The organism is Mucilaginibacter gilvus, assembly GCF_004054195.1.
Taxonomy (GTDB): Bacteria; Bacteroidota; Bacteroidia; order Sphingobacteriales; family Sphingobacteriaceae; genus Mucilaginibacter; species Mucilaginibacter gilvus.
In genome coordinates this window covers 1-114872 of sequence record NZ_SBIW01000002.1, presented here as the reverse complement: position 1 = coordinate 114872, position 114872 = coordinate 1, and the positions used below count along the sequence as shown (strand labels likewise).

Sequence of the window (114872 nt, the reverse complement as noted above, 5' to 3'; positions counted from 1 at the left end):
GTACGCCTGGCTTTAGCGCAGGTAAAAAGGAGAACAAACTGGGCATGCGCGCGTCAGAAACTACCGAAATGATATTTGACAATTGCCGTGTACCTAAAGAGAATCTTTTAGGTGCCGAAGGCGAAGGTTTTAAACAAGCTATGAAAGTTTTGGATGGTGGCCGGATCTCTATCGCGGCGCTGTCTTTGGGTATCGCAAAAGGTGCCTTTGAGGCAGCCGTTGCTTACTCTAAAGAACGCCACCAGTTTGGGCAGCCCATAAGCAATTTTCAGGGGATCTCATTTAAGCTGGCGGATATGGCTACTGAAATTGAAGCGTCTGAATTGTTGGTGATGCAGGCGGCTGATCTTAAAAACCGCCACCTGCCGGTAACCAAACAATCGGCAATGGCCAAATACTTCGCATCGGAAGTGGCGGTGCGCTGCGCTAATGAGGCCGTGCAGATCTTTGGCGGATACGGCTACACAAAAGATTTCCCGGTAGAAAAATTTTACCGCGATGCCAAGCTTTGCACCATAGGCGAAGGGACGTCGGAGATACAAAAAATTGTGATAAGCAGGGAAGTGTTGAGGTAGGGAGGCTTTGAATACTTACCTGGTGCCGCTATAAATGTTGAATTTGTAGCGGCTTTTTTTATTCGGTCTTCTCGCCGTCCGCCCGGAAAAAAAGTGCCCTTAAAACGCTTATTTATCCAGTTTGACAGGTATGGGCATTATATAGTAAAATGCGCCGCGGTCTACACTTTTAATATTCACATCCATTGTTTCGTTCACCTTGTTAATGTTCACGTTGATGCTGCCATCAGGGTTTACGGGGATGCTTACGAGTTTTTTGGTGTCGGCCATGGCAGGGGTGATGCTGCCTTTTAGCAAGTTTAACGTTAGTGCGACTGCTATAACGGTTAAGATAATTTTTGTGTACAGGTCTGTTTTCATGATATAGTGGTGTGATATTTATATACTGCAAAGCGTACCGCTGCTACATAATTGGTTTAATGGCCATTGTAAAACCCTAAGATAGGGATTAAAAGTGCCCAAATAAAAGGCCCAGCCCCCGTAAAATAAAAAAAGCAGGATCGGCCTTGCGCTATCCCTGCTTTCATTTAATCTTAACTAACTATTAACTGACCGATTTTAATTCGGTTAATTACTGATAAAGCTACTAAATTATATTTATAGTATAATAATTATATTAGAAATTAATGTTTTCTATTCAAATTGACTCTGTTCACAGGATCAGGCATTTATGCATATAGGATGGGTCCCAAATTTTAATTTGAATAACGCGCAGTTTATATTTGTTTAATTCTGTTATATTTTATAAAACTAATTTAAACGGAATTTAATTTTGTTGTTGTGTCTTTTGCTGATATCTTTATCCGGCAAATCAGCCACAGCCTTCCATGAAAAAAATATTTTGCTTTTTTTTGTCCGTTCTTTCTATCGCCACCTTAAAAGCCCAGCAATTGCAACTACAGAACATTGCCGAGGATAACGGTTTGCCAGGTATTCAGTTAGCATACACCGTAAATGGGAAAATCACCGAGTACAAAGTTGGTACGGGTAAGGAAGGACTGACGAAGCAAATAACTATTAATACGCTGTTTCGTGCCGGCTCATTGGGCAAAAGCGTATTTGCCTATGCGGTTTTAAGGCTTTGCGATAGGGGCATGCTCTCGCTTGATACCCCACTGACTCATTATATAGGTACCTACCCCAGGTTTGATATGAAGGACCCGAGCTACAGCATGATCACCGCGCGGATGGTGCTGAGCCATACCAGCGGGCTGGCCGAGTTTCCGCAGTTTGAGACGGGCGAACCGGTAAAATTGCTTTTCGCACCCGGCAGTTCTTATGCATACTCGGGCGAGGGTTATTGGTTTTTGCAAAAGGTGATTGAAAAACTCACCGGCATGCACTTTGAGCAGGTGATGCAGGAGGAGGTTTTTAAACCGCTGGGCATGCATAACAGTACCTACGTTCAAACCAAGGAAATGGATATCAGCGTAATAGGCCCCGAAAGCCGGGATTTGGCTCCAATGTTGCCGAACGCCGCGTTCAGTTTGTTGAGCAACGCGCACGATTATACCCTGTTTTTGCAGGCGCTGCTGGCCGGCAAGGGTTTAAAACCGGCAACGCAGCAGCAGATGTTTAGCAAGCAAAGCAACGCGCAATGGTTTCAGCGCGATACTACCGAAGCTGATAGCTATATTGATTGGGGACTCGGCCTTGGCCTGCAGCAGAACGAGAAAGGCAAAGCGATATGGCATTGGGGAAGTACCGATGATTTTTACTCATTCTATGTGGCCTTCCCGGCTGCTAAAGAAAGCATGGTGTTTTTTACCCGTGGCGACCGTGGCTTAAAAATAACCGACCAACTTGTAAACCTGCTAATGGGTAAGCAAACTAACCGGGCTATGCAATGGCTGCGCCTGGGGTACGATCATCCCGAAACTATGGCAAGGCTTTATGATAATTTACGAAAGCAAGGGTTCGTGAACGCGGCTGCTGTTTTTAAAAAACTAAAGGCATCGGGGGTGCAATTTTCTGAAAGGGACATGAACAGTTACGGCCAGACCTTGCTCAAACAAAAGCGGTACAAACAGGCGATGAACGTGTTTAAGCAGCAGGTGGAATGGTATCCGCAAAGTCCGGTTGCTTATGGTGGCTTTGCCGCCGCTGCCGAGGGTTTGGGCGATAAGCAACTGGCCATAGCAAATTACAAGCGGTCGCTGGCTTTGGATGGGGGCAACCCGGCAGCCGGGTTCCATATTAAAGCGTTGCAGAACGCTAAACAGTTTACCGCCGCCGGATTAAGGGCTTTTGAAGGGAAATATAAGCGTGAAGATAATGAGATGTTTTTACAGGTAAGTACAGTCGGCAATAAGGTGGTTATAACTCAATCCTGGGATGGAGGAAAGTTGGAATTTTTTAGGGTGGAGGACTTAATGTTTTACAATAACGAGCCTGGCTTTACGCTGCGGTTTACCAAAGATGCCGCGGGTAAGGTGGAGAAGGCTTTTGTAAATGACACGCCGCTGGAGTGGCTGAGGGAGTAATATTTAGGTTTACGGCTACAAAAATTATTTTCCATTAGGATGATTCGCACGTGATTATTATTTCGCCGAAGGAGTTGGCGAGGTAGGGGCGTAGCGGCCCGCCACAAGCCCAACCGGCTTAAACTCGATGGCGGAAAAGTTGCTTCTATCAGCGGCTTGTATCCCGATATGCATCGGGACAGGCACCAGCGGGGCTGGCGGGAGATAGAAACATTGTAATTAATTTTCTAAAGTTCCGATTAATATTGACTGCAGAACCGGGCGTATGAAAGCACAAGCCCGATGATATACGGTACTGTGTTTATGATTGGAAAAATACCAGGACTATCTATGCCATTGTATACCAATAGATCTACGGAACTTTTTAACAATAGAATTGTCAGCCAAATAATCGGGAGCAAAAACCAACTCAGCATACTCAACAACCAGTTGTTTTTAATCGTAGGATATTTGTTTAAAAATATTGGCAGCGCAAGTACCATTATGATGGCCGAATTAAACAGCGCCATTATAAATATAATTGGTGCAAACGATCCTGTGGTTAGCCACTCGCTTTTATAATTACTAAAGATGCAATCAATGTTTATATAAACAATGTTTATGCCCAGCGCTACTATTGCCGGGATTATTGTAGCGTTTTTATAAAATTTCGACAGCATTTTTATGAATTGATTTTATGCATAAAAGTAGTTTTAAAGAGCTGGAAATAAGATAATCTCCGTGTTTTTGCTGGCTTATCCCACTCAATCAGCCTATTACGAAATCTTTTTCTCCCAAGCCCTTGAAAATCAAAAAATAGTACCTACCTTTGCAGTCCTTAAAATAAGGATAAAACAGTAAATACAAAAAGGAAAAAATGCCTACTATTCAGCAATTAGTTAGAAAAGGTAGAGTAGCTATGGTTGACAAGAGTAAGTCACCAGCGTTGGACAGCTGTCCACAGCGAAGAGGCGTGTGCACCCGTGTGTACACCACTACCCCTAAAAAACCAAACTCAGCAATGCGTAAAGTTGCACGTGTGCGCCTTACAAATGGTAAAGAAGTTAACGCCTACATCCCTGGAGAAGGCCACAACTTACAAGAACACTCAATTGTTTTGATCCGTGGTGGTCGTGTTAAAGATTTACCGGGTGTACGTTACCACATCATCCGTGGTGCGTTAGATACATCAGGTGTTGCGGGCCGTAACCAACGCCGCTCTAAATACGGAACTAAACGCCCTAAACCAGGTCAGGCAGCTGCACCTACAAAAGGCGCACCAGCTAAGAAAAAGAAATAATTAAAGGAGGATATTAATAATGAGAAAGTCAAAACCAAAAAAAAGAATCCTTCTTCCTGATCCAAAATTCAATGATATTTTGGTAACCAGGTTTGTAAATAACATGATGTTCGACGGTAAAAAATCTACCGCCTACACTATATTTTATAACGCAATTGATATTGTTGAAAAGAAAACCAGCGAAAACGGTTTAGATAGCTGGAAAAAAGCTTTAAACAATGTAATGCCGGCTGTAGAAGTAAAAAGCCGCCGTGTAGGTGGTGCAAACTTCCAGGTGCCAACTGAAGTAAGGCCAGAGCGTAAAGTTGCTTTGGGTATGAAATGGTTGATCAGCTATGCCCGTCGTCGTGGTGAAAAAACCATGATGGAGAAATTAGCCGGTGAGATCATCTCTGCTGCTAAAGGTGAAGGTGCTGCTGTTAAGAAGAAAGAAGATACGCACAAAATGGCTGAAGCCAACAAAGCGTTCTCTCACTTCCGTTTCTAAACTAAAAGGATTACACCGATTTAATATTGGATTACACCGATTTTGTTATGATTGCATTATCGGTGTAATCATTTAAAATCGGGGAAATCAAAAAACAAAAATAATGTCAAGAGATCTAAGATATACAAGAAACATAGGTATTGCCGCTCACATTGATGCCGGTAAAACCACTACAACAGAGCGTATATTGTACTACTCGGGTGTGAGCCATAAAATTGGCGAGGTACACGAGGGTGCAGCTACGATGGACTGGATGGCGCAGGAGCAGGAACGTGGTATTACCATTACCTCTGCTGCTACAACCGTTGGTTGGAAATACAGAGGCCAAAACTACCATATCAACATTATTGATACTCCTGGGCACGTGGATTTCACCGTTGAGGTGAACCGTTCTTTACGTGTACTGGATGGTTTGGTGTTCTTATTTTCTGCTGTTGATGGTGTTGAGCCACAATCAGAAACTAACTGGCGCCTTGCAAACAACTATAACGTTGCCCGTATAGGTTTCGTTAACAAAATGGACCGTAGCGGTGCCGACTTTTTAAATGTTGTAAAACAAGTAAAAAGCATGTTGGGCAGCAACGCAGTACCATTGCAATTACCAATAGGTGCTGAAGAGCATTTTAAAGGTGTTGTAGATTTGATCAACTGGAAAGGTATTGTTTGGAATGAGCACGATAAAGGTATGACCTTTACTGAAGTGCCTATCCCTGAGGATATGATCGAGGAAGCTACGGAGTGGAGAGAGAAATTGCTTGAATCTGTTGCTGATTACGATGAGAGCCTGATGGAAAAATTCTTTGATGCACCAGAAACCATCACCGAACGCGAAGTGCTTGACGCTTTACGCAAAGCGGTTTTAGATGCTAAGATAGTTCCTATGGTTTGCGGTTCATCTTTCAAAAACAAGGGTGTACAAACCATGCTTGATTACGTGATGGAATTACTTCCTTCACCTATGGATGTGGAAGGTATCATTGGTACCCACCCGGATACTGGCGAAGAAATTTTGCGTAAACCATCAGAAAAAGAGCCGTTTGCAGCTTTAGCATTTAAAATTGCAACCGATCCTTTCGTAGGCCGTTTATGCTTTATCCGTGTTTACTCGGGTAACTTAGAAGCTGGTTCGTATGTGCACAACATGCGTTCTGATAATAAAGAGCGTATCTCCCGTATCTTCCAGATGCATGCTAACAAGCAAAACCCTATACCTAACGTAGGTGCCGGTGATATTGCAGCGGTAGTAGGCTTTAAGGATATTAAAACTGGGGATACCCTTTGCGATGAGAAATTCCCGATCATCCTTGAATCCATGAACTTCCCTGACCCGGTTATCGGTTTAGCTATTGAGCCTAAAACACAGGCCGATGTAGATAAATTAGGTATCGCATTAGGTAAATTATCTGAAGAAGATCCTACGTTCCACGTAAAATCTGACGAAGAAACCGGCCAAACCGTAATTAGCGGTATGGGTGAGCTTCACTTAGATATCATCATGGATCGTTTGAAACGTGAGTTTAAAGTAGAGGTGAACCAGGGCGCGCCACAGGTAGCTTACAAAGAAGCTATCACAGGTACCGTTCAGCACCGCGAAACATACAAGAAACAAACTGGTGGCCGTGGTAAATTTGCCGATATTCAAATTATTGTATCGCCAAACGAAGATGGTAAAGAAGGTTTAACATTTGTGAACGAAATTAGCGGTGGTTCTATCCCCCGCGAGTTTATCCCATCTGTAGAAAAAGGTTTTGCAGCTGCAATGGCAAACGGTGTATTAGCCGGTTTCCCGTTAACAGGCTTAAAAGTTCGTTTAATTGATGGTTCGTTCCACGCGGTCGATTCAGATGCGTTATCTTTCGAGATCGCTGCAAAATCGGCTTACCGCGAGGCATTGCCAAAATGTAAACCGGTATTGCTTGAGCCGATCATGAAAATTGAGATACTAACCCCTGAAGAAAACATGGGTGATGTTATCGGTGACATGAACCGTCGTCGTGGCCAGCTTTTGGGTATGGATTCACGTGCAGGTGCACAGGTAATTAAAGCTACTGTACCACTTTCAGAAATGTTTGGTTATGTAACCCAGTTACGTACTATCACGTCTGGCCGTGCAACTTCTACCATGGAATTTGACCACTATGCAGAAGCGCCACGTAACGTACAGGAAGAAGTAGTTGCCAAAATAAAAGGCAAAAAAGCTGCTGCTAACGCGTAATTAGAGATTAGTTGATTGGTGATTAGAGAATAATTACCAATCAACTTTTTAAAAGATAAACAACCGGCCAACTATAACTAATAGCTCTTATAGAAGGCCAATTTAAAATCGGTGAAATCAGGGTTAAATCTGTGAAATCCCAAAAAAACAAACAACATGAGCCAAAGAATCAGGATCAAATTAAAATCTTACGATTACAATCTGGTTGACAAGTCAGCTGAGAAGATCGTAAAAACAGTAAAACCTACGGGTGCTGTAGTTAGCGGCCCACTGCCGTTACCAACCGAAAAGAAAATTTTCACTGTGTTGCGTTCACCACACGTAAACAAAAAAGCACGTGAGCAATTCCAATTATGCTCTTACAAGCGTTTATTGGATATCTACAGTTCAAATTCAAAAACTGTAGACGCTTTAATGAAGCTTGAATTGCCAAGCGGAGTTGAAGTGGAGATCAAAGTGTAACTGTACCGGAAGATCTATACAAAAAGCCATTCTTGCAAAAGAGTGGCTTTTTTGTTATAAAAAATTGTGTTACAAATTGGAATGTTATATTTGAGGATAAATAACCTAAACGTGAAATTTAAAAACGCACTACTCCTTTTATCTGCAATTGCGCTCTTGCATACGGGCTGTAAAAAAGAATCTCCAAAAGTTGCCGATACCCCTATTGTTAAAGATCCGGTTACCCCTGTAACTCCGGTTGCTGATGTTATTCTGGACAGGCCAATTAATTTGAATATAACTAAAGGTGCTTTTGGCAATAAGGTAGTTATCTCTTGGACAAAGGTGCCGCTGGCTAAGAAATACCAGGTTTACAAATTTGATGACACAGAAAATCAATATAAATTATTGTTGGAAACGGCAGATACAATCGCTACAGATGTTGTAGCAACGCCTCTTGTAAAAGTGTTCTACAAAGTAAAAATATACAACAGCGCAACAGAATATAGTCTTTTTAGTGATATAAATTTCGGTTACTCTTCCGGCAAAAACTATAGCAAGTTTTTATCGTTTGGCTCTGAGGGGGCACATCCGGGACAATTTCTTTATCCTATGCACGTAGAGGTGGACACCCAAAGCAATATTTACGTAAGTGATGATAATAACACCAACGTGCAAAAATTTGACATTAGCGGCAAATACCTGCAATTATTCTACTCTGGCCCTTCGCGTGGTATTGGTTTTTTGAAAAACGGCAATAGCATTGTTGCTGGTTCGTCAGGTGATGGTTATGTATCCATGTTAGATATAAATGGAAAAGTGATTAGAAGATGGGGGACCTATGGCACGGGCGACACGGAGTTTCAAAATACTGAAGAAGTAACTATAGATAACAATGAGAATATTTATGTGGTAGACGGGCAAAATAATAATGTAAAGAAATATGACAAGGAGGGTAACTTTCTGCTCAAGTTCACGGCAGCCATACAAACAGACAGGCAGATAGATAAGGCTTATCCGTTTGGCATCACTTACTTCAATAATAAAATATTTGTTACCTCGCCCAGAAATGCCATCATAAGGATATATGATACACTCGGAAACTTCATAAAGTCGTGGGACGCTGGCACCGTTTGTTATTCAATAAAAGCAAAGGGGAAGAATTTATTTATTGCCGCACCGGGTTACGTATTAAAAACCGACGAAAACGGTGAAGTACGGGAAAAGATTGGTGAAGGAGATTTTCTAACATCTACGGTCACTGGCCTGGCAATTACTAATAATGATGAAGTAATAGCCAGTGATGTGTATGCCCATAAAATATTTATTTTTAAGCGCCTTTAATATATAGTATTACCCCCGGGTGCAGAACTTAAACAACTAATTCTGTTATGGATTATATTGACTGATGCTGTTATTCAATAGCTATATATTTGAAGCTTTTGCAGTATGTTTGGAGTATAATCAAAGTTATACCGATGCCTTTAAAAGCTCTTAAACAATTCATCGCCAAGTTATTCGCAGATATTACTACCATTCCGAAGTCGCTACAACAAAGCCATTTCCCGGAGTTAGATGGATTGCGCGGACTGGCTATACTACTATTGCTGATGGTCCACTTTGGTTTCAACTATTACCTGCGGCACTATGGAGTGAGTATTTCCAGCACCACAAGCGCGCATATATTTTTTGTGCTAAGCGGGTTTTTAATAACCACACTCTTACTAAAAGAGAAACTGCGGAACGGGCGGATCTCACTAAAATACTTTTACATCCGCCGGGCTTTGCGCATCCTGCCGGTTGCCTGGCTGTTTTTGATAGTGCTTATAGGGTTGAACCGTTTTTTGTACTTACACATCCCTGTGGCCGATTTTATAGCCTCTTTATTATTCTTTAAAAACTTCCCGATGCGTAATGAGCCTTACACGGCTCATTTCTGGTCGCTGGCGGTAGAGGAGCAGTTTTACTTCAGCTTCCCCATTTTGCTGGCTATCAATACACGGTGGTATACTATCCTATCGCTAAGCATAGTTATTTTGGTACCGCTGGCATGTATAATAGGTGGGCTTCAATTGGACTGGTTAAGCAACAACCCTGTTCTGCACTTTATTATCCGCTGTTGCAGGTATGCGTTTTGGAAAGGCCCCATCATTATACTTATCGGCTCGTTATTTTCCATTCTCATTTTTAAAGGGATCATCAAGCCCGAAAAGATAAAGGCTCATTACTTGTTAAGCACTATTTTAGTGATAGTAGCTATCGTTATCCACAGGCAAACATCCCTTTTTTATACGAAGTATGTATCTGAATATCTTTCAGCTCTATTGGTTGGCATTGCTATGGTGATCAGCATCAGCCATAAAGATTTCCTGTCGAAGTTATTAAGCACCGCTTTTTTAACTACGATGGGGGTACTCTCCTACAGTATTTACATTTGGCAGGAATTGTTTATCGGCGTTAAGGCTTTCCAACCCTGGATGCAGTATTTCACCCTGTTACCTATGTGGGGTGTTATCCTTGTAAAACTGGCATTTCTCGCTATCATTGTTAGCTTCTCCTTTATTTTCGAGGTGGAGTTTTTAAAGCTTAAGGACAAGTTTCATTACGCAAGAGAGGGCGCAAGCAAAAAAGCGGCACCAAAAAGCTGAAACGCTTCCTGCTGCCGCCCTAAATATTTCTGAATATTATTGTTGCTGAGGTGGGCCGGCCGGGTCCATCCACATATACTCCCATTGGTGCCCGTCAATATCCTCGAAACTGCCGCTATACATAAAGCCGTAATCAATTTTGTCTTTAGGTGTAGTGGCACCGGCTTCAACAGCTTTACTAATGATGGTGTCTACGGCATCACGGCCATCAGTAGACAGGCAGATGATAGATTCTACAACCTTAGAGGAATCTGCGATCTCCTTATCGCTGAATGTTTTAAAGAATGATTCTACCAGCAGCATTACAAAAATGGTATCGCTTACAATCATGCAGGTAGCTTGTTCGTTGGTAAATTGGGGGTTAAAAGTATAACCAAGTTTAGTAAAAAACTCAACCGATTTGTTAAGGTCCTTAACAGGTAAGTTCACGAAAATTTGAGTTGCCATAATTTTGTTTGTTTTGATATTCAAAGGTATGAGTATATAACACCTCCAGCAATGGGCAAAAACGACCTGTTAGTGGCGATTTTGCGACAAACGCAAAGTAGAAGGGGATTGAAAAAACCATCTACATAGATCCGTAGTAGTGCCGGCTTAAAAAATCCATCCAAACACCCTCCACCTCATCAACCAGTTCGGGCGCATGGAGATACCAGAAGCCCATGGCGACCAGGTTTGCATGGCAAGATTGCCTGTTTTTAAGATGTCCAACTTGAGGGTTTGCCAGAATACGAATAAAGGGATGTCCGAGTTTCCCTCCTTTTTTTTATCGCAGACTATATCGCTTTCTTTTGTACTTTTGACATCGGCCCCTATTTTTCTTTTTTTAAGTTTCGCAACTCAAATTAGGATTTCCCGGGCCTTTTTTGTATATTATTTATTCGGACCGTTGTGCCATATTTTGGAAGAATTTTATGTTAGCTGCGTTTCGGGATAAAAAAAACTTTAGTAAATACTCCCTTTATATAAATAGAATAAGGATAGCAACCTTGTTTCTTTGTTGCTTGGCGGCTGGTGTTTTCCTTATTTTAATTCATTCAATCCAAACTCAACCAAACCAAAGTGTAATTTACATTGATTGTTCAAAACGCCTGCCGCCCGCAAAGTCGATGATCGGTTTTTTGCATTCGTTAAGTTTGCAAAGCCCACCCTCAAAATATATTACCGAATTAAACCCGCGCTATTGGCGAATTGGCTCCCGCAATAAGTTTGTTTTAAATAAAATAAAGTCATTTGGGGCTGCTCCAATTTTCGTGTTAAGCGATGTTTTTGGATATTCACATGCAGATTCGGCTGCATCATGGGAATCGCCAAGTTTAGTTCCGGATAAATGGAATTACATGGTAAAAAGTGTGGCGGTGGAACACAATTCTGATGGCATAACATCAATTTATGACATATGGAACGAACCTAACCTTAAGGGATTTTGGCCTTCTTCTCAGCCAGACTTCTTCGCTACTTTTAAAAAAGGATATAATCAAATTCGGGCTGCACCTAATGGTAACGCGGCTAAAATTTCAGGGCCATCTATTTCTAAATTTGATATAGATTTTATCCAAAATTTCCTGGACTATTGTTTGGCAAACAACTTGAGATTGGACATCCTAAGCTGGCACGAATTTAGAAGTAACGAAGATATTCCAAAGGTTGCTGATGATATTTTGCTTGTTAAATCGCGATTTATTAATAACCCCAAGTACGCTGCATTGCAAATTAAAGCCATTCAAATAAACGAGATAATTCCCGAATCCGATCAGTTTTCGCCGGGTAATATATTAGCTTATTTTGATTATTTGGAACAGGGTGGGGCGGATGGGGCCTGTAAAGCTTGCTGGGTAGAGTCAAACGGGGAAAGCAATTGCTTTAATAACTCGCTGGATGGCTTGCTGGATGGAGATACTAAGCAACCCCGTGCGGCCTGGTGGGCCTATAGATACTATAACCTAAGTTTAGAAAACAGGCTTAATTACAAATCCAACAATAGTCATGTTATATGTTTTGCCAATTATCAGACCGATAACCTTCAAGTGTTATTAGGATATTATGGACATAGGGCAAAAAACGCATCGGTAACACAGGTTAAATTAAATTTAAGCAATATCAAATCGTTGGCTTTATTTGCCGGAAAAAGTTACGTAAACATCTCGGTGCTATCTATCCCCAATACTGGCGAAGATGCGATGGGTTCCCCTAAAATAACTTATCAAACAATTGCAAAAGTAGCCAACGGGCAAATCATTTTTTCGGTACCGGGGCTTTACCTAAGTGGTGCTTGCGTAGTTAATATTAAATAGGGTCTGCTGAAAAACTCAGATAGCCGAATATTTGCATTTTAGGGCATAGGGGGATTTTATAAGACGCGCTTTGAGCACTTATATCATTTCTAAACAGTAACGACGGAATTATAGCAATTGAAATTTACGCGCGTAAGGTATTAATATTCAAGTATTTGTAATTCATAACAGGGTGGTTTACCCTTTCCCCAGTAATTCATCCAGCCTATTGCGTTCGGTTTGTAGTTCGCGGGCAAGCTTTTTCTCTTTCTCGTTGGCTTTGGCCTTGTAGGTTTTGTAATCTTCTTCCAATTCGTTATAAAGTTTAATGCGGTAGCTGGCTTCGCGGCTGTGCGCGCCAGAGCGTGCTATCACGATCACGGCGATAGCGCCGAAACCGACAACCAATCCCCACATGATCCAGTTATAGGTGGCTTTGGTAAGCGGCATTCCCAGCAGGCTTACGCTATCCACCCTGGCGTTTGACGCCGAAAGGGTTTCTTCTTTAGCCTTAATATCCGCCATCAGCGAATCTGTAGTTTTTGTTTGTATGGACAGTTTCGAGCTGGCCTCATTTAATTTGCGGCGGGTAGCGCTCAGCGTGTCCGAAACATTCTTCCATAAGGCCGAGACCAACGGTCGTTGATAGTTATATACTTTGGTAAGCAGGTATTGGTATTGGCCGTTAAGGCTCTTGTCATTCAGCAAGGCGGGGTTCTCGGGCACGTATTGCTGTACAGGCTTCACTACCGCGGCTCCTGTGGTAGCCGGCGTTTGCGTTGCCGGTAAGTTAGGCGCTTTAACTACCGGTTTGGCTGCGTAGGGATTGTATTTAACAGGCGGTTTTACCGTTGCCGGTTTAGTGCTAACAGGTTTAAGCGCTGCCGGTTTGGCCTTCGCTGTAGAATCCTGCGCGTAGATGGTTCCCGCGCTACTTATTAAAAGCAGGGTCAAAATAATCGCGGTCGATTTAAGGAGCTTTATCATATAACTTTGCATATCGGGGGAAAAAACAAGTTTCTGTTTTAGCGGCATTTTACTTTAAACGGTAAAATGTAACCTAAAGTTCGTAAAATTAATTTTAAGGTATTATTTATCTGGGGCGGGCCTGTTTTGCCTGATAGGTAAATTTCACTTCTTAAAAATATAAAAAAGATGCAATTTTTTGGTAATTGTGTGTAATTAGCAAAAGCCTATATTAGGCCTTTTATTTACAACATGCATATAGGTTTTATTGGTTTGGGCGATATGGGGCGTTTATACGCTAAAGCTTTTGCGAAAGCAGGCTACACCGTTTGCGGCTGCGACCTGCCCGCCAACCGCGAAAAGTTAGAACAGGAACTGGATCCCTTAGGAATAAAACTAATGGACGATGGCAAGGACGTATCGCGCGTAAGCGACCTCATCATCTATTCGGTAGAGGCCGATAAGCTGGAGCAGGTGGTTGCCCAATGTGGCCCGTCTACAAAATATGGCGCTATTGTGGCCGGGCAAACTTCTGTAAAGCACCCGGAGATTGCCGTTTTTGAAAAGTACCTGCCAGCCGATGCGCAGATCATTACCTTTCATGCTATGCACGGGCCGGGCTTTCAGCCAAAAGGGCAAAAGCTGATCCTGATACCACACCGGTATGAAGGCGACTCGTACCAAAGGATGCTGGACCTTTTTACTGCGGTTGAAACGGACATCGTAGAAATTGCCGACTTCCACGAACACGATAAAATTGTGGCCGATACGCAAGCCGTAACCCACGTAGGTTTCGAAAGTATGGGCACCGCCTGGAAGGCCGCCGGTTTTTTTCCCTGGGAGAATGCATCCTATACGGGAGGGATAGATAATGTGAAGATCTTAACCACCCTGCGCATTTTTAGTTATAAGGCACACGTGTATGCCGGGCTGGCTATTTTAAACCCCTATGCCAGGCTACAGGTGAAACAGTATGCCAATTCCGAATCGGAACTATTTAAGCTGATGATCAAAGAGGAGGAGGGGGCGTTTCGCGAACGGCTGTACAAGGCGCGCGATTTTGTTTTCCACGAGAGCCGCAAGCCCATTATGTTTAATGATAAGGTGATGCAGGAGTTTTCGCTGGCTAAGGATGCCGGGCACCAAAAGCCAAACTCGCACCTTAGTATATTAAGTATGGTTGATGCCTGGTACCACCTGGGTGTAAACCCTTATGATAACCTCATTTGTCAAACGCCCCCTTTCCGCTTAAGGCTGGGCATTGCCGAGTATTTGTTTAAGAACGAAGAGCTGCTGGAGGAATCGATAAAAACCGCGCTGTACGATAAAACGATCCGGGGCGATGATCTGGAGTTTCATTCCGCGGTGCGGGAGTGGAGCGCCATAATTGGTTACGGTGATATGGAAGGCTACAAAAAGCATTTTAACGAAGTGCAGGCGTTTTTCCAGGGCAGGCTGGAAGAAGGCAATAAGCAAAGCGCGGAGTTGATACGGCGGCTGATGGAGTAGTTAGTGCTTAAACCTGTTATAAACCGCATTGTGTATTTGCTGCAATTTAGTCCGCTTTTTACGGATGCGGTTGCGATGCGTTTGTTTGATATCCAATATGGGCTTTTGCACTAAGGGGAAAGGCAACAAATAATCTGTACCCAGCACCGAGCCACCTTTTGATAGCCAAAAATCATCGTACAGGCTAAAAAAATAGTCATAATCCTCACGACCGGGGATGTATGATAACTGGTTTTCGGCAGCTACTGCTATACATTTATCTATACCGTGCGCCGAGCCAAAGGCTTTTAATACCTTTAATAGTGTAGTAACGGGATGGATGCTGTTTACATGCGTAATTTTGCTGGTGCCTTCTTCAGAGTGTTTCTTTTGCATACAGGAGATATAAAAAACGCTCAGATCATCCAGCCCGAAAAGGTAGCCGGGTGCTGTCATAAATGATATCCTGGCGTATTCGGTGCCATTTACATTAAAAGTTAACGCACAAGGCCCCTCGTAGATATAGGCAGGGCTATGCACCAACAAGATGTTGAGTGGGTCGCTGCTGTTCTGTTCTGCATAAAATTCTATTCCTTCATTAAATAAAGCGCTAAGTTGCTCCGCAGAAAAAACGGCTTGCAGGAAGGCGTAGTGGTGGGTGGATATCTCCAGCTTTTGGCGGGTACTCAACGAGCGCGATAAAAAAACAGAAAGGTAGCTTAGTATAGTCCCGCGTTTTACTAACCCGGCCCCCCTCAACGGGCGAAACATGTTAAACAGCTTTGCGAATAGTTTAATATTTGTAGCTGTGTTTCCGGTTAAAAAAAGATGATGAAGCAACGTTAGCCCAATTCTTATTCTCCAGCTTATCCTCATCTTTTCTCCTCACAGTGCCGAACGGGGAATATACAAACCATGTTGGTGTTTTGGGTGCCTAATATAGTTAATCCTTCATCCTTACCACGTACACTTCCTTTTTATCAGGCATCAAAAACTTAGCGTTGTTATCGGCATTGTAAAAGGGCTCGGCAATTTTTACCTGGTCCGACTGGAAGGAGCTTCCTATAATATCCTTTGCTTCATTAAGCGTATAAAGCTTATCCTTTATATTAAATATAAAACCATAGTTGGATGCAAGCAAGTCTTTCATTTTCACCTTGCCTTTTTCTACCGAAAAATTAATGGGGATAGCATATTGCACCCTAACCGGCCTGCTGTTTTGTATCCCGGGCATCCAGGGTTTTGAGTCCTGTAACACCTTCACCGCTTCTGCTTCGCAGCCTGCGCCTATGCAGTTAACAGGAGTAGCGCTGCTGATCCTGCCATCGCGTTCTACAATAAAAGTCATCATCAGGCGGCCATCTATACCTATTAAACGGGCAACATCCGGGTATTTAAGGTTGCGGCTAATATAGTCGCCAAACGCTTTCGAGCCTCCCGGGTATTGAGGCGCTTGTTCTATCGCGGTGAAAACCTGCTTGTCTTTTGGCAATTCTGTTACCGTTGGAGGCGTTTTTTTAGTGGTATCCGGAGCCACCTGCGCGGCGGAGAATTTTGCAACAATTAAAAGGGCAAATAGGGGGTAAAGGTGTTTCATACGGTGAAGATAAAAACTTCCGTAACTTTTTCAATATCGCGCCGAAATTTGGGCGGATGGTTTTTGAGGGCGCGACCGAAGTTTTGCGCGCTAACAACTTTGGCGATGCTTAAAATAAGGCCAAATGTGATTGAAAATGAGAAGAATTAAGGTGTTGATATATCCATTCCAACATCTTTTTGGCAAGTACAAATAATTATTTAAAAATAACTTGTTAAGTATTTGACAATTAATACAAAATTCCTATCTTTGCCGTCCCTTAAGGGGGAAATAATATGCCTTGAACGAAGCCCTACTGCTTCGATGGGCACAAATAAAATAAAGAAAATGTCAGGAATAATTGGTAAAAAAGTAGGAATGACCAGCATTTTCGATGAAACAGGGAAAAACATTCCCTGCACTGTAATCGAAGCTGGCCCTTGCGTAGTAACTCAGGTCAGGTCTGTGGATACAGACGGATACGCTGCTGTTCAGTTAGCGTATGGCGAAAAGAAGGAAAAAAACACTTCCGGACCCCTAAAAGGCCATTTTGAAAAAGCCGGCACTACTCCTAAGCGTAAGCTTGTAGAATTCAAAACTTTCACGGACGAAAAAAATCTTGGTGACACCGTTACCGTAGATATTTTTGCTGCCGGTGATTTTGTTGATGTAGTTGGTACTTCAAAAGGTAAAGGGTTTCAGGGTGTGGTAAAACGTCACGGTTTTAGCGGTGTGGGTATGCAAACTCACGGTCAGCACAATCGTTTACGTGCACCAGGTTCATTAGGAGCTTCTTCTTGGCCTTCACGTGTATTTAAAGGTATGCGTATGGCTGGTCAAATGGGTAACGTTCGTGTTAAAGTACAAAACCTTCAAGTGGTTAAAGTATTTAGCGAGCAAAACCTAATCGTAGTTAAGGGTTCCATCCCAGGAGCTAAGGGTTCATTCGTAATATTGGATAAATAAGATGGAAATCAACGTATTAAATCTATCAGGTAAAGAAACAGGAGCCAAGGTGCAACTGCCTGAGTCCGTATTCGGTGTAGAGCCCAACGATCATGCTATTTACTTAGATGTAAAGCAGTTCTTAGCTAACCAGCGCCAGGGTACGCACAAATCAAAACAACGTAATGAAATTGCAGGTAGTACCCGCAAATTACATAAACAAAAAGGTACAGGCGGCGCCCGTGCAGGTAGCATCAAATCTCCATTGTTTAATGGTGGTGGTCGTGTTTTCGGTCCGCAGCCGCGTGATTATAGCTTTAAGCTGAACAAAAAGCTTAAATCATTAGCACGTGTATCAGCTTTATCATACAAAGCAAAGGATAATAACATTTTGGTATTGGAAGATTTCAGCTTTGATACTATCAAAACCAAAACATATATCCAAATGGAAGCTGACCTGAACGTAACTAACGACAAAACGTTATTAGTACTTGCAGGTGCAGAAAACAACAACGTTTATTTATCAAGCAGAAACCTGAAGAAAACTAAGGTAATTTCAGTTGAGCAGCTTAACACTTATGATGTGTTAAACGCTGGTAAACTAATCCTTACTACAGGCGCTGTTAAAACTTTGGAGGAAGCATTAGCTAAGTAATTATGGAAATTTTAAAGAAACCCTTACTTACTGAAAAGATAACTCAATTAACTGAGAAGCTTAATCGCTATGCTTTCAAGGTTGATCCACGAGCCAACAAAATTCAGATCAAAGGCGCTATTGAGGCTATGTATGGTGTTAACATTACAGCAGTTAACACAATGAAATACATGGGCAAGCTTAAAAGCCGCAATACAAAGGCAGGTGCCGTAACAGGCCGCGCTGCTGCTTATAAAAAGGCCATCATTACGCTGAAGGATGGTGAAACAATAGATTTTTACAGCAATATATAATACGAAAATGGCAGTAAAGAGATTTAAACCGGTTACGCCGGGTACCCGCTTCAGGATTGATGTATCTAACTCAGATATTACAACAAACGTTCCTGAAAAGTCGTTGGTTGTATCAGCCAACACAAGGTCGGGTGGTCGTAACCACAGCGGTAAAATGACTATGCGCTACCTGGGTGGTGGCCATAAACAAGCATACAGATTAATTGATTTCAAACGTAACAAGTTTGACATTCCTGCAAAAGTTGCAACTATTGAGTACGATCCAAACAGATCTGCACGTATAGCGCTGTTACATTTTGTTGATGGTGAAAAACGATACATGATAGCTCCGGAAGGCTTAACAGTTGGAACGGTAGTTGTATCTGGCGGAGGTGCTGCACCAGAGGTTGGTAATACCATGCCTTTGAAAAACATCCCGTTAGGTTCTATCATCCACAATATTGAGTTAAACCCTGGCCAGGGTGGTATTATTGCCCGCAGCGCCGGTACTTACGCTCAGTTATCAGCACGTGATGGTAAATATGCCATCATCAAATTGCCTTCTGGCGAAACCCGTATGATACTGTCAACTTGTTTGGCAACTATCGGTACCGTTTCAAACGGCGAGAAAGCAAACGCAGTGTTAGGTAAAGCTGGCCGCAAACGTTGGTTAGGTCGTCGCCCAAGAGTTCGTGGTGTTGCCATGAACCCGGTAGATCACCCTATGGGTGGTGGTGAAGGTCGCTCTTCGGGTGGTCATCCACGTTCACGTAAAGGTTTGTTAGCTAAAGGTTACAAAACTCGTGACAAGAAAAAAGGGTCAGATCGTTATATCATTGAAAGAAGGAAGAAATAATAATGGCACGTTCAATTAAAAAAGGACCTTACATAGATCATAACCTGGAAAGAAAAGTTCTGACCTTGAATGATGCAAGTAAAAAATCAGTTGTAAAAACATGGTCGCGCCGTAGCATGATCTCTCCTGATTTCGTTGGTCATACATTCGCAGTACACAACGGTAATAAATTTATCCCTGTGTACGTAACAGAAAACATGGTTGGTCACAAGTTGGGCGAATTTGCTCCAACCCGCACATTCCGCGGTCACGCAGAAAAGAAAAAATAACAGGCAATGGAAGCAACAACAAAAATTAAAAGGTCTGTACAGATCAGGCAACAAAAAGAAGCTGCGAAACTCGTTGTGGGTGGCTCTTCGGTTGCTAAGTTACAGAACTGCCCAACTTCACCCCGCAAAATGCGTTTGGTGGTTGACCTGATCCGCGGTGTAAACGTTGAGAAGGCGTTATACATTTTAAAATTCACTAATAAAGAAGCTGCAATACGTGTAGAGAAACTTTTGTTATCAGCCATCAAAAACTGGGAAGCAAAAAACGAAGGCAAACGTGTTGAAGATAGCAACTTAATAGTAAAAGAGGTATCAGTAGGTGGTGGCCGTCAGTTAAAAAGGTTACGCCCGGCTCCGCAGGGAAGGGGTTTCCGTATACGCAAACGCTCTAACCATGTAACACTGATTGTGGATAGTAAAAACGATAACAACTAATTTGAAATGGGACAAAAAGCACATCCAATAGGTAACAGGTTAGGGATCATCCGCGGTTGGGATTCTAATTGGTTCGGTGGAAATCACTATGCCGACAAATTAGTTGAAGACGAAAAGATCCGCAAATACTTATCAGCTCGTATCAATAAAGGTGGTGTATCTAAAGTTGTTATAGAACGTACTTTAAAACGCATCACTGTAACCATCCACACTGCCCGTCCGGGTATTGTAATTGGTAAAGGCGGCGCTGAGGTTGATAAGATCAAAGAAGAATTAAAAAAATTAACCAAAAAAGATGTTCAGATCAACATCTTCGAAATAAAACGCCCTGAGCTTGATGCCCAGTTAGTTGCCGAAGGTATTGCTAAACAACTTGAAGCACGTATATCGTTCCGTCGTGCCATGAAAACTACAATAGCTTCTACCATGAGAATGGGTGCTGAAGGTATTAAAGTGATGACAAGCGGCCGTTTAGGCGGTGCTGAGATGGCTCGTACAGAACAATACAAAGAAGGAAGAATTCCTTTGCATACTTTCCGTGCCGATATCGATTACGCTTTAGCAGAAGCATTAACTACCTATGGTAAAATAGGTGTTAAGGTTTGGATCTGTAAAGGTGAAGTTTACGGCAAACGCGATCTGTCTCCAAACATTGGTGGCACAAGCAGTGCAAGCGGTAAAGGTGGCCGCCCAGAAGGTTCAGCCGGTTTCGGTGGACGTGATGGTGCAAGAGGTGGAGAACGTGGTGGCGAACGCCGTGGCGATCGTAAACCGGGCCCAGGTGGTGACCGCAGAGGCGGACCAGGCGCTGGTAACAGCCGCCCGGGTGGCCCAGGTGGTAACCGTCCAGGTGGACAAGGTGGCGGTGGCGGTAACCGCCCAGGTGGCCCAAGGAGATAATAATAATTAGAAAGAACAGAAATATCCGTGAGGATATAAAAGCTTAATAAAATGCTACAGCCAAAAAGAACGAAGTTCAGAAAGATGCAAAAAGGCAGGATGAAAGGGTTAGCCAGTCGTGGCACCGAGCTTTCATTCGGATCTTTCGGTATAAAATCACTCGAAGCAGCCTGGATTACCAGCCGCCAGATCGAGGCTGCACGTATTGCTGTAACACGTTTCATGAAACGTGAAGGCCAGGTGTGGATCAGGATATTTCCTGACAAGCCTGTAACCAAAAAACCAGCAGAGGTACGTATGGGTAAAGGTAAAGGTGCACCCGAATATTGGGTTGCAGTTGTACGCCCGGGCAGGATGATATTTGAAGCAGAAGGTGTGCCTTTAGAGGTTGCCAAGGAGGCCCTGCGCCTTGCTGCACAAAAATTACCGGTGCAAACCAGATTTGTAACACGTAGAGATTACGTAGAGGCATAAACTCGGAGTTGAAAGGTTGTAAGGTTGAATGTTGTAAAGTTGGATTGACTTTTCAACCCAAAAAGAAACATTACAACGTTAAAACATTCCAACATTACAACAAACAATAAAGAAAATGAAGAACTCAGAATTAATAGAGCTGTCGGCTGAAGAATTAGCAGCAAAGCTCAGCGAGGAAAAAGGTCAATTGACTAAATTGAAATTCGCTCACGCGGTTTCGGCTATTGAAAATCCAACCCGTATCACTAAAGTGCGCAAGGAAATTGCTCGTTTAAATACTGAAATAACAAAGCGTAAAGCGGCGTCAGCTTCTAATTAATTTTTAAGCGTCGGAAAACAATGGAAAGAAATTTAAGAAAAACACGTACCGGCCTGGTAGTAAGCAATAAGATGGAAAAATCTATTGTAGTTGCTGTAGAGCGGAAGGTGAAGCACCCCATCTATGGTAAGTTCGTAAAGAAAACTACCAAATTTATGGCTCACGATGAGACAAACACCTGTGGTGTTGGCGATACCGTATTGATTATGGAAACACGCCCGCTGAGCAAAAACAAAAACTGGAGATTAGTTCAAATTTTAGAGAGGGCTAAATAACATGGTACAGCAGGAATCAAGATTAAATGTAGCCGATAACAGCGGAGCTAAAGAAGTTTTAGTGATACGCGTATTGGGCGGTACAGGCAAAAGATATGCTTCTATCGGTGATAAGATCGTAGTAACCGTAAAAAGCGCTATCCCATCAGGTAACGTTAAAAAAGGTACTGTATCTAAAGCCGTAGTGGTAAGAACCAAGAAAGAGATACGCAGGAAAGATGGTTCGTACATCCGCTTTGATGATAACGCAGCTGTGTTATTAAACAACCAGGATGAGCCAAGGGGCACACGTATATTCGGCCCTGTTGCAAGGGAACTACGTGAAAAACAATTTATGAAAATTGTATCATTAGCACCGGAGGTATTATAATATGGAAAAGAAAATCACAAAACCAGCTAAGTTAAAGATCCGTAAGGGCGATTTAGTGAAGGTTATAGCCGGTGACTCAAAAGGTTCACAAGGTAAAATTGTTGAAGTAATAATTGAAAAAAACAGGGCTATTGTAGAAGGTGCCAACATGGTATCTAAACACACTAAGCCTAATGCAGCCAACCCTAATGGCGGGATAGTAAAGCAGGAAGCTGCTATACACATCTCAAACCTGGCGCTGGTTGAACCAAAAACCGGAAAAACTACCCGTGTTGGCCGTAAATTAAACGATGCCGGCAAATTGGTTAGGGTTTCAAAAAAATCAGGGGAGGAAATTAAATAATGACTTACGTACCAAGGTTAAAAACTAAATATAAGGACGATGTTCGCGTTGCACTGAAGGATAAATTTCAGTACAAGAGCGTAATGCAGGTACCTAAATTGCTTAAAATAGCAATTAACCAGGGCGTTGGCGGTGCTACTACCGATAAGAAATTGATCGAGAACACCATCACCGAGTTAACTACCATTACCGGCCAGCAAGCAGTATCTTCAAAATCTAAAAAAGATATCTCAAACTTTAAATTGCGTAAAAACATGCCAATTGGCGTACGTGTTACCCTGCGCGATAATACAATGTATGAGTTTTTAGATCGTTTGATCTCTGTAGCTTTGCCACGTATCCGTGATTTCAAGGGTATCAACGATAAAGGTTTTGACGGCCGCGGTAACTATACGTTAGGTATTACCGAGCAGATCATCTTCCCGGAGATAAACATCGATAAGATCAACAAAATACAAGGTATGGATATTACCTTTGTAACCTCTGCTACCAACGATGTTGAAGCATTAGAGTTACTTAAGCAATTTGGTTTACCATTTAAAAATCAAACACCAGTTAACAATGGCTAAAGAAGGCGTAAAAGCACGCGAAGTAAAACGTGCCAAATTAGTAGCAAAATATGCTGAAAAAAGAGCTGCATTAAAAGCAGCTGGTGATTTTCAGGGTTTAGATAAACTACCTAAAGCATCATCACCGGTAAAATTGCACAATCGTTGCAAGCTAACCGGCCGTCCACGCGGTTACATGCGTCAGTTCGGTATATCACGTGTTACATTCCGTGATATGGCACTGGCCGGTAAAATTCCGGGTGTTAAAAAAGCAAGCTGGTAAGCAAAGATACTTAGAGCTACAGGAAAATTCAAAACATAGTAAATATGTTTTGAATTTTTTGTAATTTCGCGGCTCTAAATTTTTAGAATTTAACCGATAGAAGGTCGCCCGGGATGTTACCGGAAGGAAACCACTATCATAAACAACAATAATGAATACAGATCCAATCGCAGATTATCTTACAAGAGTAAGGAATGCTATTAAAGCCAACCACCGGGTTGTTGAAATTCCTGCATCAAATCTGAAAAAGGAAATCACTAAAGTGCTTTTCGAAAAAGGTTACATTGCTAATTACAAGTTTGAGGAAAACGGACCACAAGGCAGCATCAAAGTTGCTTTAAAGTACCACCCTATAACTAAGATCCCTGCTATCCGCAGCATTTCTCGTATTAGTAAACCAGGTTTGAGGAAATACGCTGGTATGGACACCATGCCGCGTGTGTTAAATGGTTTAGGTATCGCTATCCTGTCGACTTCTAAAGGTGTAATGACCGATAAAGAAGCTCGCACGCAGAATGTAGGTGGCGAAGTTTTATGCTACGTTTATTAATAGGAGGAAATTAAGCAATGTCAAGAATAGGAAAAGCACCTATAGCAATCACAGCCGGCGTTACTATTACAGTATCTGCAGATAATGTAGTTACCGTAAAAGGCCCCAAAGGCGAATTGCAACAGGCCGTAGATAGAGATATCATTATAGAGCAGGAAGAAGGCCAGTTACTGGTTAAACGCCCGTCTGACCAGAAACGCCACAAAGCGTTACACGGTTTGTACCGCTCGTTAATAAACAACATGGTTGTTGGTGTAACAGAAGGCTACACAATTCGCCAGGAATTGGTAGGTGTAGGTTACCGCGCAACAAACACAGGTAATACTTTAGATTTAGTGTTGGGTTATTCTCACCATTATGTATTTGAGTTACCACAGGAAATTAAAGTTACAACCACTGCTGATAAGGGTAAAAACCCAACCATCATCCTGGAATCTAACGATAAACAATTGATTGGCCAGGTAGCAGCGAAGATCCGCTCGTTACGTACGCCAGAGCCTTACAAAGGTAAAGGTATCAAGTTTGTTGGCGAAGTATTGAGAAGAAAAGCAGGTAAATCAGCATCTAAAAAATAAGCGCCATGAAATTATCAAGAAGAGACAGGATTAAAAAAGGCATACGTAAACGCCTTTCAGGATCAACAGCACGCCCTCGCTTATCTGTATTCAGAAGCAACAAAGGCATCTACGCTCAAATTATTGACGACGTTAGTGGCAAAACCTTAGTATCAGCATCTTCATTATCGAAAGATTTTGTCGCAAGCGGGTCTACTAAGTCAGATCAATCAGTAGCTGTAGGTAAACTGGTAGCCGAAAAAGCTATCGCTGCAGGTATTAAAGATGTAGTGTTTGACAGGAATGGTTACTTGTACCACGGCCGTGTTAAATCACTGGCAGAAGGTGCACGTGAAGGTGGTTTAAACTTTTAATCGAAACAGGAAATGTCAACAATCAACATAAAAAGAGTAAAAACCAGCGAGATCGAATTAAAAGATCGCCTGGTAAGTATACAACGTGTAGCCAAAGTAACAAAAGGTGGCCGTACATTCAGCTTTTCTGCTATCGTAGTGGTAGGTGATGAGCAAGGTGTAGTGGGTTACGGACTTGGTAAAGCAAAAGAAGTTACCGAAGCAATTGCTAAAGGTATTGATGATGCTAAAAAGAACCTGGTAAAGGTTCCAATTATCAACAACACTATTCCACATGAGCAAATTGGTAAATTCAGCGGTGGTTTTGTATTTATCAAACCAGCAGCAAACGGTACCGGTGTTATAGCCGGTGGTGCAATGCGCGCTGTATTGGAAAGTGCCGGAGTACACAATGTACTGGCCAAATCAAAAGGATCATCAAACCCGCACAACGTGGTTAAAGCAACCGTATCTGCATTATCGCAATTACGCGATGCGCATACAGTAGCTCAACAGCGCGGTATCAGTTTAGGAAAAGTATTTAACGGATAATCAGTCATGTCGAAAATTAAAATAACACAGATAAAAAGCGTTATCGACAGAAGCGAGCGCCAGAAAAAAACTGTTGAGGCTTTAGGCCTTAAAAAAATTAACCACAGCGTGGAAGTTGAAGCCACTGCGGCTATCATCGGTATGGTTCGGAAAGTGAACCACCTGGTAGCAGTAGAAAATATTTAATATCATGAATTTAAGTAATCTTAAACCTGCAGAAGGTTCTACTAAAAATAGAAAAAGAATTGGCCGTGGTACAGGTAGTGGCCGTGGCGGTACATCAACCCGTGGCCATAAAGGTGCCGGTTCACGTTCAGGTACATCTACCAAGATAGGTTTTGAAGGTGGCCAGATGCCATTACAACGCCGCGTACCTAAGGTAGGTTTCAAAAGCCTTAACCGTGTAGAGTATGTTGGTGTAAACCTTGACGTATTACAAGCTTTAACTGAAAAATATTCATTATCAACAGTTAACTTTGATACCTTGAAAGAACATGGTTTGGTGTCTAAAAACGGCTTGGTTAAGATCCTTGGCCGTGGCGAACTAAAAGCCAAGTTAGAAGTTACTGCACATGCATTTACTGCTACTGCACAAAAAGCTATTGAAGCGGCCGGCGGAACTATTGTAAAGTTATAATTTTCGATGAAGAAATTTTTCACCACATTATCCAATATTTGGAAAATTGAGGATCTAAGAGTGCGTATAACAAACACACTCTTATTTCTTTTGATATATCGTGTTGGCTCGTATATCGTATTGCCGGGTGTAAACGCGGCTACCCTTGATAATGCTAAAGCTAAAGAAGGCTTGGTAGGCTTGCTTAATATGTTTGCAGGAGGTTCGTTCTCACGTTCGTCCATCTTTGCATTAGGTGTAATGCCTTACATATCTGCATCTATCGTAGTGCAACTTTTAGGTATAGCTGTGCCATACTTTACCAAATTACAAAAAGAGGGTGAAAGCGGCCGTAATAAGCTAAACCAGTGGACCCGTTACCTAACCATAGGTATCACCGCTTTGCAGGCTATCGGTTATCTGAAATCTCAGGTAAGCGCCGATGCTATGCTTATTGGCAACCCGTACTTTATTATACTGAACACATTCGTATTAACCGCAGGTACTTTATTTGTAATGTGGCTGGGCGAAAAAATCACTGATAAAGGTATTGGTAACGGTATTTCATTGATCATCATGGTGGGTATCATAGCGCAGCTGCCAGCAGCTTTCGCTACCGAGTTTCAATCCCGTACCAGCGGCCCGGGTGGTTTAATTACCTTCATTGTAGAAATTGTAGCGCTGTTGGGTGTGGTAATGTTTACCATCCTCATTGTACAGGGTACACGTAAAATTGCTGTACAATATGCAAAACGTATTGTGGGTAACAAACAATATGGCGGTGTGCGCCAGTATATACCTTTAAAGGTAAATGCTGCGGGTGTTATGCCTATCATTTTTGCCCAGGCATTAATGTTTATCCCTGCTACCGTTGCACAGTTTTTCCCTAATGCTGCATCAAACGGAATACTGATCGCTTTATCAAACTACAACTCATGGGAACATAACCTTGTATTTGCTATACTGATCATCCTGTTCACGTATTTCTATACAGCTATTACGGTTAACCCCAAGCAAATGAGCGATGATATGAAGAAGAACGGCGGCTTTATACCAGGTGTTGCACCGGGTAACGCTACCACTACCTTCATTGATGAAGTTATATCAAAAATCACATTACCGGGTTCTATCTTTTTGGCCATTGTAGCTATTATACCAGCGTTGGCCAGCATGGTAGGGGTAAGCAGCTTATTTGCAAGGTTCTTTGGCGGTACATCGTTAATTATCCTTGTAGGTGTTGTGTTAGATACTTTACAGCAGATTGAAAGCCACTTGTTAATGCGTCATTACGACGGGTTGATGAAGACCGGTAGGATCAAAGGGCGCTCAGGCGTTCCGGCTGCTGCAGGTACCACGCCCACGGCTATCTAAATTAAAACATGTCTAAGATCATTTATAAGTCTATTGAAGAAATAGAACTGATAAGAGAAAGTTCTTTACTTGTTTCCAAAACACACGGGGAAATAGCTAAGGTTATAGGCCCCGGTGTTACTACCCTCGAATTAAATAAACTTGCCGAAACCTTTATCCGCGATAACGGCGGGGTTCCGGCATTTTTAAATTATAGCGGATTCCCTTACTCATTGTGCATATCGCTTAACGACCAGGTGGTACATGGCTTCCCCAGTAAAAAACCTTTGGTTGATGGGGACCTTGTGTCTGTTGATTGTGGTGTTATATTAAACAAATACTTTGGCGATTCGGCCTTTACCTTTGCCATTGGCGAGGTAGACGAGAATACAAAGAAACTGATGCGCGTAACCCGCGAGTGTTTGGATCTGGGTGTTGCAAAGGCTGTAGTAGGTATGCGCATTGGCGATATAGGCTACGCGGTACAGGAACACGCAGAGAAGAATGGTTTTGGTGTGGTGAAAGAACTTGTTGGCCACGGAGTAGGTACACGCCTGCACGAAAAGCCGGAAGTGCCTAACTACGGTAAACGTGGCGCAGGTATTAAGTTAGAAGAGGGGATGGTGATTGCTATTGAACCAATGATAAACGCGGGCCGTGCCGGTGTTAAATTTTGGGATGATGGATGGACCGTGTCTACTGTTGATAAAAAGGTGTCGGCTCACTACGAGCATACGGTAGCTGTAAAAAAGGGTCAACCAGACGTTTTATCAACGTTTTCATACATTGACGAAGTTTTAAAAGAAAAAAATAATAATTAAAATATTTTTATTAATTTTGCATCCCGTTTTGGGGGCAGATAATTAAGTAATAATCAGTAAAATATGGCAAAACAATCCTCGATTGAGCAAGATGGTACAATTCGCGAAGCGTTATCTAACGCAATGTTTAGAGTTGAACTGGAAAATGGCCACGAGATTATTGCGCACATATCGGGCAAAATGCGTATGCACTACATCAAAATTCTTCCTGGCGACAGGGTGAAACTGGAGATGAGCCCGTATGATTTAACAAAAGGAAGAATAACCTACAGATATAAATAAACAACGAGATGAAAGTTAGAGCATCCATTAAAAAGCGCAGCGTTGATTGCAAGATCATCCGCCGTAACGGGAAACTTTACGTGATAAACAAAAAGAACCCGAAATTCAAACAGCGTCAGGGATAATTAAGGAACTTGTAATAGTCCGTACAACGGTGGCCCGCCGTTCGGTATTACGTTAAAACACAAACAAAAAATATGGCAAGGATCTCAGGTATTGATTTACCAAAGAATAAAAGAGGTGTTATAGGTTTAACCTACATCTATGGAATCGGACGCTCTACAGCTGAAGATATTTTGAAGCAAGCTGAAATTGATGAGAGCGTGAAAGTACAGGATTGGTCTGATGATCAGTTAACGGCTATCCGTACCATCATCAACGATCAGATCAAAGTTGAAGGCTCGTTACGTTCAGAAGTTCAGCTTAACATCAAACGTTTAATGGATATCGGTTGCTACCGTGGTACCCGTCACCGTAAAGGTTTACCGTTACGTGGTCAGCGCACCAAAAATAACTCACGTACCCGTAAAGGAAAACGTAAAACAGTTGCTAACAAAAAGAAAGCTACTAAATAGTAAATAGTTGATTGGTGAGTTGTGAGTAGTGATACTTTAAGCTTGCCAGGAATATAAAATTATAAAAAACGGTTGGGTGGGTCCGAATTAGAAATCACTAATTCAGTAATTCACTAACTCAATAATTAAGAAAATGGCTAAAAGCAAAAAAGTTACCAAAAAACGCATTGTAATTGTAGAGTCTGTAGGCGAAGCACACATCAATGCAACTTTTAACAACATCATTATCACCCTTACCAACAAAACCGGCCAGGCAATTTCTTGGTCATCTGCAGGTAAAATGGGTTTTAAAGGTTCTAAAAAGAACACCCCTTACGCTGCCGGTCAGGCTGCTGCCGATTGCGGTAAAGCTGCTTATGACTTAGGTTTACGTAAAGTAGAAGTATTTGTTAAAGGCCCGGGTTCCGGCCGCGAAAGCGCTATCCGTACCCTGCAAACAACAGGTATCGAAGTAACTACTATTAAGGACATCACCCCGCTTCCGCACAACGGTTGCCGTCCATCTAAAAGAAGAAGAGTTTAATTCACTAATTTTTTAAAGCTAAGATTCGACAGCTACAGGCTGTTTGATACTTTAAAACACACAAATAATGGCAAGATATACAGGCCCCAAATCAAAAATTGCGCGTAGGTTCCGCGAGCCGATCTTCGGTCCGGATAAGGCGTTGGAAAGAAAAAACTACCCACCCGGAATGCATGGCGCTTCTAAAAGAAGAGGAAAGCAATCTGAGTACGCGGTACAATTAATGGAAAAACAAAAAGTTAAATACACTTACGGTGTATTAGAGCGTCAGTTCGAAAACTTATTCCACACCGCATCAGCTAAAGAAGGTATCACCGGTGAAAACCTGTTGAAATTCCTGGAAGCACGTTTAGATAACGCGGTTTACCGTTTAGGTATCGCTCCTACACGTTCTGGTGCACGCCAGTTAGTAGGTCACAAACACATCACCGTAAACGGTGGTGTTGTAAACATTGCTTCTTATGCTTTAAGGGCAGGTGATGTTATTGCAGTGCGCGAAAAATCAAAATCATTGGAAGCCATCACTAATTCAGTTGCTGGCCGTAAAATAAACAAATACAGCTGGTTGGAGTGGAACGCTGCCGAATTAACAGGCAAGTTTTTAAACTACCCTAACCGTGATGAGATACCAGAAAACATTAAGGAAAACCTTATTGTGGAGTTGTACTCAAAATAAGAATTAGATATGAGATTGGAGATATGAGATTTGAGATTAGGTTCGCAAATCCCATATCTCGATTTTCAGTTTATAACAATTACAATTATAGGCGGTTTGGATCAACAGATATGTTGAGGGTGCGGTTTTTTCCCACATCTCATATCTCACATCTCAAATCTATTATCAAACAAACAATAAACAAAAGATATAAATGGCAATTTTAGCATTTCAAAAACCAGACAAGGTTATCATGCAGAAATCAAATGATTTTGATGGCACGTTTGAGTTTCGTCCGTTAGAACCAGGCTTCGGTGTAACCATTGGTAATGCTCTGCGTCGTATCTTACTTTCTTCATTAGAAGGTTATGCTATTACATCAGTTCGTATTTCTGGCGTAATGCATGAGTTTTCAACCATTAAAGGTGTGGTTGAAGATGTTACCGAGATCATCCTGAACTTAAAACAAGTTCGTTTTAAAAAGACAGGTGAATCGGGCGATAATGAGAAGATATTTGTGATCATTAACGGTCAGGATGCTTTTAAAGCGGGCGACGTCACTAAGTTTTCAAACAACTTTACAGTGTTGAACCCTGATCTTGTTATTTGTAATATGGATTCATCGGTAACGCTTGAAGTTGAGCTTACTGTTGCTAAAGGCCGTGGTTACATCTCTAACGAGGAAAACAAAAACCCTGATGCAAACGTAGGTGTGATAGCTATCGATTCTATCTTCACCCCGATAAAGAACGTAAAATACACGCTTGAAAACTACCGTGTAGAACAAAAAACGGATTACGAAAAACTGATCCTTGATATTTCTACCGATGGTTCAATTCATCCTGAGGATGCTTTGAAACAAGCTGCCAAAATTCTTATCCAGCACTTCATGCTGTTCTCTGATGAGAACATGATGCTGGAAGCACAGGCTAAAGAAGAAACTAAAGAAGTTGACGAAGAAATTCTTCACATGCGTAAGATCCTTAAAACCGAATTGGTTGATCTGGACCTGAGCGTACGTGCTTTGAATTGCTTAAAAGCTGCCGATATCCGCAGCCTTGCCGATTTAGTTTCTTACGATGTAGCTGACATGCTAAAATTCAGAAACTTTGGTAAAAAATCATTAACTGAAATTCAGGACCTGGTTAAATCAAAAGGCTTATCTTTTGGTATGAACCTGGCTAAATTTAAGTTAGACGAAGAATAATTTTTAAGTGGTACGTAGAACGTAATACGTTCTACGTACCACTTTTTATTTACAATAGGCGAGGGCATAATTCCGCGGGCTTGATTAAACAGAGTCGCCCAACGGTATGCACGTGCACAAATTAACAACACAATGAGACACGGAAAAAAGTTAAACCATTTAGGCCGCACGAACAGCCATCGCAAAGCGATGATGTCGAACATGGCATCTTCGCTTATCTTACACAAGCGTATTACAACAACCTTAGCTAAAGCAAAAGCTTTACGTGGTTATGTTGAACCATTATTAACCAAATCAAAAAACGATACTACGCACTCACGCCGTACCGTATTTAGCTATTTGCAAGACAAAGACACTACGAACATCCTGTTCCGTGAAATTGCCGTGAAAATTGCTAACCGCCCCGGTGGTTACACTCGTATTGTTAAGTTAGAGAACCGTTTAGGCGATAACGCTGAAATGGCGATCATCGAGCTTGTTGATTACAACACTGTTTACGGTAAAGACGTAGAAGCTAAAGCTGAGAAGAAAACTACACGTCGTCGTGGTGCTTCAAAAGCAAAAGCTCCTATCGAAGTAGCACCGGTTGCAGACGCACCAGTTGCTGAAGCAGCTCCGGCTGTGGAAGAAGCTCCAGAAGCTCCTGCTGCAAACGAAGAAAATGCAGAAAAGGGCGAATAATTAGCTTTTTACGCAATAATAAAAACGGCTCTCGATTTATCGGGGGCCGTTTTTGTTTATATACTGTTTTTTGGTTAGGCTAGTCATGGTGAGCTGTCGAACCATTCGCCACTATGCACGCCGTTAAGTCTTCGACAGGCTCAGACTGACACCGCGGCTTAACATCTACAGCCTACTCCACCGCCCCAAACTCGGCAAACATACTGGCAGCTTCGGCAATACTATTCAAAGGCACATAATCGCATACCTCCCCAAACTCGCCCCACATTTGATGTACCACTTTATTTTGATGCGCCTGCTGTATAGCCTCAGCAAAAAGCCACTCAAACACTTCGATGGTAGTGCCATCTGCGGCTTCCATAATAATGAGTTCCCGGTCGGTAACTAAGTTTTCTGCTTTAAGGCGGTCCACATGCGTTTGCACCAGCGATTTGAACGCATCCGCGTTGCCTTCTTTGGGCTGGTAATCCACAATTACAATCGTCCCCTGAAATTGATATTAGGGTAATTTACTGAATTTTAAAACCCACGCCACTTAATCAGGTTACCTTAATATAATTAAAGAAAACCTATGGCAAACGTAGCAGACCAACTGGTATCAATGCTGGTGAACGCAGGCATCAAGCGCATATACGCTGTAACCGGCGACAGCTTAAATGAAGTGAACGACGCCGTAAGGCGCGAAGGCAGCATCCAGTGGATCCACGTTAGGCATGAGGAAGCCGGGGCTTATGCGGCAGGAGCGGAGGCGCAGATAACCGGAACCCTTGCGTGTTGCGCGGGCAGCAGCGGCCCCGGCCATGTACACCTCATAAACGGACTATACGATGCACACCGCTCCGGCGCGCCGGTTATTGCGATAGCATCTACCATCCCCAGTTTTGAATATGGTACCGAGTATTTCCAGGAAACAAATACGATCAAACTATTCGACGATTGCAGCCATTACAACCAGGTAGCCACTACTGCCAAACAGTTCCCCCGGATGCTGCAGGCCGGTATTCAGGCTGCCATTAACCGTAAAGGGGTAGCCGTAATAGGTCTTCCCGGTGATCTCACCGGTATGGATTCCGAAGAAATTACTACCGCTACTGCTAATTTTAACCCCCGTGCCGTTGTCCGCCCCTCGGATGTGGACCTGAACCAATTGGCAGGCTTACTCAACCATCATAAAAAGATAACCATATTTTGCGGCATAGGTGCCGCGGAGGCACACGATGAAGTGGTGCAGCTATCCCAGCGGCTTAATGCCACGGTTGCTTACTCATTTCGTGCCAAGATGGATATCCAATACGATAACCCGAACGAAGTGGGCATGACGGGGCTCTTAGGCCTTCCATCGGCCTATCATAGTATGCACGAAAGCGACCTGCTGCTGTTGCTGGGTACCGATTTCCCATACACCCCTTTTATGCCTACCGGTTGTAAAATAGTGCAGATAGATACAAAACCCGAGCGCATTGGCCGCCGCGCCAAGGTAGAGGTAGGGCTTTGCGGGGATGTGAAAGATACGCTCACCGCTTTGTTACCGCTCATCACCCAGAGTACCGACGATAGTTTTTTAAAAGCCCAGCTCGAGCTTTATGCCGGTGTAAAAGAGAATATGAAGATCTACGTGGACGATATGGGCAAAAAAGAAAACATCCACCCCGAATACATCGCCAGTTTACTTGACGAATTAGCCACCAATGATGCTATATTTACTGTGGATACTGGCATGAGTTGTGTGTGGGGTTCGCGGTATATTAATGCTACAGGTAAGCGGAAGATGGTAGGTTCGTTCAATCATGGCTCTATGGCGAATGCAATGCCACAGGCTATCGGCGCGGCATTGGCTTGCCCGGGCAGGCAGGTGATAGCCCTTTGTGGCGATGGCGGCTTATCCATGCTGCTGGGCGATCTGGCGACCATCACTCAATACAACCTGCCGGTAAAGATCATCGTGTTCAACAACCGGTCCTTAGGGATGGTGAAACTGGAGATGGAAGTGGCCGGCTTGCCCGATTGGCAAACCGAAATGCACAATCCCGATTTTGCCATGGTAGCAAAAGCAATGGGCATAAAGGGCATCGCCGTTAAAGACCCCGACGATGCTAAACAAGCGCTTCGCGAAGCATTGATGTATAACGGTCCAGCGTTGGTGAACATTTTTACAGACCCTAACGCCCTGGCCATGCCGCCAAAAATTGAACTGGGCCAGGTAAAAGGGATGGCCCTATCCATGACCAAGCTAATGCTTAACGGCCGTATGGACGAGGTGCTGGATACTGTAAAAGCGAATTATAAACATTTAAAGGACTTGATATAATAGGAAAATGAATAAAAGAAGGCAGCGCATATTGTTGTTGGTACTGCTCATCATCAGCATAGGTTTTGTGGCGCTTACTATTTTGGTAACACTATACCCAACCTCGTTTATTGATGTAGAGTTTTCCGAAGAAGTGCAGGAGCATCAGAATAAATTTTTGGATACGGCGATGTACCTCATCAGCGTACCCGGCTACATGCCCGAGTCGCCGATTATGATCGTATTCACCAGCCTTGTGTTTTTCTTGTTCAGGTATAAAAAAGCGGCTGTGTTTGTAATGTTAACCATGCTCGCAGGGTTGGTTAGCACCGTTGTAAAAGCATTGGTAAACAGGCCCCGCCCCTCAGATGATGTAGTACGTATTGTGCTTAAAACCACGCAGCAAAGTTTTCCCAGCGGGCACGTACTATTCTATGTAGTGTTCTTCGGCTTTTTGGTGGTGTTGATGTACCAGTTGGAGGATATCCCCAAATTTTTAAGATGGTTTGTAATGGCTGTTAGCCTCTTCATGATCTTCGCCATTCCGTTCTCCCGAATCTACCTTGGCGCGCATTGGTTTACCGATGTAATGGGCGGTTTTCTGCTGGGCGTGCTTTGCCTGTACCTGCTCTCCTGGCTCTACCTGCGTAAACCGGCTCTAAGAGAAGAAGCCCCGCATCCGGAAACTAAATAAATAAGCTAAATTAAGGTAGATATGTGACCATTTATCGCAGGTTTTGTGAAACAAATCCCCAAAGGAAGAATTTCCACTACTCACTACTCACTACTCACTACTCACTACTCACTACTCACTACTCACTACTCACTACTCACTACTCACTACTCACTACTCAAACTCACTACTCACTACTCAAACTCACTGCTTAATATACTGCTGTATCACTTGCTGCAACTGGCTGGCCTGCATTACGCCGCTTTGTCGCCATTTGCTTTCGCCGTTTTGGAAAACCATTAGGGTGGGTACGCTTTGCACGCGGTAAGCGCTGGCCGCCGCGGGGTTTTTGTCGATATCTATTTTTATGATGGTTACCTTATCGCCAAGGGCATCCTTTACCTGCTTTAAAATGGGCGGCATCATTTTGCAGGGCCCGCACCATTCGGCGCTAAAATCTACCAAAACCGGTTTGTCTGATGCTATAATATCCTGAAAGTTTGCCATGTTGTTGTTCTCCTGAACAAAAATAACGCACGGCCGGGCAAAACGTTTTATGCTAATGTAGTTTTATAGGGGCTCATAAAGGCATTTAACCCGAGTTGGGTAAATCGATAATTACTATTCCGTTAAAGTTTAGGGTCGTTGATCTCGCTCTTTATATCCTGATTGCTGAAGGTTTGCACACGGTTGGTAAGCGTCTCATTGTCTACCAGGTTAAGCTTGTTTTTATAGTCTTTTAATAAATTGTAAATAAAGTATTCGCGCACGTAGGTATCCGGGTAACCATCTATATAGCCTAAAAGACCGGCGTAATCTTTTTTAGTATTCAGGTGGTAGAATTTGATGTTTACCAGCCGGGTTAAATATTTCCTGAACAAGTTTTCCTGTATAAAGCTAAGGTCGGCATCGCCGGGAAGAAATTTTGTGCCTGCCATGGTGTTATCCACCAACTTACTGAACGCGGCTAAGCCCGGATTATGGGTTTCGTCCATTTCATTTTCAAAATAGATGAGGTTAAACAGCAACTGATTGCGTTTGGCCCGTTTTAAATAAGCGATAAGCACCGGGTTGCATCCCCTGGCATTTAGCAGCTTATCAAAATAGGTATTGTAGGTTTCCTCATCTTTACAAAGTTGGTTATAAAACAGTACCACGTTATTTTTGTAACGGGCTTCCTTAAAATCGGGAAAGTAATTATCAAGCGCCCTGGTAGCGATCAAATTGGCAAACATATAGTTGGCACTGTTTTTTCCGGCGGCCATCAATGTATCAGACATCACATCCCTGGTTTGAAAAAACATTTTGTAGGTTAAAGCGATGCTGTCCCCAGGGGTAACGTAAATAGGTTTATTATTAAGAAATATCAGGCCGGGGCGTGTAGCGGTATATTGCAGTACGTAGTGGGTATCGTCTGTTTTATATAGGGAGTAGTGCACCTCTTTATTAAAAAACGAATAGCGCCCGATGTTCATTTGCCGGCTGTTATCTAACGTGATATAAACGTTTGCCGGCGTTTGGCCTTTCGATGCTGCCATGGTGACGAAGAGCAACGATATTACAGAGAGAATTTTCATTGTGCAGGTTTAGGATAGTAAGGTACTTAATATAAACTACATTATAGATAGCCCCCTGTCTGTCACCATCCACTTATTACGCCAGTATGGGTTGTGAATTGTGATAGGAAACAACGATATTTATATCGCAGCGTCACCCTAATAAATTTTAACCGAACCAATGAAAGAACGTTTCCACGCTATCGATATCATCCGCGGCCTCATCATGGTGATCATGGTGCTCGATCATACCCGCGATTTCCTGCATTATCCTTCGTCGCCGCTGGATATGCAAACCACCACAGTGGTTTTGTTTTTTACCCGCTGGATTACACATTATTGTGCGCCAACCTTCGTGTTCCTCAGCGGCGTATCGGTATTCCTGGCCGGGCAGCGCAGAACAAAAAAAGAACTCAGCCTGTTCCTGGTTAAAAGGGGCGTTTGGCTTATCCTGTCTGATCTTCTCATTATGAGCTTTCTGTTCAGCTTTAGCCTGCAGTATCATTTGCTTGTGCTGGAGGTTTTAGCAGCTATCGGGTTCGGGATGATCCTCCTGGCGGGGCTTATCCATGTACCGCGTTGGTTAATTGCCGCAATAGCTGTGCTGATCATATTTGGCCATAATGCCCTGGATCACATTCAGCCGCTCCAAAACAAAACAGCAGACGGCTTGCTTAAGTTTTTTGTGACAGCCGGGGCCTCATTTGTCCCCCTCAGCGCCACCCGGACTTTGTTATCATTGTATCCGCCTATTACCTGGGCAGGGCCGTTGCTGCTGGGCTATGTATTTGGTAAACTGTATCAAACCGGGGCCGATGCTAAGAAAAGGAGGGCCATATTATTACTTACAGGCTTTTCATTCATGGGGCTGTTTGTTCGGTTACGTTTAATCAACCTTTATGGCAACCCGGTGCCGTGGTTCCATCAGCGTAATCTTCCCCATACCATATTAGCTTTCGTGAACACGGTAAAACAACCGCCCTCGCTGCAATTCCTGCTCATGACCTTAGGCCCCATAATGGTTTTATTAGCCCTCGCCGAAAACTTCAAAAATCGACTAACCGCCTTTTTCGAGGTGTATGGCAATGTGCCCTACTTTTTTTTTATAGCGCATTTTTGCCTGCTCAGGGTTATTAATCTTGCATTGATCGGGTTGAGCGGGCTTCCTTACAAATCGGACGGAAACCCGATTGTGTGGCAGGCGCAGGGTTTCGGCTATCCCTTATGGGTAGTGTACTTGTTTTGGATATTTGTAATCGCCGCGTTTTATTTCCCCTGCAAATGGTACGGCAATTATAAACGAACGCACAAGAAGTGGTGGTTATCGTATGTGTAAATGCCACAGAATTGATTGTTTTTCCGCTGTTGGTGTTGTCACCAACAGCGTTTAGGACGGTAAACGAAATGCTATCGGAAATGCATGGCGGCTTGTTGGTGACAACACCAACAAGGGCGAAAGATGATAGTATTTGCAAGCACCCTTTCGGCATCAGGGATTGACAAGCTTCCAATTTCCCTCAGATATAACCTCTACCGTACCGTCCGTTACTTTTATCGCCGTTTGATCATCGATCAGATAGGACGGTACCGGTAGAGTAGCAGCCAGCTTTTCCAGGTTCGCCATGGAGTTATCAGGAAACCATTCATGATCCAGATGTGGATGTATAGCGAAATCCATCAAGTCTAACGATTTTTTGCTTTCGGCCGGGAGCGTGTGGTTGCCATAGGTGGTTCCATAACGGGTCATGGTCATACTGCCGGCGCTTAAACCTACATATACCATCTTTTGCAGCAATGATGGCAAAAGGTTTGCCAGGCCCGACTGCTGCATCCAGTAACACAGATACTGGCAATCGCCGCCGCCAACCAGCAAGGCATCAGTTTCTTGCAGCATAGGCACCCAAAGTTCTTGCTTCATGCTGGGCAATGCCGTAAGTTCCAGCAGCCCCAGCGATTTCCAGCCCAGTTGGCAGAAAGGGTCGCCTAATGATCCGCTGATCACCTTCTGTAGTATTTGCGCTCCGCCCGGTATGCCATATATGGCTGTCGGGATAAAAAGGGCTGTAGCCTCGTCAATCGGCTTACCCAATAGTTCCACCAGTGCGTTGCGAATGCTGGCGTTGCTTATACCGGCGGCAGTGAGCAGAAGCTTCATAAATAGATAGTGTTGAAAGTGAATTTTTATCTTATACAAACCTAAAGTTAACAGGTTAAGCGTATGTTGGGCTATAGCGGCAATATGAGGGTGTTTTGCGCCATTCCGCCACTGTTGGTGTTATCAACAACAGCATTTAAGACGGTAACAGACGCTATCGCGATTGCATAGCGGCTTGTTGGTGACAACACCAACAAGGGCGAACTTTTTACAACCTATCCCAACCCTAATGCAATACCTTCTTCAAATCCTTTTCGGCCTGTAAAATATGGCTGTCTTCCAACCAATCGGAGAGGCGGTCTGGCCAGTGGTTAATGGATTTGAGCTTGCGGTTGGTGCCCATATTAAAGGCATGATCGCCACGGGCATACATATGCAGTTCTACGGGCACTTTGGCATCCCGGTAGCGTTGTAAAAGTTGTATAAGCGGTAGCGAGCAGCAGGCATCATCGTTAGCGGCTACCAAAAAGGCGGGGGGCGCATCGGCGGATATATGTTCCGGCACGTATGAGGGACCGGGGTAAACCTGTACGATAAAATTGGGTTTGGAGTTGGCGCGGTCTACGGGGTCGGCAGCTTTAGGGTCGCCATTGTAACCGCCAAAGGCGATCATATCCACCAGTTCGCCACCGGCAGAGAAGCCCATGAGCCCAATGCGGTTTGGATCAATGCCAAATTCGGCGGCACGGCTGCGTACCAGGCGCATGGCACGGTAGCCGTCCTGCTTGGCGTGTACCTCAATTTTATAGGGCGAGAGCGTATCGCGGCCAAGGCGGTATTTCAAAATGAAAACGGTAATGCCAAGGCTGTTGTAAAATTTGGCCGGGGCAACACCTTCAGAATTATAAACCAGCAGGCGGTGCCCGCCACCGGGGCAAACTACTACCGCTGCGCCGTTGGCCGTACCGGCAGGCGGCGCATAGACGGTGAGCGATGGGTTGTGGATGTTTTTCACCCAATAGTCTTTGGCTTGCTCCGGCTCGTTTCGGCGGCTTTCAAAACCCGGAGCACCTTTCTCCCAAAGGGGGATAACGGTTTGTGCTGATGCCCCGAAAGCGCAAATCAACAACATTATGGAAAAGGAATAGCGAAAAGAGTGTATCATAACATAGCGTTTAAAACATCAGTGGACAAAAGCAAGTGCCTCACGTTATGTTGAACTTGTTTCAACACCCCTTCATAAAGGCAGCCACAATGTTTGCTTTTATGCATGCAGGCTGCCTGCCGTGTGAGGTGCCGAAATAATCGGCATGACGGTTGGTTAACTGGTTGCCTTAAATATCTGTTTTATAACTGAATATTACAACAATTATCAAGACGCCTCTTAGCTCATAAACTTCTTCCACCAATTGGTAACCAATGGTAGCACTTCGGTTGGTTGGCCTGGTTCGGGGAGGAATAGTTTGATGTTCTTGTCCTTGCCAAATTGCACCAGGCGCTCGGCAGGTTCGTACCAGGCGTGCGGAGCCAGATTAAAAGTACCCCAGTGGATGCCCATCATGATATCGCCCTTTAGGTCGAGGTGTGCGTTGGAGGCATTATCGGGCCCCATGTGGATATCCGGCCAGTAGGTGCCATACGCGCCTATCTCCAGCATCGTCAGGTCGAAAGGGCCAAAGGTTTCGCCAATTGCTTTAAAATCTGGCGAGTAGCCGGAATCGGCACCAAAATAAATATTATGCTGCGGCCCTTTGATCACGAATGACGACCATAGTGTCTCGTCACGGTGGGTAATCCCCCTGCCCGAAAAGTGCCTTGCAGGGGCGGCCGTAATGTTGCAATCGCCTATCATCACACTGTCACCCCAATCTACCTCGTGGATAAAAGCCTTGTGTATAACCCAGCTTTCGAGGTAAGTACATACACCTACTGAGCATATAAAAGGAACGTTCTTATCCGCAAAAAACTTAATAGTTGCTTTATCAAGATGGTCGTAATGGTCATGCGAGGAGATGATCACATCTATTTTCGGGAGGTCGGCCAATGCTACGGGCGGCTGAAAAAAGCGTTTTGGGCCAAAGGATTGCGAAAAAGATACCCGCTGGCTCCAAACCGGGTCGGTAAGGATGCGGATGCCGTCCACTTCTATCAGTAAACTGGAGTGACCAACCCATGTAATACGCAGGCCTGTTTCCGGCGGGGTATCGTAAATGGAAATATCCGTTTTAAACGGCCCCAAGGCTATCTTTGGCGTGTTTTCTGCTTTATTGTTGATGTATTCCTTTAATATCGGCAGCATTTTGCCAAAACCGGCAGATTCGGTAGGGATGGTATTAATGAATTTGCTTCCTTTTTTGCGCGATCCGGATATGCTCATATAACAAGTGTTTAGCGCAGTAACGCAAAAAAACAGGTTATTGATTGCAACAACTGACCTATTCTTTCAAAAATTCAATAGAAATATCACAAAATTGCAATAGTGTGGCAGGCAGCTCATTGGCAAGGTAAGGATGCACAGCGTTAAACACATGGTCGGCACCTTTTATAACCGCAAATTTGGCATTGGGTTGGGCGGTATGCAGTTCCTCCGCGTGGCTTAAAGGCACGCTGGTATCTTCGTGGCCATGAACAATTAACCAGGGCTGTTTAATTTGGGCTGCTTTCGCAAAAATGTTCAGGCGGTCGGGATTTGTCTCCAGATCCTTCAACAGACTTACTTTGTAGGGCATATTTTGGCCGGTGCGCGAGTTGCGCATGTACATTACACCCTGTAGTTTCCATTGCTGCTCGGATTGTTTTGGCCAGAGGTTATAAAAACTGGAGATAGCCGCCATGCTAACCAGTTTGGTAATGCGCTTATCTTCGGCGGTTTTAACAATGCTGATCCCACCGCCCAGACTGTGCCCAATCAGATAAACTTCCCTAACGGCAGGCATGTAAGATCCGCCGCAGGCAAAATCAATAACGGCGTTAAGGTCCTCCAGTTCCATACTAAAAGTATTATCGCTGAAGGCGATCAGGTCGGCAAAATCTGTCGGGCTATCCGTAGTGGTTCCGTTATGCGAGAAATTAAATTTAAGGAAACGGAACCCATTCTCCGCAAAATATTGGGCAACAAGATTATGTGTACCCCAATCTTTAAACCCACGTATGCCATGCGCAAATATCACCAGCGGGGCTTTTGGGTTGGTATCGTTATAGGTAACATCGGCCAGCATTGCCCTGCTTTTGGCGCCGGGGATGGTATAGTAATTTTTGCGGATCATAATGTGTTTTGAAGAGGGTTAAGATATATAAATATATTAACCCCGTAAATTGCCCGTTAACCGGTTCCAACGAATGCCAAGGGCCGATTGAGTCCGTTCTTCTTCATTTTGTAATCGGCTAATTAAGGCATCTATATTAGCCCGGCTTGGGCTAAGCGTATATAGAGGCTTTCTGTCGGCGGTATCCTCAGCTGGTTTAATAAGTGTAAAGCCGGATCGTTTGATTATTTCTTCTCCTTCGTTGGAGTATGCAAAAGCGCACAAATATAAGTCCTTCGCCAGGTTGCCTTCGTTAACCCAGTTTCTTAAAGCCTCTCTCATAAGTATTTTGATAGCGATAGTTTTCCGAAACTGTTTACATATAACAACGTTAGTTACGTACCAGTATGGGCGTTTATCGGCAGATTTTTTACCCATTATAGATTGTAACTTTAGCTCGCGCTCTTTCTTTCTGCCATGCACAATATCGTCATAGGTGGTTTTTTTAATTGGCCACATGGAAAAATAACCAGCTATAACATCGTACTTATAAAGTACAAAAATGCCGTTGGGATAACACTTCCACCAGCTAACCACAATTTCGAAGGGCACATTATCTTCGCCATATAGGGTCTGACTAACCTTCCATATTTCCTTTAGTTCATTTTCATTGGCGATGGCGTGGTAAGACCATTCTGCTGGCGGGACAGCAATTTCATTGAAGCAGACCGAAAGCTGATGGGTGGCATTTACATATCCTGTAGTGTTAAAGGTATGATGTTTTCGCAATCCCCATAAAAAAGCCACGAGCATAATAGCGCAACTTAGCAAAACCAGTCCGTATATGATAGCGTCTTTATTGATGGGCCAATGTTTATACTCAACAGACTGGACCATCCATGTTAAAAAACTGCTTACCGCAGCTACAACCCCAAAGACCCCTAAAATAAACTTCCAGAATTTCGCCGAATTTTCCGCCATTTACTTTCGATAATTTTTAAGCAAAATATGAAATTTATTTGATTACTTTCTATGCCACCATGCCCATAGTATAAGCAATGGTTGTAATATTACCAGGCGGATACAGGCAACCAAAGGGGATACCGTAAACGTACCTAATATAAAAGGGGCATCAATAACCATTTGGATATGGACCGGCAAAAAAGCGAGCAGCATTAAAATGATGCCATAGGCTGCAAGCCGCCTTGTTTTTTGGAATATGAGCATCAGAGCGAATAATATTTCAAAAATCCCCGCAATAATATTTAAAGCTATGGGATAAGGCAGGTATGACGGAATTATATGGTAATACGATGGCGGGTTATAAAAGTGGTTGCATCCGGCCACAAAATAAAATATGACCAATATCACAAGACTGATTTTTTTGATATTTGTATTTTTGTTAGCCATAATGTTGTTATAAAAGAAAATATTATAAATTTAGTGTGCTTAATTAGTAAAAACTATTTTATTTATAAGCATTCTAAATACTCCTGTTTGACAAAGCCTTGACATTGCATCCTATACAGTATGCTATTTTTGTTGGGTCAAATTTAAAACTGCTTTGAAGTATCTAAAGGTAATAGCTTTTACGCATAAACAAATCGAGCTGAAGGAATTGGGAAAGTTGGTATTATGCCAGGAAAATCTTACCGATAAGCTTCATGAAGTTAAAGCCCGTTTTGGTATAAACGAAATATTTTACCTTGCTACCTGCAATCGTGTAGAATTTGTTTTATCTACACCACAAAAGGTAGATAAAGAATTTGCTCATCAGTTTATAGAATCTTTGGGAATGGGCCTTTGTCACAATTCTATGGGGACATTCCTGGATGCTGCTTCTATATATGAAGACCATGCCGCTATGGAACACCTGTTGCGTACGTCGTGTTCTTTAGAAAGCCTTATTGTTGGCGAAAAGGAGATACTTGCACAATTGCGCAAAGCTTATGAAAGTGGCCGTGAGGCTGGCCTTACCGGCGATAAGCTCCGTTTGATAATGGAGTGCGTGGTAAAAACCGCTAAGGAGGTTTACACCCATACCAATATCTCTAAAAACCCAATTTCGGTAGTATCATTGGCTTACCGCAAATTAAAGGACCTTAAACTTTGTTCAAACGCGCGTATCCTCATTATCGGCGCGGGCGAAACCAACAAAAATATATCCAAATATCTGCAAAAACATAAATTTTCCAATTTCTCTGTTTTCAATCGTACGCTTTCTAAGGCGCAGCAGCTTGCCAACGATTTAGGCGGTGAGGCTTTTGAACTGGAGGACCTGAAAACTTATAAAAGAGGTTTCGACGCTATTATAACCTGTACCTCTGCAGTGGAGCCTATTATTACTACAGAAATTTACGCTTCGCTTTTAAATGGCGATACCGATAGGAAAACCATTGTAGATCTTGCTATCCCTAATGATACCGCGGCCGAAGTGCTGGAACAATTCGAGGTGAACTTTATTGAAGTGCATTCGTTAAACGAGGTTGCTAAAAAGAACCTGCAGGAGCGCTACCACGAATTATCGCACGCCGAAACCATCATCGAGCAAAATATCAGCGAGTTTTTAGTAATGCTTAAACAGCGCAGAATAGAATTGGCGATGCGCCAGGTGCCCGAAAAGATAAAAGAGATCCGTAACAACGCCGTAAACACTGTATTTGCCGAAGAAGTACAAAGCCTCGACAAAGAATCGCGCGAGATTTTGGAAAAAGTGATGAATTACATGGAGAAAAAATATATCAGCGTGCCCATGATCATGGCAAAGGATATATTGATCAACAGTAATTAAAGGTTCTCCAACAAAAAAATGCTGCCGCGAGCTTAGCGCAGCGTAACTCGTGGTGTAGCACAATTTAAGCTTCCAGCTTAAATTAAAAACAAAATATCTATCAACCCTTTCCCGCCGGCATAATCTCTTGCACTGCTGTAGAGATAATGTTCAGGTTCATCAACCCAACCGGCAACAACGGGATTGTTATGCAAATAATCAAGTTTTTGGTCTATCACATAGTTACTCCATAATTCAATGGGATGATTGCCTTGTTGCCAAAATTGATAAGTTTCGTTGTTCGGGTTTAGGCGGCCTTCCCGTTCAAAAAACCAAAGCAGCCAGTCGCGCCGGCTTTCCTGGTGGTTATCGGCGATGGCTTTGGTGAGTTGCTTGGATGTATGGCGTTTAATATCCCTTAGGATATTCTGCATAGGCTCACCCTTTGTGCCAATTATCAAATGCACATGATTGCTCATAATAACCCAAGCATATAACTCGAGCCCTTTGTTTTTAGTGCAGAACTTAAGGCTCTCAACCAAAATGTCTTTATATTCCCGCCGGGTAAACACATCTATCCATCTCACAACAGAAAAGGTAATGAAGTAAAGGCACTCCTGGTCGCGGAATTTATAATTGCTGCTCATGGGTGTAAATTAATAAAATGTGGCAAAAGCTGGAAGCTTTTGCCATGCTGTACCACGAGTTACGCTGCGCTAAACTCGCGGCAGCAAACTTTTTACTTAATACAAAGGTCATTTTGTTGCAATTCATTCAATTCCTGTTCTCTACCATCCCCATAAAAAATTAAATTTGCAGGAAAATAGAAATCCCTTTGGACAGAAAAATAATTATAGGAACGCGTGGCAGCGAATTAGCTTTATGGCAGGCCAACTTTGTAAAGGATAGCCTGGAAGCGATACACATATCCGCCGAACTTAAAATTATAAAAACGCAGGGCGATCGCATCCTCAATCTTAGCTTTGATAAGCTGGAAGGTAAAGGCTTTTTTACCAAGGAACTGGAGGAAGAACTGATTGCCGGCACCATTGATATCGCTGTGCATTCGCATAAAGATCTGCCTACCGAAAACCCTCCGGGATTGGTCATCGCAGCGGTGTCCGAACGTGAAGACCCAGCCGAATTGCTGTTGGTATTAAAGGACTGTACAGATGTTCGCCAAAAATTATCCGTAAAATTTGGCGGCCTGGTTGGTACTTCATCTAACCGCCGTAAAGCACAATTGCTGGCCGTTCGCCCCGATCTGGAGATCAAAGACCTGCGTGGCAATGTACCAACCCGTATAGGCAAACTGCGCGACGAAAAGTACGATGCTATTATGCTGGCCAAAGCAGGCGTAAGCCGTTTAGGCATTAACCTGGATGAATTCCATGTAGAAGAATTAGGCGCAACGGAATTTATACCGGCCCCCGCGCAAGGTGTTTTAGCCATTCAAGTTCGCGAACGCGACCATATATTATACGAGGCCCTGCAAGACCTTAACCACCCCGATGTGGCTGCGGAACTGTCTGTAGAGCGTAATGTGCTTAAATTATTCGGCGGTGGCTGCCACCTGCCGCTTGGTGTTTATTGCCGCAAGGACGATGATAAATACCAGGTTTTTACCAGCAAAGCCGAGGATGGCGAAGGCTTCCCCGACAGGCTTTTTATTGAATCTGATACACTGGAAGGCCTGCCGGAACGGATAGTAGCCAAATTTGCCAAAGACAGGAAATTTCCGCTGAAGGTATTTATATCGCGTGATATTTCTGCCGGAAGTTATTTCCGCAGGGCATTAGAAAAAAATAAGATAGAGATAGAGGCCCGCTCGTTAATTCGTACGGTGCGCACCATTACCCGTTTTGATAGCTACATCCTTAAAAATATAGACTGGGTATTCTTCAGCAGTAAAAACGCGGTTGAATATTTTTTCCAGTTAAATCCAACTTTCCCAAAAAAAGTAAAGTTTGGCGTAATGGGTACAGGTTCTGAAGATATGCTTCGCAAAAATGGCCACTTTGCCGATTTTGTTGGCGAAAGTACCGATACCGCAGATGTAGCTGCTGATTTCGCGGCCATGGCAAATGGTACCGCTATATTATTCCCGGGGGCAGATAGCCCTATGAGGAGCATTCAGCAGGGTTTATCGGCAGAAACAAAAATAATAGACCTCCCTGTTTACGAAACTGTATTGGAAGAGGGCGTGCAGCCAACAGGCGCAGATATACTGGTATTTACCAGCCCGAGCAATGTAGAGGCGTATTTTATAGATAACCTGTTACAGCCACAGCAAAAAGTAATAGCCATAGGCAAATCAACCGGCAAAAAGTTCGACGAAATGGGTGTAAGCTATACGCTACCCTTCTCGCCAGACGAAATTGGCCTGGCCGAAGCGGTGTTTGGAATTTAAGACGACGTTAAGACCCCTAACCCCCTGAAGGGGGAACGATGGAGGGATAAAATATATAATAAGAATTTCAAAAAACGCCCCCTTTAGGGGGTTGGGGGGCAAATGTTACAACGACCAAGAAGAAACCGGAAGAGTGAAGTTATCCGCCAAATGGTGCAGGAAACCCATGTTAGCGCGGCTAACCTGATATTCCCGCTGTTTATTGTGGATGGTGAGAATCAGAAGACCGAAGTGGCATCCATGCCCGGTATCTTCCGGTATTCGATAGATAATTTGCTACGCGAAGTGGAGAGCTGCATGAATTTGGGCTTGAAATCATTCGACCTGTTCCCCAATATTCACGACGATTTTAAAGACAAGTACGCTACCGAAAGCTACCGGGAAGAAAGCCTGTACCTGCGCGCCATTCGTGCCGTAAAAAAGGAGTTCCCCGAAGCTTGCGTTATAACAGACGTGGCGATGGACCCGTACAGCAGCGACGGCCACGATGGTATTGTAGAAAACGGCGAGATCCTGAACGACGAAACATTGGACGTATTAGGCAAAATGGCTCTTGCTCATGCGCGCAGTGGTGCAGATATCATTGCCCCAAGCGATATGATGGACGGCAGGGTGGGCTACATCCGCAAAACGCTGGATGAGGCCGGTTTTAACAATGTATCTATTATGTCGTACTCGGCAAAATACGCCAGTGCTTTTTATGGTCCGTTTAGAGATGCCCTGAACTCGGCACCAAAATTTGGCGATAAGAAAACCTACCAGATGAACCCTGCCAACCAGCGCGAAGCTTTAATAGAAGCCAATTTAGATGAACTGGAAGGTGCGGATTTCCTGATGGTAAAGCCTGCGCTTGCTTACCTGGATGTAATAAAACTAATAAAAGATAATACTGAACTGCCCGTTGCTGCCTACAACGTAAGCGGCGAATACGCCATGATTAAAGCCGCCGTACAGAACGGCTGGCTGAACGAGCAGCGCGCTACCATGGAGGTGCTTACCAGCATCCGCCGGGCAGGGGCAACAGCCATACTTACCTATCACGCTAAGGAAGTGTTGTTGAATAAGTGGCTTTGATACAGTCAAAATTTTAAGGTCAAAAGTAAAAAGCTTTGGGCTTTCACTATATAATAAAGCGCCATTGCGAGGCACGAAGCAATCTCCCGGTGAGCAATATCGGATATGCAAAGTTCAGAGATTGCTTCGTGTCTCGCAATGACGAGTAGGATAACATAACAAAATGAGTATACCCGATATAAGCAGAGCAAAATCTGCAGAATTGTACGAGAAAGCAAAAACCTATTTCCCCGGTGGGGTAAACTCGCCTGTGCGTGCCTTTAAATCTGTTTATGGAACGCCGCTTTTTATTGAAAAAGGCGACGGCAGCCATATTTGGGATGCCGACGGGAACGAGTTTATTGATTTTTGCTGCTCGTGGGGACCGCTTATTTTAGGGCATAATCACCCGGCTGTCCGCAATAAGGTGATGGAAGTGATGCAGAAGGGTATGTCTTTCGGTGCGCCGACAGCATTGGAGAACGAACTGGCGGAGCTTATTATCAGCAATAACCGTTTCATTGAGAAAATACGTTTTGTAAGCTCGGGTACCGAAGCGGTGATGTCAGCCATCAGGTTGGCACGAGGTTACACCAAACGCGATAAGATCTTAAAATTCGAGGGCTGTTATCATGGCCATACCGACGCGCTGCTGGTGAAAGCAGGCTCGGGCCTGGTGACGTTTGGCGAAACCTCATCCGCAGGTGTGCCAAAGGCCTTTGCGGATGAAACCATTGTTGTTGCCCTTAACGATAAAGAGGCTTTGTTAAAAGCCTTCGCGGATTTTAAGGATCAGATAGCTACGGTTATTATAGAACCCATCCCGGCTAATAACGGCTTGCTGCTGCAAAGCAAAGAATACTTGTATTTCCTTAGAGAAACCTGTACCCAAAATGGCACGCTGCTGATATTTGATGAAGTGATCTCCGGTTTCCGTGTCGGTTTTGAGGGTGCTGCGGCATATTACGGCATCCAACCCGATATTCTTACCTATGGTAAAATTATTGGTGGTGGCTTGCCGGTTGGCGCTTACGGTGCATCGGCAGAAGTAATGGATCATATCTCGCCGGTCGGTTCGGTTTACCAGGCAGGCACGCTATCTGGTAACCCGGTTGCTATGGCGGCGGGTATTGCGCAATTAAGTGAATTATTGCGACCTGGTTTTTACGAGGAACTTCATGCTAAAACTGCCGACTTTGTAAAATCGATCCAGAATTTTGTGGCCCAAAAGGGTTATGAGTTTAAAGTATTCACCATTGGCTCCATCTTTTGGTTTGCCTTTACGGATAAGGATACCATCAGCTCAGCGGATGATATTGACCCGGCAAGCATGCTGAAATTTAAAACCATGCACCGCGAACTGATAAATAGGGGGATATATTTAGGCCCATCCGGTTACGAAGTTGGCTTTATATCATCGGCCCATACAATAGCCGATTTGGAAACCACAAAAACAGCTATATTTGATAGCCTTGATATTGTATTTAACCAATAATAGTTTGCTTTAGCAGTAAGTAATTTGCAATTAAAACCATTTACTACTCACTGCTCACCATTCAACACTGAAAAATGAAGAGATCACTCGTTATATTTTATGCCATTATCATTTACGCCCTTGCGGAATTGATGTGGTGGGGGTACATGCTGGTGAACCTGCAGCCCCGCCGTTTTGCCATGATCATGGGCGAAGGCTCGATGTTCATCATTGTGTTTTTAACGGGTGCCTACTATATGCATGCCTCCATGAAAAAAGAGCGAAAGCTGATGGAGCAGAAAAAGAATTTCTTGCTTTCAGTAACGCACGAGTTGAAATCCCCGCTGGCGTCTATCAAAATATTACTACAAACTATCCAAAAGCGCGATCTTACCAAGGCACAGATATTGGATTTTATTGATAAATCCCTGCTGGATGTGGAGCGGTTGGATGATATGGTGGAGAATATGCTGCTGGCCTCTAAAATAGATAACCGCTCTTATAGTTTTCCCAAAGCGGAGTTTAACCTGTCGGTTTTGGTGGATAGCATTGTAAACCGCCTGCAGATAACCAAATGCGACTGCAACCAGCAAATCATTAATGCAGAGATAGAGCCTAAGATTGAGATAACCGGTGATAAATTCGCGCTTACTTCGGTGGTTACCAACTTGGTGGAGAACGCCGTAAAGTATTCAAAACCTTGCATGGCGGTGGATGTTAAACTTTTTCAGAAAGACGGTAAGGTGTTCTTCCAGGTTGCCGACCACGGCATCGGAATATCTGACAGTGAAAAAACACGCATTTTTGACAAATTTTACCGTGTTGGCAGTGAAGATACCCGAAATACTAAGGGAACCGGTCTTGGCTTGTATATTGTTAAAGAAGTACTGGATAAACACCAGGCCAGCATTAGGGTGAGAGACAACCGCCCCGCCGGCAGTGTTTTTGAAGTTGTATTTGCATAATACCTAAATAATAGAATGATGCCTAAAAAAAGAATTTTATTAGCCGAAGACGAAGATCATTTGTTGGAAGCCATTAAACTAAACCTGGAGCTGGAAGGTTATAAAGTTTCTACAGCAAATAATGGTAAAAAGGCCCTTCAGATCTTTAAAGAAGAGCGTTTTAACCTGGTGATACTGGATGTAATGATGCCCGAGATAGACGGCTTTGTGGTTGCAGAAACCATCAGGCTCGAAAATTCTGAGGTTCCCATTATGTTCCTTACCGCTAAAAACACCAATGAGGATAAAATTTCGGGTCTTAAAAAAGGCGCGGATGATTATTTGACCAAACCCTTCAACCTGGAAGAATTGATCTTAAGGGTGAATAACCTGGTAAAACGCAGCCTGAAAGGCGATGAACTGAAAGAGTTTAACAGCTACAAAATAGGCGAGAAAACTATCCATTTCAACTCGTTTGAATTGGTGAACGAGGACACCAGCATTACCCCTTTAACCAAAAAGGAAACTATGCTGCTGAAGCTTTTGATTGAGCGCCGCAACGAGGCCGTATCGCGCGAGCAGATATTGGAAACCGTTTGGAACTATGATGTGTACCCCAGTACCCGTACTATAGATAACTTTATCCTTACTTTCCGTAAGTATTTTGAACCGGATCCTAAGAACCCGGTTTATTTTCACTCCATCCGTGGGGTAGGTTATAAGTTTACAGATCAGCATTAATACATGTTCACAAAAAGGGCACGCATATTAGTCACTGGTCTTTTTGTGGTACTGCTTTCGGTGGTATTATACATGCACATCTATCCATTGGCGGCGGTGTCGGTAATGTTTATTGTGTTGCTGGTTTGGGGCTATTTTAAGCAGGGGCCGATAGTATTGGCGGCTAAACATTTCCACAACAAAGATTACCGCGGTGCCGAACGCCTGCTGAGCGAAGTGGGTCGCCCGGAGTGGCTAAGCAAAAGACGAAGGGGCTTTTACGAGTTTATTTACGGCGGTATCTGCCTGCAAAAGAAAGAATACGAAGAAGCCGAACGCCATTACGAGATTGCCGCCCAATACCCGCTGCGCAGCGCTAACGACCACGTTGCAGCGCTGGTGCATGTGGCCAATATAAACGTACGCAACGGTAACTACGAGAAGGCCAGAGCCTATCTGCAGTTAACCGAGAAACATAAAGACAATATAACTGCTAAAATGAAAGACGTGATAGATCGCGTTGAGCAGGAATTGAGAAAACACTAAAACAGAGGCAAGAGGTAAGAGCCAAGAAACAAGAAGAAAAAGAAGTCTTGTCTCTTGATTCTTATTTCTTGTCTCTCTACTAATTATGAGAGATTCGTTATTTTTAAAAGCCGCATTTTCTGAAACTACCGAGCGCCCACCCGTATGGATGATGCGCCAGGCAGGCCGTTTTATGCCCGAGTATTGGGAGATCAAAAACAAGTACTCCTTCCTGGAAATGTGCAAAACGCCGGAGCTGGCTGCCGATGTTACCATGCTGCCAGTAGACCTGTTAGATATTGATGCTGCTATCCTCTTTTCGGATATCCTGGTAACAGGTGAAGCCATGGGTGGCGATCTGAGTTTTACACAAGGCGTTGGCCCAAAATTTGCCAACCCGGTGCGCACACAAGCCGATATTGATAACCTGCAAACCAACGTTGGCGATAAGTTGCAATATGTAGCCGATGCGATAAAGGTTATTCAGCAACGCCTGAACGGTAAGATCCCGTTGATAGGTTTTGCAGGCGCGCCATTTACGGTAATGAGCTATCTGGTGGAAGGCGGATCGTCTAAAGATTTTAAGCTGACCAAATTGATGCTGCATAACCACCCGGAAATGGCGCATCAATTGTTATCGAAAATTGCAACCGTTACCGCCGATTATTTAAACCTGCAGATAGCAGCCGGTGTAAACGCTGTGCAGATCTTCGATAGCTGGGCGCAGGCATTATCATGGGATGATTATACCGAATTTTCGCACCGTTATATCGTGGAGATCATCAGCAAATTAAACCGTAAGGATATCCCGGTGATCTCGTTTTGTAAAGGCAGTTCGGTTTTCGCGCCGCTGATGGCGGAGGCTAAGCCTGATGTGATCTCTATCGACTGGAACGTTGACCTGCTGGATATTAAAAACCGCTTGCCAAAAGGCATTGCTGTACAAGGCAACCTGGATCCGCATATTTTGTATGCAGATAAAAAAGTGATCAAGGACCGTATCCACCGCCTCTTCGAACGGATGCGCGGTGAGCCGGGTTTTATCTTCAACCTGGGCCACGGCATTATGCCCGATATCCCGTTTGACAACGTGAAGTACGCGGTAGAAGTGATAAAAGAATATAAAGCCTAAGTCCAGCCCCCTAACCCCCTAAAGGGGGAACAGGAGTTTGGTTAGACCAAATTAACAAATCAAAAGTACCCCCTCAGGGGGCGGAGGGGGCATGTATCCATACGTTTTAGCCATACATATCATATTTGTAGTCTGCTGGATGGCGGGGCTGTTTTATATTGTGCGATTGTTTATCTACCACCGCGAAGCGCAGGATAAACCGGAACCAGCCAAAACCATCCTGTCCGATCAGTTTGAGATCATCGAGAAAAAACTTTGGTGGATCATAGCCACGCCAAGTATGTACCTCGTTATTTTGGCCGGTGCGACTATGCTGCACCTAAACCCTGGTTTGTGGACACAACCCTGGCTCCACGTAAAGCTTACCTTTGTTGTAGGGTTGATCTGTTATCATTTCAAATGCCAGCAGATAATGAAGCAGATGGCCAAAGGTGTTTACAAATGGACCTCAATCCAATTGCGCCTTTGGAACGAACTGGCCACCATATTGCTCTTCGCCATTGTGTTTTTGGTGGTGCTTAAAAGCGCGGTGAACTGGATCTTCGGCGTTATCGGCATCATCCTTTTCAGCCTTATCATCATGTCGGCGGTGAAAATCTATAAGTATTTTAGGGAGAAGAAGTAGAAATTTCCAATTAAAGGGCTATATCCTTATCATCATATTTTTCGGTAATCTGCTTTATTTTTGATGCGGAGAGGGCTTCAGCTAATAGCCGGATATCAGCATGCTGCCAGCCACGCTGACGCGGCGCCAACACCGCATAGGTTTTTTTGATCGAATCGATAACGCAAACGTCCCCCTTATCATACCTCGATATTTGTTGCGTGCGATAGGTGAAGAATACCTGTTCAAAAGGCACCGCTTCTACAGTTCTGTTTCCCAGCGAATTCTTTTTTAAAAAAGTTATCAATTTTGCTTCATCATCTATGGTAATGCCTTCTGTATCCTCCATCTTGATGGTTATGTAAATGAATACCGCCAAAGAGGCAAAGGGTATAAGTGCCCCTAGGTAGTCAGAATTGACAACCAACAATGTGGTTAGCACCAACAAAAATACCGAAACAAGATTATTTTTGGTACGCGGCTATATTTGACGGTAAAGGCTTTTTTCAATTATGAATATCTTTATCATCGAACTCTACCTTATTCCATATATCCAATATCAACTTTTGACCTTCTAACGCTATATAAAGCTGAAGTGCTTTCTCAATCAATATATATTTATCAGATATACCGCTTATCTCCTTTGCTTTCGCCAACAGGTTAGCATCAATGTCGATAGTCATTTTCCTACCTAAATATAAGAGTAATTTTTTATTTCCCCCTCACCGCTATCAAAACACTATTCCTCCCACTGCGGGCGTCAGGGTTTAGGCCAACGGTCATCAAAAACTTACCGGAGTAGGTTGCGGTAGCGATACTGGAATTTTGGCCCGGCATCATGTTTACTTCGCTTACTTCGTACATCTTATCTTCCTGTAAACCCTTCATGCGGATAGGCAGATGGCTGCCTGCCTGGTAGCGCTGGTTCACCAAATAGTTGAACATGATAGCGTTGTTTTTGGTAGAATCAACATACATAATGGATGCTACATCATTAGTTTTTGGATCTTGCAGACGGTACTGATCGCCGTGCCAGATGGCTTCGCTAAATTCTTTATAGGTTTTTAAGGCACCCTGGCAATAGGCCAATTCTTCGGGCTTTAATTTGCTTACCACAATATCAAACCCCAGTTTACCCATCATAGCAACATCCGTACGGAATTTGATGGGTTGCTTGCCCCAATCGGTAACGTGGTTACTGCTGGTTAAAGCAGGATAAAAGTACGAGTACTCCCACTGGATAAACACCCTTTCTATAGGTTCGGTATTATCGCTTGGCCAAAACTCGGTGAAGTATTTAAGCGCGCCATAATCTACCCGTCCACCGCCGCCGCTGCAAAGCATCATAGGCACTTTTGGGTATTTGGCACGCAGACGGTCCAATACACTGTATAAGCCGCGTACGTAATCAGTGTAAAAATTACCCTGGTTTTTTTGGTAAGCCGAGTAGGCGTTATACATCAGCGCGTTGCAATCCCATTTAATATAGGCCAGTTCGGGGTTCTCTGCAAATAGTTTATCCACCACGCCAAATACAAAGTTTTGTACAGTAGGGTTGCTCAGATCAAGCACCAGCTGGTTGCGCATATAAAATTCGGGGCGGTTTGGTTGTTTTACCACCCAATCCGGGTGCTTTTCGTAAAGTTCACTTTTGGGATTCACCATTTCGGGTTCTACCCAAATACCAAATTTTACGCCGTTTTGTTTAGCTGTTTTGGTCAGGAAGGGGATGCCAAGTGGTAGTTTAGCTTTATTCACTTCCCAATCGCCCAGTCCGGCGTGGTCGCCGTTGCGGGGGTATTTGTTGCCAAACCAGCCATCGTCCAATAAAAAGAGGTCAACGCCCAAATCCTTGGTGTCTTTAAGCAAAGCCGAAAGCTTATCATTATTAAAATCGAAGTAGGTAGATTCCCAGTTATTCAGCAGCGTTAAACGCGGGCCCTGGCCATCCAGTACCTTATATTTACGCGCCCAGCTTTGCAGGTTGCGGCTGGCTTCGCCCTTGCCTTTATCGCTCAGGGTGTAAACAAATTTTGGGGTTTCGAAAGCTACGCCTGCTTTAAGGGTATAGTTAGCGGCGTAGTTATTCATCCCGGCTATCAGACGCAGGTTGTTGGTGGGGTCAACCTCCAGGTCTATCCGGAAGTTACCGCTCCACTCCAGGTTACCGTAAAGCACAAGGCCTTCGTCTTCCCCGGCGGGTTTGTTAAGCGATACCATAAAAACCGGCGGTTGAAAAATATCCGCGCGCGAGCCTAACTTGCTATCCAGCGTTTTAATACCGTGGTTCAGCTGCTCTTCCTCGGTGCGCATTTCCTGTGCCCATTCGCCATGGTAATGATTCAGCCAGTAGCTATCGGCCTGGATGTACAAGTTGGCCGAAGCGTATTTATTAAGCACCACATCCTTTTTTTCGTGATGAGTGATCACGCTCCATTGCTCGGTTACGTTTTCGTTGTAGTAGGTTTGATAGTTCAGCGTTACCTCAAAATTGTAAAGCGAATCTTTCAAACGGATGCTCAGCAGCGATACGTCCTCATTTATTTTAGTAATGCTGTGGTCCACATATTGTAACTCCAGCGACTTATTGCCATCGGCATGGGTAACTTCAATGGCGGGCTCCAGCAGGTTATGCGTGCCCGAAGTAGTGTACGCCGAATTGTAAACGTTATCGTACCTATCCTGCTTGGTTACTTTGGGTACAGCGGCATATTCGGTGTTATTTGCCAGCTTGCCGCCAAAGTAAACCATGCTCAATCTTTTATCATCGCCCACACGCAGCACTATGGCATTATTTTTTGTTTCGATAGGGATAACGGTAGACTGCGCGTTAGCGGTAAGTGCCTTTATTGTCATTAAGACAATAATTACAGATCGCGAAAAGGAGCGTACAAAGAAATTCATATAGGAGTTATGTTGGTTGGCTTATTTACCTGGTTGATAGATGATGCCATCTTTCATCACCAAAGTTACTTGTTTTAGGGCTTTAATGTCAACAGAGGGGTCGCCATTTACGGCCACAATATCGGCTAAATAAATTGGTTTGATATTACCAAGCCCTTTCAATTCAAAAACTTCAGCGTTAACAGAAGTCGCGGAGCGCAAAACATCTATCGGTTTCATGCCATATTCTACCATCAGCAGCATCTCGCGGGCGTTATCGCCATGGGCATAAACACCCACATCGCCGCCCATACAAATGGTAACGCCGGCTTTAAGCGCTTCGCTAAAAATGTATTTTTTGTTTTTTACGCTTGCCGGGTCCTGGTCTATCCCCTTTTTCCAACCGGCATAGGTGTTGTAGGCCTCCGTTGCCGCCAGCGTGGCACACAGCGCTATGCCCTTTTCTTTCATCAGTTTAAATAGCTCCGGCGTGCCACCGTCGCCATGCTCAATGGTATGGGCACCGGCCGTTATCGCCCTGCGCATACCTTCTTCGGTGCTGGAATGCATTACTACCTGCCTGCCACTTGTGTTGGCTACCTGCACTGCTGTTTTCAGTTCGTCCAGCGTAAAGGTAGGGGTCGTCGTGTCGTTCAGTCCCCAGCGGTAATCGGCATATATTTTAACCACGTCGGCACCATGACCAATCTGTGATCGTACCACCCGGCTTATACCCTCGTTGCCATCTGCTTCCTCGGCACCTTTTACCAGATTAAGGTCGGTAACATCACTTTTTGGTCCGTAACTGCCGGTGGCCACAATAGCACGGGTGGCTACCAGCATCCTCGGCCCGGGTATAATGCCTTTGTTAATGGCGGTCTTTAGGCCCACATCGTCATATGCGGCGCCTTCTGTCCCCAGGTCGCGCACGGTGGTAAAGCCGGCCAGTAAGGTTGCTTTGGCATGCTGTACAGCGCGTGCGGTGCGCTCTGCGCGGCTTTCGGTGAGTACCTGGTTGTCCCAGCTGGTTTCGTTATAAGGGTGCAGAAACAGGTGCGAGTGCCCTTCTATCAACCCCGGCATTAACGTGGAGCCTTTTAGTTCAATAACAGTTGCGCCGGCCGGCACTTTTATGGCAGCGGCCTCGCCAACGCTGGCTATTCTTTTGCCCTTTACCAGCACCCACCACCCGGTATGCATTTCTTTCCCGTCGAAAACACGATCGGGCTTTAAGAGGGTGTAATTTACAGTCTGCCCCGGTTGAGCCGCTAATTGCAGGCATGGCAAAATACTTAACAACAGAACTAAGCGAATTATTTTCATTGTAGATAGGATTTAGCTTACTTTATAGCGGGGGAGAAAACGAGTGGAAATTTACTTAAAATTATTTTAGATGCCATGCAACCATTTTAACCAGTTGCCCATCTTACCTTTAAATGATGCGTTTGGAACCTAAGCTTACTATTGACGAACTGGTACACCGGTGTAAAACGGGGCAACGTAAAGCGCAGGAAACGCTTTACAAGCTGCTGGCTGCAAAAATGATGGGCGTTTGCCTGCGTTATGCCGCCGACCGTATGGAAGCCGAAGACATGCTGCAGAATGGTTTTATCAGGGTGTTTCAAAAGATAGCAGATTACAGGGGCGAGGGTTCTTTTGAAGGATGGGTTAGGCGGATAATGGTGCACAGTTCCATAGAGTATTACCGCAAACATCACCGCATGATGCAGGTTGTAGATATCGACGAGGCCGGGCAGGAGCCATCGGTAAACGCGGCGGCAGCATCAAGCCTGGAGGCGAAGGACTTATTAGTACTGATAAAAACCCTTTCGCCGGGCTACCGGATGGTGTTTAACCTTTACGCCATCGATGGCTATTCGCACAAGGAAATTGCAGAAATTGTAGGCATTAGCGAGGGTGCCTCCAAATCGCAATTATCCCGGGCACGAGCTATTTTAAAAGAACAAATATTAAAGGCCGAAAAAAAAAGCTATGAATATGCAGGATAAAGAATTTGACGAATTATTCCGCTCGAAGTTGGAAGATTTTGAAGTTGAGCCCTCCAAAAGCTTATGGGATAATATAGCTGCTGAAGTTGTTATCGATAGAAAAAACCGTTCGGCGTTGCCGTTCATCAGTATAGCTGCCAGTGTGCTGGTATTGATAACCGCGGGCGTATTTTTTATTCCTAAATTTAAGCAGGTGGGCGATACAAAGCCTCCGGTAACTGCAGGTGTTAAAACGGGTACTAAGCCGCAAATAAATATTGCGCCTGTTAAAGCAGACGCTATAATTAAAACAACGGAACCCTTCCATGTTCTGGCTGTAACGGTAACTCCCCAAGTGCATCGCATTAAACAAACCATCAAAAAACAAAATAGCAGCCTGCCCGCTGTAAAAATAGAAGATGTGAACAACGAGCAGCAAATTGCCCAGGTAGCACTAAAAGCAGCGCCACAAAACAATGTTGTTTTAACGCCGGTAAAGCCTGATATGAATGCCAATGCGGTAATTGCTCAAACAACTTTTGCCCCAACCATTACCAATGAAGTAAAACTAAATCCGGTAAGCAGCCTGGCCGCCCAACAAATGCCTGCCAAAACTGTTGCAGCTGTGCAGCCAAAAAAACACCGCATCCGCAGCTTTGGCGACCTGATAAACGTAGTAGTAAGCAAGGTAGATAAACGTAAAGACAAGCTGATAGAATTTAGCAACAAAGACGATGATGAATCGCTGATCACAGGGATCAATCTCGGCATCATAAAAGTTAAAAAAGAAGAAGTTATAGCAACCAATAAATAACCATGAAATCAATCATATTTACCCTTATAATTTGCTTTGCCGCAGCAACATTGTTTGCGCAAACCGACACCATCAAAACCCGGCATACCGAAGGTGGTGACGCCGATACCATCATTATTATTAAAAGCAAGAAAAAGCACAAATACAAATTTGGTATTGGTAAAGATGTTGCAGAAGTGAACATCAATAACGACCAGAAAGATACCACGTACACCGCATCAAAGGAGCCAGGCTTTTCAATGGGGCTTACCTTTACCCGGTTTGATATTGGGTTAACAACGCTGAATGATAACGGCAGCTTTAAACTATCGCCCCAGAACCAGTTTTTAAATTACCGGTCGTGGAGGAGCAGCAGTATTGGGTTTGATGTGCTGCAGGTCAGCTACCGTTTTAGCAGCACGTTCAGGATCTACACTTCGGGCGGTTTCGACTGGCTGAACCTACGCCTGCGCGAACGCGGCACCATCCTGCGCGACCAGGATGTGCTCACCTTTGTGCCCGATGATATTAAGTACAGTAAGAACCGCCTCTCGGCAAGTTACCTGCGGATACCCATTGCCCTTGATTTCCGCACGCACGACGATGCCGACGGCCGCAGGTTCCATTTTATTACCGGGGTGGATATGGGCTTACTGTTAAGCAGCAGCCTGTTACAGGAAAGCGATGTAAACGGCGACCAAAAACGCAACGGCGATTACCATTTTACCAAATTCCGTTACGGTCCGTTTGTACGCGTGGGTTACGGTGGCATTGGGGTATTTGCTAGGTATTACGTAAACGATATGTTTGATGACAGCCCCGCACAGAAAGGTTTGAGAAACTTCTCCTTTGGGATGAGTATAGGCTGGTAGGTGCACGATTTAAGGATTTGGGGATTAATACGATTATGGCGCACGATTCTATGATCCAGTGATTGCGAGGTGGACGAGTGTGGATCCGTTGGCAGAGAAATTTAGAAGATGGTCGCCGTATAATTATGGGCTTAATGATCCTATTCGTTTTAATGACCCTGATGGTATGGGGCCAACAGATCATATATTCAATACACAAGGACAGTTAATTCAAATAACACCAACAGGTCATAACATCTTAGTCAAAACCGATAATGGCCAATTGGTTAACGTAGCTAATCTTCCATTTAGTGGTAAAAATGAGCAGACGATTGCAAATATAGCAGGCTACTGTGGTGCGCAAGTGGGCATTCCAAGAGGAACAGTAGGGGTTGCTCCGGCAGACAAAGGCTTAGCCTATACTAAAGGTGATAAGATTGATATAAACAATAGAGGTGGGCAAATACCTAGCATATTAGGTAACTACGACAATATGAAAAGTGCTCTTGTACATGAAAAAGACCATTTAGACAAAGGGCAGGGATATGCGGCTAATGCTCCTGATAATTTACAGCATGCAGATGTTTATTCTGATCAAATTGCCGACCCCACCTTCAAAGAAACAACTACAAGTTTTAAAACTGGAATGTTGGGATCTGTGGTTGGTTATTTACAAGATGCGTATAATAAGGATGGTGTTGAGAGAACAGATGTAGATGGTGTATTAGATAAGATTAATAAAAGTATATCTGGGTACGGCTATCAGCTTAATATTGATCCTTATTCAATGAACAACATGAAGATTAATATCATTGATAATAATAAGAAAAAAAAAGATGATAAGAATCAATAAGCTTTTCAGCTGTCAACTTATACTGGTCATTTTATTTTGTGGATCTTGTAATACAAACATATCAACGAAACAAAAGCTCATTGCAGGTTCTGACTACAAGGTTTGGCAAGAGATTAAAGATACCACTAGACATAAAGGATCATCTATTACCTACTGGTATTTTGATAAGAAAGGCAAATCTCGTTTATATATAAAATATAAGAATGCAAGTAAAATAGTACGATTAGATTTAGGCGATATAGTTTTAAATGAAAATTGGAATCTTCCTGAGGGTGGTAAAGTGGATATTGGCGGCAAAATTTACAAAATAGATGTATTGAACGATACTTGTTTTTCATTTAGGGATACCACTAAAAATCAAGAAACTAAGCTTGTTTATAAAAATGACAAGATATTATAAATAATATCTTGTCGCTAAACAACAAAGCCCGGCACTGACCGGGCTTTGTTGTTTAGCGGGCAAAGGCCCCCAATTGGCGCGAGTATAGGCGGTAGGCAAAGAGGTGGTAATGCTCGTGATTAATCCGCCAAAAAAGTATTTTACTTTGTTTTTTAGTCGAATTTAAATTTTTGGTTAATTAATTAATAATCAGAACTTTATAAAGTTTATTTAACCTACGGGGGTGTTCCAAAGTGTTTCACCAAAAACTGTAAAATGCTGATAATCAATATTGTTTTAAAAATAAGTGTTCCACATTTAAATTGGAACACTTATTTGCAAAATCCCAGCCACGGTAATTAAACGGGTGAATCTTAAAATCCCGTAATCGTGTGTATCTTAGCAGCCAATGGCAGATGTACCTTTTTTACAGGCAGTTTCGGTAAGTAAAATATATCCGGGGGTAACCCAATCGGGCGTTAAAGATATCAGTATAGAGATCCAGCCCGGTAAAATAACCGCCATTATTGGCGAAAGTGGCAGCGGCAAAAGTACCTTATTGCGCATGCTTTACGGCCTGCTCTCGCCTAACGAAGGCAACGTTTACTTTAAAGGCGAGCGCATTTGGGGCCCCGAAGAAAAGCTGATCCCCGGCCATAACGAAATGAAAATGGTTACCCAGCATACGGATGACCTCAACCTCTTCGCCCGTGTATGGGATAACGTAGCCGCCATGCTGCCCAGCACCAACGTAAAGCTTAAAGAGGAAAAAACGGAGGCCGTGCTCACCCAGCTCAACATGATGCAAATGGCCTACAAACGCGTTGCCGACCTTAGCGGCGGCGAAAAACAACGTGTAGCCATTGCCCGCGCCATTATCACCCGCCCGCAGGTTTTGTTTTTAGATGAACCCTTTAACCAGGTAGATACTTCGTTTAGGGAAGGCTTGCAGCACGATATCCGCCAGATAGTGCGCGAAAGCGGTATCACCGTAGTGATGGTATCGCACGACCCCGCTGAAGTGCTCTCCATGGCCGATGAACTGGTGGTGATCAGAAACGGCGAAATAGTGGAAGCTGGCCCCCCTAAAGAACTTTACCAAACCCCGCAGCAACTTTATACCGCAGAATTGCTGAGCAACTGCAATGTACTGAGCCCTGATGAAGCTACATTATGCGGAATAAGTACCGACACAGAATTTGTAGTAGTATACCCAGAATGGATCAGGCTAAGTTCCTCGCCCGACAGTTTACAGTGGACGGTGCGTGAAGTGCTTTTTAAAGGCTTTTACGAAGATCTTTTACTGGAGTATGAAGATGTGATCATCCGCGTGGTAAATGGCGAGAACGGGCGCTTTAAGCCCGGAGACAACATTGGGATAAAAGTTAAAAAGTATCTGGAGTATTGAGGGGGATGGTCCTAACGGTTTCATAATAATAGAATTGAAAATTATGGTGACACTATTATTATCGAAAAAAGTGTTAACCCCTCATTTTTTTAAAATATTGATTATCAAGTGCTTGTAAAATATTTACTGAAATTGTGTTAACTTTTGTTAACCCTTAACCTTCCTCTTTTCCGGTGCCCTCACCGGAACTATCGCCATGGCCCTATTGAAATAAGAACGGCGCAGTAAAATTAATTTACTGCGCCGTTGCTGTGTTAAGCTGGGTTGCTTATTATATCTCGAACGATGATAGCTGTACAAACTGTTGCACGCGCGCTGCTACTTCTTCGTCGGTTAAATTTTTGATCTTTTCTGTACCGAATTTTTCTACACAGAATGAGGCCAGTGCCGAACCAAAGATGATCGCGTTCTTCATGTTGTTGAAATTAACAGTACCCACTTTGGCCATATAACCAATAAAGCCGCCCGCGAAGGTATCACCGGCACCAGTTGGGTCGAAAACTTCGGCTAAAGGCAGGGCAGGGGCCGAGAAGATATGGTCCTCGTGGAATAACAATGCGCCGTGCTCGCCTTTTTTAATGATTAAGTATTTTGGGCCCATCGCCAATATTTTGTTTGCAGCCTTTACTAAAGAGTACTCGCCCGATAGCTGGCGGGCTTCTGCATCGTTAATGGTTAATACGTCTACCATTTTAATGGTTTCCAGCAGATCATCCAGTGCAATATCCATCCAGAAGTTCATGGTATCCATTACAATGAGCTTAGGGCGGTTTTTAAGGCGTTTAATAACCGTTTGCTGCACTTGCGGACTCAGGTTGCCCAGCATCAGGTATTCGCAGTCTTGGTAGCTTTCCGGGATGATAGGGTCAAAGTCTGCCAAAACGTTCAGGTCGGTAACCAGCGTATCACGGCTGTTCATATCGTTATGGTATTTACCGCTCCAGAAGAACGATTTTTCGCCTGCTTTAATTTGCAATCCATCGGTATTGATGTTATGGGCGTTAAAGTCGGCAATTTCTTCGGCGGGGAAGTCGTCACCTACCACGGCAACGATATTTACCTTGTCATAGAAGTACGAAGCGGCCAATCCGGCGTATGTTGCGGCACCGCCAACGATTTTATCTGTCTTTCCAAAGGGGGTTTCAATTGCGTCAAACGCCACAGTACCAATAACTAACAAACTCATGCGAAAATATTTTATTTTTTTTTTGCGCAAATATTGTGAATTTACCTCAATAATCATACTTTTGCACACTCCAAACCGGAAAATACTACAGAGGCCAGTAACGCTGGAAGACGGGTAACCAAAAGGGGAGGAGAAATAACCAGATTCCTGAGTAGCTCAGCTGGTTAGAGCATCTGACTGTTAATCAGAGGGTCCCTGGTTCGAGTCCAGGCTCAGGAGCTTGAAAATCAATGACTTAACCCCCACTCTGGCGAGTGGGGGTTTTTCTTTGCAGAAAATTTGCAGAAGATTCTCACAAAAAAACCAGTACCTCTTTTTTGCAGAACTTTGTTATTACGCCGATTGATAGTTAGTATTGCTACGAAATGGCGGATTATTGGTTTCTTATTGGCCAAATTTAAGGGTGTTATTTAATAAAAAGCCGTTAAAAGGGCTATTGTACGGTAAAATAGGCCATCTGGGGATGGATGTCTACGAGTATGAGAAAGACTTGTTCCACACTGATCATGAGCACTACAAGTCTAAAGATCCGCTACTCTAAAAACTGATGAACTATGAGAACGCTTACCCTCACCAGGCTTTTTGACCATTGAAGCCTTAGTTCAAATTGCCAAAGAAATGATCAGGAACCTCTATTGCTGGCAAAAGGAAAAAAAAATTGACTATTCCTGACGGCACTCTAAAAAGCCAGGAAGCAGCAAATTGACTGGGAACGTAAGGGCATAAACACCCCAAATCTTTTTAAAGCAATTGGCGTAGATTATTAGAGAAGGCTTAGGTTGCCTCAAATTGCGTTTCAGTTCCATTTGTTACAGCGGAGAGTTGTAGACGATAAATAAACTACAATCAGCGAGGAGTGACTTAAATCATATTTTGACTTGTTTATCATCATGCCTTTCCAGTATCGCTTTGACTAAATTTGTTACCGCAATACTAAAAATCTGATGTACTATAAATTAATTATAGCTTTAGACGGGTTGTATTGTGTTATATTTAACAAACTTTCTCTATCTACTCCTAATTATTAAATACTTAATCTGACTTTAAATGCCAATAAACCTACGAGCGTGCAAGACGGTAAAATATCAGGGTTAACAATGCCAAGGGTTTTAAATGTTAACGAAGAGCTAACGATGTTTCTCGAAGCCGCAGGGCTTAACGGCGTTTCCACTGACCAGAACCTCCTCGTATTGAAAGCATTTGGCGATACCACTTGCTATCTGAAAGATGATAATTTCAATTTTAATTTAAACGAACTATTACCTAATGAAGTTGCTATGTTCGTCAAAGCAGCAGCACATAAAGCCATAACTTCAAAGCAACGGGTGACACTACACGACCTGAATTTTGAAGGTAACCATTCCGTAAACATCGTCATAAACCCAGTTTTTAACGGAGATATGAAAGCGCAGCAATTGCTCATCCTGTTTACCAAGAATAAAAAAAAACTGAAAGACAATTCTTTGATCGGCCCTGGAGATATGAAGCAACTCACCCGCGAACACCTGGCCAGTTTGGAGCAAGAACTCGCTGATGCCAAAAGCAACCTGGAAGCAGCTTATGAATCCATAAATTTTTCCAATGAAAATATTCAGGCTTATAATGAGGAATTACAGTCTGCCAACGAGGAAATGCAAAGCGCGAATGAGGAACTGCAATCTGTCAATGAAGAATTACAAACGATTAATAAGGAACAGCAGGAAACTAATGCGGAATTGACCGAATCAAATGATGACCTGAATAACTATTTTCGAAGCAATACCAATGGTCAGTTATTTGTTGACAATAACCTGTTATTAAAAAAATATTCACCGGGTGCTTTAAAACATATTAATCTACGGGAAAGCGACATTGGCAGGCCGTTGGCGGATATCACTACAAATATCAAATTTGAAACGCTGATTGCAGATATCCTACAGATCATGCAGGACGGCCAAACCATTACCAGGGAGGCGGAATCTTCCGAAGGGAAAACATATCAGGTTATGACCATGCCCTATATTCGGCAGAACACGGGAAAAACGGACGGCGCTATTATCAGCTTTTATGATATTAGCGAACTAAAGAAATTATTGGCTGCGCTGGGTATAAGCAATAAAAGTCTGGCCGATTCTGTTACAGCGATCGAACAGAGCAGCGAAATAATAAGCAAATCCCTCGAAAAGGAAAAGCACCTGAATGTATTGAAAAGCCGCTTTGTGTCTATGGCTTCCCATGAATTCAAAACGCCCCTCACATCTATTCAGCTTTCTGCCGAGCTGATCGGAAGACTCGCACAAGATCTGGATCATCCCATCATTAAAAAATATACGGAAACCATAAAAAATGCCGCTAAGAATCTAACCAATATCTTAAATGACTTTTTATCCCTGGAACTGCTGGAAACTGGTAACATCAATCCTATCCTTAGTGAATTCGATGTGGTAAAATTCGCAGAAGACATAACCGAAGATATGCAGTCCCTGGCCAAAAAAGAGCAACAAATCGTATTTCGCCATACCGGCCAGGGCCATTTAGTTACCCTTAATTCATCGTTGCTTAAGAACTGCCTTATAAACCTGATCAGCAACGCGATCAAATATTCCGGTCCAGATTCTCTGATCGAGTTTCGCACCAAGACCACCGGTAGCTATTTGACTATCATTATCAAGGATAACGGCATTGGTATACCTAAAGAAGATCAGCAGCATTTATTCGAGGCCTTCTTCCGCGCGCATAATACTGGAAATATCCCGGGAACAGGATTGGGACTGAATATCGTAACACGCTATGTTGCGTTAATGAACGGAAAGGTCAGGTTTAAAAGCCAGGTAAATGAAGGCACTACTTTCACGATCACATTTCCTATAAGGCCAAACTTCCCGGGTAATTAATTTGTTAAAGCGGGCCTTTTTGCGGTTACTACAGTTTTTAAAATATCTAAATCCCTGAAAATAAATAAATTAGCTTGTAACAATTACGAGACATTCAGGTTGTATTAATATAAACCTTTTATAGCCCATGGCCAAAATGATCAATCAACAGTATATTATTGCCATTGGCGCATCCGCCGGAGGCTTAGAAGCTATCTCCGCATTTTTTGATTATACTCCACTAGATTCCGTATCTTATATTTTGATCCAGCACCTATCCGCAGATTTTAAAAGCCAGATGGTGCAAGTATTGGCCCAACATAGTAAATTACAGGTTGTCGAGGCGATAGAAAATGTGGAAATCAAAGCCAATACGGTTTACCTGATACCAAGTTCGAAGTTTATGGCCGTTAAAAAAGGCCGGCTGATCCTTTCAGACAAAAAAGATCAGCCGCGGCCACATATGACAATCGACTATTTCTTTACCTCGTTGGCCCAGGAACGCGGCAACAAGGCTATCGGGATTATTTTATCAGGGACCGGCGATGACGGATCGAAAGGGATAGAGGCGATCAAACAAGCTGGCGGTATCGTGTTAATTCAAGATCCTGCTACGGCGAGCTTCAACGGCATGCCACTTGCTGCTATAGCGACGGACTGTGCAGATATGATCCTTTCACCCCAAGCTATGCCCCAGGTCATCGAAGACTATGTAAAGGACGGCATTCTTGAGCTGTTGACCGACCAAGCCGCTGAACAGATCAGCGAAAAGGAACTTGATAATATACTCAGCTTGATCAAAGGCAACTTGCCTCTTGATTTTTCAGACTATAAACGCCCTACGATCATTCGGCGGATCAAACGGCGAATGGTGAACTTTAACTTAAACAAGGTTGATAAATACTACCAATTTTTAAAAGGGAATACGGCAGAGATCGCCTTATTGGCCAATGATTTTCTGATCAGTGTGACCTCCTTCTTCCGCGACCCGGAAGCTTTTAAGATCATCGAAGAAACCGTTATTCCGGATATCATCAAAAAGAACCACACCGATGTTCTGAAAATTTGGGTGGCCGGTTGCGCAACAGGTGAAGAAGCCTATTCCATGGCGATACTGGTAAAGGAGTATTTAAATAAAAACAACAAAAATATTGAGGTCAAAATATTTGCTTCGGATATCAGTAAAGCGGCACTGGATACGGCTTCAAAGGGCGTTTATCCGGATAGCATCGCCAAAACAGTATCAAAGAAGAGACTTCAACAGTTTTTTGACAAGGAAGGGACATCATACAAAGTCAAGCATGAGATCCGGAAAATGCTGATCTTCGCGCAGCATGACTTAACAAAAAACCCACCATATTGTAACATTGACCTGATCAGCTGCCGGAACCTGTTGATCTATCTCAATACCGCTTTACAGCAAAAGGTATTCGCCATGTTGCATTTTGGGCTAAAGGAAGGTGGTTATCTTTTTTTAGGGCCCAGCGAGAGTGCTACTGTTATTAAGGACAGCTTTAGTGAGATCAGTGGTAAATGGAATATATTTAAAAGTAATAAAGCCGGCCGGGCTATCCGGTTCGATACATTTTCGTCGCACAGGGTAGGTGAATTAAAGACCACTACCATCGAAGTGAGCAAAAAGAACATCGCTCCGGTATCTAAATCTGAGCTCGAAAACCAGGTTAATTCAGCTTTGCTGAGAGAAGGCAATTTTAACGGCGTTTGTACCGACGAAAATCTCGCGGTCGTCCGGTCTTTTGGCAATACAAAACCTTATCTAAAGAGTATCAATTTCAATCACAACCTGAACGACCTGTTGCCGCAGCATATTTCCATAGCCTTAAAGGCCGCCGCTCACAAAGCCCTAAAACTAAACGAACGGGTTATATTGAGTCAACTGGATATCGAAGCTAATGGTAAATCACAGAATACCATCAATATCATTTTGAGCCCGTTTAATATCAACGGGTCAGCCGACCGTTTACTACTGGTGTTGTTTACAGAAAGCCTAACCAAAATAGCAGGAGGCAATGTGATCCGTGTGGACGATATCAATGAAGTGACCAAAGAACACGTGATCAGTCTCGAACAGGACATAGCTCAGTTGAAACACGCACTTGATGTGGCCCATGAACACATCGCCTCTACCAATGAAAACATGTTGTCTTTTAATGAAGAGCTACAATCTGCTAACGAAGAAATGCAGTCCGCCAATGAAGAAATGCAAAGCACGAACGAAGAGTTGCAATCGGTGAATGAGGAATTGCAAACCGTCAATAAAGATCATCAACAGACTATTGACGAGTTAACAGATTTGAATGACGACCTGAACAATTATTTTCGCAGCAATACCAACGGCCAGTTATTTGTTGACCGGAACCTCCTGCTGAAAAGATATTCGCCCGGAGCGGTGAAGCATATTAATATCCGGGAGAGCGATATTGGCCGCCCGCTCAGCAATATCACGACGAACATCATATTCGAAACGCTGATCGATGATGTCAGAAAAGTTATTAATGATGAGGAGTCCATCACGCGCGAGGCTGAGGCAAAGGATGGGAAAATCTACCAAGTCATGACCATGCCTTACCTGAAGAAAAACTGTAAAAAAGCAGATGGTGCCATTATCAGTTTTTACGATATCACAGAACTGAAAAAGCTGTTGAAGGAACTGAATATTAGCAACAAGAGCCTTGATGGCAGTAATAAGAGCCTGCTCAGGATCAATGCCGACTTAAATAATTTCGTATTTGGTGCTTCACATGATCTGAACGCCCCGATCGTCAATATTGAGATGTTGCTGGAAATACTCAATGATAAACTGGACACGAAGGACCCGGAGGTTTTGGAATTATCTGGCATGATGAATAAAGCAGTTAACAATTTCAAAGCCATCATCAGTGACCTGGCTAAGATTGGCTATATTGAAACGGAAGATACAGATGATAAACTGGAAAGCTTTCCTGCACTTTTTAAAGAAATCAAGGAGACCCTATCTGAAAAAATAAAAATATCAAAAGCCATTTTTCATACGGATTTTAGAAAAAAGGAAGTTCGGTTTGCAAAAAAAAATCTGCGAAGTGTTATGTTTAATGTGATCACAAACGCAATAAAGTTTAGCTCACCCGACCGTTTGCCGGAGATCAGCATCAAAACAGAAATAGAAGGTGAGTACACTGTGTTGACAATAACAGATAACGGCATCGGCATTACAAAAGATGAGGTAGACCATATTTTTAAAAAGTACAAACGGGTCAATGAAACTGCCGAAGGAACGGGTATCGGATTGTATTTGATTAGGAAAATCGTCAATGCCTCCGGCGGTAAGATCGATGTAACATGTAGTCCAGGCGAAGGCTGTTCTTTTAGCGTGTTTTTTAAAATGTAAAACAGTTTTCATATACCGGTTACAATTGCGATAGTTTTAGATGGTGCAGAGCGCGCATATTAATACTTTTATTCACCGCGGGAAAACGAAATATGGACAAGGCAAAAAAACTATTGAACTGATATCGTCAACAAAAGGCTCGCTAATCAAATAAACAAAAAAGAAAACGTCTAACCGGACTCATTGCCGCCAACAAGGCTTTGACTAAAGCAGCCTGGAAAACGGCATTGATTTAAAACGACTTTACACGTTTCCAGTTAGATAAGTTAGGTTATTGTACATGCTGCAGACCAACAGCTCTTCTTAAAAGATGTTTGCCGAATCGCAGTCGAGACCAGTGAGTTTAAGGTTTCCTGAGTAAGCCGTATCGATGCTAACCAGCGAGCGATACGTGAACCTGGTGGAAAGCTGTGGCTGGTTAAAATTGATCATCGAACCTTTCAAATTTTCCTCTATTCATTTTCTCCCTTCAAATTAAGCAGGTATTATCTAAAAATAATAATTCATTTATCTTCGGTACTCCGAAGAAACTCGTCTGACCGGTTTTTGTCATCAGGTTAAGCACAGACGGCGTTCATTTAAGAAGCATCATATTTAAAAATACAAGAATAATTACATTAGATTTGTTACTGCTCCTCTATCGTTTCTTTGTTTTAATTCAATCAAAAAATCATGGTGAAAATTGTCGATAAACAATACATTATAGCCATTGGTGCTTCTGCCGGTGGTTTGGAAGCAATTTCCGCATTTTTTGATTATACCCCGCTTGACGCGGTTTCCTATATCTTAATACAGCACCTGTCCTCTGATTTTAAAAGCCAGATGGCCCACCTACTGGCACAGCATAGCAAACTGGAAGTTATCGAGGCTATTGAAAACGTGGACATTAAGCCTAATACCGTTTACCTGATACCAAGTTCCAAATTCATGACCGTTGAAAACGGCAGGCTCTTGCTGTCTGATAAAAAAGATCAATCCCGTCCATATATGACGATTGATTATTTTTTCACTTCCCTGGCGAAAGAGCGAGGAGATAAGGCCATAGGGGTCATACTATCCGGTACAGGCAATGATGGTTCAAATGGTATTGAAGCCATCAAAAATGCCGGGGGGCTTGTGCTTGTTCAGGAACCCGCCACTGCAGCCTTTGATGGGATGCCACTGGCGGCTATCGCTACTGAATCGGCCGATCTGGTGCTGTCACCGGAGGCTATGCCTAAGATTATTGAAAATTATGTAAAAGAGGGCAAAGTGACATTACCTACCGGTCAAAAACCGGACGATATTACTGAGGAGATGCTTGGGCAGATATTCAACCTCATCAAAGCGAACCTACCAATGGATTTTTCGGAATATAAGCGTCCGACCATTATCAGGAGGATCACTAAGCGAATGGCCGAGCACAATTTTAATCAGGTTAGTAAATACTATAATTATTTAAAAGATAACCACTCGGAAATCGGGTTGCTGGCAAATGATTTTTTGATCAGTGTAACATCCTTTTTCCGTGACCCTGATGCTTTTAAGATCATCGAAAAAAAAGTAATCCCTGATATCATCAAAAACAACAACGAAATATTGAAGATATGGATAGCTGGTTGCGCGACGGGAGAAGAAGCATATTCGATGGCTATTATTATGAAAGAATATTTGACGCTACACCCAAAAGAACTTGAAATTAAAATATTTGCAACGGATATCAGTAAACCCGCTTTGGATACCGCATCTAAAGGCATTTATCCAATTACAATAGAAAAAACAGTTTCCAAAGAAAGGTTAAATAAATACTTTACAAAAGATGGAGTATCTTACAAAATTAAGCACGAGATCAGAAAAATGCTGGTATTTGCCAAGCATGACCTTGTTAAAAACCCACCTTACTGCAATATCGACCTGATCAGCTGCCGGAATTTACTCATCTATCTAAACCCGGTATCGCAGAAAAAAGTGTTTGCCATGATGCATTTTGGATTAAAACAAAATGGCTACCTGTTCCTAGGCCCCAGTGAAAATTCCGGTACATTAAAAGAAGATTTTGAAGAGATCAATACAAAATGGAACATACTTAAAAGTAATAAAACCGGGCGTGCGGTCCGGTTTGATTCTTTTTCGTCTCATGTGATCGAAGGGGCAAAAATAAATAATAAGGAAGTGAATAAAAAGACACTTCTTCCGGCTTCCAGATCTGCTTTGGAGGAACAGATCAATTCCTTCCTATATAAAGAATCCGGCCTTACCGGTATCTGTACTGATGAAAACCTGTCGGTGATCCAATCATTCGGTGATATTAATTCCTACCTTAAAAATGAAAATTTTAATTTCGATTTGAATACGCTGCTTCCAGATAGTATATCTATTATTTTTAAGGCGGCGGCCCATAAGGCGTTGATGCTGGATGAAAGAGTGTTACTAAAAGAAGTAACCATTGAAGATGCCGAAAATTTAAAAAGTACTATAGTCAATATCACCATTAGCCCCTTTTATGTAAACAATTCGGAGAAACGGTTGCTGCTTGTCATTTTGTCAGAGTCAAAAACGGTTGCCAGGGAAGAAAATATTATCAGCCCAGCGGATATCAATGAGATCACTAAAGAGCATTTGATCAGTATGGAAATGGAAATTGCCGAATTAAAACATAGTCTCGCAGTAGCTCAAGAGAGTATAGCGTCCTCGGATGAAAATATGCAATCTTACAACGAAGAGCTGCAATCGGCTAATGAAGAAATGCAATCATCCAATGAGGAGATGCAAAGTACCAATGAAGAACTTCAATCCGTTAACGAGGAACTACAGACCATCAATAAGGAACACCAGATGACCATTGATGAATTAACCGACCTTAACGACGACCTGAATAATTACTTTCGCAGCAACACCAACGGCCAGCTTTTTGTAGACCGTGACCTGCTCTTAAAAAGATATTCTCCAGGAGCGGTAAAGCACATCAATATACGCGAGAGTGATATTGGTCGTCCCCTCAGCAACATCACTACCAATATAAAATTTGAGACGTTAATGGATGATATCAAACAAGTAATTTTGGAAGAGACAACCATTACCAGAGAAGCGGAAGACGTTGACGGTAAGATATATCAGGTAATGACTATGCCTTATTTGAAAAAGGGCAGTAAAAAAGCAGACGGAGCCATTGTTACTTTTTACGATATTTCAGAACTTAAAAAGTTATTAAATAACTTGGATATAAGCAACGTCAGGTTACAGAAATCAATCAAAACTTCGGAAGATGGAAAAGCGGAAGTAAGCCTGTCTTTGGAAAAGGAAAAAGAATTAGGTGTCTTGAAAAGCCGTTTTGTTTCAATGGCATCGCATGAGTTCCGGACACCCTTAAGTTCGATACAGTTATCAGCTTCGCTGATCGATAAATATGCAAAGCCATTTGACAATGCCAACATTAACAAACATGTCGGTAAAATAAAGATTTCTGTTGGTAACCTAACCGCCATTCTGAATGACTTTTTATCCCTGGAAAAATTGGAAAGTGGAAAAGTAGAACCATCGCGAACACTGTTTGACATCGTTGAATTCGGTGAAAACATCACCGAGGAAATGCAGATGATCTCAAAGCAAAACCAAAAGATCATTTTCCAACACTCCGGCACCACCAGTAAAGTGAAGATGGATCAGTCCTTATTAAAGAACTGCGTGATAAATTTGATTAGTAACGCGATCAAATATTCCGGTGAAGAAACATTTATCGAATTCAATTCAACTATAAATGATGGCGTATTAACGCTGGTAGTAAAGGATAATGGGATCGGTATTCCAGATGATGATCAGAAACACCTTTTCGAGGCGTTTTTTAGGGCCCATAATACGGGAACTATTCCCGGGACTGGTTTGGGTTTAAATATCGTAACCAGGTATACTAACCTTATGAATGGACAGATAAAATTTGAAAGCAAAGTAAAAAAAGGGACGACTTTTACGCTTGCTTTTCAAATATAATGATGTTATACATGCCTTTCTTTGGTGCAAAGTACATGATTTGGTAAACTGACGTCCAGAAAGTGCTCAATAGATAGAATTAAAAGTTAGTGTTGCTGACCTCAAGAAAAATTGATGAATATAAGCACACAAAAGGCTGGATTTACATAGTCAGGAGCGGATTAAGTTCCAATATTTTTCTTTCGAAAAGGGATTTCCGGAAACCATTTTACAAAAACACCTAAAGAATCGATCTGAAGCTTTCTTTCGGCAGTTCGACGGAAATCTTTTGAATGAATCAAGCTCGTTAAGCAATGTATCTTTTGCAAATTGTTAGCAGTAGCCAGCTGTTCTTCAAGTCCGTCATTTTTATTGAATCAGCCAAACGTTCAGCAGATAGTTGTTTACCTTATTCTTTGCTGTTTGAGACTGGGTAGGATACTTCCGGTACATCTTTCCCATTTATTAAGTCCCACTTTCATTTCGAGTTGATCCATACTATTATCAAAATAGTTACGAAGTAAATTAAATGATTAAGATCATTTAATAGCGTGCTGTATATCAAATTATTATTTAAAGAGGTAGGATAACTTCGCTGCATTAATAATTAAATGCCGCATGAAAAAAGAAAATCAAATCAGTACCTTATTTCTTGACATCGGCGGCGTTTTGCTCACTAAGCCTTATTTCAGTGCTCATGAATAAGCTTGCTAAAGACTGTCTCCTTACCATAAATGGAGGTTCCTCAAGTATAAAATATGCTTTATATGAAATTAACGGTACGCTTAATCAATTACTTTCCGGCGAAATGGAAGGCATCGGAAGCGGTGATGCCAAACTCAGCTTCATCCATTTAGAAAGTAGCCAAAGTCATCAGGTTAACATCCCTGTCGCTGACCACAATGAAGCCTCAAATTGGCTGATTAACTGGCTGGAAGAGGAAACCGAATTTATAAGGGTGAAGGCAATAGGCCACCGCATAGTTCAGGGTATGGAACATACCGCGCCAGAAAAGATTACCGACAGGCTATTGAAAGAACTAAAGGACATAAGCCCTTATGACCCTGAACATTTGCCCGTCGAGATCAAATTGATCGAAGTATTTAGAAAACGCTATCCGAATATTCACCAGGTAGCTTGCTTCGACACTTCTTTCCACGCATCAATGCCAGATCTTGCCAAGCTGATACCCATCCCGTTAAAATATCGTGATAAAGGGGTTAAACGATATGGTTTCCACGGACTGTCTTATTCCTACCTAATGGAAGAGTTTGAACGGACCGCAGGAGCTGAAAAAGCAAAAGGAAAGATCATTATTGCCCATTTGGGTAGCGGTGCTAGTCTTGCCGCAGTAAAAAATGGTAAAAACTTGGATACCAGTATGGGGTTTACGCCTGCATCAGGCTTAACGATGAGTACCCGTACCGGCGATCTTGATCCGGGCGTAGCTTGGTATTTACAAAAGTTTGAAAAGCTCACGCCTGCGCAATTTAATCACCTGGTCAATCATGAATCTGGTTTATTAGCCATATCGGGTACTACGGCAAATATGCAGCAACTTCTTCAAATTCAACATGACGACAAACGTGCCGCACAGGCCGTTGATTTCTTTTGCTACCAATGTATAAAATGGATAGGTGCATTTACCGCTGTGCTTGGTGGTTTGGATTCCTTTATATTTTCTGGAGGTATTGGCGAACATGCACCCGAAATACGGGAGCGAATTTGCAGTGGACTACAATTTTTAGGGATTGAATTGGATAAAAATAAAAATAAAAACAGTGATGCCGTTATTTCAACCGATGCCAGCAAGGTATTGGTGAGGGTGATCAAAACCAATGAAGAATTAATGATCGCGAGGTCAGTATGTACTATTTTGAATTATAACATTAACCCATAAATAAAATGGAAACCGTATTAAACAACCCCGAGGTTGATATATTATCGCCGGTATTATTGCAAAAGATGAATGCCTATTGGCGGGCAGCTAATTATCTTTCTGTCGGACAGATCTATTTGTATGATAACCCGCTGTTGAGAGAGCCGTTAAAATTAGCGCACGTAAAACCACTCGTTGTGGGGCATTGGGGGACAACCCCCGGCCAGAACTTTATCTACGTGCATTTAAACCGGGTGATCAATAAATACGATCTGAATATGTTTTATGTGGCTGGCCCGGGCCATGGCGGACCTGCCATTGTGGGCAATGTTTTCCTGGAAGGAACCTGGAGCGAGGTTTATCCGGCTATTACCAAAGATGAAGCCGGATTGAAGAAATTCTTTACCCAGTTTTCCTTTCCGGGTGGTATTTCCAGCCATGTTGCGCCCACTACACCGGGATCTATCCATGAAGGCGGCGAGTTAGGTTATTCACTTAGCCACGCTTTTGGTGCAGCTTTTGATAATCCCGATTTGATAGTAGCCTGTGTGATTGGCGACGGAGAGGCTGAGACAGGTCCGCTTGCCACAGCGTGGCAATCAAATAAATTCCTTAACCCGATTACCGACGGCGCGGTATTGCCTATTCTTCATTTAAATGGCTATAAAATTAGTAATCCAACCCTGCTTGCCAGAATTGAACACGAGGAATTAGAAAAGTTCCTGCAAGGTTGTGGCTGGACGCCTTACTTTGTAGAAGGCGACGATCCTGAAACCATGCACCAGCTAATGGCTGGGATATTGGATAAGGCAGTCGATGATATTAAAGCCTACCAACATAACGCCAGAGAAAACAATGATACCACCCGGCCACGCTGGCCAATGATCGTCCTGAGATCACCTAAAGGTTGGACCGGCCCAAAAATGGTTGATGGTTTACATGTGGAAGGAACGTTTCGCTCTCACCAAGTGCCGCTATTGGTAGATGCAACACATCCGGATCATGTAGCACAGTTGGAAAGTTGGATGAAAAGCTACAAACCCGAGGAGTTGTTTGATGAAAACGGTGCGTTGATGGCTGAACTGGCAGAACTCGCTCCGAAAGGGGACCGTAGAATGGGTGCGAACCCTCACGCCAATGGCGGTCTTTTGTTAAAAGATCTCCTTATGCCCGATTTTCGTTTGCACGCTGTGAATGTAGTTTCGCCGGGCGCTGTACAACTTGGAGACACCACGGTATTAGGAAAATTTCTGCGGGATGTCATAGAACTTAACCAGGATAACTTCCGTGTTTTTGGCCCGGATGAAACATTATCAAACTTATTAAGCGCGGTCTTTGAAGTCAGCAACAGGCAGTGGGATGCCAGGGAAGCCGAATATGATGAGTTTTTAGCACCGGAAGGGCGAATAGTAGATTCTCAGCTTAGCGAACACCAATGCGAAGGCTGGTTAGAAGGATATCTACTAACCGGCAGGCACGGTATTTTCAATAGTTATGAAGCATTTATCCGTATCGTCGATTCCATGTTCAGCCAGCATGCCAAATGGCTGAAGGTAACTAAAGAATTGCCGTGGCGCCGTAGTATTGCCTCCTTGAATTATCTGCTTGCCTCGCATGTCTGGCAACAGGATCATAATGGATTTACCCACCAGGACCCAGGTTTTCTGGATCATGTGATCAATAAAAAGGCGGATATCGTCCGTGTTTATTTGCCGGCCGATGCCAATTGTTTGTTGTCAGTCTTTGATCATTGTCTACGCAGCAGGAACTATGTAAATGTGGTTGTTGCCGGGAAACATGCATTGCCGCAATGGTTAACAATCGATGAGGCCGTGATCCACTGCACCGAAGGTATTGGCATATGGCAATGGGCTAGTAATGACCAGGAATCGGAACCGGATGTGGTGATGGGCTGTTGCGGTGACACGCCTACACTGGAAATATTGGCCGCTGTTTCCATCCTGCGCGAGCATTTGCCCGATTTAAAAATACGGGTGGTTAATGTTGTCGATCTGATGAAAATGCAATCGGCAAGTGAACACCCGCATGGTTTAAGCGATCAGGATTATGATTCGTTATTCACTAAGGATAAGCATATTGTTTTCGGCTTTCATGGTTATCCATGGCTGGTACACCGTTTAACTTACCGCCGTACCAACCGTAATTTGCATGTACGGGGATATAAGGAAGAGGGTACGATAACCACACCTTTTGATATGCGGGTACAGAATGACCTGGACAGGTTTCACCTGGTACAAGACGTTGTTGACCGCGTACCCAACCTGGGTGCTAAAGGCGATTACCTGAAACAAATGATGAAGGATAAGTTGATACACCATAAGCACTTTATCGACGCGCACGGCATGGACATGCCAGAGATCCTCAATTGGAAATGGAATAGTAATAATAGCCAATGATTACTGAACAATTGATAAATACTGCCCGGGCCCTTGTTGCAAACAACAAGGGCCTGCTGGCTATGGATGAAAGCGTGGGAACCTGCAATAAACGTTTTGCAGCACTCGGCATACCGCAAACAGTTGAAATGCGGCGCAGCTACCGTGAAATGATCGTAACTACGCCGGGCCTTGGCGAAAGCATCAGTGGGGCTATCTTGTTTGATGAGACCATCAGGCAGCAAAAAACAGATGGAACCCCATTTATTAAAGTCCTGTTAGATGGGGGCATTATTCCTGGCATCAAAGTAGACATGGGGTCCAAACCGCTGGCTGGTTTTCCCGGCGAGAAGGTAACCGAAGGGCTCGACGGCTTGCGTGCGCGCTTTGCTGATTATAGTGCAATGGGTGCACGGTTTGCCAAATGGCGGGCGGTGATGGCGATTGGCAGCGGCATCCCCAGTCGTGGGTGCATCGAAGCCAATGCACATGCACTGGCCCGATATGCCGCAATATGCCAGGAAGCGGGATTGGTTCCTATAGTGGAGCCTGAAGTGCTGATGGATGGCGCACATTCCCTACAACAATGCCTTGCGGCAACGAAAGAAGTACTCTACACCGTTTTTGACCAACTTTATAAACAACATGTTTCCCTCGAAGGAATGTTACTTAAACCTAACATGATATTGCCGGGGTTAGCGGCAAAGGTTCAAGATCCTGAAAACGTAGTGGCTGAAAGCACTGTGAAATTTTTGTTAGGGGCTGTACCTGCGGCAGTTCCGGGCATCGCATTTTTATCAGGCGGACAATCTGCAGAACTCGCATCGGCTCGCCTTGATCAGATGAATAAGCAATACAAGGCAGTTCTTCCCTGGACGCTTACCTTTTCGTTTGGCCGTGCTTTGCAGCAACCAGCTTTAGAAATATGGCGTGGGAATAATTCAAATATCTTCGAGGCTCAAGAAGCATTATACCATCGTGCCAACTGTAACCGGGCGGCTTGTATGGGTAATTATAACAATGCAATGGAAAACATAGTTTAACAATCACTCCTTTATAAAATATGGAACATCGACATTCAGCAGATAAACAACCCGGTAAAGCGGATCCCCACATGCAGATGAACGGGCGTAATCACCATGCGATGATGATAGCAGATTTTAAGAAACGCTTTTACGTAGTGCTGGTTCTCACCCTGCCCATCATGCTTTTATCCACAATGATCCAGCACTTCATCGGGGTGAACTGGTCGTTCAATGGGTCTTCTTATTTTTTATTCGCACTTGCTACAGTTGTTTTTATCTATGGCGGCTGGCCTTTTTTCAAAGGTCTAATAGAAGAAATAAAAAATAAAAATCCGGGTATGATGTTTTTGGTGGGCTTTGCGATCACCGTTGCTTACGCCTATAGCGTAGCCATTGTCTTCGGGCTAAAAGGGATGGATTTTTTCTGGGAGTTGGATACGCTTATCCTGATCATGCTTTTAGGGCATTGGATTGAAATGCGCTCTATAATGGGTGCATCAAAAGACCTGGAATTGTTAATACAGCTAATGCCTGCCGATGCGCACCTGGAAAAAGACGGAAAGGTACACGATGTGACAACAGATACGCTGAAAGAAGGAGATGTCATTGTTATTAAGCCCGGAGAAAAAGTGGCGGCTGATGGCATCATCGCCGAAGGTGAAAGTTATATCAATGAATCAATGCTCACCGGGGAGTCAAAGCCGGTTAAAAAACTCAAAGGCGATAAAGTTATTGCCGGATCAATTAACGGCAATGGTTCCTTTAAAGTTACGGTATCACACGCGGCAAAGGATTCTTATTTGTCACAGGTGGTCAAATTGGTCGATGATGCCCAAAATTCAAAATCTAAAACGCAATTAATGGCAGACACTGCCGCCAAATGGTTGACCTTTATCGCTTTAGGGACTGGTATTACTACGTTCTTGTTTTGGTATCTGACGGGACATCCATTGGCATTTGCGATGGAAAGGATGGTGACGGTTATTGTGATATGCTGTCCACATGCGTTAGGGCTGGCTGTGCCATTATTGGTTGCCAAATCAACCGCCTTATCTGCCAAAAATGGCCTGTTGATCAAAGACCGGACAGCATTTGAAAATTCAAGAAAAATCACCACTGTGGTATTTGATAAAACCGGCACACTGACTATAGGAAAATTTGAAGTGTCGAAGGTAGTGTCCTTAAATAAAGAGCTTAAAGAAAATGATATCATCCGGCTTTCGGCGGCGCTGGAGCAAAAATCAGAGCACCCTATTGCGACAGGGATTTTGCAAAAAGCAGTTGACCTTAAAATAACTGCCCCATCAGCCGAAAACTTTAAAGCTATTACCGGGCAAGGTGTTGAAGCGATGGTTGAAGGCAAAAAGGTACTGGTTGTTAGTCCCGGCTATCTGAAAGAAAAACATATTGATGTACCCGAGGGGTTTAAATCCAATGATACGGAGACAGTCGTTTTTGTGATTGTAGATAAAGCGTTAGCGGGCTACATCGCCCTGTCCGATGAGATCAGGCCGGAATCGGCAGGTGCCATTAAAAAATTAAAGGAAAATAAAATAAAGTCCATCTTACTTACCGGAGATAACACTAAAGTAGCCGGAAGCGTGAGTAAAACCTTAGGAATGGATAGTTTTTTAGCAGGTGTTTTGCCGGATCAAAAATTGGCGAAGATTAAAGAATTACAGTCAAAGGGAGAATTTGTCGCCATGACCGGTGACGGAATAAACGATGCCCCCGCCCTGGCACAGGCAGACATTGGTATTGCGGTGGGTTCGGGCAGCGATATAGCGGCAAACACTGCCGGGATCGTTTTGGTAAACAGTAATCCTGATGATGTAGTCAATCTTATCTTATTCGGCAAGGCTACGTATCGTAAAATGGTCCAAAACCTAGTTTGGGCCACGGGTTATAACGTGATCGCGCTCCCATTGGCCGCGGGAGTACTTTACAATCAAGGCATTGTATTGAGCCCGGCAATTGGCGCTATGTTAATGACCGTAAGTACTGTAGTAGTGGCCATCAACGCCAGTTTGTTAAAAGTAAAAACCATATAGCACAAATACCCGGCTGCATTCTGTTCAAATCAAATTGTGATAAAAATCATATTTTCAAATGTCTATCGTCACGTGGTAACTAAAATGTAACACGCACATTTGAAACATTCAGTATGAAATTAAAGCACAAAAACGTGGAACGCAATATTAAGAGCCTTATAAATTATAACATAGCAGCCACAGATGGCATGATTGGTGAAGTGGAAGAATTTTACTTTGATGACCAAAGCTGGAAGATACGATACCTCGTCATTAAAACTGGTAACTGGCTATCCGGACGAAAGGTATTGATCGCGCCGTATGCCCTTCTTAAACAACCCTGGCAAGATGGTTTCTTCCCAGTTAATTTAACAAAGAAACAGATCGAAAACAGCCCCGATATTGATATCGATAAACCGGTATCGCGCCAGCAGGAAATAGAACTATATGGCCATTACCAATGGGAAAGCTATTGGGGGAGCGGCTTTTACGGTGGCGGTTCCTTAGGTGTGAGTATGCCGTTCCCGGTTTTAGATCAAAAGGTTTTAATTGAAGCCGACAAAAAGGATAAACATACTGACGACGACATCCATTTACGCAGTACGGGAAGCATAACAGGCTACCATATTCATACGACCAACGGAGAGATCGGCCATATCATTGATTTTATCGTTGATGATCAAACCTGGCAAATTAAATTTATCGTTATAGATACCCATAACTGGTTCGGAGGCAAAAAAGTATTGATACCGGTAGCACACGTTAAAGAAATAAATTGGAGCGAAAACAAAATACACCTTGATATAACCTCCTCTGTTGTTGATAAAAGCGTTCTTTTCAAAGAAGCCGATTACCCGCAAGTTCAAACAGTCAATTAATGAAGGATAAAGATATATTGCACGGCCTTTACGTCGAATTGGTCAAGTTGCAAAAGGAGATCATCGCTTCCGGACTTAAATTACTTGTCATTTTAGAAGGGAGAGATGCAGCCGGGAAGGACGGTACGATTAAAAGGATCGTTAAGCATTTAAGCCCGCGGGAAACGATCGTGGTGGCATTAGGAAAACCTTCTGACCATCAGGAAAAGGATTGGTATTTCCAGCGATACATCGCGCATTTGCCTGCCTCAGGAGAATTGGTTCTGTTCAACAGAAGTTGGTATAACCGTGCTGGAGTAGAAAAGGTAATGAAGTTTTGCACTCATCAACAATATAAATCATTTTTTAAAGAAGTTGAATTATTCGAGGAAATGCTGGCTAACGCCGGTTTTATTATTGTGAAATACTACCTCGATATCAGTAAGAAAGAACAGGAAAAGCGGTTTGATGAACGAAAAAAAGATCCGCTTAAACAGTGGAAAATAAGCCCTATTGACGAGGCTGCAACCAAACATTGGAAAGATTACTCCGATGCGAGGGATGAAATGCTACTCAAAACCGATTTTAAGCACGCCCCCTGGTTTATCGTTAGCGCGGATGACAAAGACGACACGCATATCAACCTGATCACGCATTTACTGAAGCGTCGCGATTATAAGCACAAAGATGACAAGGCTTTATCACACGCTTGTGACTTTGTTTATCCGGCCACGCCTAAAAACATAAAGGAAAAGCTATTCCAATAATCCCAAACTAAAAAATGAAGGCTATTTTAAAACATACGGACGAGAAATTGAATTGCGGCAAAATTGTTTCGGTACGGGGCAGCGTTATAGATGCCCGTTTTGACCACTCTCTCCCTGCCGTTTATGCCCTGCTCCATGCAGGCGAACAACGGGAAATTGCCATCGAAGTGCTTTCACAATTGGATGAGCGCACCGTAAGGGGAATAGCGCTAACACCTACCCAGGGGCTTGCGCGGGGTATGCAAATAGAAACTGACGGAAACGAATTAATGGTGCCGGTTGGCGAACGTACGCTTGGCAGGATGTTCGACGTGTTCGGAAATACTATTGACCATTTGAAACCATTGGCAGAAGGCGAAAAACGGAATGTCCACCAATCGCCTCCACCATTAGATAAAAGGGCGACTAATTCGCAGGTTTTTGAAACAGGTATTAAGGCAATAGATGTATTGATACCGTTGGAGCGTGGCGGCAAAGCCGGTTTATTCGGTGGAGCAGGCGTAGGCAAAACAGTTTTATTAACGGAAATGATCCACAATATGGTGGGACAGAATAAAGGGGTTAGCATGTTTTGCGGCATAGGCGAACGCTGCCGTGAAGGAAACGAGCTATATGAAGCGATGAAGGATGCCGGGCTGCTTAAAAATATGATCATGATGTTTGGGCAGATGAATGAGCTGCCTGGAGCCCGTTTTCGGGTTGGGCATGCTGCTTTAACCATGGCCGAATATTTCCGGGATGATGAGCATAAAGATGTCTTATTATTGATCGATAATATCTTCCGGTTTATCCAGGCTGGTATGGAGGTCTCAGGTTTAATGGGGCAAATGCCATCGCGTTTGGGTTATCAGCCTACACTGGAGACGGAATTGTCGGCCCTTGAGGAAAGGATCGCTAATACAGATGCCGGGGCAATTACTTCTATACAGGCGGTATATGTACCGGCCGATGACCTAACCGACCCGGCTGCCGTTCATGCGTTTTCGCACCTTTCGGCAACTATTGTGCTTTCGCGCGAAAGGGCCAGCGAAGGCCTTTATCCATCTATTGATTTTCTGCAATCTAATTCAAAAATGGCTACGCCGGGAATTATTGGCGACCGGCATTACCAGCTCGCCCAGCAGATCCGGCAAACGCTGGCACAATATGAAGACCTGAAGGATATTATTTCTATGCTGGGTATGGAGCAATTGTCAACAGGCGACAGGCTCGTTGTAAACCGCGCCAGACGGCTGGAGCGGTTTTTAACACAACCCTTTTTTGCTACAGAACAATTTAGTGGCGTAAAAGGAGAAGTGGTTAGCTTGAAAGATGCGCTCGATGGTTGTGAACGTATTTTGGCAGACGAATTTAAAGACTTGCCTGAAAATGCTTTTTATATGATCGGAAATATAGACGAAGCAATAAAGAATAAAGGCGTCAATAAGGACGGCCCGGTTGCCACAAAACCTGTGATCAAATAGAAGCGAAAAATATGGACCTTAAGATATTACTTCCCTATAAAGTTTTTGCCGATGTAAAAAACGTCAGTAACATCGTTGCAGAGACAATCGAAGGGTCTGTTGGCTTTCTGCCGCAAAGGCTGGATTGCGTTGCGGTACTAGTCCCTGGTATTTTCAGTTACAAAACAGACAAGGTACATTATTTAGCCGTGGACGAAGGCCTTTTTGTAAAAGCCGGGTCGCAGGTACTGGTTTCCGTTAGAAATGCGGTTGGCGGCGTTGAGCTAGGAAAATTAGCCGAAACGGTAAAAAATGAGTTTAAGAATGCAGATGAAAATGAAGAAAAAGTTCGGCATATGGCCTCACAACTGGAAAGTGGGTTTCTTTCCAGGCTAAAGAAATTTCAACAGCTATAAAATGGCACAACCGGAAAATGAGGCCGACTTTTTTGGCCGGATGATCTTGACTAAGGAAAAAAGAAAATTAAAGGCCCTCGACGAAAAAAAAAGAGCGGAGTGGTTTGGTTTTGGCATGTTCGGTATGGTAGGCTGGTCGGTTACCGCGCCAACTTTTTTGAGCACAATGGGCGGAATTTGGCTGGATAAAAATTATCCCCAATCCTTCTCATGGACAGTAACCTGCCTGATAACAGGCTTGGCGGTAGGTTGTATTATCGCCTGGAATTGGGTAATAAAAGAAGATAAATAGTATAAAATAATTTCATGATGATAGTAGTAGCATTAATAGGCGGATTTATATTAGGCATCCTGTTTTTTGGCGGTTTATGGCTGACTGTAAAAAGAACTTTAGGTTCGCCATACGTTGCATTATGGCTTTTGGGAAGCTCACTGATAAGAACGGGTATTGTATTAACCGGGTTTTATTTCATGGCCCAGGGCAGTTTGTTACAATTACTGGTAAGTGTCGCCGGGTTTATTGCGGGCCGCCTTTTAATTTTAAGGCTTACCAGGCAGATCGAGCAAAAGCAAGTTATCGTAACAGAAAGCAGCCCATTATGAATTTAACGCCAGATCAGACCATATTTTGGAGCAATGGTTTTATCACCATCAACCTCACCATCGTCACTACGTGGGGTGTTATGTTATTTATGGTGATCGGTGCCATACTGATTACGCGCAAGTTGAAAACTACGCATAAAATTTCCCGATGGCAGTGTATCCTCGAAATGATCGTAACGGGCATCAATGAACAGATCAAAGAAGTCGGGCTCGAAAACCCCGAACAATACATTGGCTTTATCGGTACACTTTTTCTATTCATTGCCATGTGTAACTTCTGGATCGTTTTACCCTGGTATCAGCCGCCGACAGGTTCCCTTTCCACCACTGCCGCATTGGCGATCGCCGTGTTTTTGGCCGTGCCTTTTTTTGGCATTCAAAAGAGCGGCTTCTTCGCCTATCTGAAGACCTACATCAAGCCGACTTTCATCATGTTGCCTTTCAATATCATTAGCGAATTATCAAGAACGCTGGCACTGGCCATCAGGTTATTTGGGAATATTATGAGCGGTGGAATGATCATCGCCATTTTGTTAAGCATATCTCCTTTATTTATTCCTATTGTCATGAAGGCCCTTGGCCTCCTTACCGGGATGGTACAGGCCTATATCTTTAGTATCCTGGCTACGGTTTATATCGCGGCAGCGGTACAGGAAAGCATCAAAAAGAAAAAATTAGTAAATAAAAGCACCAATTAAATAGATAAAAATGGATAATGTATCAGTAATAGCAGTAGCATCAATTATTACAGCCGGCCTTACAACAGGCATCGGTTGTATGTTCCCGGCATTAAGTGAAGGTAAGGCGGTAGCAACCGCTTTAAGTTCCATAGCGCAACAGCCGGACGCGGCGCCCACTATAACCAGGACCCTGTTTGTCGGCCTGGCCATGATCGAGTCAACAGCCATTTATTGCTTCGTGGTTTCCATGATCCTGATCTTTGCAAACCCATTCTGGACACACATTATTGCTAAATAACACACCATGCAAATTAATTGGTTTACGGTAATCGCGCAGATCGTCAATTTCCTGGTGTTGGTTTGGCTGATGAAAAAATATCTCTATAAGCCTATTCTGGCGGCTATTGATGAGCGCGAAAAAAAGATAGCTGCTGAGCTTGCGGACGCCAAAAGCAAAATGACTGAGGCAAAGAAAGAACAGGATGAGTTTCAACAAAAAAACAACGATTTTGATAAGCACAAAAAGAAGCTGATGGACCAGGCAACATCAGATGCTGATAAGGAACGGGAAAAGCTTTTGGATACTGCAAAAAAGGAAGCTGCGGGTGTAAAAGAAAAACTGGAAGCAGCATCAAAGGAATTACAAGAAAATTTGAGCGATGAGATCTCAAAGAAAACACAGGATGAGGTTTTCGCTATCGCAAAAAAAGCCCTCGCCGAATTAGCTTCAACTGACCTTGAAGAACAATTCGTTCATGTTTTTATCAGGAAGATAAAAGCGATCACTGACAAAGATAAAAAACAGTTCATCGGCGCTTTCCATTCGGATTCGGCCCCGATAGCGGTTAAAAGTGCTTTTGACTTAGCTGAAAAGGATCAAAAAGGCATACGATCCGCAATTGCGGATATACTTGGCGATGATGTTAAATATGAGTTTAAAACGGATCCTAAAATGATCAGCGGGATCGAACTGGCAGCTAAGGGATACAAACTATCCTGGAGCTTAGCCGCCTATGTCAATTCACTGGAAAAGAGTGTAGCGACGACAATAAACAAAACGCATCAAGCTGTAAAGCAATAACAATATGCCTTCAAGTACTTTAAAAAATAGTATAACTGACACTTTTCACCAGCTGGATAAGGGTTTGGCGGAGCACGTATTCGCATTCGCACCCCGCGAGGTTGGCTATGTGACCAGCGTGGCCACAGGTATTGTAAAAGTTTCGGGATTGGAAGGTACCGGCTTTGAAGAACTGCTTAAATTTTCGGAAGACCTGTATGGTATTGCCTATAATTTGGATGAAGATGAGATCGGCGTTATCCTGCTTGGTGAAGATACCTTATTGAATGCCGGAGACGAAGTAGAGCGTACCGGACGGGTGATGGATATCCCGGTAGGCGACCATATGATTGGCCGGGTAATTGATCCCATGGGAATACCTATTGATGGGAAAGGCAATATCGCAACCAACAAAAGGTTACCCATTGAACGGCCTTCGCCCGCTATCATGGACCGAACAGCCGTAAATGCGCCTTTACAAACCGGCATAAAAGTTATTGACGCACTAATTCCAATTGGCCGTGGCCAGCGTGAACTGATCGTGGGCGACCGGCAAACCGGCAAAACACAAATAGCAATTGATACCATACTTAACCAGCAAGGAAAAGATGTGGTTTGCATTTACTGTGCTATTGGGCAACGCGCTGCCGCTGTCGCCAAGGTTATCGCCAACCTGGAACAAAAAGGTGCTATGGATTATACCGTAGTTATGGTGGCCGAAGGTAACCATGCTGCGGGATTGAAATATATTGCGCCTTACGCGGCAACCAGCATAGCCGAACACTTTATGGAAGAGGGTCGTAACGTGCTCATTGTATATGACGATCTTACGCATCACGCGCGGGCTTATCGTGAACTTTCGCTGCTGTTACGCAGACCACCCGGACGAGAAGCATTTCCGGGTGATATTTTTTATATTCACTCCAGGTTGCTGGAACGGGCTACGCACCTGAGCGCTCAATTAAAAGGCGGATCGCTGACGGCCTTACCTATTATCGAAACTGAAGCGCAAAATATCTCCGCTTATATCCCGACCAACCTGATCTCGATTACCGACGGACAGGTCTATCTTTCACCCAAACTATTTGAAGCGGGTAATTTACCGGCAGTTGATGTGGGTAAATCAGTTTCCCGTGTCGGGTCTGCTGCACAGTTACCCGCCTACAAATCTATTGTCAGCTTGAAATTACAATACGCGCAATTTGAAGAGCTGGAAAACTTTTCTCGCTTTGGCACCCGTCTGGATGAAAATACTAAAAAGGTGATCGATCATGGCCTGCGTATCCGATGTTGCCTCAAACAAAACGAATTGCATCCCTTAACGGTTTCAGAACAAATAGTCGTATTATTGGCTTTAACGAATGGGCTTTTTGATGCTATACCCGTAGATAAGATCGCCGATGCCGAAGCGGTTATTCTTAACGCTATGGGACAATTTCCTGCCGAGGTGCTCAAACGGCTTTTTGATGACAAACCTTTAAACGACGCAGACCATGATACGATCCTGAAAATCGCCGGCGAACTTCTTGCACCTTTTGACGAAAAGTCGGAATCGGATAAATCAGAGCCGGAAAAACCAGAGCCTGATAAACCCTCGAAGTAATGGATACGCTGGAAGATCTGAACCGGAAATTGGATGGTGCAAAAGATATCAAATCGGTTGTTAAAGCCATGAAGGCGATGGCTGCTGCCAATATTTCACAATATGAGGCGGCGGTAGCTTCACTTGGCGATTACTATCATACCGTTACACTAGGTATTAAGGCTTATTTAAAAGCGGAAAAAATACTAACGGTAATTGAAAATCCGGGAGCTGGAAAAGATGAAGATCAAACAGTTTGTGTTATTGTCTTCGGATCGGATCTTGGGCTGGTAGGCCAGTTCAATGACCTGCTATCCGGTTCCGTGCAACAATCTTTGAATGTTATTACCGGTAAAAAGGAAATTTGGGTAATCGGCGAACGTATCCAGGCGCTTTTAGCAGACGCAGGGCTTAATATTACGAAGTCTTACGCTGTTCCTGTTTCTATTGATGCGGTTACGCCGTTAATTCAAAGTCTTTTGATCGAAATTGAAGAAATTCGTGAAATCAGGAATATAAAGCAGTTTTATGTATTTCATAATCAGCCCAAAACCGGGTCGAGCTATGAGCCGGTTTTGCAAAGGTTATTGCCGCTTGACGAAAAATGGATGCAGGATCTGATGGCTATACAATGGCCGACAAATACTATACCCGAAGTTATTGGCAATACGGTGACCACTCTAAGCGCACTTATCAATGCCTATCTATTCGTTTCGGTATTTAGGGCAAGTACAGAGTCATTGGCGGCAGAAAATGCGAGTCGATTGGAAGCGATGCAGCGGGCGGAAAAAAGCATAAGTGATATGCTGGAAAACCTGGGGAAGAAATTCCAGAGTTTGCGCCAAAGAATGATCGACGAAGAACTTTTTGATGTCGTTTCGGGATTTGAAGCTTTAAAGAAAAAGTCAAACAGATAAATGGTAACAAAATAACATTACAAAACATGAAAAATCAATTTGAAAAGCTAAACAAGCAAGAACGACTACTTTTATTTAGTGCTCCGGCTTTGGTGTCGGTGTTGGCAGCAAGCGAAGGAAATAAAATTTCAAAGCCAGATAAAGCAGACGCGATTTATCTGGCACATTTAAAGACGTTCACCGCAGCGTTTCTACTTTTGCCATATTATGATGAAGTATACAAAAACTTTAAACTCAATTTCAACAATATAGTCGATAAATATTCGCCGCTCAATAATCTCAGCCGGGAAAAATTGAGGGAGGAGATAAATACCGCAAATATTGTAATTGACAAGCTTGATAAAACATTTGCACTTGCACTCCATAAAAGTCTGCAAGATTATGAACAACATGTAAAGCACGCTGATATGGGATTAGTTGATTTTATAATTCCGGTACCTGTACCAGGAATAACGGATTAAAAAGTCAAAAAATCAATTCGAAACCCGTCCGGTTAGTAGGAGTATGATCATCAATCATTAGTTCCGGGCAGGGTGTCTGGAATTTCCATTTTGGCTACACCGATCCGGTCATCCGCCATCCCATAGTAAACATCGATACGGTTGGGTTGACCAATGTCGTCGCGTCGGTCTATACCTGTCGGGAACACAACATTGCCGATAGTTCCGATGGTTTCCTCCGGTAATTCCGGAACTAATATTGGATTAGGTGAACGATAAAGTATTTTCTGCGGATTTTTTTCTGAAAGTATCATCACCCCGGCAGAATAGCATAATTTTGGTTTAGCAGCCGTTGATCCCTTCAATTCATGTACACCGTGATACATGACGAGCCAACCATGTTTGGTTAACAAAGGTGGCGCTCCAGCACCTATTTTCAAATTCTCCCAGGGTTGTTCCGGAAGAGCTAAGCGATGGTTGGACGTGAATTTGGCATATTGGATGGTAGTGTCTTCTCCTAAATTATAATAGGAGATCCAAATACTCTCCTTATGTGAATCTATTTCCCGGTTTTTATGTTTAACAGTTTCCTCGGGAGTTGTGCCTGGAAAAAGCGGGCGGTGCAACATACCGATAGAAGGGTGTCCGTGAGGGCTTGGAATAACTAAAGGGAAGACGCTGCCATCTTTATTATTAATGCCATTAAAGTCCACGTGCTTATATGAAAGGTACTTTACCAGCCCTAAGCGTTCCCAATTAAAAAGGTCTTTTGACCTGGCCACAGCAATGCGCGGCCCATCCGGCCCGAAGGCGGTATAGGTCATGATATAATGCGCTAAAGGTTCTACATAAGTTACCCTTGCATCTTCACAGCCACCTCCACCGTTGGGGCGTTTTTCGTATTTGACTTCAGGCTGTAACGCTATACCCAAACGTTCTACGCCAATAGGCTCCCCGGATTTATTAAATTTCACTCTCGCTATACCTATACGGGAATAATTGTTTTTTGCCACCAAACGCGGGAAAAGGTATAGGGCACCATCCGGTCCACGGGTTGCTGCCGGGTTAAGTACCCCTTCGGTCTCCAATTCATTGCCCGGTTCGGGCTCCATTATGGTGCCGATGCGTTGTAGCTGGAATGGGATCATGATTTTTTGCTTTTATCTTTGCCGGGAATGGCTATTTGCAACAAAGTAATTTGGCCGTCGGGTTGAATCTCGCATTCTCCTAATTCAGCAGGTAAGAGCATCACGTCACCTTTACCGATCTCGTGATTTTTTGCATTAAATACCACATTTCCGGTTCCCTCTATACCAACTAAAATAGTAGGCTCGTTATTGACGCCCACTTTAAACAGCGACTTGTATTTCATGCGCCATAATATGAAATGCTCGTTATCAAATAATTTTTCGGTATTTGACTGTTTAGCATCAACAACCGGCTTTGCCGGCCCAATATTAACCTGTTCAAAATCAATACAGGCAAGCGCCTCATCCACCTGAAGGTCACGTGGTTTACCAGTTTTAGGATCAGTTCGATCCCAATCGTAAAGCCGGAAAGTAACGTCACTATTTTCCTGTACCTCGAACACTACCGTTCCCCCAAGTGTGTGTACCGTACCAGAATGAATAAACACAGCATCTCCCGCTTTAGGTACAAAACTATGCAGCCTATCAGCTACACAATTGTTTTGAATAGCGGCACGTAAATTTTGCTGGTCAGTGCCTTCTTTTAGCCCGGCATATATGCGGCTATCGTTACCTGTTTCTAAAACCACCCAGGCTTCCGTTTTTCCAGTGTCACCTTTAGGTATATAGCTTTTTTGATCGTCTGAAGGATGAACCTGTACTGACAAAACTTCCTTACAATCTAAGAATTTTAACAAAAGAGGAAAATAATCAAAACGGTCAACAAGTATTCCCATTAGTTCTTTGGGAAATTCTTTCATCAATTGAGTGATGGTATAACCCTTTAAGTTTCCATTAGTAACCTTACTGGCATGGTCTTTTCTGTCGCTCAAAATCCATGCTTCGCCAATTGGTTCCTCCTTTGGCAGTGGTTTAGACAATAAATGCGCTAATTTTCTGCCACCCCATAATCTATATTGATAGATGGGCTCGAATTTTAAGGGGTACAATGCTTTATCCATGTTTTGTAGTAAGCTTACTTATTGAAATAAGTTTCGATTTATTGTAAGATAAGAGAATGATCGAACGGAACTAACCATAAATTAATGAAATGTTAGTATCCACAGTTATAGTAACAGCCGTGTCGGGATTAAGTAAAACTGCTATAATGTGCACGCCTGAACCGCAAGATTATTAATTTACAAACGAAACATTTGTTTAAATGGACTTTATATAAATAAAGTTAACCTTTTAATAACAGCGGATTGGGGACGAACCCTAATAAATAGACCAATAATTGTTTCTATCAATAGCTGATCTATAAAAAAGATACCGATAAAACAATCTTCCATTTTTTTGCTTCTACCAAAGAGAAATCATCCCGTTCTGCTGTCATCAAAGTTGATGGATTCAAGGACAGCACTCGTACTGAAGAATTCCATAGGAAGCCTAAAAAAGAAAAATGTTGCCTTAAAGCATCAAATCAAGCAATTAAAAATCTTCGATCAGGTATAGGTCAACCTGGCCAGTAACGCAGTTAATTAAGCAGCAGGCTCCTTCGAGATCATTATTGACACCTTACATAAGAATGGCAATACAAATATTGTAAGTGATTTTGGCAAAGGCATCGCGCCCAAAAGACCGCTTTATTCAAACAAATAAATTACAAAGTGATGAGTATAGACAAAGAAAATACTGATAAGAATAAAGACTTGAAAGTAAAACGGAAAAGAACGACCAACCCACCTATCAACGATGGCATGAATACTCCGGTTCCGGATAGTACAGTGATTCCCATTATTTCTAAAAGTGAAGAAGCATTATATAAACAAGCTGAAAATCCCTTGGGTGATCCGCATAAAATTTAATTATTTGTAATGCTGCCTTATTTTCTATGTTGCTTTTTGACGGCATTGAACGCGTCTCCAACTTCAGCGACGGCGGCCAGCAATTTACTTTTAGTGGTTTTCAATTCCAGTGTCCAAAAGTCAATAGCATAGTCGTCGGAAATATCGACACTTCGGTTGTCTTTGATACCAGAAGCACCACTTCCTTTAGCCTAGGCAATCGCAAGTGAAATTTTTAATGTATCAGTTATTGCCTGTAAGGCACACATAACCATCAACCTAAAGGTAAAAAGTTAAACTATTAAATTCACGGGTTTGATTGAATTTTAAAAAAGTTTCTGGAAAATTCTAATCTATACCACTGATTTAAATTTTTTAGATAAATTAGAGTCAGTAACACAAGATTAATTTTATTGATACTTTCTTTGAGGAAATTTTATTTACGTCGATTGCACTGCAAATTTTCTTGAAAAATCAGTATCCAGCTTTTCTACAAGTTCCCTACTAATTTTTCACAGATTCCTATCGTATACTTGGAATAAAAATGAAAAAGATCGCAATGTTATTCCTATTGTTAATAATGGTAGGTTTTGTAAAAGCGCAGGACTTAAAATCGAAAAATGTACCTGCCATCATTAAAACTGCTTTGTCAAAAAAGTATCCTGAAGCAGCCAAAGTCAGTTGGGAAAAAGAGAAGGGGAATTATGAAGCTAATTGGGGAGGTAAGTCCGGCGAGGATAATTCGGTGACATTCACCCCGGCAGGAACATTTGTAGAGATCGTAAAAGCTATTCCAATAACTGAATTACCTGAGGCAGTGGCTTCTTATGTTGCTGCACATTTTAAGGGTGCCAAAATTAAAGAAGCTGGGAAAGTGACCGATGCCGAAGGCAAAACCAGCTACGAAGCCGAGGTAAAAGGCGGCGACCTGATCTTTGATGAGAATGGCAGGTTTGTAAAAAAGGATTAAGCATTGAAAAAAAACTTTGTTTGGTATCTTTCAGGGGCAATTACTACTGGCTTCCTATTACTTACTGCATTGGTCTTTGTTGACCCATTACCCATGATCGACCGTGAATTTTCAGAGGAAGTGCAGGAACACCATAACCTCCTTCTTGACCATGCCATGAAGTTCATTAGCTGGTTTGGGGACATACCGGGTTTAGCCATACTCATTGGAGGTACAGCTTTGCTGTTCTTAATATATAGCTATAAAAAAGAAGCTTTATTCATCGTGCTAACTGGCCTTTCGGGGCTGGTTAGCACCTTGGTCAAGCTGCTGGTTAACCGTCCACGCCCTCTTCCTTCTTTGGTGAGGGTCATCGAAAAAACACAACAGCAAAGTTTCCCTAGTGGCCACGTATTGTTTTACACGGTATTTTTCGGCTTTCTTCTCCTGCTCATGCACAGGTTGGATGATTTAAACAAAAAATTACGCATCCTTATTTCCTTCGTTTCTATTTTTCTCCTTTTCACCGTTCCGGTTTCCCGCGTCTATTTGGGAGCTCATTGGTTCACAGACGTTTTGGCAGGATTGTTTCTGGGCCTGCTTAGCCTGGCCGGGCTCAGCTTTTTTTATTTAAGGGTCAAGGACTATAAAACACAAATCCGGGAATAATCTAAATAATAGTTTGGGGCGGATATATTAGATGTTTATTTAGATATATCCAGAGCCATTTCGCTTTTTTATGGTAGGATTATAATGTTTAAATTTGAGTTTATAAATCTGCCCGCCTATGCAGCACTTAAAAGAGTTTTTAACCCGCATCCAAATTTTCGACTTACGGATTATTGAAGACGAAATTTATATGGATTGGGGAACAGATGAAAAGAAGCATGTCAAAACCTACGACCTGACCCACCAAACACCGTATTACGATTCCTTTTCTTACAGGAGCGAATTAAGGGTATTGAAAGACATGGCCTTTATTGACCTGTTGACCTTAGACAAAGAACGTATCCAACTACAATTAACCGAACTGGATAAAGTCCGTAACCGCTTCAAAGAGTTTTGGAATTACTACCATGATCACTATTCCGAGATGGTACGGGTTTATAACCGTTCTTTTATTATTTCCGTCCGGCTGGAATATTTATTTATTGTCAACGGTCTGCAATCCACCAACGCGAATATTGAGGTAAGCGGTAAATTCGGTGAAGACTTGGGCGAATCGGTCAAGCTTCGGGAAAAGTTCTTAATGGAACTAATTAATGCAACTGCAACAGCCATTAAGCCCAAAAGATCAGAAGCTGAATTTAAAGAATGGCTGGATGCTGAAAGAAAAAAAAAGGAAGCAGAATCGGAAAAGTCTGAAACCACTGACGTAACAGTAATCACTCCTAAATCCGAAACACCATCCGTGCCGGAAACAGCCGTCGATCCTGGACTAAACGTAGAACAGTTAACTACTGCTAAAATAGTGGGTTACTATCCGACTTTTAAGGAGGGGGTAGCCGGCCAACTATTTAATTTATTAAAAACCTATTTTGCTCCGGAAGATCATGCCGTGCTGGAAGAATTATTGTTACACGACGAAGCCCCTGTAACGCCTTTGTTATTCAGGGGTTCCGCTACTCAACTGGCCGATGCCTTTAAACAACTCAAAGAAGCCAATCTGATTGTAGGCTGCCGTATGAGCGACCTCGAAAGATGGATAGCACCGAAATTTTTATACCTGTCCCCACAATCCGAACCCAGGGAATTACCCGAGGGTTACCTCAATGGGCTGATGTCCACTAAAGGCCGTCCCTGCAAATCCCCCATCCTTAAAATCGAACGAAAGGAAGACACGTTTTTTATTCTGCCCGCTCCCAGCAACAAAAAATAGCAAAAAAATGAGGGGGTAGGTGCAGGGTTACCGCTTACCTACTTGTAACCCTGCAAACCAAGCCCCTACCATTGCAGCATTAAACAAAATTAATGCGCAATGAAAGATACACTCACCTTTGACCAGTTACCCGAGGCGGTAACTAAGATGCAAGAAAAGCTGGAGACCATAGAACAGCTTTTACTTCAACGACAAGAACAGTCGCCGGAGCAGGACGAAATTATGCCTGTTATCCGGACTGCAAAATTTTTAGACCTTGCTGTTCCGACTGTTTACAGCAAAGTATGCCGTAAAGAACTCCCTGCTCATAAGCGCGGTAAGCGTCTGTATTTCTACCGCTCGGAACTCAACGAGTGGATCAAGTCAGGCCGGAAGAAGACCGCAGACGAAATCAGGGAAGAAGCCCTGCAGCATCTGACAACCAGCAGTAAAAAAGCTAAGCATTTTAAAGCCGATGGAGCGCATTAAGCCCGCTTGGTTCATCAATGGCAAGGCCATTGAATCAATCCCTTTAAAGGCGATCTTAAGCCTGTCAAAAAGCCAACGGCTTTTTGAACGCAGACCGATACACCCGCCTTGATGGTGGCGTATCGATAAGGCACCAATGGTGCCCATTGGAAAAAAAGAAGCGAGCAGATAGCAATACCGTGAACGGTATGCTGAAAGCCCGACACCCGCAGGCGGGTGTAAAACAAACCGGCGACAGGTCGCCGGAGATAACAGCGGCACCTCTGGTGCCACTATTTATACAGCCCGAGAATCGCTACAGCGATTCTCGGAGAACCGCGAAAGCGGCAGGCCGCTTTTGGCGGGGGCAGCACCTTTGGTGCTGCATCAACAGTTCCCGGCTGTATCGCGTAGCGATACAGCCGGGAGCGGAAAAGGCCCTTGGCCTGTAAGCGGAGCCAGCTATGTTTCGGCCCTGCCGAAACTCGCTGGCCCCCGCTCATGCTATCGCATTCGGGGGGATTTTTTTGAGGATTTTTTAACGAATTGAAGCTTATGAAAAGTGCAGTTGAAAAGACAATAGGTACCAAAGCTCAGGCTCCGGCGGGCCGGGCGAACCGGGGCGGCCGTCCAAGCGTACCGCATAAACGGCGCAGTAGTGTGAGCGTCATGTGTACGCTCATTGAGAAAAAAATCATCGAAGCCAACGCGAAGCGCGTAGGCATGAACGCATCCGTTTTCCTGCGGAACCTGGGATTGAATACGCGGATAGAGTTCAGGGTCAAGACCCTGCCTAAGCCGGTTTTGGAAATGCGTGGTACGCTCAATCATATCGCCGCCAACCTCAACCAGATCGCGAAGCGTCGCAATCGAGGCGATGACTTAAACGCAATGGAAAGAGCGTTGCTGGATCAGGATGTACGAAGCCTGCGGGGATTAGTAAAGAACATTAACACGTACGTATCATGATCGGTAAAGTCGGCACAGGTAAGAGTTTCCGGGGTGTGCTGCACTATCTTTTTGAGGGCAGGCGGCAGGAAAGCAAGGAATTGCAAATGCAGGAACTGGAGAAGAAGCAGGTCGAAGTCTTCGCTTATAACCAATGCTTCGGCACCCGTTTGGAACTGGTGCGGGAAATGATCGAAGTGGCAAAGCTAAACCCTGATCAATCAAAGCCGGTGTTTCACTTTTCGTTAAGCTTCGCCCATAGCGATGCAGGGAAGTTAGGCTTGCAGGATAAGATCGACATCGTGGAAAAGCTGGCCGAAAAATTTGATTTTAAAGATCACCAGTATGTGGTGGTAGCGCACAAAGATACCGATCATGAGCATTTGCATATCGTTGCCAACCGCATCGGATTTGACGGCAAAACAGCCAGTGACAGCAACAGCTATAAGCATGTCGCCGAGTTTGCCCGGAAAATGGAACTGGAATACAACATAGAAAAAGTGTTAAGTCCGAATAAGTTTTTAAAGCCGGAGCAAAGAGTTGCACGAGGCCAGCGGTTTGACAACCGCAAGGAAGCTTTAAAAAAGCACCTGCAAGTAGCGGTCAAACAAAGTAACAATGTGCAACAGGTCAAGCAATACATGGAGCAACGAGGCTACAAAGTAGAATTAGGCCGGGGTATCGCTTTTACCGACGCGCAGCACGTTCGCTTTAAGGGGAGCCAGGTCGGCTACGCCATGATGGATATTGAGAAGAAGATACAACAGGAACAGCTTTTACGTCAGCAGCAGGAACAAAACAGGCAGGCCCAGTTATTACAAAAGCAGCAGGAGGAATTAAAGAAACCACAACAGAAGGAAAAGGAAAAGCAGCAAGTACATCAACATACCTCAAGCATAGGCCGGTAACGATGTAAAATTAACAGTAAACAAATTTTATGAACGAATTAATCATGTCACCATGAAACCAAACGACGAAACTCCAATAGATGAGATAACTTTAACATCCGTGTTGAATGAGCACGCAACTGATTTAAAGGAGATCAAAAATTTTATCAAAGAACAACAGCAGCAGATCGATCAAAAAAATGCACTTATTGCAGAAAAGGATGATCATACTAAAAAACTGATCAGCAGCTTTGAACAGAAATACCAGAAGATTGAGGTCACCGTACCCGCACCAAGTATTTTACCCATTTCCAAAATTGCCAGTGAGGGAATGACGACCACGAGAATAGCCGTCATTCAGGTATTGAATGAGCTATTTTCTAAAAACAGGATTTTGGTATTGCCAGAGGACGCCGGGCATGGCTTTTTAAAGATCATGGCTAAGCGCAGCATGTACTTAATAGCTTTGGCTATCGTAGTCGGCCTCGTTAGTTGGTTCGGCTTCCGTAGCTGGTATAAGGACAGCTTAAATACCCGCTATCGTACAGCCTGGTACTGGAACTACTTAATAGCAGATAGCACTAAAAAGCAGAAATTACAGAACCAACTGGACAGTCTGAATATATCAGCGATCAACGGCTACCGTACAGACAGCATCGCCCGGTATTTGGAAATACAGACAACGGAATTACGGATTAAGCAACTGGAAAGGGAAGCGGACAGTCTAAAGAAAATGAGGGGCAAGCCATGAATTGATAACTTGAAAAATCGAAAGGAAGTGAAAAGCATACCAAGCAATTTATCGGCTACACGACTAATACAATTTACTATTTTTGAAAACTGATTATTTCTTGACTGTAATGCCATGAATTTAGAACGTTATCCATATAATAAAAGTAATGACTTTCAAGACTATGAATTTTATAGTGACGGGCCAAAAGGACGGATTAAAAAAATCGTCATGTTTACAAAAATCCCCAATTCCGAACCGCCAATTTATAATTTAGGATTTGGCGATCAAGACCTTAATTCAGGGGAAACAGATGATGTTGTAGTAAGTAATAACGAAGACAGGGATATAGTTTTGGCAACAGTGGCGAACACTATTGTCGAGTTTTGCAATCATTATGGCAATCATTATATTTATGCAAAGGGAAGCACCTTTGCACGTACGAGGCTATATCAGATTGGAATAGCGGGTTTGTGGGATGAAATTAGCAAGGATTTTGATGTATATGGCTTGAAAGATGATGCCTGGCATGTGTTTAAGCCCAACACGATCAATTACGAAGCGTTTTTGGTGAAACAGAAGTTAATTAATTATATTTGAATATTACGATATGAAAGGAGTAAGTATGCCTACTGTAGAAAAAAAAATAAAAACTATAAAAGGTTTTGGGCCCGGGATCGTTAGCGATAATGTTAAAAGCCACGCCAACGACCCATTCTTTATCAAAAAATTAGAGGAAGCCACGCAAACCCTTAAACGGGTGGGATTACCTGGTCAAAAAAAGAAATAACACCTAATACATAAAACGAAATGCCGGTTTTAAATCTGGCATTTTTGTTTAGTATATTTAATAAAGCTATTTCTTGTCTTTTAAAAGCTCAATTTTTTCTTTTTCACTGGCCAATAAACGTTCATAAAGTTTTTTATTTTCTTCAACTAACTCCATAATCTTATCAATTGGATTGAATGTTGGATAAAAGAAAACAGATGCCGACTGATCGTGATTATTAACAGTACTTGCGATTATATTGATTACAGCGTCTTCGCTGAAATTTTTTATAGCTTCCGCAGGAACGCCAAGTACCTTGGCAACTTTTTCTAAAACCTCATCCTCTATAGTTTCGCTTTGCTCCATACGTGAAACAGTCTGTTGGCTTACGCCTAATTCAACAGCAAGCGCTTCCTGTTTGATGCCCCGCATTTCGCGAATACGACCGATTTTCCTACCTATATGATTGTTTGATGGTTTAGCAGATGTTTCCATGACCAAATATACAAAGATTTTATATTGGTAAAGATAACACGCTTATGAGTAAAAAACGCACCGTTTAAGTTCGGTACACAGCTAAGACCGGTGAATTTTGATTAAATCTTTAATCAAAATTCAAAAATATGAACGTCATTAATTTTTCAGGTGGAAGACTGGTATTAAATATTTCCGGTATGGATACCGACGGTTTGACCGTCTCCAACATAAGTGTGGGTTCAGATAACCTAACTGAATCGTTATATAAACGACTACTGCAAGCAGAACGTGAGAGAGTACAAATGCTTAAAGAAGTCATAGATCAAAAATTTCCGTTAGAGGAAATTGTCTCCGACTACTATATGTCGGAAGAACAATCTAAAGAAATGTCTGCTTTATTTGAATTACTCGCTCAAAAATTTCATCTAACGCATGTTTTTTGTTTTGCCCATAAAGGGATAATATCTAACAACTTCAGCAAGTTCGGCGAGTTTCCCTCTTATATTGACCTACATTTCTTTTTTCTATTTATTACCAAAGGCAGCGAAAGAGTAGAACATGAAATACAAGATTACATCAACACACATTATAAGAGCTTTAAGGTGACGGCTATATCGCATGGCATCGAAAGTGTTCGTAGCGCCGTGACGCAAGGCAGTAGATTTTTTATCGCAGCATGTTTAGGCGGCCTGGAAATGTACCATGATAAGATCAACCACCTTGATGTGGTGTTTCCAACGCTAACCCCGGCTGATACTCTTCAGAAAGCAGAAAAGCGTTTTCATGATCATATAAAAATGTCCACCGGCTTTTTATATAGTGCGACTAATTGTATTCGTATTGAGGAATACCCTGAAAACGGTGTTTTCATGCTTCATCAGGCTGTCGAACAAGCTTGTATCGCACTTATTAAAGTTCACATGGGGTACCGGATCGATTTGCATAACCTGACCCGGCTTTTAAACCTCTGTAAATGTTTCTCTGATGAACCCGCAGAGCTGTTTTTAGCGAATGATAATGAATCCGTTAAATTATTCAAGATACTTCGCGAAAGCTATGGAGACACCCGGTATGCGGAAGATTTTAGAGTTGATAAAGATATTGCTATCAAAATATTGGAACGGGTTGATGCCTTCGTGAATTTAGCTGAAAACCTTTGTCTTGATTGGATTAATGCCTTGCGCACAAAGGTCGGCGAAGATGTAATTGAAAATTTCTACACCGTAAATGAAGAAAAGGACTGACTATGACTGGCAAAAAAATAAAAAAAGAGGCTGCCATTATTCCAGCCGACTTATTCTTTTACCCAATACCCTTAACACAGCCCGGTCAGCTATTGACCCGCGATGAGTTATATAGGCATTTTGAGCAGCCCAAAGGGCGCAAAGTTTACATGGGTAACCAAGATGAGTTTCTAAGTTTTGAGAGAGGTATAGCTACGGTAAAACTGAAGTTAAACGATGGTTCAATATACTACTTGTACCTACATGTTGAAAAAAAGGAATTGCATATTGCCTGTACATGCGGGATGCCGGAAGAAAAACTCTGTTTTCACGCGTTTATCGGCCTGTTTAATCTAACCTGGCTAAGCCAGACATTTGATTGTCAGAAATTGTATTGGCCGAATTTTTACAACGAGGAAACAAGCCGAAAATTTCTTAACATACATGTATCGGGCCAAAATATTAACGTAGAGGCTAAACCGGCGTATGGTAGTTTTTATCGGAGCCTGATCGGGTTCGGCAAATCAAGCTTCCCTAAATTACAAGAGCAAATCGATAATACACTCTCAATAAAAGCCGGAGAGAGTTTCGTATATGCTTATGCTTTATGTTTTGCACCTGACATTTACCGTGATCGCCACTACCCATTACTTATTCCATTTCATGGCAAGACCGACAGGAGCGGTTTGAAATTAGTTGCCTTTTCAAATTTTTGTCTTCCCGATAAAGAACCAAACCCAAGCGGCGATCACCCATCCCAACAACAATTAAATTCGATAAGTAAAACCATGTATGAGACTATGCGGCCCCTTTTTTATAAAAATGAATCTCGGGACTGGCAGGTTTGGAACGAGGCGAAAGCAACCATATTTAAACTATGGCAAAAAGCGTTGCCGTTGCTTGTTGATTTCCCTTACAACCAAACCTATCTTTTATACTGGCTTAGATATTTAAGAGAAAAACCAACTAAATATTTCATGCAAGCATCAAGATACAGTTTAGAACAACCTTCGCTGTCATTCATGTTAACCTTTCACAAAGACCGCTTTAGTCTTTCGGTAGACGTGATTGTTGGTAGCCAAGTGATTTCGGTAGAACATAAACCGCATTTTTTTATTCATGATGGACAGACAGGCAATTGTTATATGATGAACAGCCTTCAGGATGATCGTTTGCTTAATTGGATGCTTGATAACAAAAATAAGATCACAGTATTAAAGGAGGATTTTGCAGAATTTAACGAGGACCTTTTGAAGGGGCTTGCTGAATTCTATCCTGTATTTTTTGCAGATAAACCTGGGAATAGGACAGGCTATGATTATGATGTTCTAAAATCAGGGTTAGCCTGGTGAAAAAAAGAAGTAGCTGCGGCAAGCGGTTTTTTTCAGTGTTAAAGTAATTAATGGCAACTGCCTATTATCTCATGTGCTCTGTACAGACAATCCCCCGGCTGCGGCCAGCGGCTACAGGACACCCGCGATAGAGCGGGTGACCTGATACCGCCCGCCTCACCTTGCACGGCAACACGGAAATTCGCTGCGCTCATAACCGACTGTGCCCTTTCCCCTTGCTCGTGAATAAATACCCAATTACACCACGGTCGCGAAGATAGCCCACGCCGGGATAAACCGTCAAGGCTATACAGAGCGGGCGGGAGTTGTTCGCTTTCAGCGGCCCCGCCCAGCCTTGACACTTTACCCGGCTACGCGCTGTTGGTTGCTTAAGCGGTGAAAATGGGATGGTGTGCGTCATTGGCTTGCAATGCGGGAATGTCCGCCTGTACAGCCGTTCAGGTTGGTCTGGTTTGCCGGTAAATCCGTTATTTTTATATTTGCAGTTGTTGGCCTTTTAAATGGATAGCCATACCTCAATACATGCAAGATATGACTAAAGCAGAAGTGATCGAAGCGATAGCCGCTAAAACAGGAATAGACAAGGAGCAAACGAAAGCCATTGTAGGGGGCTTTTTTAAGGTAATTAATACATCTCTGGAAAACCACGAGGATGTGTTTGTCCGTGGCTTTGGCACTTTCCTTAGTGAAGAAGAGAGCGGCTAAGATCGGCAGGAATATCACGAAGAACACGGCTGTACAAATACCGGAAAGCTACATTCCGGCATTCAGGCCAGGGGATGAATTTAACAACAAGGTCAAAACCGCCCTAAGAAGCCGCACGTTAATAGAAACATAAAGCATTGCTTGCCATCAAGAGGCTTCCTGAATGGCCTCTTGATCTGCTGTCGTTTTAATTGTTGTAAACTCCATAAGCTTTTCCGCCATGCTCTTTTTGGCATCCTTTTCAAAGCCTTTCCAGTAATTTTGTGTCGTGTTCATTGTGGTGTGTCCCAAAGCTTCCTGTGCAAATTCCAGCCCCATCGTACGGGTGGCCTGTGTAGTGAACGAGTGACGTGCTACCATCGTGCCTAATTTAAATGATAGGCCTAACTGATCAACCAGCTTTTGCATGTGCTGGTTAACGAAGCGGATAAAATTTTGGTTGACCTTGTGCCGCTCTTTGGCTGACATGCTTGTTTGGAATATAGGAAACACATAGTCATTGGGCTTGCCTTTTTCATTAGCGTACTTTTTAATAAACGCTTTGATATGGCTGGTTAAAGGGACAACGATAGGCGTTGGGTCTTCCTTAGTGGTGTTTTTTGTCTTATGCCTTAAAAATGAAAAGTACGTATCATGGATATCTTTAAACTTTAATTCAGCAATATCCCTGAAATTCATGCCGTTGCACTGGTAGCTGAAAAACCAAAAGTCCCGGGCCTTTTCCATAAAGCTATCGTTAGTGACATCCGCAGTGTAAAGAGCGTTAAGATCATGAGTTTCTAATGCCTTTTTTACATTTTTGCCGTTAGGGATTTTATATGCTTTAAAAGGATAAAGTTCGGGTGAGATATCCCCGGCGGTAATCGCCTTATTAAAGATCGCCCTTAAATTCCGCATATAAATACCAACGGTAGTTTTGGAATTGTTTTTGGAAACCATCCATTGCTCATATTTATTTAAAACGTCTGCTGAAAGGGCGGTAAAAGGAATATGTGTAACCGGATTTTTTTTACCCTCACTTAAGTAAGCCGTAATAGATTTAATGCTGCAATCATAACTCGACGCTGTTCCGATCTGCTCGTTTTTGTCCAACACTTTCACATAGGCCGCGAAATGCTCGATTACATTATTGGCACTGGCTTTTGTACGGAACATCTTACGCTCAAACTTTTCAAAAGTAAAGCTGTCGCCTAAATCTTTAGCCAGGTCAGCGGCTTTTTGTATAATGGCATCCAGTTCAATTTTGAGGTCTTTGTTTTCCCCTCTTGGCTTGGTAGCCAAATAAGACTGTTCAAAAGCTTCTTTGCTTAACTTGTAATCTGTGCCATACCATCGCTCCATTTTGGCGGTAAAGTAAACATGTAGTTTTAATGGAAATGTGCCATTTTTTAGTGCCCGCCTTGTGTCGAGATATAGTGAAACTTCAGCTTTCATAATAAATACGATTAAAATGAATAAATTTGCAGAATAAAACAATCAATTAAATCTGGCATACTAAAATAAGTAGTTGATTATTAATTAATTGCTTAATACAAATATAATGATAATCACTCGATTATTTGCAGAAAATTTGCAGAAAAAAGGGCAAAAAATTACAAAAAAGCACTAAATTACAAGATTGGATTATTTCATAAAATATTGATAATCAATATATAACAAAGAACTGCAAAGCATCAATAATTGCCTATAATTGACTGTTAATCAGAGGGTCCCTGGTTCGAGTCCAGGCTCAGGAGCCAGAATGGGCAAGCACGAAAAATTGGTCGCTTGCCCTTCTTTTTTACCAGCTATTTTACTGTTAATCAAGTATATAAAAGAATATAATTCACTTGTAAAAGCGGTTCGATGTTGCAATTCCTCGAAAGTGAATTTTTGGGGGTACATCGAACCAATTAATTCCCGCTTTTCAGAAATTGTTGATTTTGAATAGATTCTATTCAGCTGCGTCAAATTGGTGATTGCCCTCCTCAGTATCGGTTCTATGTTTTCAGCTTTAGAATTAACTGCTGCCGCCTCTGCTAACTTCGCTTCCAATACGTTTATCTTATATTCATTTTCAGACTTGATGGTCTTGTAATCCGCGCCGTCAATGTCCCCGTTCAGAAGTAACTCCCTTGCTTTAGCAATACGGCTGTTCAGGTCGTTGATCTCTTTAAGGAGTTCAGAGCGGGATATTAATTGCGTTGTATTTTGGCTTTTGTAGGTATCAGCGATAACTTCTGTAAACAGTTCTGCATAATTTTCATCTATCGTAAATTCCTCTATTACCTCGTCAAATGCTCTGTTAACGTCCTCAGCCTTATACCTGCATCCACAGGCAGATGAGCAATGGTAATAGTAGTAATAACCATTACGGCCTTTAGATGCGCTGCCACATAGCACACGGCTGCACTTAGAACACCTGATAAAGCCGCGTAGCGGCAACATATCCGGCGAAAGGACTTTAGTTTTCTCGACCTTCTTTTTGCCGCTTAGAACGTCCTGTACATCATAAAAAAGGCTTTCAGAGATAATGCCTTCATGCAAGCCATTGACAGTATGGGCGGCTTCATCCTTATATTTAACGATCAGGATTTTTCCGCAATAAACCGGGTTGCGGATGGCGACGTAAAAGTTGTTGCGTTTGCATCTCAAACCCATCTCCGCAGCCTTTTCATAAACCTGCTGAATAGAGTAAATGCTTTTGGATACTTCTTTAAAAGCCCATTGAATGATCTTAGCCTGCGGCGGGTCAATGGCAATGAATTTCTTGCCGGATATATCATGCCGGTTTACATAACCCATTGGCGCGTGTGATACCCAACGTCCTTCTTTTCTTGCACGACGCAAACCGTAAAAGGTATTCAATGCCCTGCGGTCGTTCTCAATTTCTGGAGCGGTCAGGTAGATGGCCAGCATCATCTTATTTTCAGGAACCTCCATATCTAAGGGCTGTTCTATTGCCTGCGGTTCCACACCCAATATTTTCAGGGTATTGATCATTTGGTAAGCATCGGGTGCATTACGGCTGAACCTGTCCCACTTGGTGAACAGTACCAGGTCAACTTTACCCCGTTGCTTTCTAAGGTTAAGCAACAAGCCCTGCCATTGCGGCCTGATGAAGGTTTTGGCAGAGTGGTCTTCAAAAATGGTTTTTCGGATGCTAATGTTATTGATCTCGCAATAACGCCTTAAAACCTCTTCCTGGCTTCTTTGGGAATAACCCTTGTCGGCTTGTTCATCGGTACTTACACGGATATATATATCTGCAACTTTCATTTTTTAATCTCCTGATTTACAATGAATTTAGCTAAAAAATACATGATTTGCAAGACTTCTTCAGCTTTTTTTTCACTTATTTCCACGCCCCTTTTCTTCAATATTTCCATTGCTCTTTGAGTAGTGATATTTCGCTTCCGTCCTGAATTGTTAAGCATGCCGCCGAGATTAAGCGGCAAAATCGTGTCAACGGACGGCCTTACTTGACAAGCTTCTCGGTAGTACCGAATAATAAAGTCAGTTACGGCTCTTAAACATAGGTAACCATTGCTCCGCTTAAACAACCGGGAGTGCTAAGCCGTTAAATAGTCAAGGGTGGCGTAAAAACTCCAAAACCACAATCGCCATTTACATGCCCTTTACAATTTTGGGGCTGGGCTAATTTTGTGCGTGCGGTGTAATGCAACGATAGGGAATCATCCCAGCTTTCTTTATTCGTTTATCTAATAAATTACAAGCTATGGTTATAGGATTTGTCACTTTTTTCTTTTCAGTCAGCTCTTAATTTTGCAGGTGTAACGAGGCAGGAGTTACTCCTGCTTTCGCAGCGAGGCTGGCGGCGAATGAATATAGCGTGCATACGCGTGATGTAATGAGCCGCTTGCCGCAGCTGCATTACTCCAAAGAATAATTACAAGCTACTTACAAGCATATGTTGCTCATAAACCCTTTCAGCTACATTCAATAATTGTTTTACAGTACCTAACAACGCTCTTACATTGCTTCGCTCAGCCTTGTAACTATCTTTATACCTGACATTCACATAAGCATGTTTAAGTTCGTTAAACAGCATCAAATTTCCCGGTTCATTTAGCTTAAACACCATAACAAGATCAGCGGTGAACATTTCGGTAATGGTCAATAACCGTGACAGGTTATGGTTATTGATGTCATAATTGAGTACTGCCCTTACTAAAGCGACCAAAATACATTCCGCGCATTGGTGCAGGCAAAAGAGCGCAGCGTTATCTGCTCCTTGTTGCAAATGATATTTTGCACCGTTGTAAAAGTCTAATCCCAACCGGTGCCAGTGTTGCCATTGCGATGATGTTGTATTATGTTGGATGGCAGATAAAGGCATGGTGACAGGCAATAGTAACTCCCCTGATAAGTAAACTGCATTTCGGCTTAAAGCGGTATTGAAAAACAGGTTACCCCGCTTTAACCCCGTAAACAGTGCAGAGGCATGATGTACTAAGGCTACTACGTTTGCTGTTTCCCTGCAACTGTCTTCTATCATACCTGCAAGGCTTTGGGCTAACCGTTGTTCACCATTAGCTGTAAGTACCAGCAGGTATATTTTATCATTTGGTGCAGTACCCAAATGAATCACTGCCTGTACAGAATTGACTTTATACTTAATTTTTGCCACAAGGCCGCTAATCGTTTCCTGCTGATTGCTCTCAAGTGCCGCATTTAGATTGTACAGGTTTACGCCGCGACTGTCTAACGAATGTTCTTCGCCCTGCTCAATTAAATCTTTTATTTGAAGTGAAGATACACTGGCAGATTGCCGATGGATTTCCCATGCCGCATTGTAAAGTTTTTGTAGGTTTTCATACACCCGAATTAAATCAATTGTGCCTATGAACTCATTGGCAGCACTGGCAGATAATCCAAACTCAAGCCATTGATACAAAATTACCTGATAGGCAGAAAGGTTGTAGTCTTGGTAGATTTGTCTAAAGACAAAGTAAGTATCAGCGTTTTCATTAATTAGCGGATCTGTTTTACTTTTTAGCAAATAAGCCGCTTCAAGCAGGCAAACATTAAGCTTGTAGAAATTGAGCAATTCGGAAGGGCTTCCCTTATCGCCTTTAAAGTATTGATCTTCTAATATGCACTTACGCCATGTTTGCAACCTTTCCAGGTGACCGGGCAAACTGTCAACGTCGAAGAAATCAGCGATTACAATAAAGGGGGTAATTATTTCAGCAGGCTTAAGATTAAGGATTGTGTTATCATCATTTTTATTGCTTACCATGATTGCAAGATTAAACAGGCCTGTATTAACCTGTCATCCAAAGTACGAGCATGCTCTAACCGTACCGAACCATATCAAATTGTATTTTACAATGGCACTGTTGTTTGTTACATTTACATTTTATAATACTTTAGACCTATGAACGAACCTACTATACATATCGGCAGAAAGATTAGTAAAATCCGGGAATTGCGCGGAATGAAGCAGGAAACTCTTGCTACAGCGCTTGGGATAAGCCAGCAAGCTATTTCAAAAATTGAGCAAAGTGTAGATGTAGAGGATGAAGCGTTGGATAAAATTGCTAAAGTGTTAGGCATTACTAAAGAGGCTATAAAGAATTTCAATGATGAGGCTATTATCAATTACTTTAACACATTTAACGATAACAGTTTTAATAATGGGGCTTACAATGCGTTTGGATGTACTTTTAATCCAATAGAAAAGGTCATTGAGTTATACGAACGATTGCTTGTAAGTGAGCGAGAGAAGGTAGAAATTCTTAAAAATAAATAATTCACTAATTTTTAATAGTTAATTATGTTATGAGCACTTGAGCAGGTGCTCTTTTTTTGATAATGTGGTCAAAAATAGTTGTTGAAACCTATCTAATCCTATTGATTATTAGATAAATATATATAGTCAATTGAAAGTGATTTCAATTGACTTTTTTCGTTTATGAAAAGTGTTAAAAAAACGCGTGTTGGGCCTGTGGCAGCCTAGCAGTTATTGGCTGGGGTAAACAACTCGGTAAGCAGCGATTTAAGTGCAAATGTTGTGGGATAATGTTCACCCGAACAAATCCTGAGGTCGGCTATAATAATCAATTTGTTTGGTTTGAGAAATGGATCATTGAGCGTCAGGTTTATAAATACCTTGTTCGTGATAGCGGATTATCACAAAGTAGCCTGCAGCGCTTGTTTAAGCATTACTTGGAGCAGGCCCCGGAAGTGGCCATTAAAAGTAAGGTGAAAGCGCACCTGTTGATCGATGCTACTTACTTTCCAAATGACCTCTGTCTGGTTCGTATATTACGATCATAATATTCGTTACACACAGCTTTATCGAATGACCGACCAGGAGCGTTATGAGCAAATGCGGGAAGATCTGGAAAACCTTAAAATACTTGGTGTTGATATAGCAAGCATTACCTGTGACGGCCACAAAGCGTTGTTAAAAGCTATTCGTAAAGTTTATCCTCACGTGCTTACCCAACGCTGCTTAGTGCATATCAAACGTCAAAGCCAAACCTGGCTTACCATGTGTCCTAAAGCACCGGTTGCTCAAGAACTGCTTTACCTATCCAAGCGCATTACTTATCTTAAAACCTATGAGCAATGCAACCAATGGCTGGCAGATCTCTACTACTGGTACGAGCGGAGTAAGGTCTACATTAATGAGAAAGCCTTTAATCAGGATACAGGTAGATATTGGTACCGGCATAAAATGCTGCATCAAACCACCAGCCTTATCATTAAAGCCATACCTAATATGTTTCATTACCTCGACGATCCGCAAATACCCTACACGACCAATCGACTTGAATCATTCTTTGGCCATCTCAAAGAAAAATTGGAAATACATCGTGGTTTACGTCCTCAAGCCAAGCGTAACTTTGTCAAATGGTATCTGCATTTTAAGAATAATGGCAAATGAGTTTTCTAAGCCATAGGAACATACAGCCAAAAAGAAAGCCGGAAGAAAACTCCCGGCTTTGGCTTTAGTGTTGAAAATCATATTGCTGACAAGTTGCCCTCCGGCAGCGCATGTTTCCTGTTCTGATTTACAAGCCCTATTTAACCCTTTTTTTCATATTAACTACCAACTATTTTTGACCACATTACCCTTTTTTTTGCGAAAAATAAAGCCTCCTTACACTCGCTAGTTGGAGGCTTCAACCTAAGTGTTATGATTTGAAAAGCACCCGGGATCATAAAAATGTATTTCATAGATAATCAACGGAGGATAGTAAAGAGTCTAAAACCTAAGCTGTCAAATTGTAGATAGCACCCAGGCCTGTTCCAAGAGAACGCATAGGAAACTTATCTTTACGGTATTGACTTATTCGCTTGATTCAAACTCATAAATTATTTCACTATTCAGTATAATCGTTATCGAAGTGCAACTCAGGTAAATGTTATTTCTGATAGATTACACCTTTTTTGATCACCAGGTCTACCGATTTTATATTATCTATATTATCCAATGGGTTTCGGGTAAGGATTAATAAATCGGCATCCATACCCGGACTGATACTTCCTTTAACAGCTTCCAGGTGTAATGAAGCGGCGCTGTTTTTTGTTGCAGCTACTATTGCGTCGAAGATAGTGAATCCGGCATCGGTAATGAGCAAACGCATCTCATCCTGTACGAATTGTTCCTGGTCGTCGTCGGTACCGGCGCAAATAGTGACACCTGCCCTGTAAGCCCGTGCGGTGATTCTTTTGGCGATCTCGTAGTCCCACTTCATTGACGTATCACTGATAGCCCACTTTTTATATGTAAGCAACGTGGCGTCTAATATGGTATGATGTTGTTTCATCTGGCTGAACAATTCATCAAGTGCGGGTACTGTTTTGTCCCAGAAAGCAGCGTCGTAATGGCCTTTCTTCCAATTAGCAGGTATTTTATCAACTTTTTCATAGATCAGTAACGGCGCATGTGAAATGGAAATGCACCCTGCCTTAACGAGATCAGATGGTCGGGCTCCCTGTAGCCAGGCATGCGACCAAACCGGCATATTTTGCTTTTTTGCTTCGTCCAAAATTTTATTGGCTAACACGGCAGAAAGATTCGCGTATAATTTAATACCAGATGCACCACTTCCTCTGGCCTGAGCAACCGCCAGTAAAATATTTGTTGTGTCCGATATTGCTTTCATATAAGACATGTTGCCAGCTGTGCCGCCTTTTGTAGATGAGTGTGTTCTCGGATCACTAAAGAATACGGTACCTGCCATTAATGCAGAATAATAGATTCCGGGCGCTGTAATTTCGCCTTCGTTAGCACTGCGGGCGAGCTCGGCGAGTACCCTTGCATCGCCTGCCATATCCCTGACAGTGGTTATACCACTGTAAAGCATTTGCTGCAATACTTGTAACGTATGCGAACGGTTATCAGTACCGCCTGGATCGGTTGCCATATGCACATGGCTATCGATCAGCCCCGGAAGTAAATACTTACCGCTTAAGTTAATAATTACAGCTGAATCAGGGATGGCTATTGTTCCTGTCGGAAAAACTTTAGTAATACGCCCTTCCTGAATCACCAAGGTTTGGTGCGTAGCTGGCACCGGATGCCCGGCGTCAATTATGGTTGCGTCCTTAAGTACTAAGCAATGTGGTTTAAACTGGGCGTAAGAAAAACATGGGAACAATACAAAAAGTAAAATATAACAATAATGAAATTTCATGCAATTGCGTTTAGATGATTAGACATAGCGCAATTTAACTATTTAACACAATTAGTTAAAGTGATGTTCCCATGTTTAGCGTTTGTTAGGGTTATATATTTTTAGAGGAAACCTTATCACAATTGGGCGAGAATCGCCCTTTTCAAACATGCCAAATATTAGAATTTTTCGCGATACGGATAGCAGCGGCATCCTTTGCAAAAGATACAGCGTAAAGCCGGGGCCAGGCAATGCCACTTAAAAGCATTTATAACTTACTTACTACCTGCCTCTTTTTCTCCTGCGGTATTTAGCATCATCCTCGTCGTTACTTATTTGGATACCACTATTATCGCCAAACCAACTATCGCGATGGTCAGCGGTATTACCAGCCAACAGATCAGCACCCTGATCTGTTTCCAGTGGTCTTTCTTTATAATCACTAACTCCGATTTCAGTTCGACCGTATTCTGGTAGACCTGCTCCAGCGTTTGGAGAAACCAGGCCAGTTCCTGATCCGGGTTGTTCTGTGGCGGCGGTGTATGATCCTGCGGAGGTTTGATCTCCGTATTTTGCTGTCGTTCGGCTGTTTGCCTCGCTAATTGCTGCGCTGTCTCTAACTTGTTCATAGTTGATCATTTTAATGAGTTCCGCCCATTTGTACCTATTGCCTAAAGCCTGGCCCTTCGCTTTGAAACCGTTGTGGAAATAACTAATGCCTGACACCTTGCCCGTGGTTGCCTGGTTGAAAAGAAAACTAATTCCCATTTGCTCGCCCTGGGCAATCATATCCTGTAAAGTTAAGCCCGGCCTTTTCAACAAATTGTTCATCAATTCCTGCAACACCATTCTTTCAGATGCCTTGCCGGTTCTTGCGGTCATTTCTATCTCATCCTTTGTTGGAGCCTTTCTTGAAACGCTGCTGCTCGGTTCAACAGCTACCAGGTTATACTGCTGTTCCATTTTGCGGATAATTGCCTCGCTTTTCTTATAATTATTACTGTCAGAAACTACACTGCCATCAAAGCTGATCCGGTTAACCAATAGGTGAATGTGGGGATGATCCGCATCGTGGTGGCGAAAGATCATATATTGGTTATTGGTAAAGCCCTGTGCTTTTAAATAATCGTTAGCAATGTTTACCAAGGTTTTATTATCAAAATTTTCATCTTTTGGAAAGTTAAGGCTGGTATGGTATACATACCTGTTCAGATTAGGCTTCAGGCTTCTAAGTAGTTCTACTTCTTTCCTGACTTGTAAAATATCCATTGAGGAAAAGTTAGTTTCCAATAATTCTGCCCTTAAACGCATCTCAGGATGCGCCATTTTCTTTACGTTATAACTAAAGGCACCCATAAAGCTTTTACCTATCTTCTGAATCGCGATCATGGAGTAAAACCTTAATGATGAGGTGTTGCTGTTCCTGCAATTGCAATAAGATCTTCCTTATCTCAAACGGCAGTTTTCCGGCGTTAACTTGTTTTGCAATTTGGTTGACATTTACGCCGATCATTTTTAATTCGAGATAAAGGCCTAAGTCAATACGCGCAATCTTCGCTTCGGGAAAGCGTCCTGTCAATAGTTTTGTACGTAACAGCTTGTAAACTTCGACCCCTGAAACTTCGACAGCTGCCATAAATTTTTGCTGCTCTTTTTCATTGAGCCTGATCACGTACCTGTAAATTCTTTTTTGTTCGGGAACAATCTTTGGCCTTGCCATATCTAAATGTTTAGGCAGCAAATCTCCGGTCAGAAAAAAAAGGTATTACACAAGTATTTCGGTAGTACCGAAAAATAAATTTTGAGTGCCTCTAAATAAATTGGGGCAAATACCTAACGGGTAAATAATGTTCACCCCCAACTGTTACATTGTTATATGCAGAACGAAGTGAAAGCTTATCGGGTCTGGGTGACCCAGCAAGCGTTTGAAGGCACTTCAAACATGGCTTGCTTTACTTTATTTTGCTTAACTCTACCACAACTATTCTCGACGTAACGAGTAACGAAAGTTTGTGACGCTTGAATCTAATGTGATGGAAGCCAAATAATGCATTTAAGCTCTCTTATGTGGTCGGGTGTTTTTTTAGCTAACCTGTACAAATATGAAATGATTCAATTGCTAAATGTCTTTTTTGTATATCTTTATCAACAAGAGTTAAGTATTTGACACCAGTTGATAATCAGCAGGTTAAATTGAACCTGTTGAAATAATATAAACAAACGAACCACTAAACTAATATTTAAGAGCTCTGATGTTTGCAAATCCATTGCGTATACCAAATAATCTCGGTTTTATTCGATAACTTATAGTTGTCACCTGAGTGAAAATGTCAATTTCAGAGGATTAATTATTGAGAAAATTTTATGGCAAACGAGCGAATTACAGATTTCTTTATAGGCAAATTGTTAAGTGATGCCAACATAAGTTATGTTCCAAATGGCAGTAAAATTAAAGAAATTCAAGACGCCCTAAAAACCGCGTCAAAAAAAGGGAATAACAAGATTGGATTTCCCGAATTTACTGCAAAAGTCAATGATTTTATTATCGTAATAGAAAATAAAGCGGATGAGGATAAGCAAGTTGATATTCCGGGGATGTTGACCACCTGATTCCGTGGCAAAGTGACCAGGCGATTAGCTGGCGAACGATAGCAGCGAGAGCTGTAAAAGCGTTTTCAAAGTTAGTTATTAAAAGTGGTT

General features: G+C 42.9%; 126 protein-coding genes, 1 tRNA gene and 2 pseudogenes (1 of these 129 running past the window's edge). 99 read left to right on the top strand and 30 right to left on the bottom strand.

From position 1 onward, the window contains the following. Positions 1-575, top strand: the 3' end of a protein-coding gene (locus EPL05_RS03790; RefSeq protein ID WP_128532261.1) for an acyl-CoA dehydrogenase. Its footprint begins 598 nt before the window's first position; only the last 575 of its 1173 coding nucleotides appear in the window; its start codon lies off the left edge, out of view; the stop codon is at positions 573-575. A gap of 108 nt (positions 576-683) precedes the next feature. Here the strand turns inward: EPL05_RS03790 and EPL05_RS03785 are convergent, their stop codons facing one another. Continuing rightward, positions 684-935 carry a hypothetical protein gene (locus EPL05_RS03785; protein WP_128532259.1) on the bottom strand — a complete coding sequence of 84 codons (252 nt, stop codon included), beginning with the start codon at positions 933-935 and terminating at the stop codon, positions 684-686. A 467-nt stretch (positions 936-1402) separates the two neighbouring features. Here EPL05_RS03785 and EPL05_RS03780 point away from each other — a divergent pair, with 467 nt between their 5' ends. The 8 genes from EPL05_RS03780 (at position 1403) to EPL05_RS03745 (ending at position 10128) form a co-directional block, all read left to right on the top strand. Continuing rightward, positions 1403-3058: a serine hydrolase domain-containing protein gene (locus EPL05_RS03780; protein WP_128532257.1), complete on the top strand. Its 1656-nt coding sequence runs from the start codon at positions 1403-1405 to the stop codon at positions 3056-3058. Between the two features lie 282 nt (positions 3059-3340). Then, positions 3341-3619 carry a hypothetical protein gene (locus EPL05_RS03775; protein WP_166727621.1) on the top strand — a complete coding sequence of 93 codons (279 nt, stop codon included), beginning with the start codon at positions 3341-3343 and terminating at the stop codon, positions 3617-3619. Positions 3620-3914: 295 nt separating this feature from the next. Then, complete coding sequence (rpsL, locus tag EPL05_RS03770; RefSeq protein ID WP_128532253.1) at positions 3915-4337, top strand: 30S ribosomal protein S12; 423 nt, start codon at positions 3915-3917, stop codon at positions 4335-4337. 19 nt (positions 4338-4356) lie between these two features. Next, the gene (gene rpsG / locus EPL05_RS03765; RefSeq protein WP_128532251.1) at positions 4357-4824 is read left to right on the top strand and encodes a 30S ribosomal protein S7; all 468 of its coding nucleotides are present in this window, start codon (positions 4357-4359) and stop codon (positions 4822-4824) included. Positions 4825-4927: 103 nt separating this feature from the next. Then, on the top strand, positions 4928-7039 hold the full coding sequence (fusA, locus tag EPL05_RS03760) for an elongation factor G (RefSeq protein ID WP_128532249.1): 2112 nt from the start codon (positions 4928-4930) through the stop codon (positions 7037-7039). A 156-nt stretch (positions 7040-7195) separates the two neighbouring features. Then, on the top strand, positions 7196-7501 hold the full coding sequence (gene rpsJ / locus EPL05_RS03755) for a 30S ribosomal protein S10 (protein WP_022830652.1): 306 nt from the start codon (positions 7196-7198) through the stop codon (positions 7499-7501). Between the two features lie 111 nt (positions 7502-7612). Further along, positions 7613-8824 (top strand): NHL repeat-containing protein, encoded by a 1212-nt coding sequence (locus EPL05_RS03750; protein WP_128532247.1) that lies wholly within the window; start codon positions 7613-7615, stop codon positions 8822-8824. A gap of 134 nt (positions 8825-8958) precedes the next feature. Then, positions 8959-10128: an acyltransferase family protein gene (locus tag EPL05_RS03745; protein WP_128532245.1), complete on the top strand. Its 1170-nt coding sequence runs from the start codon at positions 8959-8961 to the stop codon at positions 10126-10128. 36 nt (positions 10129-10164) lie between these two features. Here the strand turns inward: EPL05_RS03745 and EPL05_RS03740 are convergent, their stop codons facing one another. Next, the gene (locus EPL05_RS03740) at positions 10165-10575 is read right to left on the bottom strand and encodes a VOC family protein (RefSeq protein ID WP_128532243.1); all 411 of its coding nucleotides are present in this window, start codon (positions 10573-10575) and stop codon (positions 10165-10167) included. A 467-nt stretch (positions 10576-11042) separates the two neighbouring features. On the opposite strand from EPL05_RS03740, the gene EPL05_RS03735 reads away from it, so the two are divergent. Then, positions 11043-12422 carry a GH39 family glycosyl hydrolase gene (locus EPL05_RS03735; RefSeq protein ID WP_128532241.1) on the top strand — a complete coding sequence of 460 codons (1380 nt, stop codon included), beginning with the start codon at positions 11043-11045 and terminating at the stop codon, positions 12420-12422. Between the two features lie 177 nt (positions 12423-12599). On the opposite strand, the gene EPL05_RS03730 is transcribed toward EPL05_RS03735, so the two are convergent. Next, on the bottom strand, positions 12600-13388 hold the full coding sequence (locus tag EPL05_RS03730) for a hypothetical protein (protein WP_128532239.1): 789 nt from the start codon (positions 13386-13388) through the stop codon (positions 12600-12602). Positions 13389-13619: 231 nt separating this feature from the next. On the opposite strand from EPL05_RS03730, the gene EPL05_RS03725 reads away from it, so the two are divergent. Continuing rightward, positions 13620-14876, top strand: coding sequence for a prephenate dehydrogenase (locus tag EPL05_RS03725; protein WP_128532237.1), 1257 nt, complete (start codon positions 13620-13622; stop codon positions 14874-14876). Here EPL05_RS03725 and EPL05_RS03720 read toward each other — a convergent pair whose 3' ends face one another. After that, entirely contained in the window at positions 14877-15626 is a 750-nt protein-coding gene (locus EPL05_RS03720) for a DUF535 family protein (RefSeq protein WP_166727620.1), read from the bottom strand. It abuts the gene before it with no gap. 172 nt (positions 15627-15798) lie between these two features. After that, the gene (locus EPL05_RS03715) at positions 15799-16452 is read right to left on the bottom strand and encodes an energy transducer TonB (RefSeq protein ID WP_128532234.1); all 654 of its coding nucleotides are present in this window, start codon (positions 16450-16452) and stop codon (positions 15799-15801) included. A 327-nt stretch (positions 16453-16779) separates the two neighbouring features. On the opposite strand from EPL05_RS03715, the gene rplC reads away from it, so the two are divergent. The 29 genes from rplC (at position 16780) to rplQ (ending at position 32094) form a co-directional block, all read left to right on the top strand. Further along, complete coding sequence (gene rplC, locus EPL05_RS03710) at positions 16780-17397, top strand: 50S ribosomal protein L3 (protein ID WP_128533048.1); 618 nt, start codon at positions 16780-16782, stop codon at positions 17395-17397. A 1-nt stretch (position 17398) separates the two neighbouring features. Then, complete coding sequence (gene rplD, locus EPL05_RS03705) at positions 17399-18031, top strand: 50S ribosomal protein L4 (protein ID WP_128532232.1); 633 nt, start codon at positions 17399-17401, stop codon at positions 18029-18031. A 2-nt stretch (positions 18032-18033) separates the two neighbouring features. Continuing rightward, complete coding sequence (gene rplW / locus EPL05_RS03700) at positions 18034-18324, top strand: 50S ribosomal protein L23 (RefSeq protein WP_128532230.1); 291 nt, start codon at positions 18034-18036, stop codon at positions 18322-18324. Positions 18325-18331: 7 nt separating this feature from the next. Further along, entirely contained in the window at positions 18332-19159 is an 828-nt protein-coding gene (rplB, locus tag EPL05_RS03695) for a 50S ribosomal protein L2 (RefSeq protein WP_128532228.1), read from the top strand. 2 nt (positions 19160-19161) lie between these two features. Beyond that, the gene (rpsS, locus tag EPL05_RS03690; RefSeq protein WP_067059750.1) at positions 19162-19428 is read left to right on the top strand and encodes a 30S ribosomal protein S19; all 267 of its coding nucleotides are present in this window, start codon (positions 19162-19164) and stop codon (positions 19426-19428) included. A gap of 6 nt (positions 19429-19434) precedes the next feature. Then, on the top strand, positions 19435-19863 hold the full coding sequence (rplV, locus tag EPL05_RS03685) for a 50S ribosomal protein L22 (protein WP_128532226.1): 429 nt from the start codon (positions 19435-19437) through the stop codon (positions 19861-19863). A 6-nt stretch (positions 19864-19869) separates the two neighbouring features. Next, the gene (gene rpsC / locus EPL05_RS03680) at positions 19870-20763 is read left to right on the top strand and encodes a 30S ribosomal protein S3 (protein WP_128532224.1); all 894 of its coding nucleotides are present in this window, start codon (positions 19870-19872) and stop codon (positions 20761-20763) included. 51 nt (positions 20764-20814) lie between these two features. Then, on the top strand, positions 20815-21237 hold the full coding sequence (rplP, locus tag EPL05_RS03675; RefSeq protein ID WP_121245915.1) for a 50S ribosomal protein L16: 423 nt from the start codon (positions 20815-20817) through the stop codon (positions 21235-21237). Between the two features lie 115 nt (positions 21238-21352). Next, complete coding sequence (gene rpmC, locus EPL05_RS03670) at positions 21353-21556, top strand: 50S ribosomal protein L29 (protein WP_128532222.1); 204 nt, start codon at positions 21353-21355, stop codon at positions 21554-21556. Between the two features lie 20 nt (positions 21557-21576). Continuing rightward, entirely contained in the window at positions 21577-21831 is a 255-nt protein-coding gene (gene rpsQ, locus EPL05_RS03665; protein WP_067059745.1) for a 30S ribosomal protein S17, read from the top strand. Position 21832: 1 nt separating this feature from the next. After that, positions 21833-22201 (top strand): 50S ribosomal protein L14, encoded by a 369-nt coding sequence (gene rplN, locus EPL05_RS03660; protein WP_067059744.1) that lies wholly within the window; start codon positions 21833-21835, stop codon positions 22199-22201. 1 nt (position 22202) lies between these two features. Then, on the top strand, positions 22203-22544 hold the full coding sequence (gene rplX, locus EPL05_RS03655; RefSeq protein ID WP_128532221.1) for a 50S ribosomal protein L24: 342 nt from the start codon (positions 22203-22205) through the stop codon (positions 22542-22544). After that, positions 22544-23113, top strand: a complete 570-nt coding sequence (gene rplE / locus EPL05_RS03650; RefSeq protein WP_128532219.1) for a 50S ribosomal protein L5 — start codon at positions 22544-22546, stop codon at positions 23111-23113. The genes rplX and rplE overlap by 1 nt, the downstream gene beginning before the upstream one ends. Further along, positions 23106-23375, top strand: a complete 270-nt coding sequence (rpsN, locus tag EPL05_RS03645) for a 30S ribosomal protein S14 (protein WP_128532217.1) — start codon at positions 23106-23108, stop codon at positions 23373-23375. The genes rplE and rpsN overlap by 8 nt, the downstream gene beginning before the upstream one ends. 151 nt (positions 23376-23526) lie before the next feature. Next, positions 23527-23925 (top strand): 30S ribosomal protein S8, encoded by a 399-nt coding sequence (gene rpsH / locus EPL05_RS03640; RefSeq protein WP_128532214.1) that lies wholly within the window; start codon positions 23527-23529, stop codon positions 23923-23925. Between the two features lie 17 nt (positions 23926-23942). Then, positions 23943-24500 carry a 50S ribosomal protein L6 gene (gene rplF, locus EPL05_RS03635; protein WP_128532212.1) on the top strand — a complete coding sequence of 186 codons (558 nt, stop codon included), beginning with the start codon at positions 23943-23945 and terminating at the stop codon, positions 24498-24500. A 5-nt stretch (positions 24501-24505) separates the two neighbouring features. Continuing rightward, on the top strand, positions 24506-24853 hold the full coding sequence (gene rplR / locus EPL05_RS03630; RefSeq protein WP_191190818.1) for a 50S ribosomal protein L18: 348 nt from the start codon (positions 24506-24508) through the stop codon (positions 24851-24853). A 12-nt stretch (positions 24854-24865) separates the two neighbouring features. Continuing rightward, entirely contained in the window at positions 24866-25384 is a 519-nt protein-coding gene (gene rpsE / locus EPL05_RS03625) for a 30S ribosomal protein S5 (RefSeq protein WP_128532208.1), read from the top strand. Positions 25385-25390: 6 nt separating this feature from the next. Beyond that, a complete protein-coding gene (gene rpmD / locus EPL05_RS03620; protein WP_067059736.1) occupies positions 25391-25570 on the top strand; it encodes a 50S ribosomal protein L30 in 180 nt (59 codons plus the stop codon). Positions 25571-25574: 4 nt separating this feature from the next. Then, complete coding sequence (rplO, locus tag EPL05_RS03615; protein WP_128532206.1) at positions 25575-26021, top strand: 50S ribosomal protein L15; 447 nt, start codon at positions 25575-25577, stop codon at positions 26019-26021. A 6-nt stretch (positions 26022-26027) separates the two neighbouring features. Then, entirely contained in the window at positions 26028-27371 is a 1344-nt protein-coding gene (secY, locus tag EPL05_RS03610; RefSeq protein WP_128532204.1) for a preprotein translocase subunit SecY, read from the top strand. An 8-nt stretch (positions 27372-27379) separates the two neighbouring features. Continuing rightward, a complete protein-coding gene (map, locus tag EPL05_RS03605; RefSeq protein WP_128532202.1) occupies positions 27380-28171 on the top strand; it encodes a type I methionyl aminopeptidase in 792 nt (263 codons plus the stop codon). 63 nt (positions 28172-28234) lie between these two features. Further along, complete coding sequence (infA, locus tag EPL05_RS03600; RefSeq protein WP_022833270.1) at positions 28235-28453, top strand: translation initiation factor IF-1; 219 nt, start codon at positions 28235-28237, stop codon at positions 28451-28453. An 8-nt stretch (positions 28454-28461) separates the two neighbouring features. Then, positions 28462-28578, top strand: coding sequence for a 50S ribosomal protein L36 (gene rpmJ / locus EPL05_RS03595; protein ID WP_082855993.1), 117 nt, complete (start codon positions 28462-28464; stop codon positions 28576-28578). A 72-nt stretch (positions 28579-28650) separates the two neighbouring features. Further along, the gene (rpsM, locus tag EPL05_RS03590) at positions 28651-29028 is read left to right on the top strand and encodes a 30S ribosomal protein S13 (RefSeq protein ID WP_128532200.1); all 378 of its coding nucleotides are present in this window, start codon (positions 28651-28653) and stop codon (positions 29026-29028) included. Positions 29029-29161: 133 nt separating this feature from the next. After that, on the top strand, positions 29162-29551 hold the full coding sequence (gene rpsK / locus EPL05_RS03585; protein ID WP_128532198.1) for a 30S ribosomal protein S11: 390 nt from the start codon (positions 29162-29164) through the stop codon (positions 29549-29551). 67 nt (positions 29552-29618) lie between these two features. Continuing rightward, positions 29619-30227, top strand: a complete 609-nt coding sequence (rpsD, locus tag EPL05_RS03580) for a 30S ribosomal protein S4 (protein ID WP_128532196.1) — start codon at positions 29619-29621, stop codon at positions 30225-30227. Positions 30228-30420: 193 nt separating this feature from the next. Beyond that, a complete protein-coding gene (locus EPL05_RS03575; RefSeq protein ID WP_128532194.1) occupies positions 30421-31413 on the top strand; it encodes a DNA-directed RNA polymerase subunit alpha in 993 nt (330 codons plus the stop codon). A 132-nt stretch (positions 31414-31545) separates the two neighbouring features. Beyond that, entirely contained in the window at positions 31546-32094 is a 549-nt protein-coding gene (gene rplQ / locus EPL05_RS03570; protein WP_128532192.1) for a 50S ribosomal protein L17, read from the top strand. 172 nt (positions 32095-32266) lie between these two features. Here the strand turns inward: rplQ and EPL05_RS03565 are convergent, their stop codons facing one another. Further along, entirely contained in the window at positions 32267-32566 is a 300-nt protein-coding gene (locus EPL05_RS03565) for a hypothetical protein (RefSeq protein ID WP_208394670.1), read from the bottom strand. 99 nt (positions 32567-32665) lie between these two features. Here EPL05_RS03565 and EPL05_RS03560 point away from each other — a divergent pair, with 99 nt between their 5' ends. Beyond that, on the top strand, positions 32666-34402 hold the full coding sequence (locus tag EPL05_RS03560; RefSeq protein ID WP_128532188.1) for a thiamine pyrophosphate-dependent enzyme: 1737 nt from the start codon (positions 32666-32668) through the stop codon (positions 34400-34402). Positions 34403-34409: 7 nt separating this feature from the next. After that, the gene (locus tag EPL05_RS03555; RefSeq protein ID WP_128532186.1) at positions 34410-35075 is read left to right on the top strand and encodes a phosphatase PAP2 family protein; all 666 of its coding nucleotides are present in this window, start codon (positions 34410-34412) and stop codon (positions 35073-35075) included. Between the two features lie 183 nt (positions 35076-35258). Here EPL05_RS03555 and trxA read toward each other — a convergent pair whose 3' ends face one another. Beyond that, positions 35259-35561: a thioredoxin gene (gene trxA, locus EPL05_RS03550; protein ID WP_128532184.1), complete on the bottom strand. Its 303-nt coding sequence runs from the start codon at positions 35559-35561 to the stop codon at positions 35259-35261. Positions 35562-35683: 122 nt separating this feature from the next. Continuing rightward, complete coding sequence (locus EPL05_RS03545; RefSeq protein ID WP_128532182.1) at positions 35684-36631, bottom strand: hypothetical protein; 948 nt, start codon at positions 36629-36631, stop codon at positions 35684-35686. Between the two features lie 160 nt (positions 36632-36791). On the opposite strand from EPL05_RS03545, the gene EPL05_RS03540 reads away from it, so the two are divergent. Beyond that, positions 36792-37946 carry a DUF1624 domain-containing protein gene (locus EPL05_RS03540; protein WP_128532180.1) on the top strand — a complete coding sequence of 385 codons (1155 nt, stop codon included), beginning with the start codon at positions 36792-36794 and terminating at the stop codon, positions 37944-37946. A 153-nt stretch (positions 37947-38099) separates the two neighbouring features. Here the strand turns inward: EPL05_RS03540 and EPL05_RS03535 are convergent, their stop codons facing one another. The 6 genes from EPL05_RS03535 to EPL05_RS03510 all read right to left on the bottom strand — a co-directional run bounded on the left by EPL05_RS03535 (position 38100) and on the right by EPL05_RS03510 (position 43360). After that, positions 38100-38765, bottom strand: a complete 666-nt coding sequence (locus tag EPL05_RS03535) for a Type 1 glutamine amidotransferase-like domain-containing protein (RefSeq protein WP_128532178.1) — start codon at positions 38763-38765, stop codon at positions 38100-38102. Between the two features lie 226 nt (positions 38766-38991). Then, on the bottom strand, positions 38992-39870 hold the full coding sequence (locus tag EPL05_RS03530; RefSeq protein WP_128532176.1) for an alpha/beta hydrolase: 879 nt from the start codon (positions 39868-39870) through the stop codon (positions 38992-38994). 219 nt (positions 39871-40089) lie between these two features. Continuing rightward, a complete protein-coding gene (locus EPL05_RS03525; protein WP_128532174.1) occupies positions 40090-41082 on the bottom strand; it encodes an MBL fold metallo-hydrolase in 993 nt (330 codons plus the stop codon). Positions 41083-41140: 58 nt separating this feature from the next. Further along, the gene (locus EPL05_RS03520) at positions 41141-41971 is read right to left on the bottom strand and encodes an alpha/beta hydrolase (RefSeq protein WP_128532172.1); all 831 of its coding nucleotides are present in this window, start codon (positions 41969-41971) and stop codon (positions 41141-41143) included. A gap of 36 nt (positions 41972-42007) precedes the next feature. Further along, positions 42008-42931 carry a hypothetical protein gene (locus EPL05_RS03515; protein WP_128532170.1) on the bottom strand — a complete coding sequence of 308 codons (924 nt, stop codon included), beginning with the start codon at positions 42929-42931 and terminating at the stop codon, positions 42008-42010. 42 nt (positions 42932-42973) lie between these two features. Continuing rightward, the gene (locus tag EPL05_RS03510; protein ID WP_128532168.1) at positions 42974-43360 is read right to left on the bottom strand and encodes a DoxX family protein; all 387 of its coding nucleotides are present in this window, start codon (positions 43358-43360) and stop codon (positions 42974-42976) included. A 154-nt stretch (positions 43361-43514) separates the two neighbouring features. On the opposite strand from EPL05_RS03510, the gene hemA reads away from it, so the two are divergent. After that, complete coding sequence (gene hemA, locus EPL05_RS03505) at positions 43515-44741, top strand: glutamyl-tRNA reductase (RefSeq protein ID WP_128532166.1); 1227 nt, start codon at positions 43515-43517, stop codon at positions 44739-44741. A gap of 77 nt (positions 44742-44818) precedes the next feature. Here hemA and EPL05_RS03500 read toward each other — a convergent pair whose 3' ends face one another. After that, positions 44819-45367 (bottom strand): REP-associated tyrosine transposase, encoded by a 549-nt coding sequence (locus EPL05_RS03500; RefSeq protein WP_128532164.1) that lies wholly within the window; start codon positions 45365-45367, stop codon positions 44819-44821. Positions 45368-45384: 17 nt separating this feature from the next. Here EPL05_RS03500 and EPL05_RS23870 point away from each other — a divergent pair, with 17 nt between their 5' ends. The 9 genes from EPL05_RS23870 (at position 45385) to EPL05_RS03460 (ending at position 53603) form a co-directional block, all read left to right on the top strand. Continuing rightward, complete coding sequence (locus tag EPL05_RS23870; protein ID WP_166727619.1) at positions 45385-45531, top strand: hypothetical protein; 147 nt, start codon at positions 45385-45387, stop codon at positions 45529-45531. Between the two features lie 24 nt (positions 45532-45555). Next, positions 45556-47130, top strand: coding sequence for a hydroxymethylbilane synthase (hemC, locus tag EPL05_RS03495; RefSeq protein WP_128532162.1), 1575 nt, complete (start codon positions 45556-45558; stop codon positions 47128-47130). Between the two features lie 102 nt (positions 47131-47232). Beyond that, complete coding sequence (hemB, locus tag EPL05_RS03490) at positions 47233-48204, top strand: porphobilinogen synthase (RefSeq protein ID WP_128532160.1); 972 nt, start codon at positions 47233-47235, stop codon at positions 48202-48204. Between the two features lie 163 nt (positions 48205-48367). Next, entirely contained in the window at positions 48368-49678 is a 1311-nt protein-coding gene (gene hemL, locus EPL05_RS03485) for a glutamate-1-semialdehyde 2,1-aminomutase (RefSeq protein ID WP_128532158.1), read from the top strand. A gap of 74 nt (positions 49679-49752) precedes the next feature. Continuing rightward, entirely contained in the window at positions 49753-50622 is an 870-nt protein-coding gene (locus EPL05_RS03480; protein ID WP_128532156.1) for a sensor histidine kinase, read from the top strand. Between the two features lie 15 nt (positions 50623-50637). Continuing rightward, positions 50638-51342, top strand: coding sequence for a response regulator transcription factor (locus EPL05_RS03475; protein ID WP_128532154.1), 705 nt, complete (start codon positions 50638-50640; stop codon positions 51340-51342). 3 nt (positions 51343-51345) lie between these two features. After that, positions 51346-51867 (top strand): tetratricopeptide repeat protein, encoded by a 522-nt coding sequence (locus EPL05_RS03470; RefSeq protein ID WP_128532152.1) that lies wholly within the window; start codon positions 51346-51348, stop codon positions 51865-51867. 85 nt (positions 51868-51952) lie between these two features. Further along, positions 51953-52978 (top strand): uroporphyrinogen decarboxylase, encoded by a 1026-nt coding sequence (gene hemE, locus EPL05_RS03465; protein ID WP_128532151.1) that lies wholly within the window; start codon positions 51953-51955, stop codon positions 52976-52978. Between the two features lie 91 nt (positions 52979-53069). Next, positions 53070-53603: a CopD family protein gene (locus EPL05_RS03460; protein ID WP_128532149.1), complete on the top strand. Its 534-nt coding sequence runs from the start codon at positions 53070-53072 to the stop codon at positions 53601-53603. 10 nt (positions 53604-53613) lie between these two features. On the opposite strand, the gene EPL05_RS03455 is transcribed toward EPL05_RS03460, so the two are convergent. The 4 genes from EPL05_RS03455 to EPL05_RS03440 form a co-directional block, all read right to left on the bottom strand. Continuing rightward, positions 53614-53931 carry a hypothetical protein gene (locus EPL05_RS03455; RefSeq protein WP_128532147.1) on the bottom strand — a complete coding sequence of 106 codons (318 nt, stop codon included), beginning with the start codon at positions 53929-53931 and terminating at the stop codon, positions 53614-53616. Positions 53932-54088: 157 nt separating this feature from the next. After that, complete coding sequence (locus EPL05_RS03450; RefSeq protein WP_128532145.1) at positions 54089-54265, bottom strand: type II toxin-antitoxin system VapB family antitoxin; 177 nt, start codon at positions 54263-54265, stop codon at positions 54089-54091. Positions 54266-54293: 28 nt separating this feature from the next. Next, positions 54294-56438, bottom strand: a complete 2145-nt coding sequence (locus EPL05_RS03445; protein ID WP_208394669.1) for an alpha-galactosidase — start codon at positions 56436-56438, stop codon at positions 54294-54296. Between the two features lie 69 nt (positions 56439-56507). After that, on the bottom strand, positions 56508-57788 hold the full coding sequence (locus EPL05_RS03440; protein ID WP_128532141.1) for a metal-dependent hydrolase family protein: 1281 nt from the start codon (positions 57786-57788) through the stop codon (positions 56508-56510). 116 nt (positions 57789-57904) lie between these two features. On the opposite strand from EPL05_RS03440, the gene EPL05_RS03435 reads away from it, so the two are divergent. The 7 genes and pseudogenes from EPL05_RS03435 to EPL05_RS03410 all read left to right on the top strand — a co-directional run bounded on the left by EPL05_RS03435 (position 57905) and on the right by EPL05_RS03410 (position 62737). Continuing rightward, a complete protein-coding gene (locus EPL05_RS03435) occupies positions 57905-58474 on the top strand; it encodes an RNA polymerase sigma factor (RefSeq protein ID WP_128533047.1) in 570 nt (189 codons plus the stop codon). Continuing rightward, positions 58458-59267, top strand: a complete 810-nt coding sequence (locus EPL05_RS03430; RefSeq protein ID WP_128532139.1) for a hypothetical protein — start codon at positions 58458-58460, stop codon at positions 59265-59267. The genes EPL05_RS03435 and EPL05_RS03430 overlap by 17 nt, the downstream gene beginning before the upstream one ends. A gap of 2 nt (positions 59268-59269) precedes the next feature. Then, positions 59270-60118 (top strand): outer membrane beta-barrel protein, encoded by an 849-nt coding sequence (locus EPL05_RS03425; RefSeq protein WP_128532137.1) that lies wholly within the window; start codon positions 59270-59272, stop codon positions 60116-60118. A 40-nt stretch (positions 60119-60158) separates the two neighbouring features. After that, a pseudogene (locus tag EPL05_RS24710) lies at positions 60159-60275 on the top strand (RHS repeat-associated core domain-containing protein); the annotation flags it as partial. A gap of 9 nt (positions 60276-60284) precedes the next feature. Beyond that, a complete protein-coding gene (locus EPL05_RS03420) occupies positions 60285-60950 on the top strand; it encodes a hypothetical protein (RefSeq protein ID WP_262708156.1) in 666 nt (221 codons plus the stop codon). Beyond that, positions 60934-61350, top strand: coding sequence for a hypothetical protein (locus EPL05_RS03415; protein ID WP_128532133.1), 417 nt, complete (start codon positions 60934-60936; stop codon positions 61348-61350). The genes EPL05_RS03420 and EPL05_RS03415 overlap by 17 nt, the downstream gene beginning before the upstream one ends. Positions 61351-61738: 388 nt before the next feature. Next, entirely contained in the window at positions 61739-62737 is a 999-nt protein-coding gene (locus EPL05_RS03410) for an ABC transporter ATP-binding protein (RefSeq protein WP_128532131.1), read from the top strand. A 271-nt stretch (positions 62738-63008) separates the two neighbouring features. Here the strand turns inward: EPL05_RS03410 and EPL05_RS03405 are convergent, their stop codons facing one another. Continuing rightward, positions 63009-63923: a PfkB family carbohydrate kinase gene (locus tag EPL05_RS03405; protein ID WP_128532129.1), complete on the bottom strand. Its 915-nt coding sequence runs from the start codon at positions 63921-63923 to the stop codon at positions 63009-63011. A 145-nt stretch (positions 63924-64068) separates the two neighbouring features. On the opposite strand from EPL05_RS03405, the gene EPL05_RS03400 reads away from it, so the two are divergent. The 20 genes from EPL05_RS03400 (at position 64069) to EPL05_RS03305 (ending at position 90223) form a co-directional block, all read left to right on the top strand. Continuing rightward, positions 64069-64142 (top strand) — tRNA-Asn (locus EPL05_RS03400). An 848-nt stretch (positions 64143-64990) separates the two neighbouring features. Further along, a complete protein-coding gene (locus tag EPL05_RS03395) occupies positions 64991-66796 on the top strand; it encodes a sensor histidine kinase (RefSeq protein WP_128532127.1) in 1806 nt (601 codons plus the stop codon). Positions 66797-66923: 127 nt separating this feature from the next. Beyond that, on the top strand, positions 66924-70163 hold the full coding sequence (locus EPL05_RS03390; protein ID WP_128532125.1) for a CheR family methyltransferase: 3240 nt from the start codon (positions 66924-66926) through the stop codon (positions 70161-70163). A gap of 672 nt (positions 70164-70835) precedes the next feature. Then, the gene (locus tag EPL05_RS03385) at positions 70836-74129 is read left to right on the top strand and encodes a CheR family methyltransferase (protein WP_128532123.1); all 3294 of its coding nucleotides are present in this window, start codon (positions 70836-70838) and stop codon (positions 74127-74129) included. 676 nt (positions 74130-74805) lie between these two features. After that, entirely contained in the window at positions 74806-76008 is a 1203-nt protein-coding gene (locus EPL05_RS03380; protein ID WP_128532121.1) for an acetate/propionate family kinase, read from the top strand. Positions 76009-76013: 5 nt separating this feature from the next. After that, complete coding sequence (locus tag EPL05_RS03375; RefSeq protein ID WP_128532119.1) at positions 76014-78404, top strand: phosphoketolase family protein; 2391 nt, start codon at positions 76014-76016, stop codon at positions 78402-78404. After that, complete coding sequence (locus tag EPL05_RS03370; RefSeq protein ID WP_128532117.1) at positions 78401-79426, top strand: class I fructose-bisphosphate aldolase; 1026 nt, start codon at positions 78401-78403, stop codon at positions 79424-79426. The genes EPL05_RS03375 and EPL05_RS03370 overlap by 4 nt, the downstream gene beginning before the upstream one ends. 20 nt (positions 79427-79446) lie before the next feature. Then, positions 79447-81459, top strand: a complete 2013-nt coding sequence (locus EPL05_RS03365) for a copper-translocating P-type ATPase (protein ID WP_128532115.1) — start codon at positions 79447-79449, stop codon at positions 81457-81459. A gap of 113 nt (positions 81460-81572) precedes the next feature. Beyond that, complete coding sequence (locus EPL05_RS03360; protein ID WP_128532113.1) at positions 81573-82316, top strand: PRC-barrel domain-containing protein; 744 nt, start codon at positions 81573-81575, stop codon at positions 82314-82316. Beyond that, on the top strand, positions 82316-83062 hold the full coding sequence (ppk2, locus tag EPL05_RS03355; RefSeq protein WP_128532111.1) for a polyphosphate kinase 2: 747 nt from the start codon (positions 82316-82318) through the stop codon (positions 83060-83062). The genes EPL05_RS03360 and ppk2 overlap by 1 nt, the downstream gene beginning before the upstream one ends. A 14-nt stretch (positions 83063-83076) precedes the next feature. Beyond that, positions 83077-84525 carry a F0F1 ATP synthase subunit beta gene (gene atpD, locus EPL05_RS03350; RefSeq protein ID WP_128532110.1) on the top strand — a complete coding sequence of 483 codons (1449 nt, stop codon included), beginning with the start codon at positions 83077-83079 and terminating at the stop codon, positions 84523-84525. Positions 84526-84536: 11 nt separating this feature from the next. Beyond that, a complete protein-coding gene (locus EPL05_RS03345) occupies positions 84537-84920 on the top strand; it encodes a F0F1 ATP synthase subunit epsilon (RefSeq protein ID WP_128532108.1) in 384 nt (127 codons plus the stop codon). A 1-nt stretch (position 84921) separates the two neighbouring features. Continuing rightward, on the top strand, positions 84922-85212 hold the full coding sequence (locus tag EPL05_RS03340; protein WP_128532106.1) for an AtpZ/AtpI family protein: 291 nt from the start codon (positions 84922-84924) through the stop codon (positions 85210-85212). Positions 85213-85226: 14 nt separating this feature from the next. Continuing rightward, positions 85227-85523, top strand: a complete 297-nt coding sequence (locus EPL05_RS03335; protein ID WP_128532104.1) for an ATP synthase subunit I — start codon at positions 85227-85229, stop codon at positions 85521-85523. After that, the gene (locus EPL05_RS03330) at positions 85520-86221 is read left to right on the top strand and encodes a F0F1 ATP synthase subunit A (protein ID WP_128532103.1); all 702 of its coding nucleotides are present in this window, start codon (positions 85520-85522) and stop codon (positions 86219-86221) included. Before EPL05_RS03335 ends, EPL05_RS03330 begins: the two co-directional genes overlap by 4 nt. 10 nt (positions 86222-86231) lie before the next feature. Continuing rightward, positions 86232-86501: a F0F1 ATP synthase subunit C gene (locus EPL05_RS03325; protein ID WP_128532102.1), complete on the top strand. Its 270-nt coding sequence runs from the start codon at positions 86232-86234 to the stop codon at positions 86499-86501. Between the two features lie 6 nt (positions 86502-86507). Further along, entirely contained in the window at positions 86508-87284 is a 777-nt protein-coding gene (locus tag EPL05_RS03320; RefSeq protein ID WP_128532101.1) for a F0F1 ATP synthase subunit B family protein, read from the top strand. 4 nt (positions 87285-87288) lie between these two features. Then, positions 87289-88866: an alternate F1F0 ATPase, F1 subunit alpha gene (locus EPL05_RS03315; protein ID WP_128532100.1), complete on the top strand. Its 1578-nt coding sequence runs from the start codon at positions 87289-87291 to the stop codon at positions 88864-88866. Next, positions 88866-89762 carry a F0F1 ATP synthase subunit gamma gene (locus EPL05_RS03310; RefSeq protein WP_128532099.1) on the top strand — a complete coding sequence of 299 codons (897 nt, stop codon included), beginning with the start codon at positions 88866-88868 and terminating at the stop codon, positions 89760-89762. Before EPL05_RS03315 ends, EPL05_RS03310 begins: the two co-directional genes overlap by 1 nt. A gap of 26 nt (positions 89763-89788) precedes the next feature. Beyond that, positions 89789-90223 carry a hypothetical protein gene (locus EPL05_RS03305; protein ID WP_128532098.1) on the top strand — a complete coding sequence of 145 codons (435 nt, stop codon included), beginning with the start codon at positions 89789-89791 and terminating at the stop codon, positions 90221-90223. 50 nt (positions 90224-90273) lie between these two features. Here EPL05_RS03305 and EPL05_RS03300 read toward each other — a convergent pair whose 3' ends face one another. After that, a complete protein-coding gene (locus tag EPL05_RS03300; RefSeq protein ID WP_128532097.1) occupies positions 90274-91350 on the bottom strand; it encodes a glycoside hydrolase family 130 protein in 1077 nt (358 codons plus the stop codon). Next, positions 91347-92351 carry a type I phosphomannose isomerase catalytic subunit gene (locus EPL05_RS03295; RefSeq protein ID WP_128532096.1) on the bottom strand — a complete coding sequence of 335 codons (1005 nt, stop codon included), beginning with the start codon at positions 92349-92351 and terminating at the stop codon, positions 91347-91349. Before EPL05_RS03295 ends, EPL05_RS03300 begins: the two co-directional genes overlap by 4 nt. A 648-nt stretch (positions 92352-92999) precedes the next feature. Between EPL05_RS03295 and EPL05_RS03290 the strand changes: the two genes are divergently transcribed. After that, entirely contained in the window at positions 93000-93197 is a 198-nt protein-coding gene (locus tag EPL05_RS03290) for a hypothetical protein (RefSeq protein ID WP_128532095.1), read from the top strand. Between the two features lie 17 nt (positions 93198-93214). Here the strand turns inward: EPL05_RS03290 and EPL05_RS24590 are convergent, their stop codons facing one another. Continuing rightward, positions 93215-93364 carry a DUF3606 domain-containing protein gene (locus EPL05_RS24590; RefSeq protein WP_128533046.1) on the bottom strand — a complete coding sequence of 50 codons (150 nt, stop codon included), beginning with the start codon at positions 93362-93364 and terminating at the stop codon, positions 93215-93217. A 356-nt stretch (positions 93365-93720) separates the two neighbouring features. Here EPL05_RS24590 and EPL05_RS03280 point away from each other — a divergent pair, with 356 nt between their 5' ends. The 10 genes from EPL05_RS03280 (at position 93721) to EPL05_RS03235 (ending at position 99806) form a co-directional block, all read left to right on the top strand. Then, positions 93721-94146, top strand: coding sequence for a PepSY-like domain-containing protein (locus EPL05_RS03280; protein ID WP_128532094.1), 426 nt, complete (start codon positions 93721-93723; stop codon positions 94144-94146). 3 nt (positions 94147-94149) lie between these two features. Further along, positions 94150-94794 carry a phosphatase PAP2 family protein gene (locus EPL05_RS03275; protein ID WP_128532093.1) on the top strand — a complete coding sequence of 215 codons (645 nt, stop codon included), beginning with the start codon at positions 94150-94152 and terminating at the stop codon, positions 94792-94794. 118 nt (positions 94795-94912) lie between these two features. Continuing rightward, positions 94913-96004: a hypothetical protein gene (locus tag EPL05_RS03270; protein ID WP_128532092.1), complete on the top strand. Its 1092-nt coding sequence runs from the start codon at positions 94913-94915 to the stop codon at positions 96002-96004. Between the two features lie 99 nt (positions 96005-96103). Further along, positions 96104-96472 (top strand): helix-turn-helix domain-containing protein, encoded by a 369-nt coding sequence (locus tag EPL05_RS03265; protein ID WP_128532091.1) that lies wholly within the window; start codon positions 96104-96106, stop codon positions 96470-96472. Positions 96473-96555: 83 nt separating this feature from the next. Next, positions 96556-96903, top strand: coding sequence for a hypothetical protein (locus tag EPL05_RS03260; protein WP_128532090.1), 348 nt, complete (start codon positions 96556-96558; stop codon positions 96901-96903). A 103-nt stretch (positions 96904-97006) separates the two neighbouring features. Then, complete coding sequence (locus tag EPL05_RS03255; RefSeq protein ID WP_128532089.1) at positions 97007-97420, top strand: plasmid mobilization protein; 414 nt, start codon at positions 97007-97009, stop codon at positions 97418-97420. Then, the gene (locus EPL05_RS03250) at positions 97417-98307 is read left to right on the top strand and encodes a relaxase/mobilization nuclease domain-containing protein (RefSeq protein WP_128532088.1); all 891 of its coding nucleotides are present in this window, start codon (positions 97417-97419) and stop codon (positions 98305-98307) included. The genes EPL05_RS03255 and EPL05_RS03250 overlap by 4 nt, the downstream gene beginning before the upstream one ends. A 52-nt stretch (positions 98308-98359) precedes the next feature. Continuing rightward, entirely contained in the window at positions 98360-99037 is a 678-nt protein-coding gene (locus EPL05_RS03245) for a hypothetical protein (protein WP_128532087.1), read from the top strand. A 114-nt stretch (positions 99038-99151) separates the two neighbouring features. Further along, positions 99152-99616, top strand: coding sequence for a DUF6934 family protein (locus EPL05_RS03240; protein ID WP_128532086.1), 465 nt, complete (start codon positions 99152-99154; stop codon positions 99614-99616). A gap of 10 nt (positions 99617-99626) precedes the next feature. Further along, complete coding sequence (locus tag EPL05_RS03235; RefSeq protein WP_128532085.1) at positions 99627-99806, top strand: hypothetical protein; 180 nt, start codon at positions 99627-99629, stop codon at positions 99804-99806. A gap of 66 nt (positions 99807-99872) precedes the next feature. Here EPL05_RS03235 and EPL05_RS03230 read toward each other — a convergent pair whose 3' ends face one another. Then, the gene (locus EPL05_RS03230) at positions 99873-100280 is read right to left on the bottom strand and encodes a helix-turn-helix domain-containing protein (protein WP_128532084.1); all 408 of its coding nucleotides are present in this window, start codon (positions 100278-100280) and stop codon (positions 99873-99875) included. 128 nt (positions 100281-100408) lie between these two features. On the opposite strand from EPL05_RS03230, the gene EPL05_RS03225 reads away from it, so the two are divergent. The 4 genes from EPL05_RS03225 to EPL05_RS24585 all read left to right on the top strand — a co-directional run bounded on the left by EPL05_RS03225 (position 100409) and on the right by EPL05_RS24585 (position 103675). Next, a complete protein-coding gene (locus EPL05_RS03225; protein WP_128532083.1) occupies positions 100409-101506 on the top strand; it encodes a HEPN domain-containing protein in 1098 nt (365 codons plus the stop codon). A 2-nt stretch (positions 101507-101508) separates the two neighbouring features. Then, the gene (locus EPL05_RS03220; RefSeq protein ID WP_128532082.1) at positions 101509-102837 is read left to right on the top strand and encodes a hypothetical protein; all 1329 of its coding nucleotides are present in this window, start codon (positions 101509-101511) and stop codon (positions 102835-102837) included. Positions 102838-103368: 531 nt separating this feature from the next. Beyond that, the gene (locus tag EPL05_RS24540) at positions 103369-103542 is read left to right on the top strand and encodes an HU family DNA-binding protein (RefSeq protein WP_317127880.1); all 174 of its coding nucleotides are present in this window, start codon (positions 103369-103371) and stop codon (positions 103540-103542) included. Continuing rightward, the gene (locus EPL05_RS24585) at positions 103490-103675 is read left to right on the top strand and encodes an HU family DNA-binding protein (protein ID WP_394342714.1); all 186 of its coding nucleotides are present in this window, start codon (positions 103490-103492) and stop codon (positions 103673-103675) included. The genes EPL05_RS24540 and EPL05_RS24585 overlap by 53 nt, the downstream gene beginning before the upstream one ends. Before the next feature lie 14 nt (positions 103676-103689). Here EPL05_RS24585 and EPL05_RS03210 read toward each other — a convergent pair whose 3' ends face one another. The 3 genes from EPL05_RS03210 to EPL05_RS03200 form a co-directional block, all read right to left on the bottom strand. Beyond that, on the bottom strand, positions 103690-104976 hold the full coding sequence (locus EPL05_RS03210) for a tyrosine-type recombinase/integrase (RefSeq protein ID WP_128532081.1): 1287 nt from the start codon (positions 104974-104976) through the stop codon (positions 103690-103692). A gap of 267 nt (positions 104977-105243) precedes the next feature. After that, a complete protein-coding gene (locus tag EPL05_RS03205; RefSeq protein WP_128532080.1) occupies positions 105244-106800 on the bottom strand; it encodes a recombinase family protein in 1557 nt (518 codons plus the stop codon). A gap of 631 nt (positions 106801-107431) precedes the next feature. After that, entirely contained in the window at positions 107432-108784 is a 1353-nt protein-coding gene (locus EPL05_RS03200) for a HEPN domain-containing protein (RefSeq protein ID WP_128532079.1), read from the bottom strand. Positions 108785-108922: 138 nt separating this feature from the next. Here EPL05_RS03200 and EPL05_RS03195 point away from each other — a divergent pair, with 138 nt between their 5' ends. The 3 genes and pseudogenes from EPL05_RS03195 (at position 108923) to EPL05_RS03190 (ending at position 110437) form a co-directional block, all read left to right on the top strand. Then, positions 108923-109297 carry a helix-turn-helix domain-containing protein gene (locus tag EPL05_RS03195; RefSeq protein ID WP_128532078.1) on the top strand — a complete coding sequence of 125 codons (375 nt, stop codon included), beginning with the start codon at positions 108923-108925 and terminating at the stop codon, positions 109295-109297. A gap of 197 nt (positions 109298-109494) precedes the next feature. After that, positions 109495-109824 (top strand): annotated as a pseudogene (locus EPL05_RS24705) (hypothetical protein); the annotation flags it as partial. After that, on the top strand, positions 109772-110437 hold the full coding sequence (locus EPL05_RS03190) for a transposase (RefSeq protein ID WP_208394668.1): 666 nt from the start codon (positions 109772-109774) through the stop codon (positions 110435-110437). The pseudogene EPL05_RS24705 and the gene EPL05_RS03190, both read left to right, overlap by 53 nt. Before the next feature lie 481 nt (positions 110438-110918). On the opposite strand, the gene EPL05_RS03185 is transcribed toward EPL05_RS03190, so the two are convergent. The 3 genes from EPL05_RS03185 to mobC form a co-directional block, all read right to left on the bottom strand. Continuing rightward, positions 110919-112193, bottom strand: a complete 1275-nt coding sequence (locus EPL05_RS03185) for an amidohydrolase family protein (RefSeq protein WP_128532077.1) — start codon at positions 112191-112193, stop codon at positions 110919-110921. 261 nt (positions 112194-112454) lie between these two features. Further along, entirely contained in the window at positions 112455-113561 is a 1107-nt protein-coding gene (locus EPL05_RS03180; RefSeq protein WP_128532076.1) for a relaxase/mobilization nuclease domain-containing protein, read from the bottom strand. Then, entirely contained in the window at positions 113536-113892 is a 357-nt protein-coding gene (mobC, locus tag EPL05_RS03175) for a plasmid mobilization relaxosome protein MobC (protein WP_128532075.1), read from the bottom strand. Before mobC ends, EPL05_RS03180 begins: the two co-directional genes overlap by 26 nt. Before the next feature lie 644 nt (positions 113893-114536). On the opposite strand from mobC, the gene EPL05_RS03170 reads away from it, so the two are divergent. Then, entirely contained in the window at positions 114537-114782 is a 246-nt protein-coding gene (locus tag EPL05_RS03170; protein ID WP_128532074.1) for a hypothetical protein, read from the top strand. Positions 114783-114872: the final 90 nt, after the last annotated feature.

Coding starts and splice junctions, on each gene's coding strand:
- EPL05_RS03435 (WP_128533047.1), top strand. CDS start 57,905: ATGCGTTTGGAACCTAAGCTTACTATTGACGAACTGGTACACCGGTGT.
- rpsC (WP_128532224.1), top strand. CDS start 19,870: ATGGGACAAAAAGCACATCCAATAGGTAACAGGTTAGGGATCATCCGC.
- EPL05_RS03195 (WP_128532078.1), top strand. CDS start 108,923: ATGAACGAACCTACTATACATATCGGCAGAAAGATTAGTAAAATCCGG.
- EPL05_RS03255 (WP_128532089.1), top strand. CDS start 97,007: ATGAAAAGTGCAGTTGAAAAGACAATAGGTACCAAAGCTCAGGCTCCG.
- EPL05_RS03420 (WP_262708156.1), top strand. CDS start 60,285: ATGGGGCCAACAGATCATATATTCAATACACAAGGACAGTTAATTCAA.
- rplP (WP_121245915.1), top strand. CDS start 20,815: ATGCTACAGCCAAAAAGAACGAAGTTCAGAAAGATGCAAAAAGGCAGG.
- rpsH (WP_128532214.1), top strand. CDS start 23,527: ATGAATACAGATCCAATCGCAGATTATCTTACAAGAGTAAGGAATGCT.
- rpmD (WP_067059736.1), top strand. CDS start 25,391: ATGTCGAAAATTAAAATAACACAGATAAAAAGCGTTATCGACAGAAGC.
- EPL05_RS03730 (WP_128532239.1), bottom strand. CDS start 13,388: ATGATAAAGCTCCTTAAATCGACCGCGATTATTTTGACCCTGCTTTTA.
- EPL05_RS23870 (WP_166727619.1), top strand. CDS start 45,385: ATGTGGCAAAAGCTGGAAGCTTTTGCCATGCTGTACCACGAGTTACGC.
- EPL05_RS03455 (WP_128532147.1), bottom strand. CDS start 53,931: ATGGAGGATACAGAAGGCATTACCATAGATGATGAAGCAAAATTGATA.
- EPL05_RS03560 (WP_128532188.1), top strand. CDS start 32,666: ATGGCAAACGTAGCAGACCAACTGGTATCAATGCTGGTGAACGCAGGC.
- EPL05_RS03210 (WP_128532081.1), bottom strand. CDS start 104,976: ATGAAAGCTGAAGTTTCACTATATCTCGACACAAGGCGGGCACTAAAA.
- atpD (WP_128532110.1), top strand. CDS start 83,077: ATGAAGGCTATTTTAAAACATACGGACGAGAAATTGAATTGCGGCAAA.
- rpsL (WP_128532253.1), top strand. CDS start 3,915: ATGCCTACTATTCAGCAATTAGTTAGAAAAGGTAGAGTAGCTATGGTT.
- EPL05_RS03325 (WP_128532102.1), top strand. CDS start 86,232: ATGGATAATGTATCAGTAATAGCAGTAGCATCAATTATTACAGCCGGC.
- EPL05_RS03530 (WP_128532176.1), bottom strand. CDS start 39,870: ATGATACACTCTTTTCGCTATTCCTTTTCCATAATGTTGTTGATTTGC.
- EPL05_RS03535 (WP_128532178.1), bottom strand. CDS start 38,765: ATGAAGCTTCTGCTCACTGCCGCCGGTATAAGCAACGCCAGCATTCGC.
- EPL05_RS03515 (WP_128532170.1), bottom strand. CDS start 42,931: ATGGCGGAAAATTCGGCGAAATTCTGGAAGTTTATTTTAGGGGTCTTT.
- EPL05_RS03415 (WP_128532133.1), top strand. CDS start 60,934: ATGATAAGAATCAATAAGCTTTTCAGCTGTCAACTTATACTGGTCATT.
- EPL05_RS03365 (WP_128532115.1), top strand. CDS start 79,447: ATGGAACATCGACATTCAGCAGATAAACAACCCGGTAAAGCGGATCCC.
- EPL05_RS03235 (WP_128532085.1), top strand. CDS start 99,627: ATGAAAGGAGTAAGTATGCCTACTGTAGAAAAAAAAATAAAAACTATA.
- rplV (WP_128532226.1), top strand. CDS start 19,435: ATGGAAGCAACAACAAAAATTAAAAGGTCTGTACAGATCAGGCAACAA.
- EPL05_RS03575 (WP_128532194.1), top strand. CDS start 30,421: ATGGCAATTTTAGCATTTCAAAAACCAGACAAGGTTATCATGCAGAAA.
- EPL05_RS03450 (WP_128532145.1), bottom strand. CDS start 54,265: ATGACTATCGACATTGATGCTAACCTGTTGGCGAAAGCAAAGGAGATA.
- EPL05_RS24585 (WP_394342714.1), top strand. CDS start 103,490: ATGTGTTTGTCCGTGGCTTTGGCACTTTCCTTAGTGAAGAAGAGAGCG.
- rpsQ (WP_067059745.1), top strand. CDS start 21,577: ATGGAAAGAAATTTAAGAAAAACACGTACCGGCCTGGTAGTAAGCAAT.
- rplO (WP_128532206.1), top strand. CDS start 25,575: ATGAATTTAAGTAATCTTAAACCTGCAGAAGGTTCTACTAAAAATAGA.
- EPL05_RS24540 (WP_317127880.1), top strand. CDS start 103,369: ATGACTAAAGCAGAAGTGATCGAAGCGATAGCCGCTAAAACAGGAATA.
- rplB (WP_128532228.1), top strand. CDS start 18,332: ATGGCAGTAAAGAGATTTAAACCGGTTACGCCGGGTACCCGCTTCAGG.
- EPL05_RS03345 (WP_128532108.1), top strand. CDS start 84,537: ATGGACCTTAAGATATTACTTCCCTATAAAGTTTTTGCCGATGTAAAA.
- EPL05_RS03335 (WP_128532104.1), top strand. CDS start 85,227: ATGATGATAGTAGTAGCATTAATAGGCGGATTTATATTAGGCATCCTG.
- EPL05_RS03295 (WP_128532096.1), bottom strand. CDS start 92,351: ATGGATAAAGCATTGTACCCCTTAAAATTCGAGCCCATCTATCAATAT.
- EPL05_RS03715 (WP_128532234.1), bottom strand. CDS start 16,452: ATGAAACACCTTTACCCCCTATTTGCCCTTTTAATTGTTGCAAAATTC.
- EPL05_RS03405 (WP_128532129.1), bottom strand. CDS start 63,923: ATGAGTTTGTTAGTTATTGGTACTGTGGCGTTTGACGCAATTGAAACC.
- EPL05_RS03280 (WP_128532094.1), top strand. CDS start 93,721: ATGAAAAAGATCGCAATGTTATTCCTATTGTTAATAATGGTAGGTTTT.
- EPL05_RS03785 (WP_128532259.1), bottom strand. CDS start 935: ATGAAAACAGACCTGTACACAAAAATTATCTTAACCGTTATAGCAGTC.
- EPL05_RS03265 (WP_128532091.1), top strand. CDS start 96,104: ATGAAAGATACACTCACCTTTGACCAGTTACCCGAGGCGGTAACTAAG.
- EPL05_RS03190 (WP_208394668.1), top strand. CDS start 109,772: ATGCTACTTACTTTCCAAATGACCTCTGTCTGGTTCGTATATTACGAT.
- EPL05_RS03185 (WP_128532077.1), bottom strand. CDS start 112,193: ATGAAATTTCATTATTGTTATATTTTACTTTTTGTATTGTTCCCATGT.
- EPL05_RS03410 (WP_128532131.1), top strand. CDS start 61,739: ATGGCAGATGTACCTTTTTTACAGGCAGTTTCGGTAAGTAAAATATAT.
- EPL05_RS03205 (WP_128532080.1), bottom strand. CDS start 106,800: ATGAAAGTTGCAGATATATATATCCGTGTAAGTACCGATGAACAAGCC.
- mobC (WP_128532075.1), bottom strand. CDS start 113,892: ATGGCAAGGCCAAAGATTGTTCCCGAACAAAAAAGAATTTACAGGTAC.
- EPL05_RS03360 (WP_128532113.1), top strand. CDS start 81,573: ATGAAATTAAAGCACAAAAACGTGGAACGCAATATTAAGAGCCTTATA.
- EPL05_RS03320 (WP_128532101.1), top strand. CDS start 86,508: ATGCAAATTAATTGGTTTACGGTAATCGCGCAGATCGTCAATTTCCTG.
- map (WP_128532202.1), top strand. CDS start 27,380: ATGTCTAAGATCATTTATAAGTCTATTGAAGAAATAGAACTGATAAGA.
- EPL05_RS03445 (WP_208394669.1), bottom strand. CDS start 56,438: ATGACAATAAAGGCACTTACCGCTAACGCGCAGTCTACCGTTATCCCT.
- ppk2 (WP_128532111.1), top strand. CDS start 82,316: ATGAAGGATAAAGATATATTGCACGGCCTTTACGTCGAATTGGTCAAG.
- rpsS (WP_067059750.1), top strand. CDS start 19,162: ATGGCACGTTCAATTAAAAAAGGACCTTACATAGATCATAACCTGGAA.
- EPL05_RS03545 (WP_128532182.1), bottom strand. CDS start 36,631: ATGAAAATTCTCTCTGTAATATCGTTGCTCTTCGTCACCATGGCAGCA.
- EPL05_RS03330 (WP_128532103.1), top strand. CDS start 85,520: ATGAATTTAACGCCAGATCAGACCATATTTTGGAGCAATGGTTTTATC.
- rpsG (WP_128532251.1), top strand. CDS start 4,357: ATGAGAAAGTCAAAACCAAAAAAAAGAATCCTTCTTCCTGATCCAAAA.
- rpsJ (WP_022830652.1), top strand. CDS start 7,196: ATGAGCCAAAGAATCAGGATCAAATTAAAATCTTACGATTACAATCTG.
- rpsN (WP_128532217.1), top strand. CDS start 23,106: ATGGCTAAAGAAGGCGTAAAAGCACGCGAAGTAAAACGTGCCAAATTA.
- rplQ (WP_128532192.1), top strand. CDS start 31,546: ATGAGACACGGAAAAAAGTTAAACCATTTAGGCCGCACGAACAGCCAT.
- EPL05_RS03475 (WP_128532154.1), top strand. CDS start 50,638: ATGATGCCTAAAAAAAGAATTTTATTAGCCGAAGACGAAGATCATTTG.
- trxA (WP_128532184.1), bottom strand. CDS start 35,561: ATGGCAAACTTTCAGGATATTATAGCATCAGACAAACCGGTTTTGGTA.
- rpsM (WP_128532200.1), top strand. CDS start 28,651: ATGGCAAGGATCTCAGGTATTGATTTACCAAAGAATAAAAGAGGTGTT.
- rplE (WP_128532219.1), top strand. CDS start 22,544: ATGACTTACGTACCAAGGTTAAAAACTAAATATAAGGACGATGTTCGC.
- EPL05_RS03220 (WP_128532082.1), top strand. CDS start 101,509: ATGACTGGCAAAAAAATAAAAAAAGAGGCTGCCATTATTCCAGCCGAC.
- EPL05_RS03720 (WP_166727620.1), bottom strand. CDS start 15,626: ATGTTTCGCCCGTTGAGGGGGGCCGGGTTAGTAAAACGCGGGACTATA.
- EPL05_RS03745 (WP_128532245.1), top strand. CDS start 8,959: ATGCCTTTAAAAGCTCTTAAACAATTCATCGCCAAGTTATTCGCAGAT.
- hemE (WP_128532151.1), top strand. CDS start 51,953: ATGAGAGATTCGTTATTTTTAAAAGCCGCATTTTCTGAAACTACCGAG.
- EPL05_RS03540 (WP_128532180.1), top strand. CDS start 36,792: ATGAAAGAACGTTTCCACGCTATCGATATCATCCGCGGCCTCATCATG.
- EPL05_RS03240 (WP_128532086.1), top strand. CDS start 99,152: ATGAATTTAGAACGTTATCCATATAATAAAAGTAATGACTTTCAAGAC.
- EPL05_RS03525 (WP_128532174.1), bottom strand. CDS start 41,082: ATGAGCATATCCGGATCGCGCAAAAAAGGAAGCAAATTCATTAATACC.
- EPL05_RS03510 (WP_128532168.1), bottom strand. CDS start 43,360: ATGGCTAACAAAAATACAAATATCAAAAAAATCAGTCTTGTGATATTG.
- EPL05_RS03470 (WP_128532152.1), top strand. CDS start 51,346: ATGTTCACAAAAAGGGCACGCATATTAGTCACTGGTCTTTTTGTGGTA.
- EPL05_RS03300 (WP_128532097.1), bottom strand. CDS start 91,350: ATGATCCCATTCCAGCTACAACGCATCGGCACCATAATGGAGCCCGAA.
- EPL05_RS03340 (WP_128532106.1), top strand. CDS start 84,922: ATGGCACAACCGGAAAATGAGGCCGACTTTTTTGGCCGGATGATCTTG.
- EPL05_RS03425 (WP_128532137.1), top strand. CDS start 59,270: ATGAAATCAATCATATTTACCCTTATAATTTGCTTTGCCGCAGCAACA.
- rplW (WP_128532230.1), top strand. CDS start 18,034: ATGGAAATTTTAAAGAAACCCTTACTTACTGAAAAGATAACTCAATTA.
- EPL05_RS03230 (WP_128532084.1), bottom strand. CDS start 100,280: ATGGAAACATCTGCTAAACCATCAAACAATCATATAGGTAGGAAAATC.
- rpmJ (WP_082855993.1), top strand. CDS start 28,462: ATGAAAGTTAGAGCATCCATTAAAAAGCGCAGCGTTGATTGCAAGATC.
- rpmC (WP_128532222.1), top strand. CDS start 21,353: ATGAAGAACTCAGAATTAATAGAGCTGTCGGCTGAAGAATTAGCAGCA.
- EPL05_RS03245 (WP_128532087.1), top strand. CDS start 98,360: ATGAAACCAAACGACGAAACTCCAATAGATGAGATAACTTTAACATCC.
- rplN (WP_067059744.1), top strand. CDS start 21,833: ATGGTACAGCAGGAATCAAGATTAAATGTAGCCGATAACAGCGGAGCT.
- EPL05_RS03555 (WP_128532186.1), top strand. CDS start 34,410: ATGAATAAAAGAAGGCAGCGCATATTGTTGTTGGTACTGCTCATCATC.
- rplC (WP_128533048.1), top strand. CDS start 16,780: ATGTCAGGAATAATTGGTAAAAAAGTAGGAATGACCAGCATTTTCGAT.
- secY (WP_128532204.1), top strand. CDS start 26,028: ATGAAGAAATTTTTCACCACATTATCCAATATTTGGAAAATTGAGGAT.
- infA (WP_022833270.1), top strand. CDS start 28,235: ATGGCAAAACAATCCTCGATTGAGCAAGATGGTACAATTCGCGAAGCG.
- EPL05_RS03740 (WP_128532243.1), bottom strand. CDS start 10,575: ATGGCAACTCAAATTTTCGTGAACTTACCTGTTAAGGACCTTAACAAA.
- EPL05_RS03375 (WP_128532119.1), top strand. CDS start 76,014: ATGGAAACCGTATTAAACAACCCCGAGGTTGATATATTATCGCCGGTA.
- rplR (WP_191190818.1), top strand. CDS start 24,506: ATGAAATTATCAAGAAGAGACAGGATTAAAAAAGGCATACGTAAACGC.
- EPL05_RS03780 (WP_128532257.1), top strand. CDS start 1,403: ATGAAAAAAATATTTTGCTTTTTTTTGTCCGTTCTTTCTATCGCCACC.
- EPL05_RS03725 (WP_128532237.1), top strand. CDS start 13,620: ATGCATATAGGTTTTATTGGTTTGGGCGATATGGGGCGTTTATACGCT.
- EPL05_RS03390 (WP_128532125.1), top strand. CDS start 66,924: ATGGCCAAAATGATCAATCAACAGTATATTATTGCCATTGGCGCATCC.
- rplD (WP_128532232.1), top strand. CDS start 17,399: ATGGAAATCAACGTATTAAATCTATCAGGTAAAGAAACAGGAGCCAAG.
- rplX (WP_128532221.1), top strand. CDS start 22,203: ATGGAAAAGAAAATCACAAAACCAGCTAAGTTAAAGATCCGTAAGGGC.
- EPL05_RS03250 (WP_128532088.1), top strand. CDS start 97,417: ATGATCGGTAAAGTCGGCACAGGTAAGAGTTTCCGGGGTGTGCTGCAC.
- EPL05_RS03480 (WP_128532156.1), top strand. CDS start 49,753: ATGAAGAGATCACTCGTTATATTTTATGCCATTATCATTTACGCCCTT.
- EPL05_RS03200 (WP_128532079.1), bottom strand. CDS start 108,784: ATGGTAAGCAATAAAAATGATGATAACACAATCCTTAATCTTAAGCCT.
- rpsD (WP_128532196.1), top strand. CDS start 29,619: ATGGCAAGATATACAGGCCCCAAATCAAAAATTGCGCGTAGGTTCCGC.
- EPL05_RS03370 (WP_128532117.1), top strand. CDS start 78,401: ATGATTACTGAACAATTGATAAATACTGCCCGGGCCCTTGTTGCAAAC.
- EPL05_RS03310 (WP_128532099.1), top strand. CDS start 88,866: ATGGATACGCTGGAAGATCTGAACCGGAAATTGGATGGTGCAAAAGAT.
- EPL05_RS03385 (WP_128532123.1), top strand. CDS start 70,836: ATGGTGAAAATTGTCGATAAACAATACATTATAGCCATTGGTGCTTCT.
- rpsK (WP_128532198.1), top strand. CDS start 29,162: ATGGCTAAAAGCAAAAAAGTTACCAAAAAACGCATTGTAATTGTAGAG.
- hemL (WP_128532158.1), top strand. CDS start 48,368: ATGAGTATACCCGATATAAGCAGAGCAAAATCTGCAGAATTGTACGAG.
- EPL05_RS03180 (WP_128532076.1), bottom strand. CDS start 113,561: ATGATCGCGATTCAGAAGATAGGTAAAAGCTTTATGGGTGCCTTTAGT.
- EPL05_RS03460 (WP_128532149.1), top strand. CDS start 53,070: ATGTATCCATACGTTTTAGCCATACATATCATATTTGTAGTCTGCTGG.
- EPL05_RS03520 (WP_128532172.1), bottom strand. CDS start 41,971: ATGATCCGCAAAAATTACTATACCATCCCCGGCGCCAAAAGCAGGGCA.
- EPL05_RS03500 (WP_128532164.1), bottom strand. CDS start 45,367: ATGAGCAGCAATTATAAATTCCGCGACCAGGAGTGCCTTTACTTCATT.
- rplF (WP_128532212.1), top strand. CDS start 23,943: ATGTCAAGAATAGGAAAAGCACCTATAGCAATCACAGCCGGCGTTACT.
- EPL05_RS03735 (WP_128532241.1), top strand. CDS start 11,043: ATGTTAGCTGCGTTTCGGGATAAAAAAAACTTTAGTAAATACTCCCTT.
- rpsE (WP_128532208.1), top strand. CDS start 24,866: ATGTCAACAATCAACATAAAAAGAGTAAAAACCAGCGAGATCGAATTA.
- EPL05_RS03225 (WP_128532083.1), top strand. CDS start 100,409: ATGAACGTCATTAATTTTTCAGGTGGAAGACTGGTATTAAATATTTCC.
- EPL05_RS03440 (WP_128532141.1), bottom strand. CDS start 57,788: ATGAAAATAATTCGCTTAGTTCTGTTGTTAAGTATTTTGCCATGCCTG.
- hemB (WP_128532160.1), top strand. CDS start 47,233: ATGTTACAACGACCAAGAAGAAACCGGAAGAGTGAAGTTATCCGCCAA.
- EPL05_RS03775 (WP_166727621.1), top strand. CDS start 3,341: ATGATATACGGTACTGTGTTTATGATTGGAAAAATACCAGGACTATCT.
- EPL05_RS03270 (WP_128532092.1), top strand. CDS start 94,913: ATGCAGCACTTAAAAGAGTTTTTAACCCGCATCCAAATTTTCGACTTA.
- EPL05_RS03380 (WP_128532121.1), top strand. CDS start 74,806: ATGAATAAGCTTGCTAAAGACTGTCTCCTTACCATAAATGGAGGTTCC.
- EPL05_RS03305 (WP_128532098.1), top strand. CDS start 89,789: ATGAAAAATCAATTTGAAAAGCTAAACAAGCAAGAACGACTACTTTTA.
- EPL05_RS03315 (WP_128532100.1), top strand. CDS start 87,289: ATGCCTTCAAGTACTTTAAAAAATAGTATAACTGACACTTTTCACCAG.
- EPL05_RS03430 (WP_128532139.1), top strand. CDS start 58,458: ATGAATATGCAGGATAAAGAATTTGACGAATTATTCCGCTCGAAGTTG.
- fusA (WP_128532249.1), top strand. CDS start 4,928: ATGTCAAGAGATCTAAGATATACAAGAAACATAGGTATTGCCGCTCAC.
- EPL05_RS03170 (WP_128532074.1), top strand. CDS start 114,537: ATGGCAAACGAGCGAATTACAGATTTCTTTATAGGCAAATTGTTAAGT.